Here is a 115,343-nt window from a genome sequence, read left to right as displayed (position 1 = left end):
TACTGGCCTGAACCTTCATCTTCTGGTCCTTGATCATCTTGACGATTTTCTTGGCCATGTCGGTCTCGATGCCCTGCTTGAGCTGCAGGTGCTGTTTCACCAGCTTGCCCGACTTGCTATCGCCATTCTCGGCCAGCGCCCGGGTATCGATGTTCCGCTTGGCGAACGCCATGCGCAGCATGTCCATCAACTGCTCCAGCTGAAATTCCTGCTCCGCGCTGATGGTAATGCCCTTGTCGTCCAGCTCGATATCCGCTTCCACATTCTTGAAATCCCATCGGTTACCCAGCTCCCGTTTGGCCTGGTCCACCGCGTTGGTGACTTCGTGCATATCAATTTCCGAAACTATGTCAAAAGAAGGCATGGTCGTTATTCTCCCACTGGGTAAGAAGGTATACTGCCGGAATTTGCTGGGGATGATACCAACCCCCGGGATCTCCCGCACCTGACAACGGACTGGTAGAAGACGATAACAATGCCGAACCTGGACCTTCCCATCCTCGTAGTAGACGACGCGAAATTCAGCAGTATGGTGGTAAGCCGCACGCTGCGAAATGCCGGTTATCGCGACGTACGCATCGCCAACAATGCCCCGGCGGCCCTGGAGCTGATCGAGCAGCGGCCGGTGAGCGTGCTGATTGCCGACTGGCTGATGCCCGAGATGGACGGCCTGGCGCTGACCGACCAGGTGCGCCAGCAGGATGAACAGGACAACCACTACACCTATGTGATCCTGCTGACGGCACGGGAAAGCGTGGAGGCATTATCGGAAGCGTTTGATCGGGGTGTAGACGATTTCATCTACAAGTCCGACATGACCAAGCAGCTCATTCCCCGGATTTTTGCAGCGGACCGCATGGCCGACCGCCAGAACACCCTGCTGCGGGCCAATTCCCTGCTAATCGAGAACAATCGGGAGCTGGAATCCACCAATATCATCGATCTGGAAACCGGCCTGTGTAACACCCGCTACGGCCGCGAGCGCCTGAACAAGACCCTGCGTCACGCGGAGTCCCGGGGCGGCTGTACGGCCTATGTCCTGTGCGGCATCCGCAACTGGCAGGAACTCAAGCGCAAGCATCCGCCCACGGTTATGAGCGAATTGGCCATCGGCATTGCCCGCCGGCTGAGCACGCTGATCCGGCCCATCGATGCCCTGTGCCGCGTTGGCGACAACCAGTTCGCGATCATCGCCTATTTTCCCAACAGCGATCACTGCAGCACCACCGCCTTCCGGCGGGTGTTCGACGGTATCAATCACAAGGCCCTGAAGACCACCGCCGGCTATATTTCGGTGGAAGCGGGCATGGTGCTTTGCAAGGCCGACGCCCAGAAGGGCACTCCGTCTACCCAGGACATGGAGCGGGCGGCGGTTCACGGGCTGGTGGACGCCTACGATACCCGGCGGTTCACGGAAGTCGTGCCGGAGATTGGCTTAACCGCATAATCCGACAACCAGTGTCAGCCTTGGCGACACACTCGGTAACACTGGGACACACATCACAAACAGACAGGAGTGAGCGAGGGGCTTATTCTGACATCGTGGATTCAAGCAGTATCCCCCATGGTGGAGGAGCCGTGTAGTACCTCCGCCGCCATATGGGGAATGAAGTCCACCGGATTAACGAATTTTTCAGGCACTTTCGTTCTTTCCTTGTTTTTGGGCCAGCTTTTTAGCTGGCCTTTTTATTTTCTGGCTTTTTCCTCTGGCCTTGGAGTTACGCAGCGCTGTGACTGGGAAATGATTTCCAGAAAACGCCCGTGAATACCTCCCTGTAGGGCTTGGTCGCGCCGTCCCTGGCGCTCCACATTTCTGGAAATCATTTCCCAGCCCCATCACCGCTTGGCCAGAGTTCACAGTCCGGCTTCCCTTACCGCAATTCCAGAACAGATATCCGCTATACTGCATCTACAACGATTCCAACAACGCTAATGCAGTAGTCGAACCATGACATCCCTCGGAACCGCCTCCGTCGCCGCCCTGCGCCAGTATGTCCGTGCCGCCGAATCGGCAGGCGTCGACACCCGGCAGATTTTCGAAGCGGTGGGCCTTAACCCAACCATCCTCGACACCGACGACGGGCGCATCAACGGCGATCAGTTCCAGCGGTTTATCCGGTGTTTGTGTGAGCAGACCCGCAACCCGATCCTGGGCCTGGAAACCGGAGATTTTGTTCAGCCCGGCTCCTACAGCGTCCTGGGCTACATCACCATGAGCTGCGCCACTCTGGGCGAGGCCGTGGCACGAATCGCTCCGTTCGAGAAGCTGGTAGGCGACATGGGTACCACCAGCCTGGCCATGAAGGGCGAGGACATCCGGCTCACCTGGAACTGCAACTACACCGATCCGGTGGTGCGTCCGCACCTGGTCGACAACGTGTTCGCTTCATGGGTGAACTACGCCCGCTGGCTGGCCGACAATCAGGAGGCATCCCCAAGCTGCGTGAGACTCCAACGACCCTCACCTGGCGCTGGGGTGGAACAGGCCTACCGGGAACGCTGGCGGTGCCAGGTGATCTTCTCGGCGGGCGAGGACAGCATCACGCTGAGGAAATCGTTGCTGGAAACCCGCCTACGCCAACCAGACCCCATGCTTCGCAAAACCCTGGAAGCCCATGCCCTCAGCCAACTGGCCGCTCTGGATACCGACAGCGACCTCTCGAGCCGGGTTCGCCACAGCATTCAGCAGCAATTGATGCACGGCATTACCCGCCAGGACATGGTGGCAGACGACCTCGGCATGACCAGCCGAACCCTGCAACGGAAACTGAACCAGGAGGGAGTGTCGTATCAGAAACTGCTGGACGAGGTGCGGCAAACCATGGCCGAGGACTATCTACGCGACAGCGAACTGGCAATACCGGATATCGCCCTAAGGCTGGGGTACAGTGAAACCACTTCGTTTCACAGGAAGTTTAAAGCGGTGACGGGGAAAACTCCGGGGGAGTTTCGTCAGTCAGGGACGAACCCGGAGGCCTGAAAGCGAGGCGGGCAGCGCTTTTCAGGACTGTCGTTGGCCATGGATGGCCAACGACAAGCGCACATGGGTGAGACCGAGCGCTTATGAAGCGGAGCTTCATGCGACAGCCGAACGACAGCAATCTAAGATTGCTGGCTGGACCCGCGTGCGGGTGCTCGTAGCGTGTCCTGAAAAGCGCTGCCCACCTCGCGACTACTCCGAGTTACCGGGCAAGAACGGGCAGTTAAAGTTTACGACCTTTACCCGCAGCAATACGCAACCGCAGGGCATTCAGCTTGATGAAGCCTTCCGCATCCTTCTGGTCGTACGCGCCCTGATCTTCCTCAAAGGTGGCAATCTTCTCGTCAAACAGGGAATCCTCGGACTTCCTGCCGACAACATCCACATTGCCCTTGTAGAGCTTCAGGCGGACCGTACCGTTCACGTAGGCCTGGGTCTGATCAATCAGCGCCTGCAGGGCCTCTCGCTCCGGAGACCACCAGTAGCCGTTGTAGATTACCTCGGCGTAGCGGGGCATCAGACTGTCTTTCAGGTGGGCCACTTCACGGTCCAGAGTGATGGACTCGATGGCGCGGTGCGCCCGCAGCATGATGGTGCCGCCCGGGGTTTCGTAGCAGCCGCGGGACTTCATGCCCACGTAGCGGTTCTCGACGATGTCGAGACGACCGATGCCGTTGGCACCCGCCAGCTTGTTCAGGGTTTCCAGCACCTCGTGGGGCTTCATGGCCTGGCCATCGACGGCGACAATGTCGCCCTTCTTATAGGTCAGTTCCACATAGGTGGGCTTGTCTGGAGCGGCTTCCGGAGACACACTCCAGCGCCACATATCCTCTTCGGCTTCCGCCCAGGGATCTTCCAGGTTGATGCCTTCGTAAGAGATGTGAAGCAGGTTGGCATCCATGGAGTACGGGCTTTTGCCCTTCTTCTTCTCCACCGGAATGTTTCGCTCGTCGCAGTAGGCCAGCAGCTTCTCGCGGGAATTCAGATCCCACTCGCGCCAGGGTGCAATCACCTTTACGCCCGGCTTCAGCGCGTAGGCACCCAGCTCGAAACGCACCTGATCATTACCCTTGCCAGTGGCACCATGGGAGATGGCGTCGGCGCCGGTCTCGTTGGCGATTTCCACCAGACGCTTGGCAATAAGCGGACGGGCAATGGAGGTACCCAGCAGGTACTCCCCTTCATAGATGGTGTTGGCGCGGAACATCGGGAACACGTAATCGCGCACAAATTCCTCGCGCAGGTCCTCGATGTAGATCTCCTTGACTCCCAGCGCCTTGGCCTTGGCCCGCGCCGGCTCCACTTCCTCGCCCTGGCCAATGTCGGCGGTGAAGGTCACCACCTCACAGTTGTAGGTGTCCTGCAACCACCGCACGATGACGGAAGTATCCAGGCCACCGGAATAGGCCAGTACCACCTTTTTGATATCAGACATGCCCTTGCTCCAGACTGAACAGAATGGATGTGTTGAAAATAAGGGCGATATTGTACGGGACAGCGGGGGGAATGGCTATAAAGCCCCTCTCCCCCGGCGGGAGAGGGGTTGGGGAGAGGGGGGAGATTCTCGCTCCGCGTCAAACAGCCTGCTGCTGACCAATCGCCTCGTCGCGAATGCCATCCCAGCCTTCTTTGACGGAACGCAGCAGGTTGAGCACCTCGTCCAGCTTCTGAACATCGTTCTTGGCACTGGCTTCAAGCAGCGTCCGCTCCATGTAGTCGTAGAGCGCCTCGAGTCGCGCAGCCAGATCGCCGCCTTGCTCGAAGTCGAGGAATGACCGCAACCCGCCAATGATCTCGATGGCCTTGTTCAGCAGTTGTGCCTTTCCACCGTAATCCTTCGCCTGCATCTTGGCCTTGGCCATGTTGATGCGCTCGATAGCACCGTTGTACAGAAGCTGGATCAGCTTATGGGGATCGGCATCAGTGATGCTGGTTTGGGTGTTTACGCGCTGGTATGCCTGTAAACCGTTCATATCAGACCTCTTGGTTCGCTAACCGGCTGGGGCCGATCAGTTGTTGTTCCGGTTGTTCTGGGGCGCAAGCGCTGCCAACTGCTGGCTTACGTAATCCCGGGTACTATTCAGTTGGGAGATAAGGGAGTCTGCCGCTGAGAACTGGCTAACCAGCCGCTCGCGATATGCGGCAATACGCTCTTCCAGTCGAGCCCGGTTCTCCTGAATCTGTTCCAGGTCGCGATTGAGACTCTCAGTCCGAGATTCAATGGCACCATCTGCACCTACAAAACTGCTGACGAGATCAACCGTTCTCTCCGCTACCCCCTCAACAAAGGTAATCGAGCCCCGACTCCCCGTCTGATCGCCCAGGATCCGAACCTGTAAGCCGGACCCACCGCCATTACCGTTTCCAAGAAACAGTACCTGGCCGTCTCCTTCAGCGGTGCGGCCACCGATCGTGCCTGCGACATCCAGGCCGGAAGTTCCGGTGGCAACCGACAAACCGTAAGCGGATCCGTCTTCAACTGTAGTCAGGCTAACGTTCGAATCACTGCCGTAGTCTGAAGATGTGAAGGTCAGTTCTCCACCGCTTCCAACACCCACCTGGACACTCGAGCCCGACGCCTTCAAGGCGTTATTTGCATTTAATTGGGCCTGGATCTCATCCGCTAGTTCCTGAGCGGTGTTGTAGGTTTGCTGTGTTAGCTGCACGCTGACGGACGTTTCACCATTTACCCGGAAAGTCAGCTCGTCGTTGCCCACGCCGATTGTCACGGGTGCAGTGAACGCGGCACCAGCAAGCGAACCCTGGGTTGCAGCCTGGGTGATGTTGATTTCGTACCGGCCCGGCTCAGTATTCAAGCCGCTCCGAACGAACTCGACCTGACTATCTGTTGTACGGCCTTGCTCCGCAAACAGCGCCGTCACATCGTCCGGATTGTTCTTCAGCTGCTCTTCAAATTTGGCGCGATCGAACTGCAGGCCACCGGTTTCAAAATTCGTTGTAATGCCCACATCGGCCAGGCTGCGAACGCTCGAATTTTCGAGGCCGGGCACAACCCGCGTCAGTACCTGCCGCAATTGGTTCTGGATTGAGCGAACAGTGCTGTCACCGGTGAGAAGGCTACCCACGCCAGCTTCGGTATTGAATCCAGCAAGGCTATCAATCGTGGATTGCAGCGCATTGAATTTATCGACAAAACCCTGCACACGATCGGCCACCGCACCAAAGTCCTGCTGAACCTTGATAATCGAGGAGCCAGTCTCTGTGATGTCGAAAGTCAAACCGTCGATTACATTCTCGAAACTATTGGTGGAGCGGGTAACTTCAACACCGTTTATTTTCATAACGGCATCAGAAGCCGCAATCGTCTCTTTCAAACCGGCATCGACATCCATGCCGCTGTTGAACGCAAATCGAGACAACCCCTGGTTGTCGGTGTCTGTGCCACCAGTATCACCGGATACTGAGATACTTACCGCATTCGCCGTTCCAGTCTCGTCTGCAGATAGGACCAACTGGAAGCCATTTCCAGTGTCAATAACACCTGCAGAAACTCCCGCATCCGAATCATTGATGGCGTTCGCAAGCCCCTGAAGCGTGTCGTTGCTAGCGTCAATGGTAATGTTCGTCGTTTTATCGCCAACATTGAGCGTCAGTGTGCCCTGCCCGACGCTGGTCGCATCACGGTCTGCAAACACATCCCTCGAAGCCAACGCCTGTGCGCCGGCAAGACTGGTTACTTCAACACTGTAGGTGCCGCGGCTGGCCTTGGTGCTGTCCACAGACACCGCAATGCCTTCATTAGAAGAACTTGCAGAAAAAGCCTTGAGATTATCCGGAGCACTGAGCTGGCGCATGGGCAGGCGCAATTCGGTGATAGCGCTACGGAGCTTGCCATAGGCTGACAGCAAAGCCTGCGTTTGCTCTGTCTTTTGTTTAAGCCTGTTTTCCGTGGGCGCACGCTCGGCCTGAACCAGCTGATCAACAAGATCAGAGGTCAGCACACCCGAACCAATACCCAGCGATGAAATGCTTGCCATGCCAATGCCTCCTCAAGGGGGCGAATCTCTTCATTGTTCAGTTTATCGGCAAAAACCGGCAAAACTTTGCCTTTTTCTTCTACCGATTTGTAACAGTCTGTAACAGACCCTCCCCTCTCCCCTTGCGGGAGAGGGGCCGGGGGAGAGGGGGAAACCGGAATTCATGGCCACCCCCAAAACGCAGAGCACCGCCAGCCCCTCTCGGGTGCGGCGGTGCTGAAATACCGTTGTTTGTATCGGCTAAAAGCAACTGCTCTTATACTTTGATACTGAACAACGTCAGCGGTTCATCCTGCTGCAAGTTTTCTGCCAACCTCAATGCCACTTCGTCAGGAATCTGGCGAATGACTTCCTGGGTCGACTGATCCACGACTCTCACGATCGTCTGCCCAAGTTCGTTATCCACCTCAAACTGCAGATCCCGTTGCACATTCTGAACAAAATCGTTCAATTGGCTCACCGCTTCATCAAGCTCTTCCCGCTGGACCTCACTTCTTGCCTGGAGCTTTTCGGCTTTCGAGGCCTCCCGCGCTCTCTCGGCGCCCGGCGCTTGATTGACAGCGGATGACGAACCAGCAAGGTCGGAGGCATTCCTGCCTACGGCCTGAGATGACGAAATTGCCCGAGCCAGGGCTTGTTCACTGGTACGAACCAGCTTCAGATCCGGGCTGTTCAGGTTAACGTCATTCATAGCTTTACCTCGCTATCCTCAAACGGCGTTAAACCGGAGCCCGTAGACTCCGGTTCATACCGCCATGCCCCCATTACTGCAGGAGGGACAGAACCTGCTGCGGCCGGGCGTTCGCCTGGGCAAGTACGGAGATACCAGCCTGCTGCAGCACCTGGGCCTTGGACAGCTTCGCGGTTTCTGCGGCAAAGTCTGCGTCCAGTATCCGGCTGTTGGCGGCACTCAGGTTCTCTGAGGTGGTTGCCAGGTTTGCGATGGTGGACTCGAAGCGGTTCTGAATGGCGCCCAGTTCACCTCGGAGGCTGTTCACTGCAGTCAAGGAAGCATCTACTCTCTTGATGGCGTCATTTGCAGCGTCGACGGTACCGACCCCCAATGACTCAATAGAGCCAGAAGAAAGAATTACCTCATCGACAGAGTATCCGGCATTGGACGGGGTGTTTCCCCCAATAACAATGTTCTCTGAAGACTCCAACGTGAGCGAGCCATTCAACGTCACTGCGGTGCCAACCTTGTCAATCGTTACAGAAGTATCTTCGACATCGGTCGCAGTAGTAAAGCCACCAGTCACTGTTGCAGCAGTAGTACTAGTTGACTCGGCTACAGTTTGCTCAATTTTAATGTTCTCGCCATCATCAGCGATCAACGAAACTGTCCCACCATCGTTCACCGCACGAACATTAGTCTCATCCGTACGTGCGTTGACTGCAGCCACAAAGTCGTCTGCAGTGATACTATTAGTCCCTGCACCCAAGTCTTGCGCAGAAAAGATATTTACGTCATTTATCTTTAGACTGTAGGTATCACCAGCATCGCCACCCACTACGGTTGCAAAATTTAACTCCTGGACGTTAGTAGCGTCTACATTTAGCCCGCCGACATTCGCGGCGTTGATCGCAGCAGCAACTGCTTTTGCGGATCCATCGGCGCTAGCACCGATAGTCTTGGCGTCTCCATCACCGACTTTGATCGTTAGATCGCCAGCAGCAAGCGCAGTCCCCGCAACAGTTCGTGTGTCTTCGGCAACAGCCCCTATTTGACTGATCCGTGTTCCTTGCGTTAAGTCGATTCCGATGGTCTCACCAGCATTCGCGCCAACTTGGAAATCTTGCCGCCCAAAGGTTCCATCCAGGACTTTCAATCCATTGAACGCGGTCTGGCTGGAAATTCTATCAATTTCGTCCAAACGAGCTCGAACTTCGTCGTTGAGGGCTTGACGATCCGAATCACTGTTTGTGGCGTTTGCAGATTGAACGGCCAGATCACGAATTCGCTGGAGGTTGTTAGTAATTTCTTCGAGCGCCCCTTCGGTGGTCTGCGCCAGGGAGATGCCGTCATTGGCATTTCGCTGGGCAACATTCAGACCTGAAATCTGGGACTGAAAACGAGTAGAAATTGCAAGACCTGCCGCATCGTCTTTAGCAGAGTTAATACGTAGACCCGAGGACAAACGCTCGAGAGCCTGATTGCTCAAATCCTGAGACTTCTGAAGCTGATTCTGAGCGGATATCGACGCAATGTTAGTGTTAATACCGAGAGCCATAATGCTTCTCCTTCGACGGATGTCGTTTTTTCATGGAAAAGGTCTGGCGCCCTTTTTCAGTCTGGGAGCGCCGCCCTGTTACACCACTTAACGGCGCCATTTCCGGTTGCTTTAGAAAAAAAACCTCCGTTTTTGTTAACAAATGTAAAACCGGCAATTTAATTCCTTCCAAACGGCAGCTCTTTGGCGCGTTATGTTTTCCTGAGAAGACCACGAGACATAGAAACCTGTTTAAAAACAAAACGATAAGCTTTCCCCCATAGAAACTGGCACATCCTTCGCTTGTCACCCTGAAAAACGGCAATTTAACGAATTTCAGCCGGCAGAGGTTCCCATTAAAGATCGGGCACCAAGCTTCCGGCACCTCTGAGCAGGGAGAATAGATATGCCTCAGGTCATTAATACCAACATTGCTTCGCTAAACGCGCAGCGTAATCTGAATGCCACTCAGGGCGAAGCCAATGTTGCCCTCCAAAGGCTCTCATCCGGTTTAAGAATCAACTCCGCGAAAGACGACGCTGCAGGGTTAGCCATATCAGAGCGCTTTACGTCTCAGATCCAGGGGCTCAATCAAGCTATTAGGAACGCGAATGATGGCATTTCGCTGGCACAGGTTGCGGAAGGCGCACTGGGCGAGTCCGGCAATATTCTTCAAAGAATCCGGGAACTGGCCGTTCAATCAGCGAACGCCACAAACTCGGCATCTGACAGGAAAGCGCTCCAGGCAGAAGTCAATGAATTAAAAGAAGAGCTTGAGCGCATTGCTACAACCACTGAGTTCAACGGCTTAAAACTCCTTGATGGCTCTTTCCAGGCACAGCAGTTTCAGGCAGGCGCGAACGAAAACCAGACAATTGCCGTATCAATTGAGGGCGCCCGAATTAAGGATCTAGCGAACAACACGCTTACTGCGTCCAACAACACGCTCAATTCTGGTACGGGGTCGGCCACTGAAGCGACCTCGACGGTCCTGGCTCAAAACACAATCGGCGAACAAACGTTGACAATCTCTAGCTCTCTGGACACCCAGACGGTCAGTATCGAACGGGGCGACACAGCAGAGGCCATTGCCGCAGCCATTAATTCTTCAGCCGCCACCACTGGAGTAAGCGCATCTGCCCGAACTGAAGTCAGCGTGAGCAACAATCTGACCGGCACTCCCATCTCGGTCCCACAGACGGTCACGTTAACCCTGTCAAATGGGGAATCGGAAGCGACAGTTTCTGCCCAGATTACAGACCCGAATGACTTTTCACCACTAGCCCAAGAAATCAACTCATCATCCGGACGCACAGGCATAACTGCGAAGGTTGAGGACGATGGATCTATCACACTGACTCATCCAACGGGCAAAGACATCCTTATCAAGGATTTCACGGCGGCTGATGGACAGGAGATTGCTGTTCGGGGCAGCGGCGACCCTTCTGCGACTGTGCTTAATAGTGGCCCAACGGCGCCTGTTGATGACAGCGTTCGGGTTGCGGGAGAGATAACCTTTGATTCAGCAGTAAGCTTCGCGCTTCAATCTAGCGCGACTCAGGCCGCGCCGACCGCCGTGGATACGGGAAGCATCTTGAGTGCTCCAGCGAACACCTCGATCGGCTCAAATCCTGAGGATGTCGCAGGGGTGGACATCAGCACTGTCGAGGGAGCAACCGACGCTTTGGCCATTGTAGATGCCGCTCTTGAGACGATCAGCGGTATCCGCGCCGATTTAGGTGCTGCACAAAACCGACTGGAATCGACCATCGCTAACTTAAGCACCACCTCGGAAAACCTGTCAGCGGCACGCTCGCGTATCCGCGACGCCGACTTTGCGGCCGAATCCGCCGAACTGGCCCGAACCCAGGTGCTCCAGCAGGCTGGCCTGTCCGTCCTTGCCCAGGCCAACGCAAGACCGCAGCAGGTATTGCAGTTGCTACAGGGTTAACGGCGCAAACCTATACAGTGAAATCAAAACGGCCGGGCCATTAGCCCGGCCGTTTTGATTTAAGATTGCTCTAGATACACGGTGGTTCGGATAAAAGCTGGATGATAGACTAAGCCTATTTAGCTAGGTTTAGGAGCGCAAATCATGGAATCCATCAACATGCACGAAGCAAAAACCCGCCTGTCACAGCTTGTGGCTCGTGCGGCCAAGGGTGAAGCCTTCATTATCGCAAAAGCTGGCAAACCGGTGGCCCGCGTAACCGCTTACGATTCCCCCGAAGAAGGGCAGCAAAAGAGAATCGGTTTCATGGCTGGTGAATTCACCGTGCCGGATGATTTCGACCGGATGGGTCAGGAGGAAATAATCGAGATGTTCGGAGGCTGACTTGAACCTTCTTTTAGACACTCACGTTCTGCTCTGGGCGGCGGCTGAGCCCTCCAAACTATCCCCTCAGGCGACAGCACTAATCGGCAATGAAGACAACCGCTTGTATTTCAGTGCGGCCAGCCTTTGGGAAGTCGTCATCAAAAATGGTCTGGGCCGGCCGGATTTTCGGGTTGATCCCCACTTGCTGAGGCGCGGCCTTGTCGATAACGGCTATTCGGAATTGCCGATCACCTCGCAACACTCACTTGCGGTAAGCCACCTTCCGGATATACACAAGGATCCCTTCGACCGGATTCTGGTTGCACAGGCAGAGACAGAGGGATTTTTGCTAATTACCTCCGATGAGCTGGTGGCGCGCTACCCGGGGCCTGTCCGTCTGATTTAAGAGCTCTTCCGAATTTGTCGGATTACGGCTTTGCCTAATCCGACCTACCGGGAGACTTCCACCGCCCCAACTCGCCTATCATCAAACTGGCACACCTTTCGCTTCACCTCCCTCAAAGCACGGCAAACCGTCAAAAACTGCAGACCTTTGCCGCCTCCTTCAGGGTTGAGACAACGAGGTGTCCCATGCAAGCCAAGCATCAAGTCCAGGTTTCCCGATCTACCCAGGCCGAGGTGGCTCGCCTGCTTCTCCAGGCCAATCTCGCCTACGGCGAGTCGAACAGCGGTGGCCTCAGCCACATCCAGCGGCTGAAGGCGCGGCAGGAGTGTCGCGGGTACCTGAACGAAGCTCTGACCCTTGAGCCCGGGAATGCCGGCGCCCTGGGTCTGCTTGGTCGAGTGGAGCTGGACGATGGCCAGTTCGAGCGCGCCCATACCCTGTTCAACGCCAGTCTGGACCAGCAACCGGGCCAGGCACAGCAGTATTGCAACCTTGGCTACTGGGCTCTAAAAACGGAGCGCCCTGCACTGGCGGAGCAGTATTTCCTGCAGGCGCTGGACTACGACCGGCAATCGGCCGCCGCTTTCTGCGGTGTGGCCCACGCCAAACGGCTGCAGGGGCAGTTCGATGTGGCCTATCTGCACTACCGCAAGCTGCTCGAGACCGGCGCCGAGTGGGATTCCATTTACAGCGGGATGCTGTCTTGTGCCCAGCACCTGAACGTCAACAAGGCCGATACAGCCCTCGCTCTGGATGCCATCGCACTGCTTCAGCGAGAGGGCTTACCGCATCAGGAACTGGGCCGCTTCGCGGGTGCGATCATTCATCAACAGTACGACCTGGACAACCCGGACGCGCAGATCTTCCTGGATGCCGCTTCTGAAGACGAGTTGCTGATCCTCGCCCTGCAGAAAACGTTGATGCCCATCCCGGCGGTGGAAGAGCTGGTTACCCTGCTTCGCCGGGCCATCCTCGCTGAAGTGGCACAAACTGTGGAGCTGCGCGACGATCTGCAACGCCTGACCCTGGCCATTGCCCAGTACGCCGACAGAACCGGGTACGCCCTGGCGGCAGAAGACGATGAAGCACGCCTGATTGCTGCCATCAATGACAGTATCAAGGCGCAGCTCGCTATGAACGAGGAACAGGACGGCATGGTCGGCTCGCTGATGATCAGCGCCATGTACGGCGCCCTGTTCCACCAGAGCTTTGCTCCCCAGCTCGGCCAGTGGAACCTGGTGGACTGGCCGCTGGCCTTGCAGCCGGTGCTCGCCGCCAGCTACTACGAGCGGGCCGACGAAGAGGCCATCAAGCAAAACTTCGATGAAAAGGCCGACGAACTCTGCCTGGAAAGATCCGAGGTGCCACAGGCCTGGCCATCCTGGTCGCAACTGTCTTACCAGAGCGAATCCAGCCTGAAAATCCTGATGGCCACCGAACTCGGCCTGGCCACGGAAAATCTCCCGGCGACCCTGCGCATCATGGTCTGCGGCGCACAGTCTGGCCAGCGCGCCATGGAACTTGCCCGCTATCTGGATGACGTGGAAGTGATCGCCGTGGACGAATCCCTGGCAAACGTCGCCAAAGCTACTCGCATGGCCGGCGACATGGGCCTGGACAACATTGTGTTCTGGCCCTGGTCGATCGCCCAGCGCTTCGTGGCGGACGGCCATCAGGTGCATTGGATTGAAGTTGGCCGCCTGCCCTCTCCTGCCATGACCGACCTGTCGCTCGCCGCCCTGATCAGCGAGGCGACAGCGACTGGCGCGGTGGTGCACATGCACACGGCGGTGGCTGAACAGACCAGCGGCGACCGGCAGATTCGCAGACTGATCGACGAGCAACAGTTGCAACCGAACCGCCAGACCATTCGCCAACTGCGCCGCATGGCACTCGCCAACCGGAACGACGGCACCTGGCAGGAACTGATTTCAGACGCGGATTTCTACAGCCTCGGCGGCTGCCGGGACCGATGGTTCCGCCCACAAGACTGTGCCCAGCTGAAAGAACTGATGGCGCTGGTCAGTAACGAAGTGGACTGGAAACTCGTGAAGGCGCGCGATGAGGATGGCCATAGCCTCGCCACTGGCCCGGTGCAGCAGCAGATCCAGGCGGAAGCACTGGGAAGTGAGGTGCAGAGTCTGATGGGACAGAATCTGAGTGTTTATTTTGTGAAGCGGCGGTGAGCATGAATCCGGGGTCAGAAGAAAAGTTCTTCTGGCCCCACCTTCAGATATAAGGAATCAAAGACTCCCCATACAAATGCAGATCCTCCAGAATATGCCGCCGCTCGGGCGTCAGTTCCGGATCCGCAGCCAGACGTTGCAACTCCTGCCCATAAGCCTCCAGTGATCGCCAGCCCTTCTTGGGGTGCATCAACCGCTCACTGCGAAATTTCTCCCAACGCTCCATCTCCTCACCCTGAAGAGAGCCCGGATAGTTACGGGCGCGATAGCGGAACAGTAGCTCCTGAAGCCTATCGTCTTCAAAATTCACTTCAATCTCACCGAGGGTTCCCACCGGCTGCTCAAGCACCCAGTTCAGTTTCTCCCGATCGGCCTTGCTGATAAAACCGCCGGCGTAGAGCTGTTCGTCGGGATCGGTCAGGTCACTCTCGTGGGGCTGATCGAAGGCCTCTGCGATTCTGGCGGGCAGATCAGGCGCCTTGCGCAGCTTGGCCAGGTTGGCCCTGAGGGTATCGCCATCGAGCTCCAGCTCCTCGAGACGCTCGGGCGACAGTGTCGAGAGCATGTTGGCCGGCGCCAGTACCGGGCATTTGTTGAGTTGCACGCCTTTCAGAGGGAACCGATTTACGCCCTCCCCCAACTCAGACTGCGCCGTGAATACGCGAGTACGAATCTCCTCCGCTGTCGCGTTGATGAGATCAGTCGGGTCTTCGCGAAGGTCGTACACGATCACCAGGTTTTTGTTCGTCGGGTGCTCGGCCACCGGTGCCACCAGGGCACAGCATCCACGGCTCGCCGGGTACTTCGCTGAGATGTGGAATACTGGCTTCATACTCGCGGTATCCAGCATATTCCTGGCAGAGTGTTTGTCCTTGTTCTGCAGCACGAAATCGAAGAGCTTGGGCTGCTTTTCCTTGATCAACTTCGCCACGGCAATCGTCGCCTCCACGTCCGACATGGCGTCGTGGGCGGCTTCGTGGGTAATGCCGTTAGCAGCGGTGAGTTCTTCCAGCCGGAAGCTCGGGCTGCCGTCTTCCTTGCGGGGCCAGTTGATGCCCTCCGGGCGTAAAGCGTAAGTCAGGCGCACCATATCGATGATGTCCCAGCGGGAATTGCCGTTCTGCCACTCACGGGCGTAGGGGTCGCGCAGGTTGCGGTACAGGGTGTGGCGGGTTACTTCATCGTCAAAGCGCAGGCTGTTATAGCCCACCACGCAGGTTCCCGGCTGGCTGAAAGCCTCGTTGATCTGGGCAATGAATTCAGCTTCGGGAAAACCGTCTTCCAGAGCCTTCTGCGGCGTGATGCCGGTAATCAGGCAGGCTTCGGGTGATGGCAGGTAATCGTCTGCTGGCTTGCAGTAAATCACCAGGGGGTCTTCGATAATGTTCAGATCCGCGTCAGTGCGAACGCCCGCAAACTGGGAGGGCCTGTCGTGAACCGGGTCTACCCCGAAAGTTTCGTAGTCGTGCCAGTAGAACGAGCGGATCAAGGGACTGAACTCCTGCCAGGTCAATAACAAACAGGCAGGAGTTTAGCATTTAAAACAGCTTCGTCCCCATATCCTGCCGGTGTGTCTGCAACCGATCCACACCCTGGGTGATCAGCTGGTTCATATTGACAGTCATACTGGTGGGCAGGTTGATGAAAACACCCTGGCCTGCGTTGATCACCGTGGAACCATCCGGGCTTTGCCAATCCACGCCCTCTCGCTGGAAGCCGATGAAGAAGTCATCGGTGAAACCGGTTGTGCCATCGGTATTGGCTTCGCCAACAATAACCGACTGCAATTGCGTGAGTGGCGCACAGTTGGTAGGCGAGGTCGATGCGCAGTCAGGGGGCGCTGCATTAGGGTCTACGATGCCAATATGGCTGGCTCGGCGACTGGTAGCCTGGGCATTCTGGTCCAGTAATGTTGCATCGTAGGCCACACCGTTACTGTCCTCCAGCTTGAGGCCAATATTCCCACTGAAACTGCTCGTAAGGGACGAAACTGATCCCCTGGCCTGTGCGAAGCCCATACGAAAACCAGAAAGACGGCCATCTTCCGTGGGGTCTGCAGCAAGTTCAATGTACGGTTTAACCGCCTCAAAATGCACCGTATCGCCAGCACTATAAGTGCGCCCGTTGTACTGAACACCATCAGTACGAGCAATATGTCCCAGCGCCACGTGCTGAGCGGCGATATCAGCGCCGCCATCAATCTCTCCGACGGTTACATCGTCGATATTGACTCGGGTTTCGACGTCCATACCCAGAGTCATTCGTGTAAACTCGTGGGGGTTTCCCGGAATGTCCTGGATGTTCTCAACCTGCATAAATGCCTGCCCGGTCACCTCACCCATCGTGTCATCTGAAATGGGCTGCAATTCGGCCTGGACAACGGGCGCAATCCCCAGGCAGAACAGGGTGACGGCAGCGTATCCGTACGCTTGCTGTCTCATAATCTTGTGTCTCTGAAGTAGTGGCTTGAGTCAGTTTCCGACGCCCGACTCATCTGCGCTCCGTTATGCTCTTTTGTTTTCTGATCTTCTGTTTTTCCGGGCGCAGGCAGCAGGTCTTTTCACTTTTTATTTGCCGCAAACACACTATAACCAAGGCACATCGGCCAATAGAGTGAGCGGAGTCACAATCACTGCTTACACTCCCGCAATAGATGAACAAGTTTGAACACAGTCACAAACACAACCCCCTCAGAACTTACAATGCCTTACGAAAGATTACGAATGGTGTAGCTGACATGTACATAAAATAACGCGCTGCTATACTAGGCGCCCAAATTTTGCTCACACCAACGGCCATTCACACATGACCACCCGCATACTGATCTGCGACGACTCCGCCCTTGCCAGAAAACAGATGGCCCGCGCCCTGCCCGAGGGCCTGCGTGGAGAGGTCAGTTTTGCCAAAGACGGCGCGGAGGCCCTGGAGCGTTTGCGCGCCCTGGAAGCCGAGCTCATGTTCCTGGATCTGAACATGCCGGAAATGGACGGTTACCAGGTGCTGGCGCATGTACGCCGGGAAGATCTGCCGGTCATGACCATTGTTGTCTCTGGCGATATCCAGCCGGAGGCCCGTGAGCGGGTAAAAAAGCTGGGCGCGCTCGACTTCATCAAGAAACCCACCGACACCGGCATTGTGCTCGACCTGTTGATGGAATACGGGATGTATCGCCCGGGCGAGCTGGAAGATGCCGCGCTCCAGGACAGCAGCCTGAAAAGCTCGGGCAAGGAAGCCCCGGAAATCTCGGTGTCGTTGAATGACTACCTTCAGGAAATCTCCAACGTCGCCATGGGCCGATCCTCCGATCTGCTCGCACGGCTGCTGCGGGTGTTCGTAAAGCAACCCATTCCCAAGGTCGCCTTTCTGGCCAATTCCGAGTTGCACATGGCCATATCCTCGGTAAGCGAGAGTGACACCTATTCGGCCGTCTGCCAGGGCTTTACCGGCGCCGGCATTGCCGGCGAAGCGCTGCTGCTGTTTGCCGACGCCAGTTTTGAGGAAATGGCGGAGCTCCTGCACTACGAGGGTCTTGAGGGCGAGGCGGTCAACGTAGAAGTGTTGATGGACATGTCCAGCATCCTGTTCGGCGCTTTCCTGAAAGGCATAGGCGATCAGCTCGACCTCAAGCTGGGTCTCGGCCACCCGACGGTACTGGGCCAGCACCGGCAGATCAGCGAGTTGCTTGAGCACCACAGCGCCCGGGAAGAACAGCTGCTTTGTATCGAAATCTGCTACGCCCTGGAAGATCGGGACATTGAATGCGACATGCTGATCCTGCTGACCGAGGATTCAGTGCCCTTCCTTGAAGATCGCCTGCAGTACCTGGTGGATTGAGCCATGACCATGAACGACGTTGAAGCGAACTCCTTCCACTGGCTGGTGGACATGATCGAATCGGTTGAGGTGGGCCTGGTGGTTCTGGACCTGGACTTCCGGGTGCAGGCCTGGAACGGCTTCATGGAAAACCACAGCGGGATCACCGCCAGCAAGATCCGCAATCAGGTTCTGTTTGACGTATTCCCGGACATTCCCAAAGCCTGGCTGACCCGCAAGGTGGATGCAGTGGCGCTGCTCAATACCCGGGCGTTTACCTCCTGGGAGCAGCGACCCTACCTGTTCCAGTTCCGTAACACTCGCCCCATCACCGGCACCGAGGAATACATGTTCCAGAACCTCACCATCAGCCCTCTATCAGGGCCCACCGGTGAGGTGGAGAAGGTCTGCCTGATGGTGTACGACGTGACCGACATCGCCAGCAGCAAAATGGCGCTTGAACGGGCCAACGAGCAGTTAGCCAAACTGAGCATGACCGACCGCCTGACCGGCCTGCTCAATCGGGGCACCTGGGAGAACCTGGTGGATGCCGAATTCGAACGCTTCCGCCGTTACGGCCACACCACCAGCCTGGTGATGTTCGACATTGACCACTTCAAGCCGATCAACGACACCCATGGCCACCTAGCCGGCGACGAGGTGATCAAACACACCGCCAGTCTCACCCGCAACGCCATCCGCCAGTCCGACAGCGCCGGACGCTACGGCGGCGAGGAGTTCGGGATTATCCTGCCGGAAACCGACGCTGAAGGCGCCCGGATTATCTGCGAGCGCATTCGCGAGACCATTGAGCAAAGCGTGGTGGAAACCAGCGTGGCGCCGATCCGCTACACCGTCAGCGTAGGCATTGCCCAACTCACGGACGAACCTGAAAATTACATGCAGTGGATGCAGAAGGCCGATGAGGCGCTGTATGCGGCCAAGGAAGGTGGGCGGAACCGGGTGGTGGTTGGTTAAGGATCGCCCCCTCTCCCCAACCCCTCTCCCGCCGGGGGAGAGGGGCTAATCAGAGCTAACCGCAGACTCTGTCTTCATTCTCCCCTCTCCCCTCTCCCCTCGCGGGAGAGGGGCCGGGGGAGAGGGGGCACTGGAAATCAATCCTGCTGCCAGCTCTGCACCGCTTCCTTACCGTGCTTCTCACGCCACTCGTTCAGAGTCTTGTGGTTACCACCGCGGGTTTTTACAACCTCACCGGTGTGCGGGTTTTTATAGGTTTTCAGCGGACGCTTGGGACGGCTGCCGGTTGCTACATCGGCCTTGGCGCCGGCTACAGAAGGATCAATGGCAGTCAGAATCTGCAGCACGTCCTTCGGTGACTTGTCATACTCCTTCATCAGAGCGCGAACCTTGTTCTCGAACTCCAGTTCGCCCTTCAGAGCCTGGTCTTTTTCAAGCTTCTCCAGCTCTGCCGCAAGCTTTTCCATAAGCTGTTTCTTCTGGTAATAATCGTTAATCTTTGCCATGGAATTAAAACCTTATTCAAATAGGGGTTTTAAAAACTTCAAATACTCGGATGGAGTTGACTAAAAGTCACCCAAGATATTAGTGAAATAATTCATCCAAGGCAAAACTATTTATTTACGAAGCCTTAATAAAAAGCCGGCTTGGTCGCCGGCTTTTGAACGCGGATTACCGAATATTTCTACAATCTCAAATCTGAATCACCTAATGGCAACACACCCTTCAGATCAAATAATACGCCTCCGGGTTTTAAATATGCCCTCAATTCACTGGCTGTTTTTTGAGCATACTCCCTGTGGGGAACGGCAAGAAATACCGCGTCATAATCTCCCGTTTTCGGCGAGCCCAAAAGCGAGATTCCATATTCTTCCTGCGCTTCTTCGTTGTCGGCCCAGCAATCGGTGATATCGACGGTACACCCGAAATCCTCAAGTTCCCTAACCACATCAATAACCCGTGTATTTCGGATATCCGGGCAATTCTCCTTGAAGGTAAAGCCCATGACCAGCACCCTGGACTTGGCAACCGCATGATTGCTTTTAATGAGCGCTTTGACCAATTCCGATGCGGCGTACGGCCCCATATTGTCATTTACACGGCGGCCAGCCAGAATGATTTCCGGATGATAGCCGATGGCCTGTGCTTTGTGGGTCAGATAATACGGGTCAACGCCAATGCAGTGCCCGCCCACCAAACCTGGCTTAAACGGCAGGAAGTTCCATTTGGTACCCGCAGCGGCAAGCACCTCGTGAGTATCAATCTTCAAACGGGCAAAGATCATTGATAATTCGTTCATCAACGCGATATTGAGATCGCGCTGGGTGTTCTCAATGACCTTGGCTGCCTCGGCCACTTTGATGGAGCTCGCCTTGTGCGTGCCTGCGGCAATAATACTTGCGTAAAGCTCGTTCACTTCGTCGGCGATCTCCGGCGTTGAGCCGGACGTTACTTTCATAATGCTGGTGACCCGGTGCTCTTTGTCGCCCGGGTTAATTCGCTCAGGGCTGTAACCGGCGAAAAAGTCCTGGTTGAAATTCAGACCAGACACTTTCTCCAGCACCGGAACACAAACCTCTTCCGTGGCACCGGGGTAAACCGTCGATTCGTAAATAACAATGTCGCCGCGTTTTAATACCTTTCCAACCGTTTCACTGGCTTTTACCAGTGGGGTCAGATCCGGTGTTTTGTATTCATCAATGGGCGTGGGAACCGTCACAATATAAATCTGGCAGTCTCGAATACCTTCCAGCTCACTGGTGAAGGATAATCCTGAAGCCGCAGACAACTCTTCTCGAGACACCTCCCGGGTGTAATCGATTCCTTCCTGCAGTTCTGCGATACGTCGGCTGTTTATATCAAAACCAACAATCGTGCGCTTCTCACCGAACGCTGCGGCCAGAGGAAGACCCACGTACCCAAGACCAATCACCGCAATTTTCTTCATATGACATCCCTTTCCGGAAACACAGTTGTGCCTGTCGGCTCTATTCAGTTGGAATGATTATGTCTGTATCGAAAGCGGATTGAAAACACCTTTTCAACGCCTGCTTCGCCCCTTCATCGCCATGGACAATGCGAATTTCTCGCGGCGGGAGCGGGATGCCTTCCACGAACCGAAGCAGGTCACTTTGCCCGGCATGAGCCGAATAGCCGCCCACTTGGTGAATTTGCGCCCGGATATCGAACCGCTCGCCATCCAGTTCCACCCAGCCACCTCGAGGGCCATGCTTCAGGATATCCCGCCCCGGCGTACCGGCCGCCTGGTAGCCAACAAACAACACGTCGTTGCGCGGATCCCCCAGCATGGCTTTCAGGTAGTTCACGATTCTGCCCCCGGCGCACATACCGGAGCCTGCGAGGACCACGCAGGGGCGATGGGAGCGGGCCAGGTAATCCACGGCATTCAGGTGATCGTTGTGGGAGTTGATCACGGTGAGCTGCTCGAAGGAGAGCGGATGCCGGCCCTGGCGAACCAACTCTGTGGCTTCCGCATCCCAGTAGGGCTTCAGGTCACCATAGATACGGGTGAACTCGGCCGCTAACGGTGAATCCACGATAATTTCAAGATCATTCCAGAGCTCGCCACCAAACTCATGAATCAGGCTCTCGATCTCATACAGCAATTCCTGCGTCCGCCCAATACTGAACGCCGGCACCATCACCGTGCCACCATCCTCCAGGGCGTGTTCGAGTACCGCCTTCAGCCGATACCGCCGCGTTTCCCTGTCCTCATGATCCTTATCGCCATAAGTACTCTCAATCACCAGCCGGTCCGCCCGCTCCGGCGATTCCGGCGCTGGTAACAAGGGTGCGTGGGGCGCGCCCAGATCCCCGCTGAACACAATCCGCTCTTCCAAGCCATCGCACCGGGCATCGCATTCCACATAGGCCGACCCCAAGATATGGCCCGCCCGCTGCAGCCGGACCGATAGCGAGCACTCACCGTCGTCCAACACCTCGTGCCATTCACCATACGGCACCGGCACCAAGCGAAAGCGAATCAGGTTAAGCACCCGCTCAATCAGATCGCGGTCGCGGGTAAAGCCTATCTTCAGTGCATCTTCCAGAATCTCGGGAAGCATGATCGCCGAGGGCTCAGAACAGATGATCGGCCCCTCAAACCCGGCGGCCAGCAGGTAGGGAATGCGACCAACATGGTCGATATGCACGTGGGTGACCACAAGCGCCCGGATGTGATCAATGGAAAAGTCGATGGCAAGGTCATCGGCAGAGGCGCCGCGGCCTTCGTCCTGGCCCTGGAACAGGCCGCAATCTATGAGAATGCCAGACGGACTGCCCGTGCCGGACAGGGTCAACTCGTGGCACGAGCCGGTTACGCCGGAGGTGGCGCCGTGGTGAAGAATCTGGAACATCAGTAACCTTCCTTGTTATCAAAAAGAGTCGGTGGCACTCCTGTTCACCGCGCCCAGTCCCTGTATTAACGATGGCTTAAAAGAGCCTCAGCGATCAAAAAATCCATCTCTGTGTCGATGTCAACGGAATGCCATTGGCTCATCTCAAATGCCCGCGAAGCAACATTCCTGTCATACAGACTTTCCAACTTCAAAGCCTGCTCACGTCGGCAAAAATAGATAGCACCGTTCAGCCGGTAATAGATCTCCTGCTCCTGACTACGAACGTTATGGCGCGGCTCTAGAAAACCCTGCAGACTCCCTGCAGGCCCCAGCCTGCCACACAGCTGATAGGGGTGCTCCATCTCACAGACCGAAATGACGGCATCCATTCCTTCTTCAGTGAAGAGGCGATGAGCGGCCCGAATATCGTCCGAGGTACGCAATGGAGACGTAGGCTGAAGAACGCAGATACTCTGCAGCGAAACGCCTTTCAAGGCTTCGAATTTATGTACGAAATCACGGACGGCATCCGCGGTTGTGGCAGTATCCGTCGCCAATTCGGTCGGACGGATAAACGGAACCTCGGCCCCGCAGCGTTTTGAAACGTCTGCAATCTCCTCGCAGTCGGTACTGACGCATACGTGGTCAAACAGCTGACTATCAAGAGCGGCGTCAATAGTCCACTGGATAAGGGGCTTGCCAGCAAGTTCTTTCATATTTTTGCCCGGCAACCGTTTGCTACCGCCACGGGCCGGAATCAGGGCAACATCCATCAGAGGCGATCAACCTCTAACTGTGCCCGTTTGAAATCATCCATTCTGCCAATATCCAACCAATACTCATGGACAGGGAACATCGCGACCTTTTTGCCAGCTTCCATGCTCGTTTCAAGCAGGGTCGGCATATCAATACAGGTCCCCTCTTCCACGTTGCTCACAAGCTCCGGAGAGACCACATAAATTCCCGCGTTAATGAAACACTTCTGTACTGGTTTTTCTTCCATGCTCTGGATGTAACTACCGTCTGTCTGAACGACGCCATAGGGGATTTGGTGTTCGTACTGGCGTACGCACATCGTGGCAATACTGTCGTGACGGTTGTGGAAATCGAGCAGTTCCCGATAGTTCACCGTAGTCAGCAGATCTCCGTTCATCATAAGAAGCGGCTGATCAATTTCATTCTTCGGCAGCAGGCCAAGGGCACCTCCGGTACCGAGCGGCTTGTCTTCATGGACGTACTGAATGGACACTCCCCATTTCGAGCCGTCTCCAAAATACTCTTGAATCATCTCAGGCAGATAATGGGTCGAAATGAAAAAGCGGTGGAACCCCTCTCCGACGAGGCTTTCCAGAATCAGTTGCAGTATGGGCTTGTCGCCGACTTTAAGCAGCGGCTTCGGGCACTCATTGGTTAGCGGTCGCAAGCGGGTTCCAAAACCACCAGCCATCAGAAACACAGGGTTATCCACTTTGCGGCGTTCGATAAGCCCATGCAGTGTCTCGAGGCCAACAATTTTCGAGTCGCTGTCAATGACCGGAATCTGAAGCAACTCAAGATCTTCCATAACCGACAGAATCCGCTCCCGACTCCAACTGCTGTCTGCGGTGTGGGGCGTTTGACACATTACACGCCGCACCTCGCTGTCCAGTGGACGATGCTTCAGAAGAGCCCTGCGTATATCGCCATCCGTCAGCGTGCCGAGAAGACGTTTTTGCTCATCCACCACGAGTGCGATTCGAAGACCGCCCTTATCCAGCACCTCAATGGCCTTTTCCAGCGGCGTATCCGGGCCTACAAGAATGTTCTGCCATTTTTTCAGTGAACGGTGAGCGTCCATTTATTGCTCCAAATCTGTCTGACTGATTCTCAAACCCACTCGACTGCTACACCACATCCCTTGAGACAATTGCCCCGGCTTTTACAAATCCGTTTGCCCCTATGCGAACACCTTGGATGACCGTTGCTCCAGCGCCGATGAACGCCAGGTCATCAATCCGGACATTGCCGCATACCGTGACCCCGGGGGCAACATGCACTGAAGCGCCAACCAGGCAGTCATGGTCCAGACAGCTTCTGGTGTTTAGAATAGAGTTTGCCCCCAAGCGTACGTCAGTCTGGACAATAGCACCTGCCATGACCTGTGCCCCATCTTCCAGCACCGCAGATGAGGAAACCCATGCTGACGGATGGATCAACGGCGGAAAGCAGAATCCGGCCTCAGAATGACGCCTGAACAGCTCAGCCCTGACAAAAATGCCCGGCATGTAGCCGACTCCGTTAAGTAATAGAACCTCGCCAGGTGACAGAGAGGAGAGAAAATCATCGCCACCCAGAACATCGATGCCTTGCCAACGCTGGACACCTTCGCGGGCCAACACAGGGTCGCATACACCCATAATGCGAAACCCCATTGCCAACGCCACATCGGCCACCACTTTTGCATGGCCACCCGCGCCAAGAAGCACACAGGGCCTTTCTGCCAAGCCAACTGGTGTTCCGGTCACTCTGCCACCTCGCCGGCTTCAAAGTCGCGAATGGCAACAGTTCCAACCAGATCCCAAAGCTCCATCGGCACTCTCCCCCTCCCGCAACGGGCGGTAGACAGCGCCTCTCGTTCAATCACCTCGCCTTTCTTAACCGGCCGCAAAAACACAACCTGCTGCCTTGCCGCCTGCCTGGTATCCCATTCTGTTGGCTGCGGCCGTTTAACCCCATCGCCCAGGGCAAGCTCAACCGCACGCACTTGCCGAACCATCTCGGCCAGCTCTTCCGGTTCCAGAGAAGCAAGGTGATCTGGCCCCGGTAAGTTCCGGCTCAAAGTGAAGTGTTTTTCAATAACGACAGCTCCTCGAGCCGCCGCAGCTACTGGCACCACTGTGCCTTCAGTGTGGTCCGAGTATCCCACAGGCAATCCAAACGCCCCGGCGAGCGTTTCCATCGCCTTCAGATTCACCTCATGCATCGGTGCCGGATACTGGGAGGTGCAATGCAGCAAAGTCACCTTGTCCAGAATCGCTTTGCGCGCAGATTCAGTACTCCAGAATCGCAAGACATTTTCTAACGAATCTGGATCGCCCTCATGACAGTAGCCGTAGGCAACCACCGCCAGAGACTGCTCTACTTCTGCGAGGGTCGACATGCCGGTAGAAATAATCAAATCCTTGCCCGTCCTCGCAAATGCGAGAAGCAACGGCCCGTTGGTGATCTCCCCTGAGGGCACCTTGTAAAACGGCAGATCAAGAGACTGAAGAAAGGCGAGACTCTGGGTGTCGAAGGCGGTTGAAACAAAGACGATGCCAAGAGAAGCTGCGTAATCCTGAAGCTCTCTATGCCAAGCCTCCGGCAACTCCAGACGCTTCAGCATCGCCAACTGTGTTTCTAACGAGTCAGTGGTTTGTTGCTGATATCTCGCTTTTGGGGCACTCAAAGCCGCCAGTCGTTCTGCATTGAAGGTCTGAAATTTAACAGCATCCGCTCCGGACTCAGCAGCTACTCTGACAAGATCCAAGGCCATCTGTCGATCACCATTATGATTGACACCCGCCTCAGCGATGATCATGACCATCAATGCGCTCCTGTCCCGGCACCAGGAATGTCGTAAAATACCTTAGCCCCCAGTCTCCCGGCGGAAAGCAATACATCCACAATCCGCTCACTGGTCGCACCCCCACCGTAAGGATTGCACGCTGACTGCGCCAGGACTATGGCTTCCTCGGTTAACGCCTGTTCTATGCCAGACCTGATGTCGGTCGCGGATGTTCCCACGTGAATAACGGACTCTGCCGAAAGCCGGCCCTTCTGTCGAACCCCCACATTGACTGCGGGCACGCCAAGCGATGGCACTTCGATAATACCGCTGGAAGAATTGCCAATGACACAAGCGCTCGCTTCCACTGCACTCAAGTACCGAGTCATTCCAAGTGAGGCTACTGCCCAAGCCACTCCAGAACGTTTGGCAACGTGCTGCTCAATCATCTGGATGATCTGATCTCCGCCGTTGTCTGAATTCGGATAGGTAAACAGAACCTGATGCTCCGGAAACGCGTCCAGCGCCGTCAAGACGTTGTGAAATGTCTCTGAGGGTGATTCATCAGCCGCCGTCACAGGGTGGTAGGTCACCAGGAAAAATGGCGAACTCAGCTTCAGGCCGAAATCCTCGTTAATTCTTTCAAGCGGTACTCTCGGAGCATTCCGGATATTCTCAAGACCAAGCGCCCCCACGTTCCACACAGAGTCAGGCTGTTCTCCCAACTGAATTACCCGTTGCCGGTACTGTTCACAAGCCACGAAGTGGAAATGGGAGAGCTTGGTAATCGCGTGACGGATCGAATCGTCGTATGCCCCTTCCGTGACTTCACCTCCGTGCAGGTGGGCAATTGGAATCCGCATAACAGCGGCCGCCTGGGCGACAGCAAGCGCCTCGTAACGATCCCCGAGTACCACCAGATAATCCGGCCGAAGCCGGTCAAGCGCATCCGCAAAACCGAGCGTACCCAGCCCCATGGACTTGGCAACGCCGCAGGCTGTGTCTGAAGCCAGCAGCATTTCCACTTTGGCATCAATTGCAAAGCCATCTTGCTCAATAGCACGCCAGGTTTCGCCAAACCTTGGAGACAAGTGTGTACCGCTTACGATCAACTGAAGCTCAAAGTCTGGCGACGCCTTCAGTCTTGCAATCAGTGGGTAAAGCAGTCCGTACTCCGCCCTGGTGCCTGTAAAAACCGCCACCTTCCTCATCATGCTTCAGGCTTCACGCTGCTGGGCAAATTTACAAGCCTCTCAGCAATATACCGAGAGTTGGTTAGTGCATCGCGCTCGCAGTGCCGGTACATGGGAAGATCACTCATGAGCTGCCAGACAGGTCGAGACATGACACCCTCGGCATTGGTTTCCTTCAACAAGTGCTCTCTGGCCTCAAGTGATGGGCAAAGCACGGCGTTCAGCCAGAAGTTGCTCTTGCAAGCCTCCGGCTCATCCACGAAGGCATAGTCGGTTCCCCGGAAAAACTCTCGGTATTTATTCGCCAACTCCCGTTTCTGAGCCAGAAAATCCGTTAACTGCTCCATCTGTGCAACGCCCAACGCGGCATTGAGGTTTGGCAGACGATAGTTGAAGCCCACTTCGTCGTGAACATATTCGTACGGGTGCGGTTTCTTGGCCGTGGTGGTTAGGTGCTTGGCCCGGGCCGCAGTTTTCTTATCACTGAGAATCATACCGCCACCACCGGTGGTAATGATCTTGTTGCCGTTGAAGCTGACAGCGGCAACCAAACCGAACGTCCCTGTGTGCCGGCCCTTGTAAAAACTCCCGAGCGATTCTGCCGCGTCCTCGACCAATGGGATTCCCCACATTTGGCATACGGAAACCAGGCCCTCCAGGTCACACGGATGGCCAAAGGTATGCATGGGCAGGCAGGCGCCTACCCGTTTGCCACTTTCTCGCTCGATGCAGTTTCCTTCGGCGTCGGTCATCGCATGCTGTTCCAGCCATGCCGCCAGTGACTCCGGGGACATTCCGAAAGAGGACCGGTCCACATCAATAAAAACAGGCTCCCCATTGCAATAGCGGATTGCATTACAGGTGGCGACAAAGGTTAACGCCTGCGTGAGAACAAGGTCCCCTTCGCCAACCCCCGCCAGCTTCAGGCACACATGCAACGCAGCTGTTCCATTCACGGTGGCAACGGCGGCTTCACTACCCGTGAAGCGGGCCACGTCTAGTTCAAACCGGTTAACAAACTCACCCACGCTTGAAACAAACGTGGATGTAATTGTCTCGGCCACATACGCCTGCTCCGCTCCACCGAAAACAGGTGCATGCAATGGAATAAATTCCTTCGTCCGATAATGGTCCCGGACAAATTCAACAAGACAACCGGACAGATCAGACATTATAAATCCCGGCTTTGTAGTGCTTCAGGTTGTCTGGATTCATAAACCAGGCGACCGTCTTTTTTAACCCATCCTCAATGGAGTGAGCGGGCTTGAAGCCTGTCAGCTCAACCAGCTTGGTGTTATCGCCCCAAAGTCGAAACACCTCAGATTTCCCGGGCCGGAGACGCTGCTCGTCCGTCAGGAATTCAACCTCCCCGCCCATGATGTCGCCTATCAGCTCAAGCGTGTCGCCCACCGAAATCTCATAATTGGAAGCAATATTCACTGTCTCGCCAATCGCATTGTCAGACTTTGCCAACGCCAGAAAGCCTCGACAGGTATCTTCAACGTAATTGAAATCGCGAGTGGGCGACACATCACCCAACTTGATTGACTTCATCCCCGACGCTATCTGGGTAATGATGGTGGGAATAACCGCTCTGGCCGACTGACGCGGGCCGTAGGTGTTAAAAGGTCGGGCAATGGTTAAGGGCAGGTCAAAGGCGTTGTAGAAACTCATCGCCATTGCGTCGGCCGCAATTTTGGAGGCGCTGTAGGGCGACTGCGGCTGAACCGGGTGCTTCTCGTCGATCGGCACATATTGCGCCGTGCCGTAGACCTCACTGGTGGAAGTATGGATCACCCGCTTAACGCCGTTCTCCAGAGCTGCCTGGCAGATATTTAACGTGCCTTTCACGTTAGTGTCTACATAACTATCCGGGGCCACGTAGGAGTAGGGAATCGCGATCAGAGCGGCCAGATGATAGATGGTATCCACGCCTTTGGTGATGTGCTTGCAGTAGTGCGGATCACGGACATCGCCGTTCAAGACCTCGACCGAATCCAGACAATCAATGTTCTCCAGCCAGCCCCAGTAGTTGAACGAGTTGTATTGGGACAGTGCCTTGACCCGGTAGCCCTCCCGCACCAGGAGTTCCGTCAGGTGGGAACCGATGAAACCATCGGCGCCGGTCACCAATACTGTCTCATTTTTCATAGCGACCCTTCAGTTGCAGTAGTTTGATTCATGAGGACATTATTGCAGTTTGCATCCTGACGAGATAGTCAGGGCATTGGTCTCACTAATCCAGAAATAAGGATCTCCCGATTACAAAAGGCCGAGCAGTTAACTCGGCCTTTTCATCTTAGTTTAACTACTTGAGAACAGACATTCAGTCCACTGCCTCGTAATTTTTTCTGAAAAAAACCAAAAGCCGCCAAACATGACTAAGTGCCCAGGTATAGACAAGAAAAACGGTCATAAACAGGCCAAACATAAACCACTCTGGTATTGCAAAAAGCTCTCCTACTACCCCTACAATCGCGCAAGCAATTCCTAATGAGGTGATCACCAAGAGGGCCTGCCGATCGGAAAAACCGGCACGCAAAAAAATGTGATGCAGATGATCCCGATCAGGCATCATCACCGATTGTCCTTTACGGGCCCTGCGAATCATTATGGCAACCATGTCCATTAATGGCACTGCGCAGACCCAGAGCGCTGTCACGGGCCGGAAGGCGCTGCCACCGGACTGAACACCGTTTACGAGCAGCCATACCACAGAAAAGCCAATAAACATTGAGCCCGCGTCGCCCATGAAAATCTTTCGACGAAAAGGCGGCAACTGCAGATTGGCGCCCAGGTAGGGTAAGAGTGCCATGACTATGGTAATGGCCAGAGCGAGCTCCAGATGGAAACCCTCCCGCATCGCAAAAAGCACTGCAAGCGCTCCGAGCGTAACGAGGCTCATGGTTCCAGCCAGGCCGTCAATGCCATCAATCATGTTATAGGCATTGGTTGCACCAATTACCGCAGCTATCGTGACCACGGGGCCCAACCACGCCAATCCAATTGCCCCAAAGCCGAAAAGGTTACCTAACGATGTAAGGTAGATGCCGGAACCATAAGAGAGCAAAGCCCCTAAAACAACCTGGGCCCAGAGCCGGTATTTAGCAGGCACGTCTTTGGCATCGTCAATGGCGCCAAGTATCACTAGCATCAATGCACAGAAAAGGTAGATCCCAAACCCCTCGGTGAGAGGCATGGAAATCAACCAGGCGACCAGCAGACCGGCGAACGCACTGAGACCACCGATCAAAGGTACTGCCCCCTTGTGTGACTTACGATGATTGGGCAGATCCACCAGCCTGAACCGGCGGGCGATGGGCCGTAATACAATCAGGGCCACGAGGGCAGAAATCACTGCAATCAATCCAGAAAAACTGGCCGTTTCCATACAGTTCCCAGGCGTTACTTCAAAGGGTTAGCTTCGAGGAGGGGTGAGTTACCAAAACGGCCGCGATTGTACCCCTTCTGCTGGGATAAGTGTGATCTGTTTTACAGCCTTTCACAAATGCCCCTCCAAAATTTAAGCATGCGGCCGCACTACCAATTCCGGTCATCAGTAACCCGACCAATCACGATTCCTAGGCTGAGGAGGCTACCGAATGGAGGTGCTCCAGATACGCATCAGCCTCTGCGGAGCCCTCCTCCGGCGCCCATGGCGCCATTTCCTTGGCAGCACTGGGATCGAAGGGACCCGCTTTGACTTCTAACAAAACAGAGCCAGGCACAAGTGCCAGCACGGTATGCCAAGTGCCCGCTGGCAGATTAACCCCGAGCGACACTATCGAGGTATCCTGAAAAAATTTCTCTGTACCAAACTTCTCAATGCGTTCAATTTCGCCCGCCTCCGAGAAAACAATCAATGCAAACAGCCCCTTTGCGGCAATAAGGCACTCATCTTTTGGGTCGAGGGCATGACGATGCGGGCGAATATAACTATCCGTACCCACGGCATTCAATAACTTCTGGCAGGGATCGTCGTAGGAGTCGTGAATATTATGATGCAGCCGGGACCGCTTGGATTGTCGGGCCTGCGCCCCCAAATCATTCAACAATGTTCGCGATATTACCTTGAAAGTCATCAGGACAGATTACTCCGACAAAGCGCTCACAATTTGCTTAACGGCTGAGGCAGGCGAGAAGCGTCGGACGTATACTGCGCGACAACGAGCAGACAGCTCTCCGTCAAGTTCGCATTGCGCAACCAAAGTCTCTGCCAAGGTTTTCAGCGTTTCAACAGCCCCGTCTGTAGCCGCTGCCCCAACCTTTTCTTCCCGAATAAGAGCAGCAAGATCATTGCCTCCATTGATACTTGCCAGCACAGGCAGCCCGCTCTGCATATACGTCAGAAATTTACCGGGAATGTTATGCGTTTTGTGGCTCGGATGCAGCGCAACGAGGCCAACATGGCACTGGGCATACAGCCCGGGAATTTCATCAGGATCGATTTCATCGTGAAAAAGTACGTTATCGAGGCTTCTACTCTCAGCACTCGCTGCGAGCTTGCGCGCATCGCTTCCCCTGCCCACAAAAAGAAAACCGATATCCCGCCGCTCACGGAGCGCTTCGGCGAGATCCAGCAGAATGCCCATCCCCTGCGCAACCCCCATGTTACCGGCGTAGACAAACACCTTACGCCCGGCGAGAGATGTCTGGCCGATGTCAATCGAACAATTTCCAACCGGCGCGTCGGCTAACCAGTTCTGCAGAACTTCAAGCGATCGACCATCACCTTTTCGCCAATCATCGAAATACCCGGCATTGCCCGGCGTTTGAATACCGATAACATTAGCTACAGAATACTGGTATCGCGCAACAGCCCGGAAAAATTTATAGGGTAGTCCTCGCCCCATTAGCCCCATGTCTACCGCCCATTCCGGGAAAATGTCGCGGACAATCAGGTAACCCTTGCATCCACTCGCTTTCTTCAACGAGCTGGCAAGCGGCCCGAAAAAAATACTGGGAGCATACCAGACCACCCCGTCCCAGCCGGCCTCAGCGAGCGGGCTTTTACGCAGATTTCGCAACATTGCAAATGGCATCAAAAGTTCACCTAACGTCCGCTGAACATAGTTGATGTCTTTTGTGCGGGGCGCCCGAAGTCTCAATAATTGCACGCCGTCATAATCCTCCAGAGCCCACGTATCTTTCATGCCTGGTGAAGGCAACATGACGGTGAGCGAATGGCCCTGGCGAACAAATTCACGGGACAAATCCCGAAGCTGCACTGCACCAGAGGTTCTCAGCGGAGGGAAGGTATCCGCAATCAATACAATCTTCATGAGCGCCCCGGAGTCAGTACTTTTTCCAGACAACCCGATTCACATAATCGGTGTAGCTGTGAATAATGCGCACTACCTTGTCTGAGACGTTCGGCATGCTGTAATCTTCGACCAACCTCAAGCCCCTTTCCTCTCCACGTGGCTGGGATTCAAGAATCGCAAGTCCCTGCCGGACTCTTTTCACGTCCAGCCCCACCATCATAACGGCAGCTTCTTCCATGCCTTCCGGCCGTTCGTGAGCCTCCCGAAGGTTCAGCGCAGGGAAGTTCAGAATCGACGATTCTTCATTAATCGTGCCACTGTCCGAAAGTACCGCCCGGGCCGAGAGCTGGAGTTTGACGTAATCGTGGAAACCCAGCGGCTTGAGAAGCTGGACCTTATTGTGAAAGACCGAGCCCGTGGCGTTGATACGGTTTTGCGTTCTGGGGTGCGTAGACACAATCACTGGCAAATCGAAGTCCTCGGCAACGCCATTCAGCGTTTCCACAAGACGGGTGAACGAGCGCTCAGATTCGATGTTCTCCTCCCGGTGAGCACTCACCACGAAATACTGGCCAGCCTTCAACGAAAGCCGATCCAACACATCAGAGGTCTCAATGCGTTGCCGGTAGTGATTCAGCACCTCGAACATCGGGCTACCGGTTTTGATCACCTGATCCGGAGCCAGCCCTTCTCGCAATAGGTACTCCCGGGCAATGCTACTGTAGGTCAGGTTGATATCGGCCGTATGATCCACAATCCGACGATTGGTCTCCTCGGGCACCCGTTGGTCGAAGCACCGATTACCCGCTTCCATATGGAAAATCGGGATCTGCCTTCGCTTGGCCGGAATCACTGAGAGGCAACTGTTGGTGTCACCAAGCACCAGCAAAGCTTCCGGGCGTACCTCCGCCAGAACCTCATCAACGGCAGATATCAGGTTGCCAATGGTGTTGGCCGGTCCTTTACTACCCGTCGCACTGTTGAGGAAGTAATCCGGCTTACGGATATCCAGGTCATCAAAAAACACCTGGTTCAGTTCATAGTCATAGTTCTGCCCAGTATGTACCAGGATATGCTCGCAGTGCTCATCCAGGCGGGCCAACACCCTTGATAACCGGATAATTTCAGGCCGGGTGCCAACCACCGTCACTACTTTCAGCTTTTTCATGGAGGCTCTCAGGACTAAGAAGGAATTATTCAGAGAGGACAGGCATAGGTGTCCGGATTCTCCCGGTCGAACATCTCGTTGGCCCAGAGCATGCAAACCAGCTCACTTTCGCCGATGTTCGTGATGTCGTGGGTCCAGCCCGGCACGGTCTCAACGATTTCGGACTTCTCTCCCCGGGTGATCAATTCGTACTCTTCTCCCGTCTGCATATGCCGGAATTTAAACCTTGCAGTTCCGGAGATCACCAGAAACTTCTCCGTTTTGGAATGATGATAATGCCCCCCCCGCGTAATTCCCGGGTGGGCCGTAAAAAACGAGAACTGCCCACAGTCCGGGGTTTTCAACATTTCCACGAACACACCGCGCGCATCCCCGTGCTGCGGAACAGTGTAAGAGAACTGTTCTGGACGCAGAAAACTCAGATAGGTGGAGTAAAGTGCTCTTTTAAGGCCAACCCCAACCTTCGGTGTCACCAGCGTTTCACGGCTGTCACGGAATTCCCGGATAATATCGGCGAGCGCACCAACGGTCGTCGAGTACTCAGGATGAACCTGCTCAAAGCCTTCATCATCAAGATTAGGCAAAGCACCGTCCAGAAGCGAAACGAATCGGGAAACCACATCGTCTATATACACCAGCCGCAAAGGCGCTTCAGGACTATTGACTGTGATCGGTAGCCCCTGCGAAATATTGTGGCAGAAGGTCGCGACCACCGAGTTGTAGTTCGGCCGAGACCATTTCCCAAACACATTCGGCAGCCTGAACACATGCACTGGTACATCGAATTCCTGGCCATACCCAAACACTGCGGCTTCAGCGCTCCGCTTGCTGAGGCCATAATCGTTTTCAAGCCCTGCCTGGGTCGAAGACGACAAGACGACCGGAACCTTGTCGCCTTGTTTCGCGCGCGTCGCTAATCCTTTACAGAGCCAAGCAGTCAGATCCGAGTTTCCTTTCCGGAACTCCTCAAGATCTTGGGGGCGATTTACGCCAGCCAAATGGAACACGAACTCGGCTTTCGAAAGGGCGTCTTCAAAGGTTGCCCGGGTCGAGTCCCTGGAAATCAACAACAACTCAATATCAGAACGCTCAGCCAAATGCTGCTGCAGGTTTTTTGCGATAAACCCATTGGCACCGGTGATCAAAACTCGCATATCGTTCAATCCTGAGGTTGTGCATTTTCACCACGAACGATGGCACGAATGAAATCAAGCTTCATCAACAGTTCCTGCATGCCTGCTTTGTCCAAACGTGTCGTGTTGTGGGAATTGTAATCCTCAGCCTCAGAGATCTTCCGCTCCCCTTCTTCCACAAACTTGCCATAGTTAAGATCTCGCAAGTCCGGCGGCACCCGGAAATAATCCCCCAGATCCTCGGCTGCCACCATCTCTTCACGACTGAGCAACACCTCGAATAGCTTCTCACCGTGCCGTGTGCCGATTTCCCGCACCTCATGGTCCGGCGCCTCCAGAAGCTCGGTCAAGGCGTACGCCAGGGTCTCAATCGTAGCTGCGGGCGCCTTTTGAACAAATATATCACCGGGATTCCCATGCTCGAACGCGTAAAGAACCAGATCAACCGCGTCGTCCAGGGTCATCATGAATCGAGTCATATTGGGATCGGTAATAGTAATCGGCTCCCCCGCCCGAATCTGGTCTACGAACAAGGGAATGACCGAACCGCGCGAGGCCATAACATTCCCGTAGCGCGTGGCACATATTATCGTCCCGTTGGCACTACGAGATTTAGCAACTGATACCTTTTCCATCATCGCTTTGGAGATGCCCATAGCATTGATCGGATAGACTGCCTTGTCGGTACTCAAACACACAACTCTGCTCACCTGACTACAGATAGCTGCTTCAAGAACATTCTCGGTACCCAAAACATTGGTTTTAACCGCTTCTAACGGATGAAATTCACAGGATGGAACCTGCTTCAATGCCGCAGCGTGAAAGACAAAATCTACGCCTCTCATCGCATTGAGCACTGATTGATAGTCGCGAACATCTCCAATATAAAATTTTAATTTAGGATCATTGTAACGCTTACGCATATCATCTTGCTTTTTCTCATCGCGACTAAGAACCCTCACTTCGGCAAGATTGGAATCGAGAAATCGCTTGAGAACAGCGTTACCAAAAGAACCTGTTCCTCCGGTAATAAGAAGTATTTTATTGGAAAACCGATCGATACTCACTGCGCCCCTCCTATCAAGAAAATTCGCTTAGTTTCAAAGCCCATTCTTCTGGCTTCTCAGGATTGAGAAACAGACACCCTTCTTCACGTCCTGCTAGAGTTTCACGACTGAAAGCCAAGTCTGACACTAGTATTTTTGCACCGAAGTGAGAGGCCTCCAGAAGAGGAAGACCAACAGTTTCAACAACACTGGGAAAGACCAGCCCACACCCACTAGCGAAAGCGCCTAGCACGGATGCGCGCGGCTGCGGGCCAACAAACCGAAAAAAATCACGCACACCTTTTCTCTTCACTAGACCAAATACCCAGCTTTCTTCGCCCAAGGTGAGAGCTATAACCGGGCGATTTCGGATGGGAAACTCAGAACGCAGCAAATTCTCAGCAGCCGCAATCAAAAGAAGATGATTCTTATATTCAAAATCGCTAGCAGGATAAACAAAATCAACGTCGTGCACCCACGAGGGCGTCTCGGGAACGACATTGGACAAGCCCAACCTCGGTCGCTCAACTGTGATACGCGACTGGGAGATCCCGCATAGTGTAGAGAGTGAATCCTTAATCCAACGGGCTTGAACACGATAGTTAACATTTTCTCTATCGTATGCGCGAACCAATAATGGATAAACCCGTTTATAAAAGAAAATCATTGAAAACGAGGAGCTAAATAATGATGCCGAAAAATTTGAGAAAGGAATCGCCTGGTGGAAAAAGACAATCTGCTGGACAGACTTATAATTTTTCAGTATAGGCGCCATGTTGTTTAACGAATAAACCACATGTGGCCGTATATTTATAGAGGTTAAAGCTTGATTAAATCTGTAGCAATCCCAAGTCAACCTGGATATTGACTTTTGGTGGCCAACGAAAATGTACTCGACATTTTCTCTATCAGGGAGCTCATCGGGTGAAACTGCACAAAAGCATACTGCACATTCACTCAAGCTCTCTATGAATTCCGAAAGTACTGTAAGGGCACCACCTTCGACGGCAGAAACCGCATTAATGACTATCATCGAAAAATTCTCTTACCCAAAACTTGACAAAATATCTGTTCAAAACCTCCGCGGGAACAGGGCGATATGGCTGAACTATAAATTCTTCGGGGACGGTTAGATCGTTATCGCTGATCACCAAAATGTTTGCGGGATCGTAGAAGTCATACTTCTTAACGTCAGCATTTGTCGTAACCAATTTTCTCCCTAATCCGAGCGCTTCAAATGTTCGTATAGTCAAACCCACCTGTCCGGGTTGGGTAATATCCAGAATGAACTCACTTGAGCTAAGTGTTCCGATGACCTCAAGCTCTGATATAGGTTCGGCAACAAAGTCCCTTATCTTGCCGCCTTCCAATTCCGACTTATTAAACAAAAGAGCGCGAAAGATGGAGGAAAAAGGTCGATAAAGCTTAATATCGGCTTTATCAATAAATCTTGGATTCTCGGATAAAAACTGACGAATAAAGCTTAGACGATTAGAGTGATGAGTGCCTATAAATGACAATTTCCCAGGAGCAATAGATTCTGACCGCGCATTTACATGAAAACCGTTAAAAAATAAACATTTATGGCGCAAACCAAACTTGTCAGCATCGGTTCGATCAAATGTGAAAATACGGTGGAACCAAAAGATCTGCTTCTCAAAAAAATGAAGATTCCTTGAGGAATCCCACTGATACATAATTCTTTTGGAAACTGGAAAACGGTTCTCAATGATTTTCAGAACTTCTGGAGAAAAATATTCGCCACGAATAATAAAAATATAAGAAAAATCACATTGAAGTTCTTTAACGAGCGACGAAACATACCACTTCTGCAATTTCACTTTGACGCTCAGCGGAAGTTTCAGCAGGACTTTTTTAAAGAATCTGAGCTTTTCCGTAAACAGCTCATCAAAAAAAACTACGTCAAACCCCTCAGCCTGCAGGGCATCAATAATATGCTGGTAAAAGCCGAATGTCTTTGGCGCAAACAACAGGATTTTTTTATTCATTCACTTTGCTCTTACGCGCTTTTTTTGCTTGACAAGATTAAGAAACTTTTCTTCTTGAATACGGAGATTATTATCTTGAAAATGACCCAAGAATAGATAATCTACAAGTAGTGAATAAAAAAAAGATTCAAGTCTATCCTTATCGTAACTCGATTCGATGGCATCATTTATAACCTTAGCCAAGGGAGTTTCTGGGTGATAGTCGAACGTTACACCTCTATTCGAATAAATAGAATTTCCCAACGTAACGACTTTCTTTCCTTTAAACAGCGCTTCTATACCGACAGTGGAGTTGTTCACTATAACAACACTTGCATTCTCAAGGAGATGGCCGAGGTCAACATCGTTAGCAATGCATATATCGTTTCTCGTAATGTAATTATATAAATCGGCCGAATATTTTCCTCTATACTGCGGGTGTTCCCTGATAACTAAATTGTAACCCGCAGGTTTCGCTTCGAAAATCTCGACGAGCATTTCGTAAAAATCCGAAAAGTACGGGGAGTGGTCAATTAATTGAGCATCGACAGGAACTTGAAGAAAAAAAACTATATATTTTTTTGGGAGCTCTGCTATGGTAGCGATCTCATTCGTTTTCCTCGAACCGCCACGGCCATAGAGTGACTTAACAAACTTGAAAAAGGATAAGCCAATTTGTAGATCTTTAGGCAAAAGCCTATTCAATACTTTAGGCGGATATAGACATAAGAGGGTATAAATATCATAAACTTTATCTAATGGCGAGCGTTTAAAAGTTTTCCAATAGTTGGATGGACGATCATTCTGTAGCCGAAAGATCCTATCCTTTAATACTTGACGTTGTTCGGCAGATAACTGGTCGAGTTTTGGGTCGAATGATGAATTAGCATTTACGCCCAGACTATCGAATGTAGTTGTTCCAAAGGGACCTTGCTCAAAGTAAATAACTGGAACAGAATATTGCTTTGCCAAGTAGATTAATACTTGCGGAAGGAGACGACTATCTCCGGAAGAAATCAAAAGATCAAAATTCTCTTTACGGAAAATCTCGTCAAAATAATTCAAGTATGTGATGGCTCGGCGCCTGAGGCTTCCTCGTTCATAACGGCCATATCTACTCATTGCTTTCACATTAAAGTCAATAAGATTATCTACAAGCTCCGTGTGCGAATTCAAAGAGAACCTACCCTTTTCTTGCCTACGGATACGATAAGCGGAATGCACATAAGCGTTATTATCTAGCAAGTAATTTGCTGCGCATGGATACAAAGCAACATAACAAAAATGAATATTGCTTTCAGTGTTGTTCTTCAAAGTATTCTCAAGAAAAAGAAAGTATCTCGCAAAATCCTTAAAGTAGACGCTGCCTAAAATATTCATAAACGCTCTCAGCTAGTCTAATTGAAATTCTTTCGCGTGAAACGATTAAAATTATCGCCCAAGCTAGTGGAAGAAAAATAATCGCCAGCATCAGCCTCAGGCCAGTAGTCGGAGTATAAGAGGCCAAGTAATGAATAAATAGTGCAGCAGGAGTCATAAAGAGGAATGCCTTGTAAATTTTCCTAGCATTCTTGCTGAAGAAAAAATCCAGGCTATAACCTTTAGCTATGCACACGTAAATTTGGTAAAAAAGTATGAAAAATTCAGCGGTTACTGTCGATATGGCGGCACCTAGATGTCTATACTGAGGAATCAGAAGCAAATTTGCCAGAATGCATATTGTCGCTCCTATAAATAGAGAATTTGCCACATTCCGCTCTTCTCCGTGAATATAGAGAACTTGAACTCCGATAAATGAAGTAAGCATGGATATCACAATTAACGGGCTTAAAACTATCATCGCAAGAACGGATTCATTGTATTGCGGTCCGGCAAAAGTTATTATTACTTCTGAGCCGTAAATTATTAAACCAAGAAGAGTTGGAAGGGTAACAATCAGAAGTCCGCAGTAGGCCAACTCCAACTTATTTCGGTATAAGTTTTCTCCGGCTTCGATTGATGATAGCTTTGAAAAAAAAACACCTGATGCTGAATTTATCAATGCATTTAATACACGAATAAGCTTTATTGAAACTGCATAAAAGGCAACATAGTACATATTTGCCAGTATGGCGAGCATGACCGTGTCCAGTAACGTGTACACCGAAGACGCTAGACGAGTAGCTGAAAAGCTTATTACTGATTGAGCGTGCTGCCTAAAATTGAGCTCTCGAAATTGAAGCCTCACCAATCGACGCGATAGAACTATATTCAACAGATTTGAGAAACTCAGCGAAATTACATTGGCAAGAACAAACCCAACTGAGTCATGCTTGTCATTTACAAATTGAAACAAAAGCACGAGGGCGAGTAACTTCGAGATGATCCCGCGAACAGCAAGAGCCTTAAAATTTCCCACACCTTGAAACAGCCAATCCACTTGAAAAAAACTTAAAACAATATTGATCGAAGCCACGATGAAAAGCAGTGGATGGGCTCTCATAGAGTCAATGAAAAAAACTGAAACAGCAAATAATGCGCTTGCAACTATGACACCGAGTGAGTTTAGCAAAAGTAACTCGGTAACAAGTTTATTCAACGATTGTTGGCTTTGTTTCGCTCTTGCGACCTCACGAACGCCATAAATAGGGATACCGAGCGACGCGATAGTAGTAAAGTAGGTCGCCGTTGTGAGAGCTAATGTAGCGGCACCAAATCCTTCAACCGAAAGCGTCCGAGCCACGTACGGAAAAACGATCAATGGGAAGGCTACGTTGAGCCCATTATAAACAAAATTAAAAAATAGATCTTTTCCCAGCGCCTTGCTCAAAAGTAGATACCTTTTTATTTATTAAGAATACCGAGTAATTTGCCTCCATCTTCCACGATTAAGCAATTGATCTTTTTCTTATCCATCAGTTCATAGGCAGCTTGTAATGATGCTTTAGGTGAAATCGCTACTGGATGGCTCGTCGCTATCTCCCCTGCCGTAAGGCTGAACGCGTTCTCACCTTTTTCTTCAAATGCTCTCCTGAGATCTCCGTCTGTGATTAAACCGAATTCGCCTGATGATTGCTCTACCAGCGTTAAACCCATTCCGCCCAGTGACATCTTACTGATTACGTCTACGATATTGTTGTCTTTGTGTACCACCGGAAGGCTCTTCGATCTCATTTCATTCTCTACTCGGCTCAGAAGCCGTCTGCCCAAACTTCCGCCGGGATGGAACCTGGCGAAATTCTCGGCTTTAAAGTCGCGGGCTTTCATCAATGCAACCATTAAGGCATCCCCCATCACAAGAGCTGCTGTAGTCGATGTCGTAGGTGCTAGCTGGAGTGGACACGCCTCCTCAGGTACCGCGGTATTCAAATGACCGTCAGAATTTTGTGCCAGCGTTGAACTGGGGTTGCCTGTCATTGAAATTATATAATTACTATTTTCTTTCAAGAACGGCAGTAGCTTCAAAATTTCATCTGATTCTCCGGAATTTGAGATCCCTAAAAAAATATCCTCAGACTTAACCATACCAAGATCACCATGAAATGCCTCTCCTGGATGCATAAAAAATGAAGGCGTCCCGGTGCTTGCAAACGAAGCAGCAATTTTTTTGCCGATGATTCCGGACTTTCCCATACCGCAAACTATTACGCGCCCACGGTTTGAAACAATACGCTGGACAACATCGCAAAAGCAATTGTCGAGCCCATCCCTCAGAGCGATTAAACCATTCATTTCTGATTCAATTACTTTTTTTGCAATTTCAATGAAGTCAATCACAATTAACACCTAGAACAATAAACTAGTAACAAAATTCGATAGGTCTAGTCGACTAATCAAAGATATATAAATCCATCTTTATTTATAAGCTTTCATTAGGTTTCGCGATCTTACTGAGTTGTTCATGAAAGCGATCGCACCTTTTATAATATATCTTCCCATAATGAACTCTTCTTAAAATAAAGCAAAGTGAAAATAATACAGAGGGGCTAAAATAACCTACTCCCCTAACAAAAAAACTAAAAAACAAGCACACGAAGGCGCACCATAAAAACTTGTCTAGCACGTCCCGAGATAGAAAGAATTTTCTTATATTTTTTAAAATATATATCAAGTAAATAAAAATTAAAAAAATACCAAATGCGCCAAACTCAAAAATAAGCTTAGCTGCCAAGGTGCCACCATCATACAAATTTAAATGAGAACCGGAGATCTCAAAAATTTTTTCTTGAATTTCACCATATATATTAAGGTTTCCCATGCTTTGGAAACCAGCTCCGAGAAAAAATGTATCTCGAGAAACTAGCAAAGCACGCTCAAATCCAGAGAGAAAAACTAGTACAGAAAGATTCTGAGAGTCCCGTGTTATTACTAGTCTTTCGAGAAAGTAATTGGGGTCAAAATGGCGTATGGAAATAATTACTGATGCTACTAATACGAGCGCTGCAAATATTAGCAAAAATTTTCCTTTAAAAACTATAAGATAACAAAAATAGGCCATCACACAAACCAAGAGAAGGGCTAAGCTTTTTATTATTAAAGCCGAAATTACTGACACCAGAAGAACAGTAAGCTTTGCACCTTTTTCATTGACCATATAGTATGTAATAAAGATAGAATATATTAGAGAAAAGTGGGAAGGCTCTTCGAATAGTAACATTTTTTTGTCTGTTGCATACTTCGCAAGTATAGATACCGAGAACGCTTTCCATACTAGCAGCGAAAGTAGAAGGTAGAATATGATTACTATTGAATTATTTAACTCAAATTTATTTTTATTATGCATATAGTTTACCGTCACAGACGCCTGTAATATTATAAAAATCGCTAGTAAAATTGAAGCGAACTGCTTGGCACTTATTTTTCCATAGAAGAATATTGAACTAAACAAAAGGTGAGCAATAACAAATGTAGTAATCAATGAAATAAAAATTATTTCATTTTTAGAAATTTTTACTTTTTCAAAATTGGAAATTGAATATAGAAAGACTGGCAGGAGCGCAATGAAAAGCCCGAGTGCCATTGAAGACGCACCAGCATATAGTATTAAAATTGATGGAAGAGTGGAGAGCCCAAACAAAAACGAAACTAATACGATAATATTTTTCTTTATACTCAAAACCACTCTCATATAAAATTAGCTTAGGAAATATTAGGAATTGTCGTGAATTCAACCAATTACTGCAGGGCCACTCATTTATAGTGCTTTGGAATATTTGCGCCAATACACTTCTACTGGTCTCAGGTAGCCCAAGCATTCTGGGGCGATTTTTCAGCCGCTCTCGACTACTCTGTTGACTTGCGGTCGTGACAGTTTTGCAAAGTTCCTCTTCTTGGGGCAATAATGGGGTAAAAAAAATCCATTGGTGCCCTCGTTTCAAATTCCCTGACCTGAGCAATACAGGTGGCAAAAATAGACTTCGAGGTTCAACGTTTTGGCCATTCGCCCATGCTCGCCTGCAGGCTCGCTGCCATTGCCCAGAGCCAGTGCTTCGCAGGAGCCTGGTGGATCAAAAGAGACGAATAGCTGTGCGCTTTTTGGCCTTCCGTATACTTACCCAGGCGTCGGGCAAGCAATTAGTCGCCGTGGCGCTCCACCAGCGTTACCAAGTCTGATCGTTTTTATCCCTGAGGTACGGTGCAACCACCCAGTGTGCAGCGTGGCATCGGATTCGCCTTCTTAAGGGCAGCATATAATGCCGCCCCGGTTAGAGGTTTTACCGAGGTCCATTTCCGAATCTCGGCGCTTACGAACAAAATAATGCAGGAGCCGACAATAACGCAGGGTTTTACTGCCCCAGAGACAAACACAACGAAGCAGAGCATAGATCCAATAGTTGCTGACTTTTATTGGAACTTCGATGTCGCTCAAGAAGTCTAAAATGCGCTCAGGACTCTATTGCTGCCTCAACCATCCATGCCCCACTCCTCAGCCACTTCATACGCTTTGGCACATATGCGGTTTCGCGCTTGCTGTTCGACCGGTGCCGAGAGACCTCAGACTCGTAACCTCGGTAACTTCTCCTCCGCAGGACACGGCTAATTGGTGCTGCTATGAAAGAAAGCTGTGCGCGGAGGCAACCGATCGTTAGCTCTCTCGGGCCAAACGGAGGGCTGAAATCTGGTGTATTTGTTAGGATTACGCTGTCGGCACGTCACACTGCTTCACTTTATCGCTAAAGCCCGTGAGAGTACCCGCTTCGGCCCTCCCGCCTCTTGCTGGTTAAGCAAAAATGCTGTGGTTACTATCTGATTTCACGAACCGGATGCTTTACTATCCGCGTTTTCTTAACGATGGTCACTTCCGACATCGGTTCGCTCCTCCTTGGGGTTAGCGATTCGTGCCCACTATATCGGAGGCTGTCAACTCATTTTTTCTGTGGTGTTATTGAGTGTTAAACCTCGGACTTTATTCGTAAGGTCGTTCAGCGTAAATTGATTAGCCGGATAATTCCTTCGCTTGCATTAGTTTTTGGCGCACGCGCCAAACAAATTCCGCAAAGAACGCAAGGAACACACCCAACATTATACCCATTGAGCATGCAAGGCCCACTATCAGAACTCCACTTATGCCTCTCTGTCCCGTACTTTGGCGCGCTGTCACAATAACGCTCGCCGGCTGCAGGGCCTCCAGCTCACTCTCCAGCTCCGCCCGCTTCTGTATTGCGGCGGCCAGTGCCGTGGCGGTATTCTCCCCACCCTCTGATGTTTGCAGCGACTGGATGACCCGCTCGATTGACGCAAGCTGATTCTTCAGGCTGTTCCGCTGCGTCTCCAGAAGCTGCTGCTGCCGCTCCATCACGCTTTGCGCCAGATCGCTGTGAATCGTCTTCACCACATCGGCAGTTTCAACGCTTGCTTCAGAGACAATTCGTATTAGGCCTGTATTTTCAGGGTTGCTCGCGTCCAGCTTGAAAGGCAACAGCTTTTCATTCTCGGCCTGGTAGCTTGAGGCTGCGGCCGGTATCCAGCGGTTCTCGATGATGGCCACGGTGGCTGCGGGCTTTTCAATGAACTCATTACCTGCCTTCTCGGCGCTCTCCAGGAGGGTAACGTACTCGTACTTATCAGCCTGCATTAACGCATAAACCACCCCGAGCAGGGTTACCAATGCAAAGCAGGCATAAAAGATACGGCGGCGCCGGATAAAGGTGGCTGCCAGATCCACCAGGCTGATTTCGTCGTCGTATACGGCTCTTTCCTGACTGTTCTGCATTAATCGGGACCCTTGCATTCCGTAGATTTGTTGTTCAGGCACGCTACCGCCCCGGCGTTCCTCTCTGCGGGAGTTTCTCAGGAGCCGGTGGCAGGGTGTATCTGGCACTTTCAAATACCACCAAAACGCCCGAAAGCCCGCGAAGGTTCCGTTCATTCCGAGGTTCCAATCGCCTGATTGTTTCATCAAAAATGCGGGGATTCTACGCTCAAATGGCTCAGGTTACTGTTACGTGACGTTATTCTTCTTTTTGGCCCGCTGGGAGATCCTTCCGAATAAAGGCTCTGATGAAAACCACAAAAACACCCATCATGCCACCGAGCATGGTTGCCAGTATGCAGATCAGCGCCCGCTTGGGGCTGGTCTTCTCCTGGGGGACAACGGCAGGATCAACAGTCTCGAATACATACTCCTGCTGGGCGTTTGCAAGCATCACCGTGCGGGTTTCGCTTTCGATGAGCTGGTAGAACACCTGTTGCATGCCCGCTATGCTGGTATCGTTCAGCTTGTCTTCCAGGTATGCGATACGGGCCTCCGCCTCGGCAATATCTTCACGCCGCATGTGCTCGTTGATGTCGGCCACCAGCCATTCGGCCCATTGCTGCGAGGCCGGTGGCGACTGGCTTTTTACGCTTACCGTTATCATGCCATTCGCTTTATTCTCGCTCACGCTGAGGTGGTTTTCGCGAAAGGTTTTCACCAGGTCCCAGCTGGTGGGTTTCAGGCTTTCACCGTTTTCATCCTGCTGCCATTCGCCGGTTTCAGGGTTGTAGACGTCGCGGTCGTAGACCCAGGTTTCAGAGGCCGGATTCCACCCGGCCGTGCCCATCAGCGGTACTTCCAGGTTGTGCCGCCGGATAAAGTCTGCAAGGAAGGCCCGGGACTGCAGGATTTCCCTGGCGATCACGGTCTGGCTGGAACCTCCGCTGCCGAGGCTGATTCCCGCAAGGCTGGCCAGGCCGCCCAGCTGGCCACTGAGCCCACCGATGCCGCCCTCCTCGCTGGCCGGCGCCAGCAGCACACTGGCCTGGTATATATTGGGCTTGAAGAGCGCGTAGGCGACCCCCGCAACAGCAAACACCAGAGTAACCGCGATGATCAGCCATTTGCCGGCCCAAAGCGTGGCGAAGAGTTCGCGGAGGTCGATTTCGTCGTCGGGCTGGCTCTGGCTACCATGTTCCCAGGGTCGGGTGGCCGATTCATATTTGCTCATCACAGGTTCCCCACTGCCGCGGCGCCAAGCGCCATCTGGTAAACGATCTGGCTGACGTTGCTCCATAGCTCAAGCTGGTTCAGGCGGTCTACATCTATGGGTACGATGATCGTATCGCCCGGCTGCAGTTGCTGGCTGCGGCTGCCGAACCAGGCACTTTGTTCCGGCAGCATTACAGAGCCGTCGGCTTTCACTACGTAGATTCGATCCTCATCGGCCTGGCGAGTTGGGCCGCCGCTGCGCTCCAGATAGTCATCCACTGTGAGACCGGGGCTGTGCAGGTGGCTGGTGGGAAACTGTACTTCGCCGAAAACACTCACCGCCTGCGGAATAGCCGGCACGGTAAGCTGATCGCCATCCTGAAGACGTATGGGTTGATAGCCGCTATCGGCCAGCACCGCCGGCAGATCAATAACCATCCGACCCACGGGCCGGCTGCTTTGCACATCCTCGAGGAGGCCACGCGCCTGGTCAATCTGCTCCTCCTGTTGGCCGCCAAAGCTGTTCCCTTCCAATTGCACACCCAGAAGGTCGCCCTTCAACCGTTCCTCGGCTTCCCTCAGACGGCGGGCCTCAAGCTCACGCAGTTTTTTCCGCGTGAACACCGCGCCGCGCGGGAACGCGTTATCGGTAAGGCCACCGGCACGCCGGATAACATCGCCAAGTGTCTCACCTTCCCGGAAGGTGTATTCACCCGGGTAGCGAACCTCCCCCTCCAGAGTGACCGTGCGGGTTGTACCAAAGGAAGGTATGGATTTGATCAATAGCCGGTCCCGGCTTTGCAGGCGGATATCGCTGGTACCTGCCATGGCGTCGGTGAGGTTTAGCTCGATGATGCGTGTTTGTTGCACACCGTTGGCATCGGTATAACGCCGGGCCAGTTCCGCGGAATACAGGGAGGCGGAGTCGGTCAGTCCTCCGGCCACGAAAATGGCGTCCTTGAGGGTGCCCGTAGCGGGTAAGGGATACTCACCCGGATAGCGGACCGGGCCGGAGATGCGCATGGTTTGTTGCGGGCTGTAGGGGCCTGCCTGGGCTTTCAGACGTTTGATGACAGGTTCGAACAGCGCCTCTCTGGAGAACTGCCGGGCCTTTTCCTTCAGCTCGTCGTGTTTGGTGGCCTTGGGGCCGCTGAGCTCAAATGACACTTTTCCGGCGTTGGTGAAGAACAGCAACTGGTCCTTTTCCTGAAGGATGAGGTCTTCCGGGCTGCCTGGCCGGGTTACAGCGGCTTTTAGCTCCAGGTTCAGCACAGAGATGCGGTGTGTCTCCGGATCGGTCCTCAGAATGGCGGCATAGTTGGTATCCGCGAAGGAGAGTAAGTCTGCATCCAGGTTCCGGATCACGGAACTCACGCGCATTCCCGGTACCCAGGCATATTTGCCGGTGCGGGTGGCGGCGCCCTTGATTTCGATGTACTGGCCGGTCACATCAGCAATCGACGCCACGGTAACCCGGTCGCCGGATTGTACGCGGGCATTCCTGTCCGAAGCCCGGGTGAGGTCCGCTTCGGCGATGATGCGCAGATAATCCTCGTTGGTACGCTCAATCCGGGTAATTTGAGGATATGCCTGGGGCGTGAGTCCGCCGGCCAGGCGCACCAGCTCCTGAAGACTTGTTCGTGAGCCGATTTCATACAACGCCGGGCGATACACTTCGCCGCTGATGCCGGCCCGGGGGCCGACGGGCGGGATAAAGACCACATCACCGGCCTGGAGGCGGGCGTCTTCGGAGGTGTCGCCCCGCAGCAGCAGATCGTAGAGATCCAGGGTGCCGATCAGCTTGCCGTCACGCTTGTGCTGTACGTTGCGCAGTGAACCGGTGGTTTTGATGCCACCGGAAACATACAGGGCATTGGTAATGGTGGAAAGCGAGCTGACACTGTAGGAACCTTGCGTGCGCGCTTCGCCCAGGATGAACACGCGCATGCTGCGCAGCTCGCCCAGGGAGACGGCCGCTTTTACGCCGATGTACTGTTCAGAAACCAGATCCGTGAGCTGGTCGCGAACCTGCTGAAAACTCTGCCCGGCCACCGAGACCGGTCCGCGCTCCGGAAAATCGATGGTGCCGTCCCGTGATACCGGCAGCTCAAGCTGTTTGTTCTGGTTGCCCCAAAGCTGCACCCGGAGCACATCCCCCGGGCCGAGGGTATACTCCGAGGGCACAGGTATCTCCGTCACCGGCGCAAAGGTTGAAGGCTCGCCAGCGAACAGATCGTAGCCAAAGGGTGTGAGCTCATCCCGTGCCTGCTTGTCCCCGGCGCTAACCGGGCCCTGGCCCTGTTCACCGCGGGCGACTCCACCATCACCCTGCCCGCCAGTGTCTCTGAGGGGGCTGACCACATCCACCCGGCGAGGACGCTGATCCTGGGGCCCGCTGATGGAGAAGTTGTTCAGATCGATTCCATACTGCCTCGCCAAAGCCTCCTGTTGGGCCTGGGGCAGGCTTTTGAACTGCTCAATCTGTGCGGGAGTAATAGACTGTGCATTGACTGCCATGGGAAGCAGGAGGGCCAGGGGGAGTATCAGAGATTTCAGATTCACGGGTTGGTGTTCCGGTTTTGGGTGTTGAATTTTTTGCGCTCAGCCGTCAGAAGCGATAGGTCCATTCTGCGCCAAGAGACCATTGGTCCTTTTCGCCGCTGAGGTATTCAATCTTCTTGTCGGTAGCCTGGAGGTTCAGGTTCAACCAGCCATTAAATAGCTCGGCACCGTATCCGAGGTTCAGGATAGCCACGTTCTGTTCCCGTGCCGGTACGGTATAGAAAACCTCGTCCGTTTTGATAACCGTGCGGTTGCCACCATCCTTGTTCAGGTTGGCGTAGGTTACCTTTGCGCTGAGATTGGAGCCGTCGTCAAAAAAGTTGTATGCACCCAGGGTAACGGCTTCGGCATCACCATCGAAGCTGGCACCCTGGCTGCGCCCGTAATAACGGTAGCCGGTGCGGTACCGGGAGTGATCGTAGGTGATGTTGGGCATGGCATCGCCCGGGAAGTCGTCGGCCAGGGTGTTGATGTATTCGGCAAACCATTGCTGGTCATGGCCAAACAGCTGGCTGGTCATGTCTACGCCAAACAGCCAGGATTTGCGGGCCGGAAATGCCCCGGCCTCGTCCTCACCCATCATCTGGGCATAGATACCCATGGTTTGCTGGCCCACCGCAAAACCATAACGGGCGTCTATACTGCCAAGCTGGTTGCCAGGGTCATTCTGTTCGAGCTGGCCGTTGTCTCTGCCAATCAGGGCATTCCAGAGTGTGGAAGCATTTTCTGGTCGCCCTTCGCCACCAAACATGATGGCGCGCGAAAGGCCGATATCAAGTCCGCTCACGGGTCGAAACGTAAAACGCATGCCGATCAGCTTTGCATCCGGCACTGCCCTGTCACTCTCGTATTGCCCTGCAAATGCGGTGAGCTGCCAGGGGCCCAGCCATTGCAGCCAATGGGTTTCCGGTGCGAAGGCGCTGGCCCGGTTCAGCCAGAGTGCAGGAATCGGGCGGGCGTTGCTGGAGAGGATCAGGCTGGATTGCCAGCCGGGCCCCCACCACCGATCAATTGCACCAATGCCGAACACCCAGTTGCCTGCAGTTGCCGCCAGGTAGGAGCCATCAAGGCGTAACTCTTCTCCGTCATCGGGGTTGTGGGCATAGCCAGGCTTGAGCCCGAACGCCCAATGCTCCCCCTGCCATTGCACATTGGCTGCGACTCCGGCCTGCGCCCGCGGGCCCTGATCAAAGCCGCTGATACCGGTAACCTCGCTGCTTGCGTATAGGCGATACTCGCCGCGAAACCCCTGCTTTGCCAGCTGCTCCCCCTCGAACCGAAGATAGGCGGCCGCCATTCCCACCGCGTTCTGGTCACCGGAAACACCGGATGGCATAGCCTCTTGAACAGCACTCCACATCAGCGGCCAGGTCGTTACGGTACGATTCATATGGCCACGGTCAGCCAGTTTCTGGGCTGCAAAGCGCGCCCGGGGATCACCGGGGGAAAGCCAGGGTGCGCCCGCTACGGAAAGGCTGATCAGGCACGCTACCGCCCCACCGACCAGGGCCCAGTGTTTTGAGGTCATAGAGAAAGAAGGTTTTTTAAAGCGACAGGAAACAGGTAACTAAGGAGGGAACAGCAGAATCCCAACAGCGTCCTTGTCGGTGGATGAATGTTCTGTTTCAGAAGAGAGCGTATTCTACGGCTACGCGCATGACAAGCAAGTGACAAATGCCGGGAAACCCGGGTTTGCGGGAAGATAAGCCGCAAACAATTGTTAAATCATTTGGAATGCAACTATACGCTACGGTTTATTCAGGGCAGAGACCGGAACCGTAACCCGCTGCTGCTTCTGCATGAAGCTGATCAATACAATGGCGCGCTCTTCGCCGTCGTAAGCTTCGAAGATGGCACTGATTCCCTCAAACGGGCCCTCATTCAGCTCTACAGCCTGCCCGGGCTTGATACCGCCCTGTTCTGCCACGGTGTCCAGGCTCTCCCGGATGTGCCGGATAACGTCATCACCCACGGCGGCGGGCTTGTTGGCGAAACCTACAATCCTCAACACGCCGCGTGTTGAGCGCAGTTTTGCCCATCTGGGATCGGTTTGTTCCAGGTTTACAAACAGGTAGCCCGGAAACAACGGCTCAAGTTTCTTTGTGCGCTTGCCGGCTTTGACCTTCTCTACGGTGATCTTGGGGTAGAAGCAGGGGATCTCCTGATTCTGAAGATGCTGGAGAGCCCGATCGCCCTGGGCGGGTTTGTGTTGGAGTGCGTACCATGTCATGGGCGGTGAATGTAACAACTCTCCGAATTGTTGGAATAGGGGTTTAACGCATTTTGAAGTTGTAGTGCTTTTTTGGCCACGGACGCTCACGGACGAAAAAAAGAAGATAAAAAGGCTTTTGTCCGTGTGAGTCCGTGAGGGTCCGTGGCTAAAAAACTCACCTTCCTGGGCCACCCACATCACGATACCAGCCTCCAGAGGCAACAAAATGCGGGTTCAGCACATCCTCTTTACCGTACCGCAATGGCCTGCCTTCAAGCGTTTCCACTTTGCCGCCAGCGGCGATTAGCACGACCTGGGAAGCACCGGTATCCCACTCGCAGGTTGGCCCCAGGCGCGGATAGATATCAGCGTGGCCTTCCGCTATCCGGCAAAACTTCAGCGAACTTCCGGCCTGCACCAGCTCGTGCTCACCAAGCTTCTCAATGAACTCACGTGTTTCCGGATTGAGATGATTCTTGCTCGCCACCACCCGCTTAACCGATCTTGGCTCTGCCACCTCGATGCGGTGTACCTTCCCTGAGCGATCCCGCTTGTATGCGCCCTCACCTTTCACACCCCAGTAGGCTTCTTTCAATGCCGGCGCGGTGACCACCCCCAGAACAGGCTCGCCATCTTCGATCAGCGCAATGTTGACCGTGAACTCGCCGGTACGCTGGGTGAAGTCCTTGGTGCCATCGATGGGATCAACCAGCCAGAAGCGTCGCCAGTGCTTGCGCTCCTCCCAGGGAATGTCTTTGCCTTCTTCGGAGAGGATGGGAATATCCCGGCTGATGGCTCGCAGACCTTGGGTGATGATGTCATGGGCTGCGGTGTCTGCCGCTGTAATGGGCGAATCGTCGGCCTTGTAGCTCACTCTAAAGTCCGACTGGTAGATATGCAGGACTCGCTCGCTGGCCTCATCAGCAACTTTTATGACGTCGGGGAGAATCGAGGCGAAATCCATAAGGTATGTTTCCTGCTTCAGATCAAGATGTTATGACCTATGATAAGTCATAGTAGCACTCAGCACACAAACTGCGGGAGAAACAGTACCATTGGATGGACGCCGCCACGATTGATGCGGTGGTTCTGACTCACGCCCATATCGACCACTCAGGTTATTTGCCTGCGCTGGTGAATGGCGCGGATTCCGTAAAAATTCATGGAGGTTTTGGCCAAGCTCGGGGTCAGAAGAAGCTTTCTTCTGACCCCGATTTCAGACAACCCTAACACCCACACGCTGCACGTGCTCAAGCAACTCATCGTTTTCGACTTGGTGTTCAAGAGCCAGGTCCACTTTCCAGGGTAAAAGCAGATCATCAATCTCGGCCTCGATCTGAACGAACTCGCTCCAGGAGATGTCCGGCGCGATAAGCATTAGATCAATGTCGGAATTCGGGCGGAAATTGCCTTTGGCCCGGGAGCCATACAACACAACACGCTGGACCTGGGGATGATTCAGGAAAACACGCCGGAGGTCCTGAAAAACATAGTCGGGCAGGCCTATTGAACGACCCTCTGCGGTAGACTCAGCCAAAGCCATGCTTTCTCGCCTGTTCATGCATTCGTTGCTGGAACCCCGAAAAGAGCGGGTGGTATAGCGCCAGAATATTCTTCAGTATTTCCCGTGCAGTTTCTTCGTTATAGGTATGAGAGGTGCGGTTCCGGTCTTTGAGCATCTGCATCCACTGCTCGCCCTCGTCAATCAGGCCATTGGCGAACGCCTCCCGAATAGCATCTCTCGAGCCGGTAATTCCCGAGTTACCCTGCCACCGGAAATAATCACGGATGACATTCCATGCAAGCTCGTAAGTGTATTCAAAGGCCTGAATAACTCCCTGTTTTTCAAGCTCTGAAAGCGCACGGGTCTGGCTTAGGGCCACTGCTTCATCCAACTGCCGGTAGGCCTTTTCAAAATTGCTAAGGCGTTGCAGCCACCTGATATCCTTGTCAACCATGCCTTACTATCTCGTTGATGTTTGAGATTTAAGACTAGCATACCAATCCAGCTTCGAGCTCAGCCGCTTCTCCTGGCCGAAGCGGTTTAGAGAACGGTACACCCCTGTGATAAATATCGCTGGCCTCTTCTGGCCCGAGAGTGCCGTCGCCTTAGGGCAGCTATAAGCGCCATCAACGCTTACCCTTTATACCGGATAAATTGACATAATCCGACATAGGGGATAATTTGTCGGTATCCGCCAGAGGGAATAATTGATGAAGATCACCTCGCCAGAGGCGCTCGCAGAGGCGCTTAAAAGCGCACGAAAACGCAAAGCCCTGACCCAGCAGGTCGTCGCCGAGGAAATTGGCGTAAAGCAGGCTACGGTCTCCAGTTTTGAAAATCATCCTGAGCGTACCCGTGTGGAAACACTGTTCAAACTGCTCGCCGCCATGAATCTGGAGCTGCGTGTGGTGGAACGCGGGAAACCGGAGCCAGGGGCGGCATGGGACCAGGAGTGGTAAACCGTGCCTGACTTGACGGTGGCAATGAACGGCATACCTGTTGGCGTGTTACAACGGGCCCAATCCGGCGCGATGGCGTTCCGATATAGTCGGGATTGGCTTGAAAGACCGGGAGCTCGTGCACTGTCATTGTCATTGCCACTTTCGCCGTCGCGGTACCAGGGGGAAGTCGTTTTTAACTTTTTCGACAACCTGCTACCGGATTCGGCAGCCATCCGGGCAAGGATTCAAGCGCGGTTCAGGTCACCCTCTCAGCATCCATTCGACCTGCTCTCGAGTATCGGCCGTGACTGCATTGGCGCAGTACAGCTGTACCCTGAAACCACGAAGATCCCAGACGTTCGCTCTGTAAAGGCCACACCACTCGCTGAGTCGGATGTCGCCTCACTGCTGGCGCACTATCAAGACAGCCATTTTCAACTCTCGGGGGAGCAGGATTTCCGGATTTCGCTCGCGGGCGTGCAGGAAAAAACCGCGCTGTTGTGGCACCGAAACCAATGGTGTCTTCCCTCCGCTAGCACGCCAACCAGTCACATCTTCAAATTGCCGATTGGCTTTTTGGGAAATAGCAATATCGACTTGCGACAGAGTAGTGAAAACGAGTGGCTGTGCCTGCGCGTCCTCAAAGCATATGGTTTGCCAGCGGCCAACGCCGAATTGGCGCGATTCGGCGAGCAAGGCGTCCTGGTTGTAGAGCGGTTTGATCGTAAATGGTCGAGCGACGGCTCCTGGCTGATGCGGCTGCCACAAGAGGACCTTTGCCAATCCCTCGGTGTGGCTCCTGCGCTGAAATACGAGAGTGACGGTGGCCCTGGTATCGCTGATTGCATGAGGCTATTGCTGGGCTCGCAATCGCCCGCTCACGACAGGGAGCTTTTTTTCAAAGCCCAGCTGGTTTTCTGGCTTCTTGCGGCGATTGATGGGCACGCCAAGAACTTCAGCGTGTTCCTCGAGCCGGGTTCGGCATATCGGATGACGCCACTTTACGACGTGATATCCGCCCATCCGTTGTTTGATCAAGGCAGCCTGGTTCCCGAGCGCGCCAAAATGGCAATGTCACTCAAGGGTCGACACAAGCATTACCACTGGGCCCGGATTCAGCCAAGGCACTTTATCAGCACTGCAAAATCTGTTGGGTTTCCCGCCGAGCTGGTGTTGCGCCTTGCCGAAGACCTTGCAAAGAAAACCGGCACTGTGATTCAGTCTCTCGAAGCGGAATTGCCGGCGGGGTTTCCGGCGCAGGTCAGTGACCCCATTTTCAGCGGTCTCGACCATCAGGTTCAGAAACTCAAGCTATATGTTGAGGGTTTCTAACCAGGCGAAGCTGATGTCGCCCTGGCTTGGCCCGGATTGATCCGGTAACGCCGGCACCTGCTTCAGATCAATCGTTTGTGAGCTATCCTGTGTGATACTGGCTCCACATTCAGATGATCCAGGGATAACCAATGAAACTTCGCTTCCTCGGCGGCACAGGCACGGTTACCGGCTCGCGCTACCTGATTTCCGACGACAAACATCGGTTGCTCGTGGACTGCGGCATGTATCAGGGCGTAAAGACCCTGCGGAAGCGGAACTGGGCGAAGTTTCCGGTGGATCCTGCAACGATTGATGCAGTGGTTCTGACCCACGCCCATATCGACCACTCAGGTTATCTGCCAGCGCTGGTCAAGAACGGATTCAAGGGCAAGATCTATTGCACCAAAGCAACCCATGAGTTGTGCGGGGTACTGCTGCCGGACGCCGGCTTTCTGCAGGAAGAGGACGCCAAGTATGCGTTCCGAAAAAAGTTCTCCAAGCATGAAAAGCCTGAACCGCTCTTCACCGAAAAAGACGCCCGGGAAGCACTGAAACATTTCGAGTCGCTGCATTACCACGAGGCTTTGGAGCCCGTGAAAGGGTTCCAGGTAACCTTTACACCAGCAGGACACATCCTCGGTTCGTCCTGCGTGCATGTCCACCACCGCGAAAGCGCCCGAACGGTCGTATTCAGTGGCGATGTCGGGCGCCAGAACGACATCATCATGCGGCCGCCAGAACCCCTGCAAAAGGCCGAGGTACTGATATGCGAATCCACCTACGGCGACCGGGCCCACAGTGATATCGACCCCGAGTCCGAGTTGGCCAGCATCATCACGCGAACGGCCGGCCGCGGCGGCATTGTTCTTCTGCCCGCCTTCGCGGTGGGCCGCGCCCAGATGCTGTTGTATGTGATTCACAAGATCATGGGCGAAGGCAGAATCCCGCAACTGCCGGTGTTCCTCAATAGCCCCATGGCCATCAAGGCGACGGAGATCTTCTGCAAGCATCACAAGGAACACAAACTGAATGCTGCGCAATGCGAACTGATCGACGACAAAACGGAGTTTGTCCGCACGGTGGAGGAATCCATCGAGCTCGATGCCGTGCGTTACCCCTGCGTAATTATTTCAGCAAGTGGCATGGCCAGCGGCGGGCGGGTACTGCACCACCTGAAAACCCTACTACCTAACCCGCGTAACAGTATTGTGTTTGCGGGTTTCCAGGCCCCCGGAACCCGTGGGGATGCATTGGTGAATGGTGCGGAATCGGTCAAGATCCATGGAGAATACTGGCCGGTGAAGGCGGAGATTCATAACCTGGATTCGCTCTCGGCCCATGGGGATTACAACGAGATTCTGGCCTGGCTGGAGCAAGGTACCCTGAAGCCCGAGAAGGTGTATGTGACGCACGGGGAAATGGTGGCCAGTGATGTTATGCGTAAGCGGATTCGGGAAAAGTTTGGTTGGGATGCGGAGGTGCCGGAGTTGTTTGAGGAGGTGGAGGTTTAGGCCACGGACGCTCACGGACAAAAGCCAAAAGAATTCTGTTTTTCTTTTCCGTCTGTGAGCGTCCGTGAGTGTCCGTGGCAAAAAAATCACTAACCGGAAGCCTAGGGGGGGGGCAGGAGAATGCTACCCGCTCCCATCTTCACAAGACAGTACACCCGGCTGGCCGATAGGCATCTTTCCAATGGCTCGCCGCACTCTTATCAATCTCACACGCCCAGGTACCTGACGCATCACGCTCAAAACGCAGGATAACGCCCGCCAGGGATGGATGGGCATTGCCGCCCATGGTCACCTGGAGGTGACCAGATCCGTCAGGATTGGCGACACCGATGTCAGTGGCAGGATTACCGCTGGTGAGGCCGGAGGCAACGTAACCAAGCTCGGAATTACTAACGGCTCCGCTACCAGAAAGCTGGACCTCGAACGCAGACTTATAGGTCGCCAACTCACTGACGGCTCTGTTTACCTGAGATTTCAGGACATTGCTTTGATAGAGCGGTATCGCGACCGCAGCCAGTATGCCGATGATTGCAACGGCTATCATAAGTTCGATTAAAGAGAAGCCCTTGACTTTTCCGTACATCAGATAATGTTAGCCATGTTGTTCGGTTATCAAAGTAGTCATTTCTTACCCAATACAGATTACTCTACGGTTGAAGACAACTACTAAAAAAGCCATGTCTAGCGCTCGTAAATCATAGTCAATCCAATTCATGAAATACTCAGTTCAATAATTGAATGTATAGCTTTACCGCTTCAGCTTCCTGTATTCGACCCGACGACCGGAGCGCACCTTCAAGCGCCTCGAATAACATTCTACTTTCGCTTTGTAAAACTTCCTTGAAACGAATCCGGTCAATTCCAGCATTCAGAACATCGATAGCTTGGTCGCTGTTCCCTTTCCAAATTAGAGCTTCGGCAAGTACGATCCTGGCCCGCTCGCAATCAGGTGCCTCTAGCAATATGTCACGAAGAACATCAACAGACCTCTCTTTCTCTTCGATAGCCCAATAAAGGCGTGCCTTTGCAGTGGATTGAAGACAGTTTGGATGTTTGAAGCTCCGTTGATCGTTAATTAATGAAATCGTATTCTGCGCAAGCTCATGACCTAAATCCATATCCTCCATTGAAACAGCTGTATTCGTCTCGGAAACGACCAAATAGTCTGAAATATCTGTATTAAGTGGAGAAAAATATGAATACGCTAGCACTGTATAATATGAATCTCGCGCCAAAGAGGGTGGTATGTACGTCCTTGCAGATTGGGCAATAGTTTCCCGCGCAAGCCTATCTACAACCGAAGATGTTATAGAAAATGTACCAAGGACAAAAATCAAACCCAACGGAAAACGGTAGACTGTACGATTCAACCACTGCTTTCTGAAGACTATGGACTTTACCTTGATAAATTCAACAGCTCCAATGCCTAAAAAAGCCCCTAATATAAAAGCAAACAATGGATGATAGAAAATAAAATTAACGAGCGCATGTGAGGCTATCACAAACAGAACCAATATAATCATGATTCCTTTAACCCGTCGTTCACCCACAGCCCCATTAAATACTGAAACAAAAATCTTGAAACAAACAATGCAAGGGAAAGTCACAACGACTAGGAAAGGGATAAGCCCCAACTCCAGCAGCAATTGAAGAAAGTCGTTATGAACAAAAAAACCAACAGATCCAATCTCAGTCAGCTCACGAACAGAAGGATAAAGTAGAGAAAAGGTTCCCAAGCCTGACCCAAACCAAGGGGACTCAGCAAAGAGGCGAGCACTTGAAGCCCAAAGATCCAATCGATAACCAAAAGATTCTGTACGATTGAATGGATTTATATTTTCACTGACTTGTGAGGATAGAACCCAGTCCGATAGAAAATATGCAACTACTAAGATTGGCAAAAATGCGATTACTGGCGCTCTATACTTTCTATCTACAGAGAAAAACACGAACAAGAGCGACAAAGACATGATCAAAATTGCGGCCCGGGATTGCATCACAAATATCGAAAAAACCAAAAAAGCAACGGCAACCCAGGCGCCAGGATTGCGTTTACGTCCAGACAAAAGAATAAACTCGGTAAGAACTAAGACTCCAATCACTGAAAGATTCGCTGCCATATTAGCATCCGCAAATAGGCCACCATTTCTGCCCATCCAGAAAATCGACATGTATGCCGTATAGGCGGAATTAGCCAATGCGATAGATAGAACTGAAATCTTGAACGCCCGGAAGAAGTTCTCTCTGCCATTCCTGAGAAAAATGATAAATCCGATTGGTATCAGGCTTAAGGAACACGCTGTCCAGAAAGAGACCCACGGCCACTGACTGGCCGCAACAGTCAGAAAAAGGGCTGAAAACGCCACCCAGGCGCCCAACTCCAGAGTCGTTATTTGCCTAAAGTTTCTAAAACAGGAAAGGATTATGGCTGCTACAGACCAGAATGTAGAAAGCCAGATAGCGTCATAGGGGATGGATTGAAAGCCTGCTAGAACCGCGAGAGCGACACACAAGAGTGTCTCAGGAATTCCCAGTTTTTTGGCATTACTCATGTGTTAGACCCGGACGGAACTTCTCCAAAAAACAAGGGGCCATCGATGGCCCCTTGTTCATTAACGCTTCGTACCGCTACTTTTAGGTTACGGAGTTGCTGACGGGGTTCCAGAAGTGCAGCTAGCAGGAATGTACTCTGCATTAACGTTGGTGACACAAGACCAACTGCCCTGAGTAGTCCGCTCGATACCGATCAGGTCACCATTGAGAATCGCGGCAGCATCTTGGCCGAAGGTAGCAATAATCGCACCTGCGCCCGCATTGGCACCAGAAGAAATGAAAGAAATCGTTGTCGGTACGTCGTTTTGCATCAGGTTAGATGAAGTCATACCAATCTGAGTAGCGGTGGTCGGGAATGTGCCACGGTTCAGTTGCTCTTCAACCGCAGTTTTAGCGGCAGAGATTTCACCGAGAACACGGTTAACCTGCGAACGAGCAATATAATCCTGATACTGCGGAATAGCGATCGCAGCCAGGATACCAATGATCGCAACAACGATCATCAGTTCGATCAGGGTGAAACCCTTCTGAGCGTGATTGATTTGAATGTTCTTCATTATTCGACCTCTGTGTTTGTCGTTGATCAACTCTTACTGGCCCGGGCCCGGTGGAGTCACGCCCCGTGACCGGTGGTTTGAGCCTGCAATGCCCGATGCATTGGTTGTGCCAACATTCATGGGTGGCTGGATTCAGGAAAATAGCCCCTCTTAATCAAGGCCCTGCAAGCCTTTGTGACGCGCTTCACATATGAAATTTCAGGCGCTCTGCCTGCCCGCAGGCGTCAAAGGGTGACGTTTTTGGTCACATTCACATGGTTTGGGTGGTGGGTGGTGAAAGGGCCGATGAAAGCGTTCTTCTGCCTCCTGGCTGGTCTGTCTTTCCAAATGCCTGCTGGCCATCTAAACTCAACGCCATTGACTCAACATTCGTATCAGACACTTAGGCTGCGCTCTTTACTTCATTTATGTCGACTAACAGAAGCAACATCACGCTCACAGGCCTCGCACGGCGATTCGTGGACGATGGCCTGCTGGACGAGGCCACGGCCAAAGACGCGTTCCTGCAGGCGTCGCAGAATCGCATTCCACTGATCACCTACCTCACCCAGAACAACCTGGCGAACAGCTCGAAGCTCGCCTTTTCCGCCGCCATGGAGTTTGGTGTCTCGGTTCTCGATCTTTCGGCCCTACTGCCGGAAATGATGCCGGAGAAGGTGGTCGACGAGAAGCTGATCCGGAAGCACAACGCGCTGCCGATCTACAAGCGGGGCAATCGCCTCTATATTGCGGTTTCCGACCCCACCAATATCCAGGCCCTGGATGAGATCAAGTTCAATACCGGGCTGAGTACCGATGCGGTACTGGTGGATGACGCCAAACTGCGTGAAGCCATCGACAAGTATCTGGAATCCCAGGACACCTCCATGGGGGACCTGGAGGATGCGGACCTCGAGGGTGTTGAAACCGAAGGTGGCGAACAGGAAGACGACGGAGCCGTTGCCACCAGCGAGGTGGACGATGCTCCCATCGTCAAGTATGTGAACAAGATGCTGCTGGACGCCATCCGTGGCGGTGCTTCGGATATCCATTTTGAGCCCTACGAGAAGATCTATCGGGTGCGGTACCGTACCGACGGCATCCTCAAGGAGGTTTCCCGGCCTTCCATCAAGCTGGCCCCGAAGATTTCCGCGCGGGTGAAGATCATGGCGCAGCTGGATATCTCCGAGCGACGTGTTCCCCAGGATGGCCGCATCAAGATGAAGCTGTCCAAGACCAAGGCCATTGATTTCCGGGTGAATACCCTACCCACCCTCTGGGGTGAGAAGATCGTTCTGCGGATTCTCGACCCCAGCCAGGCGAAGCTCGGCATTGATGTGCTGGGTTACGAGGAAGACCAGAAGCAGCTGTACCTGGAAGCCCTGGAGCAGCCCCAGGGCATGATTCTGGTGACCGGGCCCACAGGCTCCGGTAAAACAGTGTCGCTCTATACCGGCCTGAATATCCTGAACACCAACGAGCGCAATATTTCGACAGCGGAAGACCCGGCGGAAATCAACCTGGAGGGCATCAACCAGGTGAACGTGAACACCCGGGTGGGCCTTGGGTTTGCGGAAGCCCTGCGGGCGTTCCTGCGCCAGGATCCGGACATCATCATGGTGGGTGAGATCCGGGATCTGGAAACCGCCAACATTGCCATCAAGGCGGCACAGACGGGCCACCTGGTGCTCTCTACCCTGCACACCAATAGCGCTGCGGAAACCCTCACACGGATGATGAACATGGGCGTGCCCGCCTTCAACATTGCCACGTCGGTGAGCCTGATCATTGCCCAGCGTCTGGGCCGGCGGCTCTGTTCTTCCTGTAAGCAGCCGGCGGATGTTCCCCATGACGTGCTTTTAAAGGAGGGGTTCACACAAGAACAAATTGATACAGGCTTCACGTTGTACCGCCCCAAGGGCTGTGATAAATGCAATGGAGGATACAAGGGCCGCGTTGGTATCTACGAGGTGGTCCGGATTACCGACGAGCTGGCGAACATGATTATGGAAGAGGCCAGCTCCATCAAAATTGCAAAACAGGCTCAGGCAGAAGGCTTCCGCAATTTGCGCCAGTCCGCCTTGTTGAAGGTGATTGAGGGCGTAACCAGCCTTGAGGAAGCCAACCGCGTGACGAAGGATTAAGCATGGCAGAGAAAGCACAGAAGCTGGAATCGTACGTTTGGGAAGGAAAAGACCGGAAGGGCAATAAATCCAAGGGCGAGTTGACCGGTTCCAACCTGGCCCTGGTGAAGGCGCAGCTGCGCAAGCAGGGCATTATTCCGGACAAGGTCAAGAAAAAGCCCAAGCCACTGTTCGGCGGCAGCAAGAAGATCACGCCGTTCGATATCGCCATGCTCACGCGGCAACTGGCGACCATGATGAAAGCCGGTGTGCCACTGGTTCAGAGCTTTGACATTGTTGCCGACGGCCTGGAGAACAAGGGGCTGCAGGAACTGGTGATGGCCATCCGCAATGACATCTCCTCCGGTACCAGTTTTGCCGGCGCCCTGCGCAAGCACCCCAAGCACTTTGACGATCTTTACTGCAACCTGGTGGACTCGGGCGAGAAGGCCGGTGCCCTGGAAGCCATGCTCGACCGGATTGCAACCTACCTTGAGAAAACCGAGCTGCTCAAGAAGAAGGTCAAGAAGGCCATGACCTACCCCATTGCGGTTATTGTGGTGGCCATTGTCGTTACCGCCATTTTGCTGGTGAAAGTGGTGCCCCAGTTCGAAAGCCTATTCCAGGGTTTTGGAGCCGAGTTGCCGGTATTTACCCAGATGGTGGTCAACCTCTCGGAGTGGCTGCAGAGCTGGTGGTTTGTGGTGTTGCTCTCGATTGTGGGTACCATCTTCCTGTTCCGGGAGGCCAAACGGCGCTCCCAGAAGTTCTCCGATGTGGTGGACAAGTACGTGCTGAAGCTGCCGGTGGTGGGTGAAATCCTCGACAAATCCGCCGTTGCCAAGTTCGGGCGTGTTCTCTCGACCACCTTCGCCGCCGGTGTTCCGCTGGTAGATGCCCTTGAGTCGGTCGCCGGAGCCACCGGGAACGCGGTGTATCGCGATGCGATCGGCCGAATCAAGATGGATGTTTCCAGCGGTACCCAGCTGCAGGCGTCCATGCGCCAGCAGGATATCTTCCCGGTGATGGCTGTGCAGTTAACGGCCATTGGTGAAGAATCCGGTAACCTCGATGAGATGCTGGCCAAGGTTGCCGAGCACTACGAGGCTGTGGTTGACGACATGGTGGACAACCTCACCGCCCTGATGGAGCCGATGATTATGGCTGTTCTGGGTGTTCTGGTTGGCGGCTTGATCATCGCCATGTACCTGCCCATCTTCCAGATGGGTCAGGTTGTTGGGTAAGCACCTCCCCCTCTCCCCAACCCCTCTCCCGCAAGGGGAGAGGGGCTAAATACTGAAAACTGAGCGAATTGATGTTAAGTCTCGATACTTTTCTTGCCACACCCTGGCTCCTGTACCTGACCATATCCCTGTTCTCCCTCTGCATAGGCAGCTTCCTCAACGTCGTCATCCTCCGCCTGCCCAAAATGATGCACCAGGACTGGCGCTGTCAGTGCGAAGAGTTTTTGGAGATCCCGGAGAAGCAACGCAAACACGAAGAAACCACCACCCTGTCGAAACCTGCCTCCACCTGCCCCTCCTGCGGCCATGGCATCCGGGCCTGGGAGAATATTCCGGTGGTGAGCTATCTGGTGCTGGGGGGCAAGTGTGCCTCGTGCAAGGCGCGGATTTCGCCCCGTTACCCGATGATTGAAGCGGTAACCACGATTTTTTCGGTGGCTACGGTTGTTTTGCTTGGGCCAACGGAGGCCTCGCTCTGGGCGCTGCTGCTGGTCTGGTCGCTGATTGCGCTGACGGTGATCGATTTTGATTCCCAGCTGTTGCCCGATAGCATCACCCTGCCGCTGATGTGGCTGGGGCTGGTGCTGAACTATTTCGGGATGCTGACGGATTTCTCCAGTGCTTTCTGGGGCGCGGTGGCGGGCTATCTCTCGCTCTGGTCGGTGTACTGGCTGTTCAAGATCGCGACGGGCAAGGAAGGCATGGGCCATGGCGATTTCAAGCTGCTGGCGGCGCTGGGGGCCTGGCTGGGCTGGCAGCTGTTGCCGGCGGTGATTCTGCTGTCTTCGGTTGTGGGCGCGGTTGTGGGTATCAGCCTGATGGTGTTCAAGAAGCACGGGCGTGAGGTGCCGATTCCTTTTGGTCCGTATCTGGCGACTGCGGGCTTGATTTGCCTGTGGTTTGGCCCTGAGATTCAGACTTTCTGGTTTGGCTTCCTGGGAGTTTAGGCCTTGCGTCGGATTACGCTTTGCTAATCCGACCTACGGGGGCTTACTGAATCAGTGTAGGTCGGATTAGGCAAAGCCGTAATCCGACAAGACTTTCAACTGGGATATTAAATGACAATTGTAGGCCTCACCGGCGGTATTGGTTCCGGCAAATCCACGGTGGCACGGATGTTCGGAGAGCTGGGTGTGCACTGGGTGGATGCGGATGACGTGGCCCGTGAAGTGGTGGAACCCGGCACACCTGCGCTTGCGCGGATTGCCGAGCATTTCGGGGACGAGATCCTGACGACTGACGGGGCATTGGATCGGGCACAGCTTCGGGGCATTGTTTTTGAAAAGCCGGAGGAGCGGAAGTGGCTTGAAGGGTTGTTGCATCCGGTTATTCGGGATGAGCTTATTAGGCAATTAAAGAGCCCCCTCTCCCCTGGCCCCTCTCCCGCGGGGGGAGAGGGGAAGGTTTGCTCTCGCCCCTCTGCCCATGCAGGAGAGGGGAAGGTTTGTTCTAGTCCCTATGTTTTGCTGGTTTCGCCCCTGCTGCTTGAGACCGACCAGCATGAACTTGTGGACCGCATTGTAGTCATTGATGTACCCGAGGAAACTCAGATCGCCCGCACCATGGCCCGCGACACCAACAGCCGGGAACAGGTAGAGCGGATCATTGCTGCCCAGATGCCCCGGGCGAAACGGCTTGAGCGGGCGGATGCGGTGATTGATAATGATCGGCCCATGGATGAGGTCGAACGTCAGGTTCGCGACCTGCATGAACGGTTAATGGTGGACTTTGGCTGACAGTTCTTTACGCGCCTGGCATGCAGGCCTGCTGGCGTATCTCGCTCTCGCATTTCCTTCTGTTACGCACGCCGCCGAGCCGGTCTTCGAGGTTCAGGAACGCTCCGTGGCAGACATTCTGTCCCCCTCACGCCTGCCCATCGGTTTTTTTACCTTTGAGCCGGATGAGTACTGGGCCGAGCCCCGGGATTCCTATTGGCTGAAGTTCAGTAACTGGGTCCTGCGTCAGGAGCGCATCCAGAGCCCGAAGGTCCAGTCCCTCGGGCAATGGGCCGACAGAACACTCTCCGGAAGCGAGCGGAGCCTGCCCAACAATGAAAGTTACCTGCGCTTGGGCTTTGCCACCGAATCCGAGTACGGCAACCCGGCCCAGTTCGCGCCCGAGGCCCGGTTTCGGTTGGATATCCCCACAACCGAACGCAAACTGCGGCTGGTTATCGAGAGCCAGAGTGACGAACTGATTCCCCTCGGCGAGCGCCAGCGCGACCGCCAACTAACCGAACCCGAGCGGTCCGATACCGAAGCCACCGGCGCTCTTCGCTACCTCACCCGTATCGGCGACGCCATTAACTTCTCCAGTGATGTGGGTGTACGTCTGCGGTTACCGCCGGATGCCTTCTGGAGAGCCACGGCGGAAAAGCGGTGGCGAGTGGATGAGAACTGGATCGTTAACGCCCAACAGCGCTTCTATTATTTCCATCAGGACGGCTGGGGCGAACGCACCTGGATAGGAGCCGGAAGGCCAATCTGGAATGCCTGGTATTTCCGCTCATCCTCGGAGCTTGAGTGGGTTCATCGGGACAAGAAATTTGTCGCCGCGCAGATTTTCAGCCTGCGCAAACAGATGAACAACCGACTGATTGTAACTCCCCGAATCGGCGTGCTCGGCGAGAGCAAGCCGGCATGGCGCACAACTTCGGCCTTCGGTGACGTCACCTTCCGCTACCGCCTGCACAGCAACTGGCTGTTTGCAGAGCTGATTCCGGCCCTGGAGTTCGCGAGGGAGGACAGTTTCAAGGATCGGGCGTCACTGATTTTCCGGGTTGAGATGTTTTTCTCCGGCGTTATTAAGGAAGATCGTTTCTGATGCCAAGACACCCCTCAAGGCCTGCCGCCGAGGCGCTTACGCTGACCCCGGTGGCAATTACCCGCTCCTGTTTTCGTGACAAGTTTGGCGTGCCACGCCAGCCTGGGCTTACCCGCCATGCCCGGGCCGACCTGGTCATACAGGCTCCGTTTGATCGCGAGGACGCCTTCCGGGGCCTGGACACAGCCAGCCACCTGTGGCTCACGTTCCAGTTTCACCAAGCCGTGCGAGCCGAGTGGCGGCCCGTGGTCAGGCCCCCGCGCCTCGGAGGCAACCGCAAGATGGGTGTGTTTGCCAGTCGTTCGCCCTTCCGCCCCAACAGCCTGGGGCTGTCGGTGGTTCGCAATGAGGGTCTGGTTCGAGGGAACGATGAGCTGATTCTTCGCATCAGCGACCACGATCTGATCGAAGGCACGCCGATTCTCGATATCAAACCCTACCTGCCGTTTGCCGATTCGGTACCCGAGGCAACGCTCGGCTGGGCCGACTCGCCCCCCACGGAGAGACTGGCAGTGGTCTTTCTGCCCCAGGCCGAAACACAGCTCGCCGGGCTGCCGCCGGATCGTTACCCCGAACTGAGGGCGCTGATCGAAGATGTGGTCGCCTACGATCCACGCCCGTCCTTTCGTCGGGGCCGCGATGAAGAACGCATTTACGGTGCCCACCTGTACGATCTGAACGTGCGGTTCAGGTTCGTAAATGGCCCATCACAGAAGCGTGTCGAAGTGCTAACGGTCTGTTAGACTCTCACTGTTCAGTTTGTAGCCGACACAGGGAACAGGTGCCTTGCCTTTAACATGGTTGTTCAGACGATTTGGAATACGGCCCTTGGCGGCGCGGCTACTGGCCTACGTGCTCCTGTTCAGTGTCGTACTTTCGCTGGTGGCGACCGGCGTCCAGATGATCGGCGATTTCGAGCGCCGGAAAGATGAACTGCTGAGCTCCCAGGCCAAGGCAGTCGAGCTGGTGTCTGGCAGCATGAGCAACAACATCTGGCTGATGAATTTCAGCGAGGTGGCCAACAGCCTGGACGACATGAAGGCGGTGCCGGCCATCCAGTATGCCCGCGTGGTCACCTCCACCGGCGAGGCTTTCAGTACCGGCACCTATCCCGAGGGCCGGGTTATCTCCCAAACCTTTCCGCTGGTGTTCGACCGTTCCAACGTACGCCCTCCGGAGGACGTCGGTACCCTCACAGTCACATCCTCCGTCGACCAGATCTATTCAGAGCTGCGCAACCGGGCCCTGCTGAACCTGCTGTTCCAGTCTATTGTGGTGATGCTGGGCACCCTGGGGCTGCTGATTATTGTGCGCCTCACCCTGTCACGGCATCTGGAGGCCATGGCCGATTACGCCGCCCGACTGAATCTCGATGCCCTGATCGACCCGCTCAAGCTCAAGCGCAAGGCGCCACGAACACCCGACGAGCTTTCCGAGCTCGAACAGGCGCTCAACAAGATGCGCCTGCAGATTCTTGAAGACACCCGCTCCCTGCGCCAGACCACCCTCCAGTCCCAAGGCGAACGGGATGAGGCCATCCGTGCCAATCACGCCAAGAACCAGTTCCTGGCAAATGTCAGCCACGAACTTCGTATTCCCCTGCAATCGGTGCTCGGCTACGCCAACCTGCTCACCGACACGCCCCTGGACCAGGAACAACGGGAATACGTGCACACTCTGTTGAGCGCTTCGGAAAGCCTCTCTGCCATCATCAACGATCTGCTGGACATCTCCAGCATGGAAGCCGGCAAGCTGGTGCTGGACGAGATTCCCTTTGATCTGCGGGAAACCCTCAACGATCTGGTGCACATGCTGGGTGCCCGGGCCCGGGAAAAGGGGCTGGCCCTGGAGCTGCGCGTCGACGAGAACCTGCCCTGGGCCCTGAAGGGCGATCCGGTTCGCATTCGCCAGATCCTGCTCAATCTCACTTCCAACGCCATCAAATTCACCGATTCCGGCCATGTGCTCATCAGCATCGAGGTGCTCGGGCGCCGGGACGACCGGGCCCGCATCCGCCTCGCTGTCGAAGACACTGGTGTGGGCATCAACCCGGAAGACGTGCCCCTGGTGTATGAGCCTTACGTGCAACTGGGGCAGCAGTTCCAGCGCCAGCTGCCCGGGGCTGGCCTGGGTCTGACCATCTGTCGGCAACTGGTGAATCTGATGGACGGCTCCATGGACCTGGAAAGCCGGCCGGGCGAGGGGTCTACCTTCTGGATGGAGCTGACGCTCCCGGTCGCTCCGGAAAGCGCCGCCCGGGTGCGACCCGACACCCGAATGGTGAAAAACCGCCGGATACTGGTGGTGGATTCCTACGAACTTTCGCGCAAGATCACCCTCGAGATGCTGTCCCGTCACGACGTGCATATCGAGGCGGTGAGATCCGCTGGCGAGGCGCTGACCTCACTGCGCACGGCCTTTGACGGGCAGCAGCCATTCGATGCCATCATCCTGGATGGCTTTGTGCCAGACATGGACAGCGACCTCCTGTGCCGGCAGATCCGGAGCAATCCGCTCTGGGCCGATATGCGCCTGCTGATTCTGTCCTCCAACCCTCAGCGGGGCGACGCCGAGCATTTTCGCCAGGCAGGTGCCGATGCGTTTCTGAGCAAATCCCTGCGGGAATCCTGCCTGACACCCATTCTGAATCAACTGTTTGCCGATGCCGGCCGGGAAGAGCGGCGGTTCCTCACCCGGTTCTCCCTGCAGTCGGTGTCCGACACCGCCCGCCGCCGGGAGCTGCCGTGCGGTCGAATGAAGGTGCTCTTGGTGGAGGACAACCCGGTCAATCGAACCCTTACGCGACGGCTGCTGGAAAAACTCGGCTGCGACGTGATGACGGCCAACGATGGCGAGGCCGCGGCCAGTCTCTGGCAGTGGCACCCGTTTGATCTGGTGTTCATGGACTGTGTGATGCCTCGCATGGACGGCTTTGAAGCCACCCGCCGGCTCCGGGAGTGGGAGAAAGCCCACAACCGGCCCCGCACACCCGTGGTCGCCCTGACCGCCAGCGCCATGGAGGAGGACGAGGAGCGCTGTCGCCGTTGCGGCATGGATTCTTTCGTTGCCAAGCCTGTCAATATTGAAATGCTGCGGGCAGTACTGGAACAATACTGCAAGGCATCGGCCACGCCCTCCGAGTGAGGCGCCGATAGTCAGTGACTTCCATTGTTCTTTTCAACCGACCAAGGCTGCCATGAACGTTGAATGCCCGACCTGCAAGAAATCTGTGGAGTGGACCGACGCCAATCCCTGGCGCCCCTTCTGTTCCGAGCGCTGCAAACTGATTGACCTGGGCGCCTGGGCCAATGAGGAATACCGGGTACCCGCGGAAAACGCATCGCCGGAGGATCTCGACCAGGGCGGAGAAACCACCCGCCACTGAGTGCCCGCCGACCGCTCCAAAACGCTCAAGTTAACGCGGACTTACTGCCATTTAAGTTGAGTGGTGCCGAACGCCCCGTTAACATACCGGCAATCTGTCCATAACCAAGAAGGTGTACGTATGAAAGCGACCCGGATTTCCCTGATGCTTCTCTCACTGGCGGCTGCTCCGGCTTTCGCGGGTGATGTCGATCTGAGCCTGACCAACGACTCAGTCAAGGGTCAGGTAAACTTCTTCGGCAGCAACAACGACCTGCAATTGGGTACCGGTTACACCTACCACGAGGGCGGGCGCGACATCTTCAACGCGGACTTCCACGCCCAGGGCCGCACAGCCATCGGTAACCTGCCCACCACCGCCGGCATCGGCATGCGCGGCATCTACTGGGACCAGAACCGCGCCGATGGCGGTGCCGTTGGCCTTGGCGGGTTCGCCACCGTGAACATCCCCCGGGTGCCAGGCCTGTCCTTTACCGGCGGCCTGCACTACGCGCCCAGCATTTTGTCGTTCGGTGACTCCGATGATATGACCAGCCTCGAACTGCGCGGCAGCTATCGTGTGATCCGCAACGCCGAGCTGTTCGCCGGCTACCGTTACCTGAACACCGAAATTGAAGGAACCAATCGGGACGTAAACCTCGACGAGGGCGTTATGGCTGGCATGAAGATCTTCTTCTAAGCAACACCTTACACGGGCGCCCGAACCGGGCGCCCTCTTTCCGCCTACCACCAGCCTGACCCTCTCCGCCCTTTGTGCTTCTCCTCACGCTTTCCCTGATTGACCACTGCTAGACTGACGGCCTGTATTTCCTGCACGGACAGCTCAGGCATGCGACTCTCTCTCGGTTTACTCCTCTCGTCCACACTTCTACTGGCAGCCGGATGCGGCAGCGGCGAAGACGCTGTGGAGGGTGCCCGGAACGAGCCCAATGATTTCGGAAGCAGTAAAAACCCCGCCAACAACTTCAGCTCCGGAAGCACCGGTGACTCCAACAACACCAGTGGCCTGGCGCGCAATGAGGTGAGGATTACCATGGAGGTGCCTGCCGGGGTGACAACCGAGGGCACGCCAACCCGAAGAAACCTGAGAATTGTCCAGCCCGACAGGGTGAGTGTTTACTTTACCAATACGGCCCTGCAAAACCTGGGCGAGCCGGACATCGAAACCCGCACCGACGACCAGGGTTTTACCGTTATCGAGTTCACTCAGGGGCTGCCCCTGGGCCCGAACGTGGTGATCGAAGCCAGCTTTGGCAACACCGTGATGCGTGCGCTGGCCGCCGATGCCGATCGCGATATCAAAGTGAATCCGTTCTCCGAATATCTGGTACGAAATACACTTGCCCGCTACACCAGCACAGAGTTTCAGGGCATTCTGGATTGCGTGAACGACGCCGGCGGCGAGCTGTGCCTGAACAAGTATGTGTGGTCGACGCTCGCCGACCAGGTTCACGATTTCGAGATTGAGATTCCCTCGAACCTGGGGCTCTCCGGTGCCCTGGACCTCCTGGACGCGCGCGGGGATTTTGCACGCTACGTCAGCGCCATGGCCGACTACGCGCTCCTCGATGAGAATTCTGCCGGAAAGATCAGTGCCAGCTCGGCCGATTACAACTCGGTATTCCTCGGGATCGAGCTGGGCCAGACGTTCCTCGAACCCTCGATCAGCGGCTCTGGCCAGTGGGGCATCCGAACAGCACAGGAGGAAGTGCTTACCGATGCCAACGGTACCGGCTATGTCTATCCCGCCCTGACACTGACGAGCTTCGACACCTTTGGAATCCGTGTCACCTCCCTGGCCAACGACATTCCCTACGATCGCGAGGCTCTGATCCATGAGCAGGGCAACAATTTCTACCTCAGGGGCTCCGAGCGCTGGGAGCGCAATACTCACTCCTCGTCCCCGGGTGCGGCAACCTTGCTGAGCGATACCCGCCTGCTGGCTGGCCGGGCCCTGTTCCAGAGCATCACCGGCAGGGGCAGCTCCACCATCATCGGCTGGACCCGCAACCCTTACTATCTTGACGCCTTCACCACCGTGCCGCCAGACAATACCACGGGCCCGGACCGCGTTATCAGCGGCTATTTTACCGCAGGCAAGGCGATTGAGTTGCAAGCCGTGGGCGAGCGTCTCGAGCGCCTAAGCACGCTCGAAGATCACTATATGTCCGTCCTGGAAATCAACCTGCTCAGGGAGGACGGTTTCAACGCCGACATTTTCGACAATCGAGACTATAACGTGGTGTACCTGAGTTCCCGATTCAGCGAAACGGCAACGCCCCAGGCGGTGGAAAGCGGGTTCGGCACCTGGCAAATCGATTGGCAGGACAACTCCGGGACCGTGGCCCAGGCGCAGCAGGTCACCACTGTACGGCGTGATTCCTCGGGTGCAGTTACCAGCGACAACACCGGCACCCGGACCCAGCCCTGGACACTCAGCAGTCGTACAGCCCGGCTCAGTAATGGCAACCGCGATATTGGCCGCCTGAACCTCGACATCAGCACACCCTCCAGCACCCCTTCCGGCGATCTGGAGCAGCCCGACCTGGGAGTTGGCGCCAGCACGCCCGATGGCAGCCTGCTGGCGTTCAATCTGGATGACAGCGGCTTTGGAGACGGCTTGCTGATCGCGGGCGAGCAGACCAGCAACAGCGCACCCACCGGCGGGCAGTTCCGCCTTCAGGGCTTGGCACTGGGCCTGGCGCCAGACACCAATCGCCTCAGGCATTTCGATAATGCCCTGCTGAGCATCGACTCGGACACTCGGGCAACGCTGTCGCCGGTTACGCTGAACAGCACGCATGATGTCGCCAATGAGACGGTGACAACTCCGAATCTGGTGGAGCAATCCGATGTCAGTCTGACTTACGATGGCGCCCTCGGCGGCGGTCAGGTCAGATTCACATCTGGCTCACTGACAATGGAAGGGTTCTATACGGCCAGTCAGGACCAATTCTACCTCAGATACCGCACCACGGTTGGCGATGAGGAACAGATCGGCCTGGTCCTCGCGACGCGGCTACCCTAAGGAAATGCCCGGCCTGAGCCAAGACGGATACTCGCCCGTATAACCTGTTATAATTATTGCCATATCGGCTTTAACGAGAGGTTTTATGTCTGCAGGTAAACGGGCGTTTGTACTTCTGGTACCCCTGATTGCATTTGCTATCGGTGGCGGTTTTTACGTGCCTGACGCCAGCCTTGCCCAACGACAATCCGACAACACCGGCTCTGAGCCGGCTTTATCATCACTCCCCCCGCTGCCAGACTGGGCCAACGAGCCATTGCCGGACTTTTCCCAGTACCAGGACACCACCCAGAAGAAAGCGGAGTTTTTCTCTTTCCTCTATCCGAGGATTGTTCTGGCCAACTCCCGCATTCTTATTGAACGCGATTATCTGGACAGTCTCGCCAACAAGGACGAACTGACCGAAAAAGAATACGACTGGCTGGCGCAGCAGGCCGAACGCCTCCGGGTGGATGCGGAACCGGGCAGCAAAGAACAGTTCGCCTTACTGCACAAACGTCTGGATGTCATTCCGCCTTCGCTGATCCTCGCCCAGGCCGCCAACGAATCCGCCTGGGGCACGTCTCGCTTCGCCACCCAGGGCAACAACCTGTTCGGGCAGTGGTGCTTCTCCAAAGGCTGCGGCCTAGTGCCCCGGGGCCGCGAAGAGGGCGCCAGCCACGAGGTGGCCAAATTCTCCTCGCCCTATCGCTCGGTGCGCGCCTACATCCAGAATCTCAACCGTCATCCCACCTACCAGCTGTTGCGGGATGTGCGACTCAAGGATCGGAAAAATGAGGAACCCCTGTCGGGCATCGAACTGGCGGAAGGCCTGCTTGGCTATTCCGAAAGAGGCGAAGAATACGTAGAAGAGATCCGGGCCATGATTCATTACAACAACCTGGAGTTCTACGACGATGATTTTCGTAGCGTGGTCCGAAACCTGAAGCCTGGCAGCCTGCAACAACTGGCCTCAACACAAGCGGAAACCCAGCTCTTGCCCGGCCAGTCTTCACTGAGCGCCACTCCTAACGAAGGATAGAGATTCTCCCAGATGCTCGATTTTCTGCCCGCGCCGCTAAAGGGAACCCTGGCGGCCCTGCTGATCCTGTGTAACACATTAATTCTCTTCCCTGTTCTGATGGTGTTCGCGATAGTGAAACTGGCGTTACCCTTTACGCCCGTGCGCAAGGCCTGCACCGTTATTCTCAACAACATTGCATGGGTCTGGATCGGCTTTAACAACCTGCTCATGGACCTGCTGCATCGGGTAGCCTGGGATGTTAGGGGCGCCGACAACCTCAGCCGCCAGCACTGGTATTTCGTAACCTGCAATCACCAGAGCTGGGCCGACATTCCCGCTATCCAGTATGTGCTCAACAGTCGCATCCCACTGCTGAAGTTCTTTCTGAAGAAACAGCTGATCTGGGTTCCCTTTCTGGGCATCGCCTGGTGGGCACTGGATTTTCCCTTCATGCATCGCCACACCAAAGAACAAATCGCCAGGCGCCCTGAGCTGAAAGGCAAGGATGTGGCGGCTACTCAGGCGGCCTGCGAGAAGTTTCGTTATACCCCCGTAACCATCTTCAATTTCATGGAAGGCACGCGGTTCACCCAGGAGAAACACGACCGCCAGAATTCACCTTACCGAAACTTGCTGAAACCCAGGGCCGGCGGCACCGCGTTTGTACTGGGCGCCATGGGTGAGATGATTCACACCATGCTGGATGTCACCATCGTATATCCGGACGGCAAGGCGGGGTTCTGGGATTATCTGTGTGGACGAATCCGGCGCATCATCATTGATATCCGGGTACGGGAGATACCGGGCGAATTCCTCGGCATGGACTACGAGAACAACCGGGAAACTCGGGTTGCGTTCCAGCGTTGGGTAAGCCAGATCTGGGCTGAAAAAGATAACCGGATAGAAGCACTCAAGGCCGAATCGCCGGCCTGATCATAACGCTACAGGAGCCCGAGCTCCCGGGCTTTTACGATGGCCTGTGTCCGGGACTTCACCTCCAGCTTGGCATTGATACGCCGGGCGTGTGTCTTCACCGTATGCAGTGAAATATGCAGCTTATCGGCAATTTCCTGATTCGAGAGCCCCTTGGCGATCAGCTCCAGAACACCCTGCTCCCGCTCACTGATGGGTTCAGGCAGGGACTCGGCACCCAGCGTCGCCTCCTGCAGTTCAAAAAGACCGCCCAGCGCGCTCTTGAATGGCCCTTCGGGCAGCAGGCCAAAGGTCTTTTCCATCACTTCCTGCAGCTCGCTCCGTAATTCCACAAAGGGGCTGATGAAGTGTTCACGGGCAGCCTCGGCCACTGCTGCCTGCAGGGCCTTCTGAGCGGCCGTTGTACCCTTTTCATCCAGGAGGATGACCGATTCCAGCAAGCGCATGTGCAGCTCCACGCCCCGTGGAATAACACCCTCGTAGCGATCGCGAATACCCTGAAGGATCTTCCTTGCGCGAATCAGGTCGCCCTTCGCCATATCAACGCGCACCTGAAGGCAATCCAGCAGCCCCGGCATCATGGGGAACAGTTCGGGAACGCAGCCGGCTTCTCGATATGGCGCCAGTTTCTGCACCGCCTGCTCGGCGCTGTCGATCTGATTCTGAGACAGCCAGCAGTTGGCCTTGAGCGCTTCAAGAACCGGCAAGAACAGGGATTCGTCCACCTGCCAGGCGTGCATGGTACGCTCCGCCCGGCCAATCCAGACAAAGGCGTCCTCAACCCGGCCCTGGGCACGACACATCAGAACCCGGATAGTCATTGCCAGCAACAGGCCCAGATCCCGGGTCTGCTCCGCATGACGGCCGCAGGTTACCAAAAGGCGATCCGCCTCCGCTTCCCGCCCCTGATGCCATAGCACCAGGGCAAGATTCAGCTGAAGCCGGGTTTCACCAATCCGCGCCGGACGTGCCAACTCCTGCATCGTGGTGTCCAGACCCGTGCGAAGCAATTGCTCGGCGTGCTTGAGTGCACCCTTTCCCAGTTCAATCCGCGCATGGGCATACACCGCCAGCGCCTCCGAACCGGAATCTCCAGCTTCCCGAGCCAGTTTTGACGCTATCCGGTTCGCTTCCCGGGCTTCCTGAAAGCGCCCGAGGGCGCACAGCGCACTTGACCGCACCATCTGGGTCACCAGCTGGCCCTGGGGGCTCATCTCGCCCCCGGCCATCGCCCGGTCTGCCATCGCCAGTGCCGGGCCAACACTGCCCTCACCCCGCAGGATAAACGCCCGAAGCGCGGCGATTCGGGCAGCCTGAGACTCCGCATCCTCTGCCGACAGACCTTCAATGAGCGCGCGGGCCTGCCGGAACTGACCACCGATCGCGTGCACCCAGCTGTAAACAATCTTCAGGCGCACACTGCGCTCGAGCAGTTGCGCCGGCAAGCTCTTGCGGAGCCGGAGCAAAGAGGCGGTATCCTGACCCAGCAGCAAAGCCTCCGACCCTTCTGAGGCAATCTGGATGACCTCATCTGCGTCACCGGCGAGCAGCGCGTACTTGAGCGCTTCCGGAAACTGGTCACGTGCGCCGAACCATCGACTTGCCCGCAGCATTCGTTCTGCGTATCCCGCCATCGCGGGTGATTGCAGCCACTCCTGAAGTAGCGGGTTCAACCGGTACCAGCGCCCGCGACCGGGCATGGACCTCAATGGCAACCCCTTTTCCAGGGCCTGCGATGGCAAAAGGCCGACCTCCGGCAACAGGGGCGCCAGTGCCAGGAAAAGCTCATCCGAACACAGTTCGAGTTCCGCTATGCCTCGCATGGAACGGATCTGGCCCGGCGTGAGCTGGCCAAGCACCGACTCCTTGAGAAATCGTTCAACACAGGGCGTTTCCTGAATCGGCTTTCGTTCAAGGTTCCGGAAAACCTCACGACGATACAGAGCCAGTGGTGTGGCCCAGCCCTCTGTCCTGTCATACAGGCTATCAACAGCCACGCTGGTGATCTGACTGCTCTCGGTCGCTGATCGGAAGAAGTCAAAGGTTTCCGAGCGGGAAAATTCCAGGGCGTCGACACCAATGCGCGTAAACCGGTTGTCCAGCTCGAGGCTGTGGGTCTCAAAGGGCAGCGCTTTGCGGGAAATCAAGACAACGGAACAGCCCGAGGGGCAATCGCAGACCAGTTGCTGGAGCACATCAACAACGGCGGGGTTGGTCAGGTTCTGCAGATTATCCAGAACCAGCACCTTCGGCTGTTGCCCGCCACTGCGAGCCATGGCCATCAACATCAGGGAGAGCAGGTCCGAGAAGCTTGCGCCGCCCTGGGCGCCCTGCTCGAGGGTTTCCGGCAAATTCAGGGCAATGGAAAGTAGCGTGAGAAAACGCGAGGGGGCATTATCCTGGGCATTCAGGGAAATCCAGCGAACCTGCTCCTCGGGTACATCAGAGGCGTCGAGAGCACTGACCAGGCTGTGAGATTTGCCGTAGCCACAGGGGGCCTCCAGAAAAAGCACACCTCTGGAGCTCAGAGCGTCGGCAATTTTCTGATCCAGCCTGGGGCGTTTCAGTGCATCGGACGGAATGCGGGGAACCTGAACCCTCTGGCTCAATAGATCCCGGACCAATTCACCCCGCTGAAGACCGCCGTTTGCTGACTGGAACTCGTCGTTGGCTGCACAGCCATCATTCAATGGTTTCACGCACTGCCCCTTTCAATCCGTAACGGGCATCCTGTCCCCGTCGGAAAAGTGGTTCTTAACAGGCTCTTCAATATGGCGACCGACATCGGGTACGCCTTTAGTATGAGTGAGAGGTTAAACCAATTGAGGGGTGGGCTGCAAAATTTTGACGTGAAAGGATTTTATAGCGCGATAAAAAAACGGCGGACCCGAAGGTCCGCCGTTTGTTCCGTTCCAGCCCGGTTTACCGGGTACCGGCACGACGCAGAGCGGCGGGGGTGTAATCCCGTGAGCGACGCTCAACACCGAAGGTGTATGGCTCTTCTTCCTCGTTGGTCAGGCCCAGAGCCAGATAACGACCGGACAGCAGATCGTACAGGACTTCGATGGCGTACCAGGGAACCACCTGATCGTAGAACTGCATAGCGTGGGCTTCCGCCACCCGCCAGAGCTCGCCACGACCGTCATAGTGGTCGATGACCGCGGCTTGCCAGGAGTCTTCGTCAATATAGAAGTCACGCTGGGCATAGATGTGGCGCTCACCTTTCTTGAGGGTTGCACGCACATGCCATACACGGTGCAGTTCGTAGCGGGTGAAGTCCTGATTGATATGACCGGCCTTGATGATCTGGTCGTAGGTCAGGCTCGGATCAACCAACTTGTAGGAGTTGTACGGGATGTACATTTCCTTCTTGCCGATCAACTCCCAGTTGTAACGATCCGGCGCTCCGTTATACATGTCGAAGTTATCAGAGGTCCGCATGCCATCCGAAGCAGTACCAGGGCCGTCGTAGGCGACCTGGGGTGCCCGGCGAACGCGACGCTGGCCGGCATTGTATACCCACGCACGACGCGGCTCGGCAACCTGATCAATGGTCTCGTGCACCAGCAGCACGTTACCGGCCAGACGCGCCGGAGCGGTGATCGCCTGCTTGAAGTAGAACAGCACGTTCGGGTCCATGCCCGGCTCAAAGTCTTCCAGGTAGGTTCTCCAGGTCAGTTCGTCCTGGAATTTAACCACCGAGAAGTCACCGCTCTCGGTCGGCGTTACCTGACCGACGTTACGCATGACCGAACCGCCGCGATAGCGTGTAATGTGGTTCCAGATCGCTTCCAGACCGTTCTGGGGAATCGGGAACGGCGTGGCCGACTTGTAATTGCCCAGACCGTTACCGTTCTTGATCAGTTCCACCTCGGTGGCGTTTTCCATGGTCTGCTGCATGACAGGCTCTGGATACGCAGCCGAGCGGTGCGTCTCATAGACCGGCATGAAGTAGTCATCGTAACGCTTGATCATGGCAACCTGACCAGGCGACAGGTTGTCGGCGTACTGGTCGACGTTGCTCTGATCGATTGTGAACTTCGGCTTTTCGTTGGGGTACGGGTTCACATAAACGCCGTCGCCCTTGTAGTTGGCCGGAGGTGTAGTCAGACCGCCTGTCCAGGCAGGAATCGCACCACCGTTACCGGCCTTCTCGGCCCCCATCGGTGTCAGCGAATTGCCCAGCTTGGCCGCTTCTTCAGCAGAAACCGCACCCCAGGCCTGGCCCACAAACATGCTTGCTGCGAGAACGCCTGAGGCCAGTAGTTTCTTGTTCAGTTTCATTTAAATTACCTCGTTAAACGAATTCTTTCCGGTTCAGAATGAGTAGGAAATGCTGGCACTCACGAAATCACGGTCAGTCAACTCGTTGTACGGCTTGCCGCCGAAAAAGTTTGTATAACCGATCTCACCGGTAATCTTGTTCTGGTATACGGCTTCCAGAGACAGGCCGATGGCTTTACTGCCCTCATTGAAAGCGCCGCCTGGCTGCGGGCTGTAACCTTGCACATCATGACTCCAGGCAAGCTGAGGAAATAGATTTACGCCGGAAAACGCATCAAGATAACTCCATACGAAGCGGCTACGGTAACCCCAGGAGAAGTCGGTTGTGAAGCCTTCGTTGTTACAGTAGTTTGTGTTGATATTGGCTCCAGCTCTACAGAAATCCCCTGTGAAATTCGAGCCCGAAACCGGCAGAGTCCCGATACCGAAAGTGCCTGAGCGGCCATAACGCGCCTCGTTGTAATCTGGCAGGTCGTGGACGTACGTCGCTCCAAACTCGGTAATCAAAGACAGGCGACTGGCTCCCATAACCTGGTCAAAGAACTTGATGAGGGTGAACTGCGCCTGAGACACGTTGAAGCGATCGTAGCCTGCAACCGGCTTACCAGCGAGGTTCGCACCATTGGTCTCAGCCAGACGCTGGCGCTCGAGATCACTCAGGATTTCACCGTTCGGCCCGCGCTGCTGAAGACCACCGAAGATCAGCTCAAAGGCGTTCCACTGCAGCGGCACGTTGTCACGGAAGCTGTACTCGGCGCCCAGTGACCAGCCACCGGGGGTGGTGGTGTTGATGCTGATGCCGTACAGGTTGATGTTTTCCGGATACTCGATGAAGTAGCTCGGGAAAGTGGACGGCGGCAGATTCGGATCGCTCTGCTGGTTGGTACCCGGATTCGACGGGTTGTTTACCAGACCACTGACATACGGCAGACGGCTGTTGTACTTGATATAATAAAAACCCAGTTCCGAGTCGTTGAGCTCTGGTACAAACCAGCGCACGGCTACACCGAACTGATCCTTGGCATCAGCTTCCTGGTCACCCAGACGCGGGGCGATGAAGCCCTGGGCGAATGCCTGGGAATCCGGCAGTTGGCCAGCCAGCAGCACAGGGCCACAACCGTCAGCAGCAAAATCGTTTGTGGAGAAGAATGTACCGCAGTAATCTGGACGAACAGGCGCCCAATCGGCCTGAACAAAGGTCTCAACGGTGACATTCTCACTAACGCCTGCCGACATGTAGAACATCTCAACCGGCAACAAAGCGTCTTTCAGCTCGGAGCCCGGGGCCCGGAATGCGGGCACGTCCACCGGGTTGATGACGTTTATACCGCCCTGAATGAAGGTACTTTCACCCCAGCTCAGTACCTGCTTACCATAGCGAATACTGACTGGAACACTACCGAAGTACCAGTCAGAAAAAACGTAGGCATCCAGTATCTCTGCCCCAGACGCGTAGTCCTTGGCCTCTTCATTGAGTTCCCGGCGCTGGCCCACAAAGTCAACGGCGCGATTTTCATCTTTCAATTCAAAATCGTACCAGTAACGTCCCCGCAACAGACCGCCCACACGGGTGAGATAGGTGCTGTCAACGTTGTAGTTAAGGTAGAGCTCACTGTTGCCTTTCACAATCTTGGAGTAGGTTTCGCCACTCTCGAAGTTCAGGTTGCCGTCGTCGTAGTTGTTGGCGGAGGCACCAATGTTGGCAAGGGGTTGGCCGGGTGTGTATTGCGGGCCAAGGTTACCTTGGCCAATCAGTCGCTTGTCACGATCTTCTACCCGCCAGCCGGCACCGGCAGACAGGGTGGTGTTGAACTGGGCTTCAACGTCTCCCAGATAAAACGATAGTGCGGATGCTTGGCCGGACATACCGGCTGCAACTGCCACGGCCAGCGGTAACTTGGTCCAACGCTGCCATTGATGTGTTTTTCTTGTCATTGGAAGGCTACTCCATTGTTGTTCTGAGTCGCTGCTCTGATTATTGGTGTTCACGATGTATTGGAGGCTTCATGCACAGTGCTCGTGATGTTGGCACTATAGCTAACGCCCTGTGGCGCTTTGATCAGTCAAAAGTATGATTTTGCTCTCACACCCCTGTTACCGCCGGGTTTCGTCGCACAAAATCACTATAGACAACAAAATTGGATGCAACCACTTTGGTTTTTGTGGTTTTTTCGCGATTCTGATGGTCGTCCCAGGTTGGGCGAAGCGCCGAGGGGATGAATGTTTCTCCGGGAACCGCTACGAGCACATCCATGTGCGCTTGACGTCGGCCATCCTTGGCCGCCGACATTCCCGGAGAAACATTCATCCCCTCGGCGCCAGGCCAATGAGTTCGCTTTCAACGGATCATGCGAGACGCGAAAAGGATTATCGGGGACGCCTACTCAAAGGTATGACTGGCAGGGGCGGGAGCCCTTCCCGGAACTGTCGGCAGCATGGATGCTGCCGTCAAGCGTACAGGGACGTATTTACAGCGTGTTTCGGGAAGGGCTCCCGCCCCTGCCACACACCGAGATTTAGAGCATCTCGATGGCCATGGCCGTGGCTTCGCCGCCACCGATGCAGAGTGCGGCAACGCCTTTCTTCTTGCCGTAGCGCTGGAGGGCGTACATCAGGGTAACCAGAAGGCGTGAGCCGGTGGAGCCGACCGGGTGGCCCTGGGCACAGGCGCCGCCGTGGATGTTGACCTTCTCCGGATCCAGGCCCAGTTCACGGATCGGCATCATGGCGACCATGGCGAAGGCCTCGTTGATCTCGAACAGGTCAACGTCGTCTTTGCTCCACCCGGTTTTGGCAAACAGGGTTTCAATGGCACCGACCGGGGCACAGGTGAACTCGGACGGGTGCTGGGACTGAGTGCTGTGGCCGACGATCCGGGCCAGTGGCTTGAGGCCACGCTTCTCGGCCTCGGATTCGCGCATCAGGACCAGCGCGGAAGCGCCGTCCGAAATGGAGGAAGCGTTGGCGGCCGTCACGGTGCCGTCTTTGGCAAAGGCCGGACGCAAGGTCGGGATCTTCTCGATGTTGGCGTTGTGGGGCTGCTCGTCGTCTTCAACCACCACCTCTCCCTTCCGGGTCTTGACGGTCACCGGAATGATTTCGTCCTTCAGCAGGCCTTCTTCGATGGCTTTTTTGGCGCGGGTCAGGGAGCGGATGGCATATTCGTCCATCTCCTCGCGGGTATAGCCCTTCTTGTCAGCCATTTCCTGGGCAAAAGCGCCCATCAGACGACCGGTCTCGGCATCTTCCAGGCCGTCCAGAAACATGTGGTCCTGCGGCGCCTGGCCAGGCCCCATGCGGTAGCCGCTGCGAACGCCCTGCAGAACATAGGGCGCGTTGGACATACTTTCCATGCCGCCGGCAACCATGATGTCGTTGCTGCCGGCCTTGATCAGGTCGTGAGCGAACATGGCGGCCTTCATGCCGGAGCCGCAAAGCTTGTTGATCGTGGTGGCGCCGGTATGGTCCGGAAGTCCGGCCTTGCGCATGGCCTGGCGGGCCGGGCCCTGTTTCAGCCCCGCGGGCAGCACGTTGCCCATGATCACTTCCTGAACGTCAGCCGGCTGAAGACCTGCACGCTTGACGGCCTCGGCGATGGTAATGGCACCCAGGTCGGGGGCGGTAACGCTCGCCAGGCTGCCCTGGAAGCCTCCCATGGGCGTGCGTACGCCGCTTACGATCACTACGTTGTCACTGCTCATCGTTGGTTCTCTCTTTTTGATTGTGTGGTAGTTGCTTGTCGGATTACGCTTCGCTAATCCGACCTACGGGTTGTGCGGGCCTTTTGGTTTCTTGTCGGGTTACGCTTCGCTAACCCGACCTACGGGTTGTGTAGTTGTAGGTCGGATTAGCGCAGCGTAATCCGACATCACTCAGGGTTTATGGGGTGCTTCGAGGTATTCCCGGGACTGCATTTCCAGCAACCGGGATTCGGTGCGCTCGAATTCAAAGCCCAGTCGGCCACCGGCATAGAGCTCGGTGATGGGCGCCGCAGCCGAGATAATGACCTTGACGTTGCGGTCATAGAACTCGTCAATCATGTTGATGAACCGGCGGGCCTGATCGTCCTTTTCATTCCCCAGCACCGGCACATTGCTGACGATGATGGCGTGGAACTGCCGTGCCATTTCTATGTAATCGTTCTGGCTTCGGGGGCCGTCGCACACGTCCTTGAAGTCGAACCAGACCACGTCGTCCGCATGAGCCTGGGCAGGAATCTTGCGGCCATTGATCTCCATGGTCTTGCTGTGTTTACCGGCTTCTACCGCCAGGGCATCAAAGCTCTTGCGCAGGCTGACATCGGCTTCTTCGTCCAGCGGCGAATGGAACAGCTCAGCCTGCTCAAGGGTACGAAGCCGGTAATCCACCCCGCCATCAACGTTCACCACCTCGGTGTGCTTTTTAACCAGATCAATGGCCGGCAGAAAGCGTGCGCGCTGCAAGCCATCTTTGTAGAGGCCGTCGGGCACAATGTTGGAGGTACACACCAGGGTGACGCCCCGGCTGAACAGGCCGTCCATCAGGGTGGCGAGGATCATGGCGTCGCCGATGTCGGAGACAAAGAATTCATCGAAGCAGATCACCCGGGTTTCATCGGCAAACTTCTTCGACACCAGCTCCAGAGGGTTCTTTTCGCCCTTGAGGCTTTTCAGTTCGTTATGGACACGCTGCATGAACCGGTGAAAGTGAACCCGCATCTTGCGGTCAAACGGCAGAGATTCGTAGAACGTGTCCATGAGGTAGGTTTTGCCTCGGCCCACCCCGCCCCAAAAGTAGAGGCCTTTGATCGGCTCCTCGCGCCCTTTGCTCAGTTTGCGGCGCAGCTTGGCCATGGGCTTGTTACGATCCCTTTCGGCTTCCACGAGTTTGTCGTACAGTGACTGCAGGCGTTTGACGGCATCTTCCTGGGCTGCGTCCTTCTGGAAATCCGGGCGTTCAAGATCCTTCTGGTAACGTTGCCAGGGGGTCAGGTTCGCACTGGTTTCGGAGGACATCGCAGCTGTCATCAAGAAGTTCCCGGAGGTTGGTGGTGAATTTGGGCGCCGTATTGTCTCGCATTTGGCGATTTTTCGCCACGTTGGGCACTGACAGGAGCAATACGACGATAGGCGCAACCGGCAATCATGGGATGATGGAGCCCGGGGCGTTATACTCGTGGTACTGGAGCTTGGCTCACTTCTAGGTAAAAGGACGACACAGCATATGACTAACCTGATTCTGGCAGCGATTGCCGCTTTGGTTGTTGGCATTGTCATCGGGGTATTTGTTGGCCGTTCCGGTCAGGGAACGACGCTCCGGCAGCGCCGGGCGGAACAGCAGATTGAGGAACTGAGAAGCGAGTACACCCGCTACCAGGCCCAGGTGAATGAGCATTTCATGGAGTCGGCCCATCTGCTGCGTCGGTTCAATGATGCCTACCGGGATGTGAACCAGCATATGGCACGCGGTGCGAATCGTCTGTGTAACGACGAGGAGTGGATGGAGGAATTGGCTCAGGAAACCTCCAAGAAGCGCCTGGAAGAGGTGCGCGAGGACGCCGCCGAGCCACCTCGGGACTATGCTCCGAAGACTGACCCCAAAGCTGCCGGCACTTTGGCTGAGGATTTCGGACTCAAGAAGGGTGACAAGGCTCAGCAGGCCTGATTTTTACCTTCAACTGGCGAGCATGCTCTCTGCAGGACTGATGGTTTCGGGGAAGGATCTGGGCCGGCACCCCTTTCCGGGAACCGCTACGAGCACATCCATGTGCGCTTGACGCCGGCCGTCCTTGGCCGGCGACATTCCCGGAAAGGGGTGCCGGCCCAGATCCACTATTCCTTGTGCAATTCTCAGCAAACACAAACCTGAAAGGCACTCCTTCTGACGCACCACCCTCCTCTGGACTATCTCAAATCTCGATAAGCTCGTCGGCGAATGACGGGCTCAACCCAGGCACCTCGCTAAACCGGGTTATCGCAGTCAATAAATTTGTGAATCACTCCAAACTCTTCTGCTAATGCCCTGCCGAGCGCCTGGACACCATAACGCTCTGTCGCATGATGGCCAGCAGCGTAGTAGTGGATACCGCACTCCCTGGCGGTATGGGTCGTCGGTTCGGAGATCTCGCCGCTGATGTAAGCATCCAGTCCGGCATCCAGAGCGTTGTTGATGAATCCCTGGGCCGCGCCGGTGCACCACCCTACTCGCTTGATCATCGATGGGCCCTCGCCCACCCACAGCGGTTCGCGATGGAGCTGTTCGGCGATGTGCCGACCGAATGCCTCCGGCGACATAGGTTCTGCCAGTTCGCCTTCCCATACCAGACCGCCCAGCGGTCGCGCATTCCGGATATCCAGAACGTCGGCCAGTTGGCGGTTGTTGCCATACTCCGGGTGGTCGTCCAGCGGCAGGTGGTAGGCCACCAGATTGATGTCGTTATCCAGAAGCTGTTTCAGGCGCTCGCGCTTCATGCCCTGAATGCGCTGGTCCTCGCCTTTCCAGAAATAGCCGTGGTGCACCAGAATCATGTCGGCGTTCGCGTCAATGGCGGCTTCGATGAGAGCTTTGGAGGCAGTTACTCCGGAGATGATGGTTTTTACGTCGGATTTGCCCTCTACTTGCAGTCCGTTGGGGCAGTAATCCTGGAAATTCTCTGGCTGAAGCCATTCATTAATTCTGTTGAGTATTTCCGTTCTTTTCGCCATAAGGTTGCGCTCCTGACTATCCTGAGGTTACCGGATGAGCGGGACAGGCACCTCTTTCCGGGAATGTCGCCGGCCATGGACGGCCGGCGTCAAGCGCACATGGATGTGCTCGTAGCGGTTCCCGGAAAGAGGTGCCTGTCCCGCTCTACCCGCCAAACCAGAAGGCTAGAGGGAATCTAGATCGTTGATCAGAGCATCGTTCTGGTCACTCGTACCAATCGTAATTCGCAGAAAATCGCTGATTCTGGGTTTGTTGAAGTGCCGAACGATAATGCCCTGCTCCCGAAGTCCTCGAGCCAAAGCCTCGCCGGACTGTTCTTTGTGCCGGGCAAAGATGAAGTTCGCCTTCGACGGTAACACCTCAAAGCCCAGATTTTCGAGGGCGGCAGTCACCCGCTCACGCTCGGAAATCACGCCCTCGCAGCACTTGCGAAACCAGGCCTCGTCTTCATAGGCGGCCTTGGCGCCGGCCAGCGCCAGGCGATCCAGCGGGTAGCTGTTGAAGCTGTTCTTGACTCGATTCAGAGCCTCAATCAGATCCGGGTGCCCAACAGCGAAGCCGACTCGCAGGCCGGCCAGAGAGCGGGCCTTGGAGAGGGTCTGGGAGACCAGCAGATTCGGGTACTTGTCCACCAGGGTAATGGCCGTTTTACCGCCGAAATCGATGTAGGCCTCGTCGACCACCACCACGCGATCCGGGTTGGCCGCCAGAATCTCTTCAACGTGCTCCAACCCCAGATACCGGCCGGTAGGCGCGTTCGGGTTGGGGAAGATCACGCCCCCATTGGGCTGTGTGAAGTCCGCCGGATTGATTTCGAAGCTGTCGGTGAGTGCCACCACCTTGCTCGGAATCCCATAGAGGCCGCAGTACACCGGATAGAAGCTGTAGGTGATGTCTGGAAACAGAATCGGCTCGCCGTGCTGAAACAGGCCGTAGAAGATGTGCGCCAACACTTCGTCCGAGCCATTGCCCAGGAAGACCTGGTTTGGCTGAATGCCGTGGTAGGTGGCGATAGTCTGGCGCAGGCTTTCGCCTTCCGGGTCCGGATAGAGGCGCAGGCTGTCGTTCAATTCCGCCTGGATGGCTTCGATGACCTTGGGTGATGGGCCGAACGGGTTTTCGTTGGTGTTCAGCTTTACCAGTTTGGCCATTTTGGGCTGCTCGCCCGGGACGTATGGAACCAGGTCTTTGACTAAGGGGCTCCAGAACTTGCTCATGTTTTGCTCCGAGTTGACGGCAGCTGGGAGAAGCTTTGCCCGGGAAACGCTACGAGCACATCCATGTGCGCTTGGCGCCGGCCATCCATGGCCGACGACATTCCCGGGCAAAGCCTCTCCCATCTGCCTGCGTAGATCAGAGATACAGTCCGTAGGTCGGATTAGGCAAAGCCGTAATCCGACAACCGCCGCTAGCCTTTAACGCGATACTCCGCCGACCGGGCGTGGGCCGTTAACCCCTCGCCTCTCGCCAGAACCGACGCCACGCGACCCATCCGGTCCGCACCCGCGGCGCTGAAGCCGATGATGGAGGACCGCTTCTGGAAGTCGTAAACGCCCAGTGGCGAGGAGAATCGAGCCGTGCCGCTGGTGGGCAGCACGTGGTTCGGGCCAGCACAGTAGTCACCCAGGGCTTCGGCGGTGTACCGACCCATGAAGATGGCGCCGGCGTGGCGGATGTCCTCGAGCAGGGCCTCAGGATTTTCCACGGAAAGCTCCAGGTGCTCGGGGGCAATCCGGTTGGAGACAGCAGCCGCTTCTTTCAGGTCGGCCACCTGGATCAGGGCGGCTCGGTCAGTCACGGAGGTGCGGATGATGTCGGCGCGCTCCATGGTCGGCAGCAGTTTGTTGATACTCGCTTCCACCGAATCCAGGAACGCCGCATCCGGGCTGATCAGGACGGACTGGGCCTGTTCGTCGTGTTCGGCCTGGGAGAACAGGTCCATGGCGATCCAGTCCGGGTCGGTCTTGCCGTCGCAGATCACCAGGATCTCCGAGGGGCCGGCGATCATGTCGATGCCGACCACGCCAAAGACTTCCCGCTTGGCAGTAGCCACGAAGATGTTGCCCGGGCCCACGATCTTGTCGACCGCCGGAATGGTCTCGGTGCCGTAGGCCAGCGCGGCAACCGCCTGGGCGCCACCCACGGTGAATACCCGGTCAACGCCGGCGATGGCGGCCGCGGCCAGTACCATGTCGTTCACCACGCCATCCGGTGTGGGCACCACCATGATGACTTCGCTCACACCAGCCACTTTTGCCGGAATGGCGTTCATCAATACCGAGGAGGGGTACGCCGCCTTGCCGCCGGGCACGTACAGACCGGCGCGATCCAGCGGCGTTACCTTCTGCCCCAGCACGGTGCCGTCCTGGTCCTCGTACTGCCAGGAGGTCTGGTTCTGCCGTTCGTGGTAGTCGCGAATCCGGTCGGCGGCTTTTTCAAGCGCCACCCGCTGGTCTTGGGGAATCGCTTCCAGCGCCTGCTGTAACCGGCCCTGATCCATTTCCAGCTCGGCCACGGAGCCGACCTTCAGGCGGTCGAACTTCTCGGTAAATTCCAGAACCGCCTGATCACCCCGGGTTTTCACTTCATGCAGGATATGACGCACCGACTCGTTCACCTGATGATCAACGCTGTCGTCCCAGGCCAGCAGTCTGGCCAGGGCGCGGTCGAAGTCACTTTGTGAGGCGTTCAGTCGTTTGATGCTTACGGTCATATCTCTCATCCTGTAAACAGGGCTCTATTGCGGCTCTCGTCGTTTCTCAACGGCTGCCGACATCTTTTCGATTATGGGGTTAATCCGGGCGTGTTTCATCTTCATGGACGCGCGATTAACCACCAGCCTGCTGCTGATGTGCTCAATCAGCTCCCGGGCCTCCAGACCGTTGGCCTTGAGGGTGTTACCGGTGTCCACGATGTCGACGATTTCATCCGCGAGCCCCAGGATCGGTGCCAGCTCCATCGCGCCGTAGAGCTTGATGATGTCCGCCTGGCGGCCCTGGGCCGAATAATAACGACGAGCCAGGTTCACGAATTTGGTCGCCACCTTGATACGACCGGCAGGCGGGGTCTGGTTCTTCGGCCCGGCAGTCATCAACCGGCACCGGGAGATGTTGAGATCCAGCGGCTCGTAAAGCCCCTCGCCACCATGCTCCATCAGAACATCCTTGCCGGTCACGCCCAGATCGGCGCCACCGTACTGAACGTAGGTGGGTACGTCGGTGGCCCGCAGGATTAGCACCCTCACCTGAGGGTCGGTGGTCGGGAACACCAGCTTGCGGGATTTCTTGACGTCGTCGACCAGCTCGATGCCGGCCTCCGCCAGCAACGGCAGGGTTTCCTCCAGGATTCGTCCCTTCGACAAGGCGATGGTGATGGAATCTGTCATCAGTTCTTCCGGTTTCCCTGTAATGTCTGGTTGGGTGCCTCAGGCCGGCAGTCGGCGGATGCTGGCGCCCAGCAGCTGAAGCTTCTCTTCAATGCACTCGTAACCACGGTCGATGTGGTAGATGCGATCGACGATGGTGTCGCCGTCGGCTACCAGGCCGGCAATCACCAGGCTGGCTGACGCCCGCAGGTCAGTGGCCATCACCGGTGCACCGGTCAGGTGGCCCACACCCTTGATGATAGCGGCGTTGCCTTCCAGGGTGATGTCTGCGCCCATGCGGATCAGTTCCTGCAGGTGCATGAAGCGATTCTCGAACACCGTCTCGACAATGGTTCCGGAGCCTTCCGCCACCGCATTCATGGCGGCGAACTGGGCCTGCATGTCGGTCGGGAACGCCGGATACGGGGCCGTACGCAGGCTCACTGCTTTCGGGCGGTTGCCTTTCATGTCCAGCTCGATCCAGTCGGCGCCTGTACTGATGTGTGCGCCGGCCTCTTCCAGCTTGAGCAGCACCGCTTCGAGCAGGTCTTCTCGGGTGTCTTTGAGCTTGACCCGGCCGCCAGTGGCGGCGGCGGCCACCAGATAGGTACCGGTTTCAACACGGTCCGGCAGCACGTTGTAGTGGCAGCCGTGCAGCCGCTCAACGCCGTTGATCTCGATGGTGGCGGTGCCGTGGCCCTTGATGTCGGCGCCCATGGCAATCAGGCACTCTGCCAGATCCACCACTTCCGGCTCACGGGCAGCGTTTTCGAGAATGGTTTTACCATCAGCGAGGGCCGCGGCCATCATCAGGTTCTCGGTGCCGGTAACGGTGACCGTGTCCAGGAAGATGTGGGCGCCCTTGAGGCGACCGTTGGTCTTCGCCTTGATGTAGCCGTTCTCAACCTTGATATCCGCGCCCATCATTTCCAGGCCGTGGATGTGCAGGTTCACTGGCCGGCTGCCGATGGCACAGCCACCGGGAAGGGACACTTCCGCCTCACCGAAGTGCGCGACCAGTGGACCCAGCACCAGAATGGAGGCGCGCATGGTTTTCACCAGCTCGTAGGGCGCGTGGAAATGCTTGATGGTGTTGGCGTGGATCTCCACGCTCATTTTCTCATCAATCATCAGCTCCACGCCCATGCGGCCGAGCAGCTCGATCATGGTGGTGATGTCGTTCAGGTGCGGCAGGTTACCGACGGTCACCGGCTCGTCCGCGAGCAGGGTTGCTGCCAGGATTGGCAGCGCGGCGTTCTTGGCACCGGAAATCCGGATTTCACCATCCAGGGGCTTGCGGCCCCTGATCAGAAGTTTGTCCACAATGAATATCCTGTCTTGTTCGGGCGTTTCAGCCCTGGCGATCTGCCCATTCGGCCGGCGTGAAGGCGCGCGGGTGAAGTGCGTGGATTGTGCCATCCATTACCTGCTGGAACAGCGCCTTGTTGATCAGCTGCTGGCGCTTGATGGTGGATAGCCCTTCAAACACATCGCCCACAACAACAACCAGATAATGGGTACCGTCAACCTGTACCTGCACGTCGCAGTCAGGAAAGGATTCCTTGACCAGCTCGGTGACTTGGTTGGCATCCATAGAAAAACCTCGGGTGTTTGGAAATCAGGGGCGAGATTGTAACCAATTACGGCGCCCGGGTCAGCTTTACCATGCAGTAATGCGGGGCGTCGAAACCCTGAGCTTTCAGTGAGTGGGGATCTCGGATCCCGGTGCAAAACCGGGCAACTCATCTTCCAGATTACTGAGGGCGGCCAGTGACGCCAGCCTGTCGCTGACACCGCGGAAAGACAGTTCGATACTGCGCCCTGCCGCCAGCCGGCGCCAACACAATAGAAGCGACAGAACGACGCTGTGGGCGTTCTCCAGAGCCCCCAGGTCTACCGTCAGCGCCCGGGAACAACTGGCAATCAGCGCGTCGCCCTGTCTGCGCAGGGCGACAACGCTGTCGAAGTCCACATAGCCCGAGACCACCAGAACACCGTCTGACAGCCGGGCCAGCGGCGCGGACTGACTCATGATTTGTCCACTTCCTGCTCCAGGTTGAGGGACTGGACAGCGTCGCTCCAGCCGTCGATCACCGCCTGGATCCTGCCGCGGTTCTCTTCCATTTCCTGGCTGAAACGGTCGCGGAAAGCCAGACCAATGTTCACGCCCTCAACGATCACGTTCTCCATCATCCACTGGCCGCTGTCGGTCTTGTACATGGAATAGGTCACCGGGTAGCGGTTACCCGACGCTGTGACCACTTCCATCTGCACGGAGGCCCGGCCGCTGTCCTGTGGATTGATGGTAGCGCCCTGCACATTGATCTTGAATTCCTCGGCACTGACCAGCGCCTGGGCGTAACTGTCAAACAGGCTGCGCTTGAACTTGACCACGAACTCGTCGCGCTGCTCGGGAGTCGTCTGCCGCGCGTACCGGCCCATCACCCGGGCGGCAATCCGCCGGAAATCAACAAAATCCGACAGCGCCTCGTCCATTTTCCGGTAAAAGGCTTCCGGATCCTTTTCGTACAGACCGCGCTCACGATTGAGCTTGTCCACCAGACTCTGGGTGTTGGTATCCACATATTCGCGCAGGTCTTCGGCTTCGCCGGCGTGGGCGGCCGATGCCAGGAACAGGGCCAACACCAGGCCCAGCAGCGTGTGGATTCTGAAAACAAACATCCCGATCTCCTGTGTAGTCTTTTCCGGCCGGTATCAACGACCCGATGCGAAGTTACTGATCAGCCGCTCAAGGTTCATGGCCGACTGGGTTGAGTAGAAGGTGTCGCCCTCTTTCAGGGAGTCCATATCCGCGCCAATGGAGATATCAATGTACTGCTCCCCCAGCAGGCCGGATGTACGTATAACTGCGGAACTGTCGGCGGGAATGTTATCCACGTTCGAATCGATGGACATCGTCACCCGGGCCTGAAAGGTATCCTTGTCGAGGGCGATGGACTCGATGGTGCCCACCGTGACACCCGCCATGGACACCCTGCCGCGCGGCGTCAGGCCGCCGGTGTCGTTGAAGTTGGCGTAAATGGTATAGGTGTCACCGGCAGACTTGGGCGACAGCCCGCTTACCTGTAACGCCAGGAACAGCAGCGCTGCACAGCCTGCAATCATGAACAGGCCAACAATGATTTCAGTGGTTCTCTGTGCCATTTCCGGCTCCGTTGAAATCCCGTTATCGATGGTTTCAGAAATCGCCAAACATCACGGCGGTCAAAACAAAATCCAGCCCCAGAACAGCCAGCGAGGAGTACACCACGGTCTTGGTCGTCGCTGAACTGATGCCTGCAGAGGTCGGAACACAATCATACCCCTGATACACCGCAATCCAGGCACACACAAAGCCGAAAACGATGCTCTTGATTACGCCATTGAGGACATCGTCCACGAAATCGACCGAGGACTGCATGTTGCCCCAGAAGGACCCCTCAAACACGCCCAGCCAGTCGACACCCACAAGCATGCCGCCCCAGATACCAACCACCGAGAAGATGACGGCCAGCACCGGCATGGCGATGAACCCGGCCCACAGGCGCGGTGCAATAACCCGGCGCAGCGGATCCACACCCATCATTTCCATGCTGGACAATTGCTCGGTGGCTTTCATCAGGCCAATCTCGGCGGTCAACGCGGAACCAGCCCTGCCAGCGAACAGCAGCGCGGTCACCACCGGGCCCAGTTCCCGGACCAGAGTGAGGGCAATCATCTGGCCAATGGCAGACTCTGAGCCATAGTCACTGAGAATGGTGTAGCCCTGCAGCCCCAGCACCATGCCGATGAACAATCCGGACACCACGATAATGGCGAGGGACAACACCCCCACGGCGTAGAGCTGACGTACCAGCAACGGGAACCCGGTGGCGGGCTTGGGCACACCTCCGAGGACGCCCATAAGGAAACGGCCCGACCGACCGAAGGAGGCGACAATATTCAGCCCGAGGCGACCAAGGGCGGCAACTCTGTCGATCACACACCACCCCCGGAGAGACCGAAGTCCCGGCCCGCATCATCGGCGGGATAATGGAAGGGGACGGGCCCGTCCGGCTGCCCCTGGAGGAACTGCTGGACCTGTTCAGAAGGGTGTTCCCGCAACTGCTCGGGCGTACCCTCACCAATCACCTTGCCGTCGGAGATGATGCAGGCGTAGTGGCAAATGCTCAGGGATTCGGGCACATCGTGGGACACCAGCACACTGGTGAGACCCATGGAGCTGTTCAGATCGCGAATCAGCTTCACCAGCACACCCATGGCAATGGGATCCTGGCCGGCGAAAGGCTCGTCGTACATGATCAGTTCCGGGTCCAGGGCGATACTGCGAGCGAGCGCGACCCGGCGGGTCATGCCCCCGGACAGTTCCGAGGGCATCAGATGACGAGCTCCGCGCAGGCCAACCGCCTCGAGCTTCATCAGGACTATGTCACGAATCATGTCTTCCGGCAGACGAGTGTGAACTCGCAGCGGAAAGGCCACGTTCTCGAACACAGAAAGATCCGTGAACAGGGCCCCGCTCTGGAACAGCATGCCCATGTTCTCACGCAGGGTATAGAGCGCCTTGCGCTTGAGCCGGGGCACCTCGTGCCCGTCCACCACCACCTGGCCGGAATCCGGCTTGAGTTGCCCGCCAATCAGGCGCAGCAGCGTGGTTTTACCGGTACCACTGGGGCCCATGATGGCGGTGATGCGGCCACGGGGAATGCTCAGCGTTATCCCATCGAAAATACGGCGTCCGGAACGGGAAAAAACGACATCCTTGAGTGTAATGTAAGCCGGCGAATCCATAGTCCTTACCTTTCGAAGTGTGGCTACATTATGCCAAGGAGCCTGCAAGCTCAATCCATGGCGGGGAAATACTACCCGAAATCCACTGACCGCCATGATCAGTTTGACTGATCTTTCGATCACCGGGCATTGTTAGCCGTTGAAAATGATATACTCCGGGAACAATTTTCGATGTCACTTTTCAGCGGCATTTCCCAGAGACGCGACAGCCAGGCCCCAAGCCCGATGACCGACCAGACTGCAACCGACTTTCGTACCTCCGCCCTGCGTGCCATCCGCATTGAGCGGGACGCCATCGACGCACTCGAAGGCCGCATTGGCGAACAGTTCGACCGTGCCTGCGAAGTTATCATGGCCTGCAAGGGCCGGGTTGTGGTTACCGGCATGGGCAAGTCCGGTCACGTTGGCAACAAGATCGCCGCCACCCTGGCCAGCACGGGCACGCCCTCATTTTTTGTGCATCCGGGCGAAGCCAGCCATGGCGACATGGGCATGATCACCCCCCAGGATGTGGTCATTGCGATCTCCAACAGCGGCAACACCAGCGAGGTGGTTACCATCCTGCCACTGATCAAACGCATGGGTGCGCCGCTGATCAGCATGACCGGCAACGCCAATTCCACCCTCGCCCGGGAGGCAGTGGCCAACCTCGATGTGAGCGTGGCGGTGGAAGCCTGCCCGCTGGGCCTCGCGCCCACCTCATCCACCACCGCGACTCTGGTCATGGGCGATGCGCTGGCCGTGGCCCTGCTCGAGGCCCGCGGTTTCAGTGCCGAGGACTTTGCTTTCTCGCACCCCGGCGGCAGCCTGGGCCGAAGGCTTTTGCTGAAAGTCTCCGACATCATGCATTCCGGCGATCGCATTCCGGTGGTCAATGAGAGCACGCCTCTCAGCGGCGCCCTTCTGGAAATTTCTCGCAAGGGCCTTGGCATGACCACCGTGGTGGACGACCAGGGCAAACTTACCGGAATATTTACGGACGGCGACCTGCGTCGGACGCTTGATCGCTCGGTGGATATTCACAATACCCCCATCCGCGAGGTTATGACCCGGCACGGCAAAACCATCGAGGCCGACCACCTGGCGGCAGAAGCCCTGAACATCATGGAAGAGATGAAGATCAATGCCCTCCCCGTGCTCGATGCAGGCGGCGCCCTCGTTGGAGCAATCAATATGCACGACCTGTTGCGAGCGGGTGTGATCTGATGGCCGGCAGCACCAGAGCCCCGATATCCCACCCGATGATGCCCGAATGGCCCGAGGACCTGCTGGAGAAAGCCCGCAGGATCCGGCTGATTGCCCTGGACGTCGATGGCATCATGAGCGATGGGCGGCTGTATTTCAGTGCCGCCGGCGACGAACTCAAGGCGTTCAACATTCTCGACGGGCTGGGCCTGAAACAGCTGATGGCGGCGGGCATCACCGTGGCAGTCATCACCGGCCGCCGGTCACCACTGACGGAAAAGCGGATGCGCGACCTCGGCATCCCGCACCTGATGCAGGGCCGTGAAGACAAGAAAGTGGCGCTGCAGGAGCTGGTGAGCACCATGGACATCACCCCCGACGCCATCGCCTATATGGGCGACGACCTGCCGGACCTGCCGGCGCTGAGGTTCGCCGGCCTCGGTCTTACGGTGCCCAACGGCTACTGGCTGGTGAAACAGCATGCTGATTACTGTACCCGGACCAACGGCGGTGCCGGGGCCGTGCGCGAAGCCTGCGATCTCATCCTGGCCGCCCAGGGCAAGCTCGACGCCGCACTGCAACCCTATCTGGAGCCGCAGCCATGAACGGGTTTGCCGATCGGCCCTGGCTGAGAATGCTGGCGTTGGGCGGCACGGTTGTGGCGGCAATTTTCCTGCTCTGGCGCAGTGACGAAGCGCCGGTTGTCGACCAGGAAGCGGCCGCGTTGCGGGGCGATGCCGAGCCCGACGGCTTTGTGGTCAACGGCAACTACCGGTCGTTTGATGAAACCGGGAACCTCGAGATCCGGTTTGCCAGCCCGCGGATAGAGCAGTTTGAAGAAAGCAACCTGGCGACCATGGATTCGCCGCGCGCGGAACTCTACGGCGATGCCGACACCCAGCCCTGGATTGTGGAAGCGGATCGGGGCCGGCTGATACAGAACCAGGAACTGGTGCATCTCACCGGCAACGTGCAGGTGCTGCGCAGCGTAAGTGGGCGGGACACCACACTGACAACCCGGACCCTGACCCTCGATAATAACGAAGGCGTGGTGTTCACCGACGCGCCAGTGGAGATCCGGGATGTCACCGGCATCACCACCGCCGTTGGCATGAAGGCATGGATAGACGAGCGCATTCTGGAACTGAACTCCCAGGTGGAAGGATATTATGACACCGGAAACTAATGTACGTCGGCGCCTGGCGGCCGCGCTGGTATCACTGGCGATCATGGCCCCCGCTGCCGCCTTCGACCTCAACTCCGACACGCCGATCAAGGTAACGGCCGACAACGCGCGCCTGGACGATGCCAAGGGCATCGCAACCTACACCGGCGATGTCGAGCTGGAACAGGGCCAGACCCGACTCGATGCCGAGCGGGTGGTTCTGTACCGGGATGCCAACGGGCTCAGCCGGATCGAAGCCTCCGGCGAACCGGCCAGGTACCGCCAGCCAGCCCGCGACGGTAAGGGCGAGACCGACGCACGGGCCCTGAACATCACCTGGTCTGCGACCGACCAGCGCATCACCTTTGAACGGGAGGCCATCATTGAACAGAATGGCAACCTGTTCCGGGGCAACATCATTCATTACGATACGCAGGACCGGGTGGTCACTGCCGAAGGTGGCACCGACACTGGTTCCGGACCGGGCCGGGTCGAAATGGTCATACAGCCACGCAGTAACGACAGCCGCACTGAGTAAACAGGATTCCGATGGCAATTCTGAGAGCCAGCAACCTGGCAAAAAGCTACAAGCAGAAGAAGGTGGTCATTGACGTTTCCCTGGAAATCCGTAGTGGGGAAATTGTCGGACTCCTCGGCCCTAACGGAGCGGGAAAAACCACCTGCTTTTATATGATCGTCGGGCTGGTTCCGGCCGACCGCGGCCGCATCACCATCGACAGCCGCGACATCACGCCCCTGCCGATGCACGGTCGCGCCCGCAAGGGCATTGGCTATCTGCCCCAGGAAGCCTCGGTGTTCCGCAAGCTGTCGGTTCGCGACAACATCATGGCCATCCTGGAAACCCGCCGGGGCATGGGCCGCGCCGAGCGGGAGCAGAAACTGGAGGAGCTGCTGGAAGAATTCCACATCACCCACATTCGCGACAGCATTGGCATGGCGCTGTCGGGTGGCGAACGGCGCCGGGTTGAAATAGCCCGAGCTCTGGCCATGGAGCCAGCGTTCATTCTGCTGGACGAACCCTTCGCGGGTGTCGATCCGATTTCGGTCAGCGACATCAAGCACATCATTCGCCACCTGCGTGACAAGGGCATCGGGGTTCTGATCACCGACCACAACGTGCGTGAGACCCTCGATATCTGCGAGAATGCCTATATCGTTTCCGGCGGCCACATTATTGCCTCCGGCAACGCCGATGCCATCCTGGCCAATCAACAGGTCAAGGAAGTGTATCTGGGCGACGAATTCAGGCTGTGATACGAAGTGCGGATTGTTTTGATGACCTGCAGCAAGTAAACTCGGCAAAGAACTTGCTAGGGTAAATATAACCCAAGGCAAGTGACCGGCATATAACGACTTTTTACTGGCTAAGGCACGAAGCGCTGATGAGTGACGGATCCTGAACCATGGTTATGAAAGCCTCTTTACAGTTAAAGCTGGGTCAGAGCCTGACCATGACGCCCCAGCTGCAACAGGCGATCCGGCTCCTACAGCTTTCCACCCTGGACCTTCAGCAGGAAATCCAGCAGGCGCTGGAATCCAACCCGATGCTGGAAACCTCCGAGGACGATGACCACCCCGACGCCTCCTCCGAGGGCCCGGAATCGGGCGAATCCGAATCCTCCGAACACACCGCCGAATCCCCGACCGAAACCCAGACCGACTGGGACGAAAGCGAGAACGGCCCGGACTGGGCGTCGGAAAACGACATCCCCGATAACATCCCCGATGACCTGCCGGTAGACACCGCCTGGGACGACATATATCAGTCCGCGCCTGCGCCGGCGGCCCGTAACGACGACGAAAACGACCACGACTTCGAGACCCGCAACTCACCGACCGAAACCCTGCAGGATCACCTGGAATGGCAACTGAACCTCACGCCCATGAGCGAGCGGGACCAGGCCATTGCTCACGCCCTGATGGATGCGGTAGATGAACGCGGCTACCTGACCAGCTCCCTGGAAGACATTCACGCCGGCCTGCTGGATGAGGCTGAGGAAGACCCCCTTGAACTGGATGAAGTGGAAGCGGTGCTGCACCGCCTGCAGCACTTCGACCCACCAGGTGTCTTCGCCCGGGACCTTCAGGAGTGCCTGCTCATCCAGCTCAACCAGTTACCGCCGGAAACCCCCTGGCTGGCCCAGGCCCGGCTGGTCATCACGCACTACATCAATCTGCTGGGCAATCGTGATTACGCCCAGCTGCTGCGGCGCAGCCGACTGAAGGAAGACCAGCTGCGGGAAGTGCTGGCCCTGATTACCGGTTTGAACCCGCGCCCGGGCGATGTCATTGACCGCGCCGAGCCGGACTACGTGATTCCGGACGTGATTGTGCGCAAGCACAACGGCCGCTGGCGGGTGGAACTGAATCCGGAAATTGCCCCGCGCATTCGGGTAAATGCAAGCTATGCTTCACTTATAAGACGTGCAGACAGCAGCGCCGACAACACCTATCTGCGGGACCAGCTGCAGGAGGCGAAGTGGTTTATCAAGAGCCTGCAAAGCCGGAACGAAACACTGCTGAAGGTGGCCACGCGCATTGTCGAGCACCAGCAGGGGTTCCTGGACCACGGGGAGGAGGCCATGAAGCCTCTGATACTCTCGGACATTGCCCAGGCGGTGGAGATGCACGAATCCACGATCTCGCGGGTCACCACCCAGAAGTACATGCACACCCCACGGGGCATTTTCGAACTGAAGTATTTCTTCTCCAGCCACGTAAGCACCGACGAGGGCGGAGAATGCTCCTCAACGGCAATCCGGGCCATGATCAAGAAATTGATTGCTGCGGAGACGCCCAAAAAGCCGTTGAGCGACAGTAAAATTGCAGCCATGCTAGGAGAACAGGGAATCAAGGTTGCGCGACGCACCGTTGCCAAATACCGGGAGGCGATGCACATCCCGCCTTCCAACGAGCGCAAGCGGCTGGTCTGATCCCCTTAATGGGAGCGGCACGCAACACGGTATTCGCCGGCGCCGAGGGCGCCAGCACACAGACCGGCTCTCCGGAGCCGGCACGATGACAACAGGAGACGCCTATGCAACTCAATATTTCAGGCCATCACGTAGAACTGACTCCCGCACTCAAGGATTACGTTTCAGAGAAGTTCGAGAAGCTCGAGCGTCACTTTGACCACATCAGCAACTGCCAGGTGACCCTGGAAGTGGAAAAGGTACGCCAGATCGCGGAAGCCACGCTGCACGTGGTTGGTGGTGAGATTCACGCAAAGGCGGAAAACGAGGACATGTACGCGGCCATTGATGCCCTGATCGACAAGCTGGACCGCCAGATCCTCAAGCACAAGGAAAAGAATGTAGACCGGATGCACGGAAACGGCTCTCGTTAACCGGCCGTTATCGTGTAAGTCACACAAACGAGCTGCGACACGAACGACGTGTCGCAGCCTTTTTTTTAACGGAAACCCAGTCGATCCATGAGCGACACATCCCTGACCATAGACAACATTCTTGCGCCGGAGCTGACCCTTTGCCGGGTTGCGGCCTCCAGCAAGAAACGGGCCCTGGAGTTTATTGCCGAGCAGATAAACCAGCAGGACAACACGCTCAGCGAAACCCAGATTTTCAACAATCTGATTGCCCGTGAGCGCCTGGGCAGCACTGGCATTGGCCAGGGTATTGCCATCCCGCACTGTCGGCTTGAAGGCCTGGATCACGTGGTGGGCGTGCTGATGACCCTGGAGGAAAGTGTCGACTTCGACGCCATTGATAACCAGCCGGTCGACCTGATTTTTGCGCTGATTGTGCCCAAGGAGGCCACCAGCGAGCACCTGGAACTGCTCAGCCAACTGGCCGAAAAGTTCAATGAGCGGTCGTTCTGTGACCGACTCCGGCAGTGCCAGGATGCCCGGACGCTATATGAACGCATGACCGTTACGGGCGGATGAGAGCTACCACAGCAGAGGACGTTTGGGCATGAAGCTGATCATCGTCAGTGGCAGATCCGGCTCGGGCAAGAGTACGGCACTTCATGTGCTTGAGGACCTTGGCTTCTACTGCATCGACAACCTTCCCATCGGCCTTCTGTTCCCGCTCACCCGGGAGGCGGCAGGCCAGGCCAGTCCGGGCCGGCTGGGCAAGATGGCGGTGAGCATCGACGCCCGCAACCTGTCGGGAGAACTGGCGAATTTCGAGGACATCTACCGCAGCCTTCAGGGTACCGGCGTTACCGTGGAAATCATATTTCTGGACGCCGACGAACAGTCCCTTCTACAGCGTTTCCACGCCACACGCCGTAAACACCCGCTGAGCGACGACAAAACCTCGCTGCGGGAAGCCATCAGCAGCGAGAAAACACTGCTGGAGCCGCTGTCCAAGCTGTCAGACCTCTACATCAACACCACCGGCATGTCCATGTACGAACTGCGGGACATGGTCAAGCAACGGGTGGTGGGTCGCAAGGATCAGGAACTGGCTCTGCTGTTCCAGTCCTTCGGGTTCAAGCACGGGGTTCCCCTGGATTCGGACTACGTTTTTGATGTCCGTTGCCTGCCCAACCCCTACTGGGATACGAGCCTGCGCAAGTACGTGGGCACCGACCAGCCGGTTATCGATTTTCTCGAGCAGGAGCCGTCCACCCGGAAAATGATCGAAGACCTGACCACATTCCTGGATAACTGGCTGCCATCCTTCGCCGACAGCAATCGAAGCTATATGACCATCTCCATTGGCTGCACCGGCGGCCAGCACCGGTCGGTCTACATGTGTGAGCAGTTGGGCGCCTACTTCCGGCAGAAATACAGCAATGTGCAGGTGCGGCACACTGAGCTGCCACACCTCCAGGCAAGGGAAGAGATCTGACCCAGCCATGATTCGTCGCCCCATTACCATCATCAACAAACTTGGCCTGCACGCTCGCGCCACTGCAAAGCTCGTTGCCACGGCGTCCGGGTTCGACAGCAGTGTCCGCATCAGTGGCAAGGGCCGGGAAGTGGATGCCAAGAACATCATGCAGGTGATGATGCTGGCCGCCAGCCAGGGCACCGAAGTGGAGATCATTGCCGAGGGCCCCGATGAAGAGCAGGCGGTCGAGGCCCTGGTCGAACTGATCAACGACTATTTCGGCGAGGGCGAATAAGTCGACTGCCGTACGGCATTCACCTACAACTCATTCTCACCGACAGCGCCTAACTCCGCTATAATGCAGGCGTTTTCTGACGCCGGGTGACTCATGACCGATATTCTGGAAAAAAGCCAGGCCCGCCAGCGCCTTCGCTCCCTGAGTGAAGCGCTGGACAGTGGTGCGCTCAAGCAGGTTGCACGCATCCTGAATGGCGGCCTGAGCCCCAGTGATATTGCCCACCTGCTCGAGTCCTCGCCACCCCGGCAGCGGGCGCTGCTGTGGAACCTGGTCGACAAGCAGCTCGAGGGGGAAGTTCTCCAGTATCTGAGCGACGATATCCGGGGTTACTTCCTGAGCCAGCTGAATGCCCAGGAGCTGGCGGACATCATCGAGGACTTCGAGTCGGACGACCTGGCCGACTTGCTGCAACAGCTGCCGGACACGGTGATTCAGGAAGTCCTGGACACCATGGACGAACAGGATCGCCAGCGGGTCGAGGAGGTTCTCTCCTACCCCGAGGACACCGCCGGCGGTCTGATGAACACGGACACCATTACGGTGCGTCCGGACATCAGCATTGACGTGGTGCTGCGTTATCTGCGCCGGCACCGGACCCTACCCCCGATGACCGACAGCCTGATTGTGGTGAGCCGTCGGGATGAGTTCATCGGCATGCTGCCCATCACCAAGATGCTGGTCTCCAACCCCGCCGCCACCGTGCGCGAGGTCATGGATACCGACATTGAACCCATTCCCGTGAGCCTGTCAGACACCAAGGTAGCCACCCTGTTTGAACGCTACGATCTGATCTCGGCGCCGGTGGTGAACGAGGAAGGCCGGCTGCTGGGCCGCATCACCATCGATGACGTGGTGGACGTTATCCGGGAAGACGCCGACCACTCCCTGATGAGCATGGCGGGCCTGGACGAGGATGAGGACACCTTCGCGCCGGTGTGGAAAACATCACGGCGTCGGGCGGTCTGGCTGGGCATCAACCTGATTACCGCCCTCACCGCTTCGGCGGTGATCGGCCTGTTCGAAGAAACCATTGCCAAGGTGGTCGCGCTCGCCGTGCTCATGCCCATTGTCGCCAGCATGGGTGGCATCGCCGGCAGCCAGACGCTTACCCTGGTCATCCGGGGCATGGCCGTGGGCCAGATCAGCGGTGCCAATGTGGGCTGGCTGCTGAACCGTGAGTTTCTGTCTGGCATCCTGAACGGCTTGCTCTGGGCGGCCGTGGTCGCCGGGGCCGCCATGCTCTGGTTCCAGGACATGCTGATTGGCGCCATTATCGCCGCCGCGCTGGTTATTAATCTCGTGGCGGCAGCACTCGTGGGTACCGTGCTGCCACTGTTCCTCAAGTCACGGAACATCGACCCGGCGCTGGCGGGGAGCGTGATTCTCACCACCGTGACCGACGTGGTCGGGTTCATGGCCTTTCTTGGCCTCGCCACGATTTTCTATGCGTAGCCGGATGTCGGATTACGCTTCGCTAATCCGACCTACGGTTGGGTGAATTTTTGTAGGTCGGGTTAGCAAAGCGTAACCCGACAACCAGGCAGAACTTATGACAGACAAACAAGACAACGACGCGCCCGAATACGACGGCCCCAGCAAATCCCAGCTCAAACGGGAGATGCACGCGCTGCAGGACCTGGGCAAACGCATGCTGGATCTGAGCAATGACCAGCTGGCCACCCTGGCCATCAGCGATACCCTCCGGGCGGCCATCGAAGAGTCCCGACGCATCCGTCAGAACGAAGCCAGGCGTCGGCATCTCCAGTACATTGGCAAGGTGATCCGTCAGGAAGACGATCCGGAGGCGCTTGCCACAGCCATCGACGCCTTCGATGCAGGGAGTGAAGAGCACACCCGGCGCCACCACCTCGCCGAGCGCTGGCGTGACCGGATCATCGCCGAGGGGGATGCGGTGGTCGGGGAGTTTTTCAACTATTGCCCAAGCGCCGATCTGCAGCACCTGCGTAATCTCGCGCGCAATGCCCGCAAGGACGTGGAAAAGCAGAAGAACACCGGCCAGTCCCGAAAACTGTTCCGGTATCTGCGCGAGTGCATCGACGATGCCGAGGCGCTCAGCTGAGTCGCCGATGCTCCCACACCGGCATGCGGGTGCGCAGGTTCTCGACCTGAGCTGTGTCCAGCTCCGCAGACACCACGCCCGGTCCTTCACCTATTTCCGCAACGACCCGGCCCCAGGGATCACAGATCAGACTGTGGCCATAGGTGCGCCGGCGACTGCTGTTCTGGCCGCCCTGCCCCGGCGCCACAACCCACACCTGATTTTCGATGGCCCGGGCCCGGATCAACGGGTGCCAGTGCGCATCGCCAGTCTGCCAGGTGAACGCGCTCGGCAGGCAGATCCAGTCCACCCCCTCGGCCCTGAGCGCCCGGAACAGCTCCGGAAATCGCAGGTCGTAACAGATGGCAAGCCCCAGCTTGCCAGCCGGGGTATCAACCGTCACCACCTGATCGCCCGGCTCGAAGGTGTCTGATTCCCGGTACTGGCCATGGGCGTCCTCCACCATGGCGTCGAACAGGTGAATCTTGTCGTATCGGGCAACCTCCCTGCCCTGATCATCGAATACCAGACAGGTGGCCCGCACCCGGTCGGCAATGTCCGAGCCGTCGGGTCTCTGCGCCAATGGCATGGAGCCGCCGACAATCCAGAGCCCCAGTGAGCGGGCCTGCTGCGCCAGAAAAGCGCGAATCTGTGGGTCTGGCCCCGCCTCCCGACGGCCACATTCCGGCATCTGGCGGCTTGCCAGAATCGCAAAATTCTCCGGTAGTACCGCCACCGAGGCACCCTGGGCCGCCGCCTCAGCCAGCAGACGCCGTGCGTCATCGAGGTTGGCGTCTATGTCATGGGTACTGACCATCTGGATGGCCGCAACTCGATTGGCGACAGTTTCAGTCATGACAGCCTCCTTCATTAGCCGCCGGTATCAAATACCCGCTGCAGGTCCACTTCCGGCGCCTCCCAGGTGCCCGTAACGCTGTAGGTTGCGCTGGTCAGCCTGCTCAGAGGATCGCCCAGAATCTTGTCGAGTACAAACAGGGCACCGCCAATGGGAGCGCCCGCGCCCATCAGCAGAGCGGCCAACGGCAGGTTCTGGGTGAGCGGCAGCACGACCACCAGGCGCATATCCAGCTCTTCGCTGGCCATGTCGGTGCTGCCACTGAGTTTGAAGGCCCCGGAAGGCCCCACAACCTGCAGTTCCGGATCCATGGTCATCAGGCCGTTAATGATCTGCGCCTTCCCCGATATGGCGTCGAATGCGACGCCGCGCTCGTAAAGATCGGAGAAATCGAGCTTCAGGCGCCGCCAGAGGGTGTCGGAGTTCAGGAGGTTGAACACCCGGAACAGCTGGGCGGTGTTGTTGCTCTCAAGAATCACCCCCTGGTCCAGTCGCAGGCTGACTGATCCGCTGAGATCCGGTACCGCAATCTGGTCTGGTCGCCCTGGCCAGTCGAGATCCAGTTCTATGGTGGTGGACTCGTTGTTTACCGGAATCTCGGCGTCCAGCAGGTCGTTCAGATCGGCCAGCGCACCACCGGAAATTGATCCGGAGAAGCGGCTGGTTTCCCTGTCTCCAATGATGCTCCAGGTCATATTACCGAGCAGCGTCAGGGAGTTCAGGCGCCCCTCGATGTCGCTCACTTCCAGGCGGTAGGGCTCTGGGCGGAGGCTGAAAGCCCACTGCCCGAGGGATTCCTCATCCATTTGCAGATTGGCGATGGTAACGTCGATATCTGGCCAGCTTCCCATATCCAGCTTGCGGAAAGCACGCAGCTGCTCTTCCAGCGTCAGCACCTCCCGGGGCTCCGGGGCTGTGTTTGGGCCCCGTACCAGACTCAGCATTTCAAAATCCGCGATCACCGGATCCTCGCTGTCGGGGAAAACCAGGCGGCCACGGGCCCTTGGCGATTGCGTGGCCACCACCCAACGGTCGCCCAGATCGAGCGCATTGATCTCGATGTCCCTCAGGATTTCCGCTCCCAGGTGAAGGCGGTCCAGACTCAGATCGAACCCGGAATCGGTCCAGAGCAGATCAAACGCCGCGCGGTTTTCCCATTCCCCGGCAATGCCGATGCCGCCCTGCGCCGATGGGTTGATGGTGGCCTGCAACGGTGCTATTTCCCCGGGCTGCTTGGACAGGGGCTCCGGCCAGTCCACCGCCAGCCCTTCCAGCGTTGAGCGCACGCGGATCCCGGAACTGGATTCAGCCCCCACTTCCAGTTCGGCGGTGTAGGGCAAAGTTCCCTTCAGGCCAAAGCCGGTATCGCCGGAAAGACCGGCTCGGGAGAGTACACCGGGCATCGGCAGAACACCCGACTGGCGAATGGTCAGGGCATCGCCGCTCCGGGCGCGGCTGAAGGAAATAGCAACCGGATCGCCGAAAAACGCGGCGTTCAGAGGGCCACCAGAGAAGCCGCGTTCACTGTGATAAGCAAGCTTGCCGCGTATCTTCTGCCACTTCAGGCCAGCGGCGGCATAGGAGACCGAACCGTCAGACGCCTCAATCCGGGCCTCAACGACAGGTGGCCTGTCGGTGTCCAGCGGCAAATCAACCCCCAGATCAAGCGCATACTGGCCGGCGAAGTCGAGTTTTCGCACCTCGGTACCTGCCATCTCGCCCAGCGGGCTCTGCCTGAGCCAGAAATCCACGGCTTCACCGGGCACCGAGGCCGACGCGTCTACCCGGATACGGGTCTGTCCGCTCTCGGGAATCACCCGAACCTGGCTTGGCTTGAGGGTAAGGCCGCCGGTAGATCCCGCCTCAAGCTCAACCAGTGTATCGCCATTGTGGACATAGACCTGTCCGCTCGCCCCCGTAACTTCCGGCCAATCCTCCTGGTAGCGTACCGAGGCCGCTTCAAACCGGTAGGCCATCGATGATACGAACGACCCCGGAGGCGCGTCTGACCCGATCTGGCCGTGACCGTAATAGGTGCCTGAGGTGATGTTCGCCTCTGAAATGGCGGTGGTCAGCCATTCGTAAAGGCCCGGACTGACGATCCGGGCGGGCACAAAGTCGGCCAGCATCCCGGCCTCGCCATTCTGTACGCCGACCTTCAGCCCAAGATTGTCTTCGCCCTGCTGGTCCATCCTCAGCTCAAACGCACCATCCAGACGGGTGTCCTCGCTGTACAACATGCGGATACCGTCCGAATACACGCGGGTAATATCACCTTCCAGGGACCAGCCCACCTCACCCTCAAAGGCCCGGAACGACCAGGGGCCCTGGAACAGCTGGGGAAACACCAGGGAGACCGGCCCCTCACCCGCCGCCACCCGGACCCGTCCACCGTAGCGATCCATCACCAGATCGCCCTGTAACCCGTTGACTCCAGGCGCGCCTCCGTAGGCCCTCGCCCGTACGTCCCGCAGGTGGCCAGAGAGCCGGAAACGGGCGGGTGCCTGATCGGGCAGGTGTAGCTCGAGGTCATCGAGAAAGCCGCCGGGACGGTAGTTTCTGAGCGCCCGGGTGGCAATGTCGGGCAGGATCGGCAGGGCGGCCACCAGACGGCGGGTCGGCGCGAGGGGAAAGGCGTCGGCGATGACCGTGATACCGCCATCGGAGGGTGCCAGGCGCAGGCTGAAAGGAGTCACCTCGTCACCGTCCCATCGCCATTGCAATTGCTTGAGATGCCACTCGCCCGGAACAAGGCCGGACGCCTCAGCCGGCGATTGATCGGTCAACGCATCGTCATGGCGACGCCAGCCAAACTGTGCCCGGATATCCTCCAGCGGGGCCAGGGACTGCTGCCCCACGCCCAGCTGCAGGTATGGCGTCTGGACCGAGCCGGTCACCTGCTGCAACTGACCGCCCCGGAACGTCAGCCAGGCCTCGCCGCCCAGATCAAACCCCTCCACCCGCAAGGATCGCCACTGATACTCATCAACGAGACCATCGAACAGCCGACCGGAAGCCACATCCAGATAGATCTGGCCGGTAAAATCGCCCCGGAAAAAATGCTGGCCCACCAGCGCAAAGCTGGCGAGCTGCTGCGTGGTTCCGGATTGCAGGGCCCGACCGGACGCGTGGAACAGCCCGCGTCGGTAATCCAGGTCCAGCTGGGGAATGTCCAGGTGTCTCAGGTTGCCCTGATTATCGCGGATCCCAAGGCTGACCCGGGTAATCTTCACGTAGGGGTCCGACAGCCAGTTGCCGGCCAGCTCCAGCCATTCCTGCAACTGATTGCTGACCGGCTCAGGGAACTCGGCGCCGCGTACGGCCACTTCACCGGAGCGCTCCTGGTTGATCGTCAGCTCCAGTCCGTCAGCCTCGAAATCCTCGAAGACAATTCGCATACGCAGGAGCGAGGCCAAGGCATCAAAGCGGATGTTCAGATACTGCAGATTGGCCACCGGAATGCCGGTTTCCGGATGACTCACACGTATATCTGTTGCAGTGAAGGCGGGGTCCAGCCAGTACCAGCGGGAGGAAATGGCGCCAATGCTGACTTCATGGCCCAGCTGGCGGGAGAGTTCCATGGCCAGGTCGTCCCGGAACTGATCAATGTTCTGGGTCAGTTGGCGGCCCAGCCCGGCATAGAGGGCAAGCAGGACCAACAGGAACAGCAGCAGCCACCACACCAGGCTCGCCAGGCGTGCCAACAGGCGCACCGGCGGACTTTCCGGAAGATTATCCGAATAGGGCGGCTGTTGATCGGCGGAGGACATCAGTGCGCCTCAACCTCACCTGGCCAGCCGGTCAGGCGCCCCGGAATCAGAGCAGGACCACATCGTACTGCTCCTGACTGTAAAACGGCTCTACCTGGAACCGGATGGTCTTGCTGATGAAAGTCTCCAGGTCCGCCACGTTGTCGGATTCTTCGTCCAGCAGGCGATCCACCACGCTCTGGGAAGCCATTACCAGGTAGCTTTCGGCATCGTAGGCACGGTTGACCCGGAGGATTTCCCGGAAAATCTCGTAGCAGACGGTCTCTGTGGTCTTCAGGAAGCCCCGGCCATCGCAGACCGGGCAAGGCTCGCACAATACCTGCCCCAGGCTCTCGGTGGTCCGCTTGCGGGTCATTTCCACCAGGCCAAGTTCGGAAACGCCGGTAATCTTGGTTTTGGCGTGATCCCGCTCCAGCATTTTCTCCAGCATGCGGTGCACCTGGCGCTGGTGCTCCGAGTCTTCCATGTCGATGAAGTCGATGATGATGATACCGCCGAGGTTTCTCAGGCGAAGTTGTCGGCTGATGGCCCTGGCCGCCTCCAGATTGGTCTTGAAGATGGTTTCCTCAAGATTCCGGTGGCCCACGAACGCGCCCGTGTTGATATCAATCGTCGTCATGGCCTCGGTCTGGTCGATGATGACATAACCGCCGGACTTGAGCTGCACCTTACGACTCAGGGCCTTCTGGATCTCGTCTTCCACCGAGTAAAGATCAAAAATCGGGCGCTCGCCCGGGTAGTATTCGACCTTGTCGGCGAATTCGGTGACAAACTCCTGAACAAACTCCATCACCCGCTGGTGGCTCTCGCGGCTGTCGATTCGAATTTTCTCTGTCTGGGGCCGAATCAGGTCGCGAATGGTGCGGATAAACAGGGGCAGGTCCTGGTACACCACCGAGGGTGCCTGGACTCTGGCGATGCGCTCCTTTATCGAGACGCTCAGCCGGTGCAGGTACTTCATGTCACCAATGAGGTCTTCTGGTGAGGCAGCCTCCGCCGCGGTGCGGATGATGTAACCGCCCTGAACCTCCGGATCCTCCGCCGCAGCCTCTTCAACCAGCGTCTTGAGCCGGGCACGTTCGTTTTCATCCTCGATGCGCTGGGAAATGCCCACATGGCTGACCCCTGGCATGAAAACCAGGTACCGGGACGGTATCGACAGCTGAGTGGTCAGGCGCGCGCCCTTGGTGCCGATGGGGTCTTTGGTAACCTGAACGACCAGGGACTGGCCCTCGCGCAGCAGGCTGCGAATGTCGGGTACGGTTTTCGGGGCATCGGTGGCCTCATCGCCATTGGACTGGCTCGGAACCACATCGGAGGCGTGGATGAACGCCGCCCGCTCCAGACCAATATCGACGAACGCCGCTTCCATCCCCGGAAGCACACGTACCACCTTGCCTTTGTAGATATTCCCGACAATGCCCTTGCGGCTGGTACGCTCGATGTAGGCTTCCTGCAGCATACCGTTTTCCACCAGCGCCACGCGGGTTTCCACAGGGGTAACGTTTATCAGAATCTCTTCACTCATGAGCCAGAACTCTCCAGACTGCTCGGCCAGTTTTTCCACACCGGGTAACCGGCGTCTTCCAGCAAGGCGGCTGTTTCCTGCAGAGGCAGGCCAACCACCGAACTGTAGCTACCCCGGAGTTCATTGATAAAAATACCACCAAGCCCCTGAATCCCATAACCGCCGGCCTTGTCCATGGGCTCGCCGGTGGCGATGTAGGCGTCAATTTCGGCAGCAGACAGTTCCCGAAAACACACCTCAGTGATCACCAGGCGGCATTGGCTGCGCCCGTTTCGCGCAAGGGCAACGGCCGTCATGACCTGATGGGTTGCGCCGGAGAGCCGGCCAAGCATGGCCCTGGCGCCGTTCGCATCGGCGGGCTTGCCCAGAATACGGCCATCCAGCACCACCGTGGTATCGGAGCCCAGCACCAGACAATCCGGCGCCGATGCGGACACTGCCAGTGCCTTGTCCATGGCCAACCGCTGTACGTACTGCTCGGGCGGCTCGCCGTTCTTCGGTGTTTCGTCCACGTCGGCCGGCTGAACCGAGAATGCCAGACCGATTTGTTCAAGCAGCACGGCCCGGCGAGGTGAGGCCGAGGCCAGTATGATCGAAGGCATGACTAACCCAGCTTGCGGTTGATGTTGTCCAGGAGCACGCAGAACACCGGCCAGACTACGGCACTGGTCAGGGCCGGCCAGAGGTAGCTGAAGCCCGCGTCTTCGGCGCCGAGCAACTGTTTCACAAAGTGCACCAACATCTGGTTGATGCCGAGCAGGAGGAAGACCATGAGACATTGCTGCGGCATGGGGTACATGCGCAGGCGCTGGTGAATGGTCAGCACCAGAAATGCGATCAACGCCATGGCCATGGCATTGACGCCCAGAGGCGTCGCCTCAAGCACATCGAGCAACAGCCCCAGGCACCAGGCCAGCAGGATACCGAACTGTGCCGGTGCCCGGAACGTCCAGTAGAACACCACCAGCCCCAACCACTCCGGGCGGAACTCGAACCAGCCCACGGGGAACAGGGAAATACTGAACACCAGGGCCACAATGACCGAGAGCACGAACACCGGATAACTGATTACCGACAGCATCAGCGCTGCCCTCCCTCGTTGGTCGCGCCAGTGCCGGCTTCTTCCTCGCCGGAAGCCGGAGCGTCGTCGCCCGCAGACTCAATGTCCGTGCCGACACCTTCCGGTGGAAACACCACCAGCACCAGGCGGCTTTGATTGAGCTGAGCCTTGGGCGTGGCTTCAATGGAGACAAAGGGCTCGCCCGGTTCCTTGGTGATCCGGCTCACTTCCGCAACCGGATAGCCCCTTGGGAATCGGCCACCCAGGCCAGAGCTGACCAGCAGGTCGCCCTCGCGAATGTCCGCGGTATCCGGCACGTGAACCAGATCCAGGGTGTCGGTGTCACCGGTGCCAAGTAGGATGGCCCGCAAACCGTTCCGCACCACCTCTACCGGCACAGCGTGGCTGCTGTCAGAGACCAGAAGCACGCGGGAGGTAATCTGACTGCTCTGAACAACCTGCCCCATCAGGCCATGGGCATCAAGAATGGCCTGGCCGGGCGCGACGCCGTCACTGCGGCCTTTGTTGATAATCACTTCGTGGGAGAAGGGATCGGGAGAAACACCAACAACCTCACCAACAATCACCCGGTCGTCGAGCACTTCGGAGGAGTTCATCAACCGGCGCAGTTCGTTGTTCTCAGACGCCAGGGCGGCGTATTTCAGGGCTCGGCGTTCCAGAATCAGCAGCCGGGCGCGCAGGTCTTCGTTTTCCTGCTGCAGATCCTGTTTGTTCTCGAACAGGCCGGCGAACCAGTCGGTGAATTCGTAGGGCGCGTTGCCCAGCCAGTAAACGGGCGCCAGTCCCGTGGCAATGGTGCTGCGAATCGTTGAGAGCTTGTCGAAACGCGCATCGGCAACCACAAGGGCTGCCGACACGAGGACAACGAGAAGGAGTCTGAAACCGGGAACTGGCCCCTGGACAAAGATGGTTTTAATGGCGAGCCCTCCCCACAGGATTATCCCTCCTGGGAGAACATTCCGATGCCACCCCGATCAATCACTTCCAGCGCCTTGCCGCCGCCACGGGCAACACAGGTCAGCGGATCTTCTGCAATAATTACCGGCAGACCGGTTTCCTCGCTGATCAGCTTGTCCAGCCCGCGCAGCAGTGCGCCGCCGCCGGTCAGTACAATGCCACGCTCGGCAATGTCAGAGGCCAGCTCAGGCGGCGACTGCTCAAGCGCGCTTTTCACGGTCTGCACGATTTGCGCCAGGGACTCCTGGAGCGCGTCCAGGATCTCTTCACTGTTCAGGGTGAAGGCCCGGGGCACACCCTCGGCCAGGTTACGGCCACGCACGTCAATCTCACGGATTTCGAGGCCCTCATAGGCGCAGCCAATTTCGTGCTTGATGCGCTCGGCCGTGGAGTCACCGATCAAGCTGCCGTAGTTGCGGCGCACGTAGGTGACAATCGCTTCGTCGAACTTGTCGCCACCAACCCGGACCGACTCGGCATAAACAATGCCGTTAAGGGAGATAATGGCAATCTCGGTGGTGCCGCCGCCAATATCGACAATCATGGAGCCGCTGGCTTCTTCCACCGGAAGGCCGGCACCTATGGCTGCCGCCATGGGCTCTTCAATCAGGAACACTTCCCGGGCACCGGCACCGAGGGCCGATTCACGAATGGCCTTGCGCTCTACCTGGGTAGACTTGCTCGGCACACACACCAGAACCCGGGGGCTCGGCGTAATAAAGCTGTTCTCATGCACTTTATGGATAAAGTGCTGGAGCATTTTCTCGGTGACCACAAAATCCGCGATCACGCCGTCTTTCATGGGACGGATGGCGGTGATGTTGCCTGGGGTACGACCGAGCATGCGTTTCGCTTCGGAGCCGACGGCGGCCACCATTTTCTGGGAGTTGTTGGTGCGGATGGCCACAACCGAAGGCTCATTCAGCACGATCCCGCGTTCGCGAACGTAAATAAGGGTGTTGGCGGTGCCCAGGTCGATGGACAGATCGCTTGAGAATAAGCCTCGGAGTCTTTTGATCAACATTCGTGTAGTTTCAACCTGAGAGTTGCAGTCGCAGAGAAAAGATGCGGCAACTTTAGCAGTGAGCACCCCCACAGGCAAGGCGCTATCGGGCCCCGCGCCTTACCGTTCACACATTTCGCAGGTGGCTTGGGGCCTCCCGCCATTGTTCGAATCTGTTACCATACTGCCCTTAATTTTTATTCGGGTGCAGGGGCGGTTGGAAAAGGCTGTCCAAAACACGCTACAAGCACCCGCAAGCGGGTCCAGCCAGCAATCACAGATTGCTGTCGCTACGCGGCACGCGAAGCTGCGCTTCTAAAACGTTTGCTTCGCCCATGTGCGCTTGTTTCGGGCCGTCCATGGCCCTCAACAGTTTTGGACAGCCTTTTCCAACCGCCCCCGGATTCCGTGCAAAATTCCGGCTTACTTTATTACCGACATTTCATATACCTGGGAGGCAATGCGTGACCATTTCCCGTGAGGACATTGAGAAAGTCGCTGTGCTCGCCCGCATCCGTGTGGACGAGGAGCAGGTCTCGGCGCTTGAGAAGGATCTGGGCAATATCCTGGATCTGGTGGATCAACTGGCGGCCGCGGATACCGAGTCGGTGGAACCCATGGCGCATCCGCTGAATGCGGTCCAGCGGCTGCGGGCCGATGAGGTTACCGAGACCAATCAGCGGGAATCGTTCCAGGCCATTGCTCCGGCGACGGAGAACGGGCTGTATCTGGTTCCCCGGGTTATTGAGTGAGCAATTCGCCGGTAGCGAGCGATCAGACGAACAGCGATTTCAGGATTCATCATGCATAACAAATCCGTAGCAGAGCTTTCCCGGGACCTGGAGAGCGGCCAGGTGTCCAGCGTGGAGCTGACCCAGCAGTTCCTTGAGCGCATCAAGCAGGAAGACAGTAAGTACAACAGCTTTATTACCGTCACCGAAGAGCAGGCCCTGGCCGAAGCCAGGGCAGCGGATGAGCGTCGGGCAGCAGGTAACGCCACGCCCTGGACCGGCATTCCGTTCGCGCACAAGGATATTTTCTGCACCAACGGCGTTCGCACCACCTGCGGCTCGAAGATGCTCGAGAATTTCGTACCGCCCTACGACGCCACGGTAACGGCGAATTTCCGCAACGCCGGCGCGGTGTGCCTGGGCAAAACCAATATGGATGAGTTCGCCATGGGCTCTTCCAATGAGTCCAGCTTTTTCGGTGCCGTAACCAACCCCTGGGGGCTGTCTTCCGGTGAGAAGCGAGTGCCGGGCGGCTCTTCCGGTGGTTCCGCCGCAGCCGTGGCCGCTCGTCTGGTGCCGGCCGCAACCGCGACCGATACCGGCGGCTCTATCCGCCAGCCGGCGGCGCTGTGTGGCATTACCGGCCTCAAACCCACCTACGGGCGGGTATCTCGGTACGGGATGATTGCCTTCGCCTCCAGCCTGGATCAGGGCGGCACCATGGCCCGCACGGCGGAAGACAACGCGCTGATGCTGAACGTGATGGCCGGTTTCGATCCGAAAGACTCCACCTCGATCGACCGGGAAGTGCCGGATTACACCGCTACTCTGAACGAGCCATTGAAGGGTCTGAAGATTGGCCTGCCGAAGGAATACTTCAGCGACCAGTTGAGCCCTGCCATGGAGCAGCAGGTTCGTAATGCGGTGAAGGAATACGAGAAGCTGGGCGCCACGGTGAAAGAGGTGTCCCTGCCCAACGCGAAGCTGGCCATTGCCGCCTACTATGTCATCGCTCCGGCGGAGGCTTCAGCGAACCTGTCTCGTTTCGACGGTGTTCGTTACGGCTATCGCTGTGAAGATCCCAGGGATCTGATGGATCTGTACACCCGCAGTCGAGCCGAAGGTTTTGGTGCCGAAGTGAAGCGGCGGATTCTGGTGGGCACCTATGCCCTGTCCGCGGGCTACTTCGATGCTTACTATCTCAAGGCCCAGAAGGTTCGTCGGCTGATCCAGCAGGATTTCATCAACGCCTTCAAGGAGGTGGACGTGCTGATGAGCCCGACCACCCCCTCCCCGGCCTTTATCCAGGGTGAGAAGACCAGCGACCCGGTGACCATGTACCTGGAAGACGTGTTCACCATCGCCATTAACCTGGCGGGCGTTCCAGCCATGTCGGTACCGGCGGGGTTCGTGGACGGACTGCCGGTGGGCCTGCAGATCATCGGGGATTATTTCTCAGAAGCCCGCCTGCTGAACGCCGCCCATCAATTCCAGCAGGTGACCGACTGGCACCAGCGTGAACCGCAATAAGCCCGGGACAGGAGAACGAGTATGCAGTGGGATATTGTGATCGGGCTGGAAATTCACGTTCAGCTCGCCACCAAGACCAAGATTTTTTCCGGCTCCAGCACCGCCTACGGCGCCGAGCCCAACACCCAGGCCAACGCGGTTGACCTTGCCATGCCCGGTACGCTGCCCGTGCCCAATGAGCAGGCCTTCCGCTACGCCGTAATGTTCGGCCTGGCCGTGAACGCCGAGATCGAGCGCCGGTCGGTGTTCGAGCGTAAGAACTACTTCTATCCGGACCTGCCCAAGGGCTATCAGACCACCCAGCTGGAGCGCCCGATTGTCGGCCCAGGCTTCGTGGACATTGATCTGCCGAACGGACAGACCAAGCGGGTGCGCATTCATCACGCCCACCTGGAAGAAGATGCCGGCAAATCCCTGCATGAGGACTTTCACGGCATGACCGGCGTCGACCTGAACCGGGCCGGCACGCCGCTGATTGAGGTGGTCACCGAGCCGGACATGAACAGCGCTGAGGAAGCGGTGGCCTTTGCCAAGAAGCTGCACAGCATCGTCACCTCGCTGGGCATCTGCGACGGCGATATGTCCCAGGGCTCCATGCGCTTTGACGTGAACATCTCGCTGAAGCCCAAAGGCTCCGACACCCTGGGCACGCGCACCGAAACCAAGAACCTGAACTCGTTCCGGTTTATGGAGCAGGCCATCGCCCACGAAGTGGAGCGGCAGATGGACATTCTGGAAGACGGCGGCCGCATCATCCAGGAAACCCGCCTGTACAACGGTGATCGGGACGAATCCCGGTCCATGCGCACCAAGGAAGAAGCCAACGACTACCGCTACTTCCCCTGCCCGGACCTGCTGCCGGTGGAAATCGACGATTCCTTCATCGAAGAGGCCCGCAACAGCCTTCCAGAGCTGCCGGACGCCCGCAAGGCCCGCTTCATGGACCAGTACGGCCTGAACGACTACGACGCCGGCCTGCTCAGCGGCGACTCAAAGCTGGCCACGTTCTTCGAGGAAGCCGCCAGCCACGGTAAAGACGCCAAGCTGGTGGCCAACTGGATCCAGGGCGAATTCTCCGCCCGCCTGAATGCGGACGAGAAATCGGTTTCCGACTCGCCGATTACCGGCGCCCAGCTCGGTGACCTGGTGGTACGAATCGCCGACAACACCATCTCCTCGGCCGGCGCCAAGAAGGTGTTCGAGGCGCTCTGGACCGGCGAGAACGACAACGTTGATGCCATCATTGAAGCGAAGGGCCTGAAGCAGGTGTCGGACACCGGAGCCCTGGAGGCCATGGTGGATGAGGTTCTGGCGGGCATGCCGGATCAGGTGGCGCAGTATCAGAATGAGGAAGACCCGAAGAAGCGCAAGAAGATGCTGGGTGGCTTCATGGGGCCTCTGATGAAGGCCTCGAAGGGTCAGGGTAACCCGAAGCTCTTCAACGAGATTCTTGTTCGCAAGCTTGGGGGGTGAACCCTTTGGCTTGGGTCGTGGTTTCTGGCTTCGGCCCTAGCCTGCTCGGTTTTGGGGGCGGCCGTGGCAGGTGACGCCTCCCGAAAAACGCTACGAGCACATCCATGTGCGCTTGGCTGTGGCCATCCATGGCCACAGACAT

Annotated in this window: 103 protein-coding genes and 1 pseudogene (1 of these 104 running past the window's edge); 40 read left to right on the top strand and 64 right to left on the bottom strand. The window is 56.3% G+C overall.

Annotation, left to right across the window (positions count from 1 at the left end):
- Window positions 1–364, bottom strand: the 5' portion of a protein-coding gene (locus ACFC20_RS03170; RefSeq protein WP_091986476.1) for a YajQ family cyclic di-GMP-binding protein. The gene continues 119 nt to the left of window position 1, outside the view; the window shows 364 of its 483 coding nt (coding positions 1–364); it begins with the start codon at window positions 362–364; its stop codon lies beyond the left edge, outside the window.
- Window positions 365–475: 111 nt separating this feature from the next.
- Here ACFC20_RS03170 and ACFC20_RS03165 point away from each other — a divergent pair, with 111 nt between their 5' ends.
- Complete coding sequence (locus ACFC20_RS03165) at window positions 476–1,447, top strand: response regulator (protein ID WP_375191728.1); 972 nt, start codon at window positions 476–478, stop codon at window positions 1,445–1,447.
- A 501-nt stretch (window positions 1,448–1,948) separates the two neighbouring features.
- Complete coding sequence (locus ACFC20_RS03160) at window positions 1,949–2,980, top strand: AraC family transcriptional regulator (RefSeq protein ID WP_375191727.1); 1,032 nt, start codon at window positions 1,949–1,951, stop codon at window positions 2,978–2,980.
- 223 nt (window positions 2,981–3,203) lie between these two features.
- On the opposite strand, the gene ACFC20_RS03155 is transcribed toward ACFC20_RS03160, so the two are convergent.
- The 5 genes from ACFC20_RS03155 to ACFC20_RS03135 all read right to left on the bottom strand — a co-directional run bounded on the left by ACFC20_RS03155 (window position 3,204) and on the right by ACFC20_RS03135 (window position 9,209).
- Complete coding sequence (locus tag ACFC20_RS03155) at window positions 3,204–4,415, bottom strand: argininosuccinate synthase (RefSeq protein ID WP_375191726.1); 1,212 nt, start codon at window positions 4,413–4,415, stop codon at window positions 3,204–3,206.
- Window positions 4,416–4,554: 139 nt separating this feature from the next.
- Complete coding sequence (gene fliS, locus ACFC20_RS03150; protein WP_375191725.1) at window positions 4,555–4,953, bottom strand: flagellar export chaperone FliS; 399 nt, start codon at window positions 4,951–4,953, stop codon at window positions 4,555–4,557.
- 36 nt (window positions 4,954–4,989) lie between these two features.
- Entirely contained in the window at window positions 4,990–6,978 is a 1,989-nt protein-coding gene (gene fliD, locus ACFC20_RS03145) for a flagellar filament capping protein FliD (protein WP_375191724.1), read from the bottom strand.
- 256 nt (window positions 6,979–7,234) lie between these two features.
- Complete coding sequence (locus tag ACFC20_RS03140; protein WP_375191723.1) at window positions 7,235–7,669, bottom strand: flagellar protein FlaG; 435 nt, start codon at window positions 7,667–7,669, stop codon at window positions 7,235–7,237.
- Between the two features lie 73 nt (window positions 7,670–7,742).
- Window positions 7,743–9,209, bottom strand: a complete 1,467-nt coding sequence (locus ACFC20_RS03135; protein WP_375191722.1) for a flagellin — start codon at window positions 9,207–9,209, stop codon at window positions 7,743–7,745.
- Window positions 9,210–9,594: 385 nt separating this feature from the next.
- On the opposite strand from ACFC20_RS03135, the gene ACFC20_RS03130 reads away from it, so the two are divergent.
- The 4 genes from ACFC20_RS03130 (at window position 9,595) to ACFC20_RS03115 (ending at window position 14,097) form a co-directional block, all read left to right on the top strand.
- Complete coding sequence (locus ACFC20_RS03130) at window positions 9,595–11,139, top strand: flagellin (RefSeq protein WP_375191721.1); 1,545 nt, start codon at window positions 9,595–9,597, stop codon at window positions 11,137–11,139.
- A gap of 144 nt (window positions 11,140–11,283) precedes the next feature.
- Window positions 11,284–11,523 carry a type II toxin-antitoxin system Phd/YefM family antitoxin gene (locus ACFC20_RS03125; RefSeq protein ID WP_375191720.1) on the top strand — a complete coding sequence of 80 codons (240 nt, stop codon included), beginning with the start codon at window positions 11,284–11,286 and terminating at the stop codon, window positions 11,521–11,523.
- A gap of 1 nt (window position 11,524) precedes the next feature.
- Window positions 11,525–11,911, top strand: a complete 387-nt coding sequence (locus tag ACFC20_RS03120) for a type II toxin-antitoxin system VapC family toxin (protein WP_375191719.1) — start codon at window positions 11,525–11,527, stop codon at window positions 11,909–11,911.
- A 185-nt stretch (window positions 11,912–12,096) separates the two neighbouring features.
- On the top strand, window positions 12,097–14,097 hold the full coding sequence (locus ACFC20_RS03115; protein WP_375191718.1) for a hypothetical protein: 2,001 nt from the start codon (window positions 12,097–12,099) through the stop codon (window positions 14,095–14,097).
- A 43-nt stretch (window positions 14,098–14,140) separates the two neighbouring features.
- Here ACFC20_RS03115 and sbcB read toward each other — a convergent pair whose 3' ends face one another.
- Both sbcB and ACFC20_RS03105 read right to left on the bottom strand, forming a co-directional pair.
- Window positions 14,141–15,586, bottom strand: a complete 1,446-nt coding sequence (gene sbcB, locus ACFC20_RS03110) for an exodeoxyribonuclease I (protein WP_375191717.1) — start codon at window positions 15,584–15,586, stop codon at window positions 14,141–14,143.
- Between the two features lie 49 nt (window positions 15,587–15,635).
- Window positions 15,636–16,538 (bottom strand): hypothetical protein, encoded by a 903-nt coding sequence (locus tag ACFC20_RS03105; protein ID WP_375191716.1) that lies wholly within the window; start codon window positions 16,536–16,538, stop codon window positions 15,636–15,638.
- A gap of 364 nt (window positions 16,539–16,902) precedes the next feature.
- On the opposite strand from ACFC20_RS03105, the gene ACFC20_RS03100 reads away from it, so the two are divergent.
- Window positions 16,903–17,931 (top strand): response regulator, encoded by a 1,029-nt coding sequence (locus tag ACFC20_RS03100; protein WP_375191715.1) that lies wholly within the window; start codon window positions 16,903–16,905, stop codon window positions 17,929–17,931.
- Window positions 17,932–17,940: 9 nt separating this feature from the next.
- Window positions 17,941–18,888 carry a diguanylate cyclase gene (locus ACFC20_RS03095; RefSeq protein WP_375191763.1) on the top strand — a complete coding sequence of 316 codons (948 nt, stop codon included), beginning with the start codon at window positions 17,941–17,943 and terminating at the stop codon, window positions 18,886–18,888.
- A 137-nt stretch (window positions 18,889–19,025) separates the two neighbouring features.
- On the opposite strand, the gene ACFC20_RS03090 is transcribed toward ACFC20_RS03095, so the two are convergent.
- The 28 genes from ACFC20_RS03090 to cysQ form a co-directional block, all read right to left on the bottom strand.
- Window positions 19,026–19,394 (bottom strand): histone-like nucleoid-structuring protein, MvaT/MvaU family, encoded by a 369-nt coding sequence (locus ACFC20_RS03090; protein ID WP_375191714.1) that lies wholly within the window; start codon window positions 19,392–19,394, stop codon window positions 19,026–19,028.
- 179 nt (window positions 19,395–19,573) lie between these two features.
- Complete coding sequence (gene tviB / locus ACFC20_RS03085; protein WP_375191713.1) at window positions 19,574–20,836, bottom strand: Vi polysaccharide biosynthesis UDP-N-acetylglucosamine C-6 dehydrogenase TviB; 1,263 nt, start codon at window positions 20,834–20,836, stop codon at window positions 19,574–19,576.
- 40 nt (window positions 20,837–20,876) lie between these two features.
- Entirely contained in the window at window positions 20,877–22,265 is a 1,389-nt protein-coding gene (locus ACFC20_RS03080; protein WP_375191712.1) for an MBL fold metallo-hydrolase RNA specificity domain-containing protein, read from the bottom strand.
- 65 nt (window positions 22,266–22,330) lie between these two features.
- Window positions 22,331–23,020 carry a cytidylyltransferase domain-containing protein gene (locus ACFC20_RS03075; RefSeq protein ID WP_375191711.1) on the bottom strand — a complete coding sequence of 230 codons (690 nt, stop codon included), beginning with the start codon at window positions 23,018–23,020 and terminating at the stop codon, window positions 22,331–22,333.
- Entirely contained in the window at window positions 23,020–24,084 is a 1,065-nt protein-coding gene (locus tag ACFC20_RS03070; protein ID WP_375191710.1) for a nucleotidyltransferase family protein, read from the bottom strand. The genes ACFC20_RS03075 and ACFC20_RS03070 overlap by 1 nt, the downstream gene beginning before the upstream one ends.
- A 46-nt stretch (window positions 24,085–24,130) precedes the next feature.
- Window positions 24,131–24,751 carry an acetyltransferase gene (locus ACFC20_RS03065; RefSeq protein ID WP_375191709.1) on the bottom strand — a complete coding sequence of 207 codons (621 nt, stop codon included), beginning with the start codon at window positions 24,749–24,751 and terminating at the stop codon, window positions 24,131–24,133.
- Window positions 24,748–25,812, bottom strand: coding sequence for an N-acetylneuraminate synthase (gene neuB, locus ACFC20_RS03060; protein ID WP_375191708.1), 1,065 nt, complete (start codon window positions 25,810–25,812; stop codon window positions 24,748–24,750). The genes ACFC20_RS03065 and neuB overlap by 4 nt, the downstream gene beginning before the upstream one ends.
- On the bottom strand, window positions 25,812–26,987 hold the full coding sequence (neuC, locus tag ACFC20_RS03055) for a UDP-N-acetylglucosamine 2-epimerase (protein WP_375191707.1): 1,176 nt from the start codon (window positions 26,985–26,987) through the stop codon (window positions 25,812–25,814). The genes neuB and neuC overlap by 1 nt, the downstream gene beginning before the upstream one ends.
- Window positions 26,984–28,138, bottom strand: coding sequence for a LegC family aminotransferase (locus tag ACFC20_RS03050; RefSeq protein WP_375191706.1), 1,155 nt, complete (start codon window positions 28,136–28,138; stop codon window positions 26,984–26,986). The genes neuC and ACFC20_RS03050 overlap by 4 nt, the downstream gene beginning before the upstream one ends.
- Complete coding sequence (locus tag ACFC20_RS03045) at window positions 28,131–29,117, bottom strand: NAD-dependent 4,6-dehydratase LegB (protein ID WP_375191705.1); 987 nt, start codon at window positions 29,115–29,117, stop codon at window positions 28,131–28,133. The genes ACFC20_RS03050 and ACFC20_RS03045 overlap by 8 nt, the downstream gene beginning before the upstream one ends.
- Window positions 29,118–29,292: 175 nt before the next feature.
- Window positions 29,293–30,357: a UDP-N-acetylglucosamine--undecaprenyl-phosphate N-acetylglucosaminephosphotransferase gene (gene wecA, locus ACFC20_RS03040; RefSeq protein ID WP_375191704.1), complete on the bottom strand. Its 1,065-nt coding sequence runs from the start codon at window positions 30,355–30,357 to the stop codon at window positions 29,293–29,295.
- A gap of 190 nt (window positions 30,358–30,547) precedes the next feature.
- The gene (locus ACFC20_RS03035; protein WP_375191703.1) at window positions 30,548–31,048 is read right to left on the bottom strand and encodes a WbuC family cupin fold metalloprotein; all 501 of its coding nucleotides are present in this window, start codon (window positions 31,046–31,048) and stop codon (window positions 30,548–30,550) included.
- Window positions 31,049–31,057: 9 nt separating this feature from the next.
- The gene (locus tag ACFC20_RS03030; RefSeq protein WP_375191702.1) at window positions 31,058–32,248 is read right to left on the bottom strand and encodes a glycosyltransferase family 4 protein; all 1,191 of its coding nucleotides are present in this window, start codon (window positions 32,246–32,248) and stop codon (window positions 31,058–31,060) included.
- A 13-nt stretch (window positions 32,249–32,261) separates the two neighbouring features.
- Window positions 32,262–33,398, bottom strand: coding sequence for a non-hydrolyzing UDP-N-acetylglucosamine 2-epimerase (gene wecB / locus ACFC20_RS03025; RefSeq protein ID WP_375191701.1), 1,137 nt, complete (start codon window positions 33,396–33,398; stop codon window positions 32,262–32,264).
- A gap of 29 nt (window positions 33,399–33,427) precedes the next feature.
- Window positions 33,428–34,552, bottom strand: coding sequence for an NAD-dependent epimerase/dehydratase family protein (locus ACFC20_RS03020; protein WP_375191700.1), 1,125 nt, complete (start codon window positions 34,550–34,552; stop codon window positions 33,428–33,430).
- A gap of 5 nt (window positions 34,553–34,557) precedes the next feature.
- Entirely contained in the window at window positions 34,558–35,592 is a 1,035-nt protein-coding gene (locus tag ACFC20_RS03015) for a polysaccharide biosynthesis protein (RefSeq protein WP_375191762.1), read from the bottom strand.
- Window positions 35,593–35,611: 19 nt separating this feature from the next.
- Window positions 35,612–36,610 carry a glycosyltransferase gene (locus ACFC20_RS03010; RefSeq protein WP_375191699.1) on the bottom strand — a complete coding sequence of 333 codons (999 nt, stop codon included), beginning with the start codon at window positions 36,608–36,610 and terminating at the stop codon, window positions 35,612–35,614.
- Window positions 36,597–37,586, bottom strand: coding sequence for a hypothetical protein (locus ACFC20_RS03005; protein WP_375191698.1), 990 nt, complete (start codon window positions 37,584–37,586; stop codon window positions 36,597–36,599). Before ACFC20_RS03005 ends, ACFC20_RS03010 begins: the two co-directional genes overlap by 14 nt.
- Window positions 37,587–38,945 (bottom strand): hypothetical protein, encoded by a 1,359-nt coding sequence (locus tag ACFC20_RS03000; RefSeq protein WP_375191697.1) that lies wholly within the window; start codon window positions 38,943–38,945, stop codon window positions 37,587–37,589.
- Window positions 38,917–40,374: a flippase gene (locus ACFC20_RS02995; protein WP_375191696.1), complete on the bottom strand. Its 1,458-nt coding sequence runs from the start codon at window positions 40,372–40,374 to the stop codon at window positions 38,917–38,919. The genes ACFC20_RS03000 and ACFC20_RS02995 overlap by 29 nt, the downstream gene beginning before the upstream one ends.
- A 14-nt stretch (window positions 40,375–40,388) precedes the next feature.
- Window positions 40,389–41,321 carry an SIS domain-containing protein gene (locus tag ACFC20_RS02990; RefSeq protein WP_375191695.1) on the bottom strand — a complete coding sequence of 311 codons (933 nt, stop codon included), beginning with the start codon at window positions 41,319–41,321 and terminating at the stop codon, window positions 40,389–40,391.
- Between the two features lie 82 nt (window positions 41,322–41,403).
- The gene (locus ACFC20_RS02985; protein WP_375191694.1) at window positions 41,404–42,660 is read right to left on the bottom strand and encodes a hypothetical protein; all 1,257 of its coding nucleotides are present in this window, start codon (window positions 42,658–42,660) and stop codon (window positions 41,404–41,406) included.
- A gap of 1,320 nt (window positions 42,661–43,980) precedes the next feature.
- Entirely contained in the window at window positions 43,981–44,913 is a 933-nt protein-coding gene (locus tag ACFC20_RS02980; protein WP_375191693.1) for a Wzz/FepE/Etk N-terminal domain-containing protein, read from the bottom strand.
- An 82-nt stretch (window positions 44,914–44,995) separates the two neighbouring features.
- The gene (locus ACFC20_RS02975) at window positions 44,996–45,970 is read right to left on the bottom strand and encodes a Wzz/FepE/Etk N-terminal domain-containing protein (RefSeq protein ID WP_375191692.1); all 975 of its coding nucleotides are present in this window, start codon (window positions 45,968–45,970) and stop codon (window positions 44,996–44,998) included.
- Window positions 45,970–48,513 (bottom strand): SLBB domain-containing protein, encoded by a 2,544-nt coding sequence (locus tag ACFC20_RS02970; protein WP_375191691.1) that lies wholly within the window; start codon window positions 48,511–48,513, stop codon window positions 45,970–45,972. Before ACFC20_RS02970 ends, ACFC20_RS02975 begins: the two co-directional genes overlap by 1 nt.
- Window positions 48,514–48,559: 46 nt before the next feature.
- Complete coding sequence (locus tag ACFC20_RS02965) at window positions 48,560–50,041, bottom strand: capsule assembly Wzi family protein (protein ID WP_375191690.1); 1,482 nt, start codon at window positions 50,039–50,041, stop codon at window positions 48,560–48,562.
- A 219-nt stretch (window positions 50,042–50,260) separates the two neighbouring features.
- Window positions 50,261–50,743: a transcription/translation regulatory transformer protein RfaH gene (gene rfaH, locus ACFC20_RS02960; RefSeq protein ID WP_375191689.1), complete on the bottom strand. Its 483-nt coding sequence runs from the start codon at window positions 50,741–50,743 to the stop codon at window positions 50,261–50,263.
- Window positions 50,744–50,900: 157 nt separating this feature from the next.
- Window positions 50,901–51,689 carry a 3'(2'),5'-bisphosphate nucleotidase CysQ gene (gene cysQ, locus ACFC20_RS02955; RefSeq protein ID WP_375191688.1) on the bottom strand — a complete coding sequence of 263 codons (789 nt, stop codon included), beginning with the start codon at window positions 51,687–51,689 and terminating at the stop codon, window positions 50,901–50,903.
- 95 nt (window positions 51,690–51,784) lie between these two features.
- On the opposite strand from cysQ, the pseudogene ACFC20_RS02950 reads away from it, so the two are divergent.
- Window positions 51,785–51,889, top strand: a pseudogene (locus tag ACFC20_RS02950) (MBL fold metallo-hydrolase); the annotation flags it as partial.
- A 52-nt stretch (window positions 51,890–51,941) separates the two neighbouring features.
- Here ACFC20_RS02950 and ACFC20_RS02945 read toward each other — a convergent pair.
- On the bottom strand, window positions 51,942–52,268 hold the full coding sequence (locus tag ACFC20_RS02945; protein ID WP_375191687.1) for a nucleotidyltransferase family protein: 327 nt from the start codon (window positions 52,266–52,268) through the stop codon (window positions 51,942–51,944).
- Complete coding sequence (locus ACFC20_RS02940) at window positions 52,255–52,683, bottom strand: nucleotidyltransferase substrate binding protein (protein ID WP_375191686.1); 429 nt, start codon at window positions 52,681–52,683, stop codon at window positions 52,255–52,257. Before ACFC20_RS02940 ends, ACFC20_RS02945 begins: the two co-directional genes overlap by 14 nt.
- Window positions 52,684–52,939: 256 nt before the next feature.
- Here ACFC20_RS02940 and ACFC20_RS02935 point away from each other — a divergent pair, with 256 nt between their 5' ends.
- The 3 genes from ACFC20_RS02935 (at window position 52,940) to ACFC20_RS02925 (ending at window position 55,995) form a co-directional block, all read left to right on the top strand.
- The gene (locus ACFC20_RS02935) at window positions 52,940–53,188 is read left to right on the top strand and encodes a helix-turn-helix domain-containing protein (protein WP_375191685.1); all 249 of its coding nucleotides are present in this window, start codon (window positions 52,940–52,942) and stop codon (window positions 53,186–53,188) included.
- A 3-nt stretch (window positions 53,189–53,191) separates the two neighbouring features.
- Entirely contained in the window at window positions 53,192–54,502 is a 1,311-nt protein-coding gene (locus tag ACFC20_RS02930) for a type II toxin-antitoxin system HipA family toxin (protein ID WP_375191684.1), read from the top strand.
- A 131-nt stretch (window positions 54,503–54,633) separates the two neighbouring features.
- On the top strand, window positions 54,634–55,995 hold the full coding sequence (locus ACFC20_RS02925; protein WP_375191683.1) for an MBL fold metallo-hydrolase: 1,362 nt from the start codon (window positions 54,634–54,636) through the stop codon (window positions 55,993–55,995).
- 139 nt (window positions 55,996–56,134) lie between these two features.
- On the opposite strand, the gene ACFC20_RS02920 is transcribed toward ACFC20_RS02925, so the two are convergent.
- The 3 genes from ACFC20_RS02920 to ACFC20_RS02910 form a co-directional block, all read right to left on the bottom strand.
- Window positions 56,135–56,578, bottom strand: coding sequence for a pilin (locus ACFC20_RS02920; RefSeq protein WP_375191682.1), 444 nt, complete (start codon window positions 56,576–56,578; stop codon window positions 56,135–56,137).
- A 139-nt stretch (window positions 56,579–56,717) separates the two neighbouring features.
- Entirely contained in the window at window positions 56,718–58,547 is a 1,830-nt protein-coding gene (locus tag ACFC20_RS02915) for an O-antigen ligase family protein (RefSeq protein ID WP_375191681.1), read from the bottom strand.
- Between the two features lie 87 nt (window positions 58,548–58,634).
- Entirely contained in the window at window positions 58,635–59,105 is a 471-nt protein-coding gene (locus ACFC20_RS02910; RefSeq protein WP_375191680.1) for a pilin, read from the bottom strand.
- 407 nt (window positions 59,106–59,512) lie between these two features.
- Here ACFC20_RS02910 and pilB point away from each other — a divergent pair, with 407 nt between their 5' ends.
- The 12 genes from pilB (at window position 59,513) to ACFC20_RS02850 (ending at window position 73,622) form a co-directional block, all read left to right on the top strand.
- Window positions 59,513–61,228, top strand: coding sequence for a type IV-A pilus assembly ATPase PilB (pilB, locus tag ACFC20_RS02905; RefSeq protein WP_375191679.1), 1,716 nt, complete (start codon window positions 59,513–59,515; stop codon window positions 61,226–61,228).
- A 2-nt stretch (window positions 61,229–61,230) separates the two neighbouring features.
- Window positions 61,231–62,451, top strand: a complete 1,221-nt coding sequence (locus ACFC20_RS02900; RefSeq protein WP_375191678.1) for a type II secretion system F family protein — start codon at window positions 61,231–61,233, stop codon at window positions 62,449–62,451.
- 71 nt (window positions 62,452–62,522) lie between these two features.
- On the top strand, window positions 62,523–63,398 hold the full coding sequence (locus tag ACFC20_RS02895; protein WP_375191677.1) for a prepilin peptidase: 876 nt from the start codon (window positions 62,523–62,525) through the stop codon (window positions 63,396–63,398).
- A gap of 111 nt (window positions 63,399–63,509) precedes the next feature.
- Window positions 63,510–64,187 (top strand): dephospho-CoA kinase, encoded by a 678-nt coding sequence (gene coaE, locus ACFC20_RS02890; protein ID WP_375191676.1) that lies wholly within the window; start codon window positions 63,510–63,512, stop codon window positions 64,185–64,187.
- The gene (locus ACFC20_RS02885; protein WP_375191675.1) at window positions 64,180–65,274 is read left to right on the top strand and encodes a hypothetical protein; all 1,095 of its coding nucleotides are present in this window, start codon (window positions 64,180–64,182) and stop codon (window positions 65,272–65,274) included. The genes coaE and ACFC20_RS02885 overlap by 8 nt, the downstream gene beginning before the upstream one ends.
- Window positions 65,274–66,017, top strand: a complete 744-nt coding sequence (gene tsaA, locus ACFC20_RS02880; RefSeq protein WP_375191674.1) for a tRNA (N6-threonylcarbamoyladenosine(37)-N6)-methyltransferase TrmO — start codon at window positions 65,274–65,276, stop codon at window positions 66,015–66,017. The genes ACFC20_RS02885 and tsaA overlap by 1 nt, the downstream gene beginning before the upstream one ends.
- Window positions 66,018–66,174: 157 nt before the next feature.
- The gene (locus tag ACFC20_RS02875; RefSeq protein WP_375191761.1) at window positions 66,175–68,418 is read left to right on the top strand and encodes a response regulator; all 2,244 of its coding nucleotides are present in this window, start codon (window positions 66,175–66,177) and stop codon (window positions 68,416–68,418) included.
- Window positions 68,419–68,470: 52 nt separating this feature from the next.
- A complete protein-coding gene (yacG, locus tag ACFC20_RS02870; protein ID WP_375191673.1) occupies window positions 68,471–68,659 on the top strand; it encodes a DNA gyrase inhibitor YacG in 189 nt (62 codons plus the stop codon).
- 120 nt (window positions 68,660–68,779) lie between these two features.
- A complete protein-coding gene (locus tag ACFC20_RS02865; RefSeq protein WP_091986609.1) occupies window positions 68,780–69,337 on the top strand; it encodes a YfaZ family outer membrane protein in 558 nt (185 codons plus the stop codon).
- Window positions 69,338–69,487: 150 nt separating this feature from the next.
- Window positions 69,488–71,686, top strand: coding sequence for a hypothetical protein (locus tag ACFC20_RS02860; RefSeq protein ID WP_375191672.1), 2,199 nt, complete (start codon window positions 69,488–69,490; stop codon window positions 71,684–71,686).
- Window positions 71,687–71,771: 85 nt separating this feature from the next.
- Window positions 71,772–72,707, top strand: a complete 936-nt coding sequence (locus ACFC20_RS02855; RefSeq protein ID WP_375191671.1) for a glucosaminidase domain-containing protein — start codon at window positions 71,772–71,774, stop codon at window positions 72,705–72,707.
- A gap of 12 nt (window positions 72,708–72,719) precedes the next feature.
- On the top strand, window positions 72,720–73,622 hold the full coding sequence (locus ACFC20_RS02850; protein WP_375191670.1) for an acyltransferase: 903 nt from the start codon (window positions 72,720–72,722) through the stop codon (window positions 73,620–73,622).
- Between the two features lie 8 nt (window positions 73,623–73,630).
- On the opposite strand, the gene ACFC20_RS02845 is transcribed toward ACFC20_RS02850, so the two are convergent.
- The 5 genes from ACFC20_RS02845 to zapE all read right to left on the bottom strand — a co-directional run bounded on the left by ACFC20_RS02845 (window position 73,631) and on the right by zapE (window position 82,876).
- On the bottom strand, window positions 73,631–76,321 hold the full coding sequence (locus tag ACFC20_RS02845) for a LuxR C-terminal-related transcriptional regulator (protein WP_375191669.1): 2,691 nt from the start codon (window positions 76,319–76,321) through the stop codon (window positions 73,631–73,633).
- A gap of 223 nt (window positions 76,322–76,544) precedes the next feature.
- Window positions 76,545–77,906: a DUF1329 domain-containing protein gene (locus tag ACFC20_RS02840; protein ID WP_375191668.1), complete on the bottom strand. Its 1,362-nt coding sequence runs from the start codon at window positions 77,904–77,906 to the stop codon at window positions 76,545–76,547.
- A 33-nt stretch (window positions 77,907–77,939) separates the two neighbouring features.
- Window positions 77,940–79,841, bottom strand: a complete 1,902-nt coding sequence (locus tag ACFC20_RS02835; RefSeq protein WP_375191667.1) for a DUF1302 domain-containing protein — start codon at window positions 79,839–79,841, stop codon at window positions 77,940–77,942.
- A gap of 581 nt (window positions 79,842–80,422) precedes the next feature.
- Entirely contained in the window at window positions 80,423–81,607 is a 1,185-nt protein-coding gene (locus ACFC20_RS02830; protein WP_375191666.1) for a thiolase family protein, read from the bottom strand.
- Window positions 81,608–81,778: 171 nt separating this feature from the next.
- Window positions 81,779–82,876: a cell division protein ZapE gene (gene zapE, locus ACFC20_RS02825; RefSeq protein ID WP_375191760.1), complete on the bottom strand. Its 1,098-nt coding sequence runs from the start codon at window positions 82,874–82,876 to the stop codon at window positions 81,779–81,781.
- Window positions 82,877–83,108: 232 nt separating this feature from the next.
- Here zapE and ACFC20_RS02820 point away from each other — a divergent pair, with 232 nt between their 5' ends.
- On the top strand, window positions 83,109–83,549 hold the full coding sequence (locus ACFC20_RS02820) for a YhcB family protein (protein WP_375191665.1): 441 nt from the start codon (window positions 83,109–83,111) through the stop codon (window positions 83,547–83,549).
- A gap of 296 nt (window positions 83,550–83,845) precedes the next feature.
- On the opposite strand, the gene ACFC20_RS02815 is transcribed toward ACFC20_RS02820, so the two are convergent.
- The 11 genes from ACFC20_RS02815 to ACFC20_RS02765 form a co-directional block, all read right to left on the bottom strand.
- Window positions 83,846–84,589 (bottom strand): Nif3-like dinuclear metal center hexameric protein, encoded by a 744-nt coding sequence (locus tag ACFC20_RS02815; RefSeq protein ID WP_375191664.1) that lies wholly within the window; start codon window positions 84,587–84,589, stop codon window positions 83,846–83,848.
- A 165-nt stretch (window positions 84,590–84,754) separates the two neighbouring features.
- On the bottom strand, window positions 84,755–85,807 hold the full coding sequence (hisC, locus tag ACFC20_RS02810; protein WP_375191663.1) for a histidinol-phosphate transaminase: 1,053 nt from the start codon (window positions 85,805–85,807) through the stop codon (window positions 84,755–84,757).
- Window positions 85,808–85,998: 191 nt separating this feature from the next.
- Window positions 85,999–87,303: a histidinol dehydrogenase gene (hisD, locus tag ACFC20_RS02805; protein WP_375183465.1), complete on the bottom strand. Its 1,305-nt coding sequence runs from the start codon at window positions 87,301–87,303 to the stop codon at window positions 85,999–86,001.
- A 24-nt stretch (window positions 87,304–87,327) separates the two neighbouring features.
- Window positions 87,328–87,975: an ATP phosphoribosyltransferase gene (gene hisG, locus ACFC20_RS02800; RefSeq protein WP_091986646.1), complete on the bottom strand. Its 648-nt coding sequence runs from the start codon at window positions 87,973–87,975 to the stop codon at window positions 87,328–87,330.
- A gap of 39 nt (window positions 87,976–88,014) precedes the next feature.
- The gene (gene murA / locus ACFC20_RS02795) at window positions 88,015–89,277 is read right to left on the bottom strand and encodes a UDP-N-acetylglucosamine 1-carboxyvinyltransferase (RefSeq protein WP_375191662.1); all 1,263 of its coding nucleotides are present in this window, start codon (window positions 89,275–89,277) and stop codon (window positions 88,015–88,017) included.
- 28 nt (window positions 89,278–89,305) lie between these two features.
- Window positions 89,306–89,548: a BolA family protein gene (locus ACFC20_RS02790; protein WP_091986651.1), complete on the bottom strand. Its 243-nt coding sequence runs from the start codon at window positions 89,546–89,548 to the stop codon at window positions 89,306–89,308.
- Between the two features lie 105 nt (window positions 89,549–89,653).
- Window positions 89,654–89,986, bottom strand: coding sequence for a lipid asymmetry maintenance protein MlaB (locus ACFC20_RS02785; protein ID WP_375191661.1), 333 nt, complete (start codon window positions 89,984–89,986; stop codon window positions 89,654–89,656).
- On the bottom strand, window positions 89,983–90,636 hold the full coding sequence (locus tag ACFC20_RS02780) for a phospholipid-binding protein MlaC (RefSeq protein ID WP_375191660.1): 654 nt from the start codon (window positions 90,634–90,636) through the stop codon (window positions 89,983–89,985). The genes ACFC20_RS02785 and ACFC20_RS02780 overlap by 4 nt, the downstream gene beginning before the upstream one ends.
- A 33-nt stretch (window positions 90,637–90,669) precedes the next feature.
- The gene (mlaD, locus tag ACFC20_RS02775; RefSeq protein WP_375191659.1) at window positions 90,670–91,119 is read right to left on the bottom strand and encodes an outer membrane lipid asymmetry maintenance protein MlaD; all 450 of its coding nucleotides are present in this window, start codon (window positions 91,117–91,119) and stop codon (window positions 90,670–90,672) included.
- A 34-nt stretch (window positions 91,120–91,153) separates the two neighbouring features.
- A complete protein-coding gene (gene mlaE, locus ACFC20_RS02770) occupies window positions 91,154–91,936 on the bottom strand; it encodes a lipid asymmetry maintenance ABC transporter permease subunit MlaE (RefSeq protein ID WP_375191658.1) in 783 nt (260 codons plus the stop codon).
- Entirely contained in the window at window positions 91,933–92,745 is an 813-nt protein-coding gene (locus tag ACFC20_RS02765; protein ID WP_375191657.1) for an ATP-binding cassette domain-containing protein, read from the bottom strand. Before ACFC20_RS02765 ends, mlaE begins: the two co-directional genes overlap by 4 nt.
- A gap of 171 nt (window positions 92,746–92,916) precedes the next feature.
- Here ACFC20_RS02765 and ACFC20_RS02760 point away from each other — a divergent pair, with 171 nt between their 5' ends.
- The 12 genes from ACFC20_RS02760 (at window position 92,917) to yjgA (ending at window position 102,293) form a co-directional block, all read left to right on the top strand.
- On the top strand, window positions 92,917–93,951 hold the full coding sequence (locus ACFC20_RS02760; RefSeq protein ID WP_375191656.1) for a KpsF/GutQ family sugar-phosphate isomerase: 1,035 nt from the start codon (window positions 92,917–92,919) through the stop codon (window positions 93,949–93,951).
- The gene (kdsC, locus tag ACFC20_RS02755) at window positions 93,951–94,535 is read left to right on the top strand and encodes a 3-deoxy-manno-octulosonate-8-phosphatase KdsC (protein WP_375191655.1); all 585 of its coding nucleotides are present in this window, start codon (window positions 93,951–93,953) and stop codon (window positions 94,533–94,535) included. The genes ACFC20_RS02760 and kdsC overlap by 1 nt, the downstream gene beginning before the upstream one ends.
- Window positions 94,532–95,116 (top strand): LPS export ABC transporter periplasmic protein LptC, encoded by a 585-nt coding sequence (gene lptC / locus ACFC20_RS02750; RefSeq protein WP_375191654.1) that lies wholly within the window; start codon window positions 94,532–94,534, stop codon window positions 95,114–95,116. Before kdsC ends, lptC begins: the two co-directional genes overlap by 4 nt.
- Window positions 95,100–95,633 (top strand): lipopolysaccharide transport periplasmic protein LptA, encoded by a 534-nt coding sequence (gene lptA, locus ACFC20_RS02745; RefSeq protein ID WP_375191653.1) that lies wholly within the window; start codon window positions 95,100–95,102, stop codon window positions 95,631–95,633. The genes lptC and lptA overlap by 17 nt, the downstream gene beginning before the upstream one ends.
- An 11-nt stretch (window positions 95,634–95,644) precedes the next feature.
- The gene (lptB, locus tag ACFC20_RS02740) at window positions 95,645–96,370 is read left to right on the top strand and encodes an LPS export ABC transporter ATP-binding protein (protein ID WP_375191652.1); all 726 of its coding nucleotides are present in this window, start codon (window positions 95,645–95,647) and stop codon (window positions 96,368–96,370) included.
- Window positions 96,371–96,519: 149 nt separating this feature from the next.
- The gene (locus tag ACFC20_RS02735) at window positions 96,520–98,049 is read left to right on the top strand and encodes an RNA polymerase factor sigma-54 (RefSeq protein ID WP_375191651.1); all 1,530 of its coding nucleotides are present in this window, start codon (window positions 96,520–96,522) and stop codon (window positions 98,047–98,049) included.
- Between the two features lie 104 nt (window positions 98,050–98,153).
- Complete coding sequence (gene hpf, locus ACFC20_RS02730; protein WP_008170154.1) at window positions 98,154–98,462, top strand: ribosome hibernation promoting factor; 309 nt, start codon at window positions 98,154–98,156, stop codon at window positions 98,460–98,462.
- Between the two features lie 87 nt (window positions 98,463–98,549).
- The gene (ptsN, locus tag ACFC20_RS02725) at window positions 98,550–99,020 is read left to right on the top strand and encodes a PTS IIA-like nitrogen regulatory protein PtsN (RefSeq protein WP_375191650.1); all 471 of its coding nucleotides are present in this window, start codon (window positions 98,550–98,552) and stop codon (window positions 99,018–99,020) included.
- 28 nt (window positions 99,021–99,048) lie between these two features.
- Complete coding sequence (gene rapZ, locus ACFC20_RS02720; protein ID WP_091986676.1) at window positions 99,049–99,933, top strand: RNase adapter RapZ; 885 nt, start codon at window positions 99,049–99,051, stop codon at window positions 99,931–99,933.
- A gap of 7 nt (window positions 99,934–99,940) precedes the next feature.
- The gene (locus ACFC20_RS02715; protein ID WP_375191649.1) at window positions 99,941–100,210 is read left to right on the top strand and encodes an HPr family phosphocarrier protein; all 270 of its coding nucleotides are present in this window, start codon (window positions 99,941–99,943) and stop codon (window positions 100,208–100,210) included.
- 93 nt (window positions 100,211–100,303) lie between these two features.
- The gene (gene mgtE / locus ACFC20_RS02710) at window positions 100,304–101,665 is read left to right on the top strand and encodes a magnesium transporter (protein ID WP_375191648.1); all 1,362 of its coding nucleotides are present in this window, start codon (window positions 100,304–100,306) and stop codon (window positions 101,663–101,665) included.
- Between the two features lie 97 nt (window positions 101,666–101,762).
- Window positions 101,763–102,293 carry a ribosome biogenesis factor YjgA gene (yjgA, locus tag ACFC20_RS02705; protein WP_375191647.1) on the top strand — a complete coding sequence of 177 codons (531 nt, stop codon included), beginning with the start codon at window positions 101,763–101,765 and terminating at the stop codon, window positions 102,291–102,293.
- Here yjgA and ACFC20_RS02700 read toward each other — a convergent pair.
- Genes ACFC20_RS02700 through ACFC20_RS02670 form a run of 7 tightly spaced genes read right to left on the bottom strand, consistent with a single transcriptional unit; the run spans window position 102,286 to window position 111,485 of the window.
- Window positions 102,286–103,128, bottom strand: a complete 843-nt coding sequence (locus ACFC20_RS02700; protein ID WP_375191646.1) for a carbon-nitrogen hydrolase family protein — start codon at window positions 103,126–103,128, stop codon at window positions 102,286–102,288. The two genes, yjgA and ACFC20_RS02700, sit on opposite strands and share 8 nt — an antisense overlap.
- Window positions 103,129–103,142: 14 nt before the next feature.
- Entirely contained in the window at window positions 103,143–106,898 is a 3,756-nt protein-coding gene (locus ACFC20_RS02695) for a YhdP family protein (RefSeq protein ID WP_375191645.1), read from the bottom strand.
- A 46-nt stretch (window positions 106,899–106,944) separates the two neighbouring features.
- A complete protein-coding gene (gene rng / locus ACFC20_RS02690; RefSeq protein ID WP_375191644.1) occupies window positions 106,945–108,426 on the bottom strand; it encodes a ribonuclease G in 1,482 nt (493 codons plus the stop codon).
- Window positions 108,423–109,028 (bottom strand): Maf family protein, encoded by a 606-nt coding sequence (locus ACFC20_RS02685; protein WP_375191643.1) that lies wholly within the window; start codon window positions 109,026–109,028, stop codon window positions 108,423–108,425. The genes rng and ACFC20_RS02685 overlap by 4 nt, the downstream gene beginning before the upstream one ends.
- 2 nt (window positions 109,029–109,030) lie before the next feature.
- The gene (gene mreD, locus ACFC20_RS02680; protein WP_375191642.1) at window positions 109,031–109,507 is read right to left on the bottom strand and encodes a rod shape-determining protein MreD; all 477 of its coding nucleotides are present in this window, start codon (window positions 109,505–109,507) and stop codon (window positions 109,031–109,033) included.
- Window positions 109,507–110,415 (bottom strand): rod shape-determining protein MreC, encoded by a 909-nt coding sequence (gene mreC / locus ACFC20_RS02675; protein WP_375191759.1) that lies wholly within the window; start codon window positions 110,413–110,415, stop codon window positions 109,507–109,509. The genes mreD and mreC overlap by 1 nt, the downstream gene beginning before the upstream one ends.
- Window positions 110,416–110,444: 29 nt before the next feature.
- Window positions 110,445–111,485, bottom strand: coding sequence for a rod shape-determining protein (locus tag ACFC20_RS02670; RefSeq protein WP_091990808.1), 1,041 nt, complete (start codon window positions 111,483–111,485; stop codon window positions 110,445–110,447).
- Window positions 111,486–111,931: 446 nt separating this feature from the next.
- Here ACFC20_RS02670 and gatC point away from each other — a divergent pair, with 446 nt between their 5' ends.
- The 3 genes from gatC to gatB are packed head-to-tail and all read left to right on the top strand — an operon-like array spanning window position 111,932 to window position 115,201.
- A complete protein-coding gene (gene gatC / locus ACFC20_RS02665; RefSeq protein ID WP_375191641.1) occupies window positions 111,932–112,219 on the top strand; it encodes an Asp-tRNA(Asn)/Glu-tRNA(Gln) amidotransferase subunit GatC in 288 nt (95 codons plus the stop codon).
- Window positions 112,220–112,270: 51 nt separating this feature from the next.
- On the top strand, window positions 112,271–113,728 hold the full coding sequence (gatA, locus tag ACFC20_RS02660; RefSeq protein ID WP_375191640.1) for an Asp-tRNA(Asn)/Glu-tRNA(Gln) amidotransferase subunit GatA: 1,458 nt from the start codon (window positions 112,271–112,273) through the stop codon (window positions 113,726–113,728).
- Between the two features lie 21 nt (window positions 113,729–113,749).
- Window positions 113,750–115,201 carry an Asp-tRNA(Asn)/Glu-tRNA(Gln) amidotransferase subunit GatB gene (gene gatB, locus ACFC20_RS02655; RefSeq protein WP_375191639.1) on the top strand — a complete coding sequence of 484 codons (1,452 nt, stop codon included), beginning with the start codon at window positions 113,750–113,752 and terminating at the stop codon, window positions 115,199–115,201.
- Window positions 115,202–115,343 lie beyond the last annotated feature (142 nt).

Source organism: Marinobacter sp., from assembly GCF_041984545.1.
In the GTDB taxonomy this organism is placed as follows: Bacteria; Pseudomonadota; Gammaproteobacteria; order Pseudomonadales; family Oleiphilaceae; genus Marinobacter.
The sequence above is the reverse complement of the archived record's forward strand: the minus strand, read 5'-3'. Positions and strand labels throughout refer to the sequence as shown.

What these genes read in the sequence shown, in the direction of transcription:
- ACFC20_RS03165 (WP_375191728.1), top strand. Translation starts at nt 476, where the DNA reads ATGCCGAACCTGGACCTTCCCATCCTCGTAGTAGACGACGCGAAATTC.
- ACFC20_RS03160 (WP_375191727.1), top strand. Translation starts at nt 1,949, where the DNA reads ATGACATCCCTCGGAACCGCCTCCGTCGCCGCCCTGCGCCAGTATGTC.
- ACFC20_RS03155 (WP_375191726.1), bottom strand. Translation starts at nt 4,415, where the DNA reads ATGTCTGATATCAAAAAGGTGGTACTGGCCTATTCCGGTGGCCTGGAT.
- fliS (WP_375191725.1), bottom strand. Translation starts at nt 4,953, where the DNA reads ATGAACGGTTTACAGGCATACCAGCGCGTAAACACCCAAACCAGCATC.
- fliD (WP_375191724.1), bottom strand. Translation starts at nt 6,978, where the DNA reads ATGGCAAGCATTTCATCGCTGGGTATTGGTTCGGGTGTGCTGACCTCT.
- ACFC20_RS03140 (WP_375191723.1), bottom strand. Translation starts at nt 7,669, where the DNA reads ATGAATGACGTTAACCTGAACAGCCCGGATCTGAAGCTGGTTCGTACC.
- ACFC20_RS03135 (WP_375191722.1), bottom strand. Translation starts at nt 9,209, where the DNA reads ATGGCTCTCGGTATTAACACTAACATTGCGTCGATATCCGCTCAGAAT.
- ACFC20_RS03130 (WP_375191721.1), top strand. Translation starts at nt 9,595, where the DNA reads ATGCCTCAGGTCATTAATACCAACATTGCTTCGCTAAACGCGCAGCGT.
- ACFC20_RS03125 (WP_375191720.1), top strand. Translation starts at nt 11,284, where the DNA reads ATGGAATCCATCAACATGCACGAAGCAAAAACCCGCCTGTCACAGCTT.
- ACFC20_RS03115 (WP_375191718.1), top strand. Translation starts at nt 12,097, where the DNA reads ATGCAAGCCAAGCATCAAGTCCAGGTTTCCCGATCTACCCAGGCCGAG.
- ACFC20_RS03105 (WP_375191716.1), bottom strand. Translation starts at nt 16,538, where the DNA reads ATGAGACAGCAAGCGTACGGATACGCTGCCGTCACCCTGTTCTGCCTG.
- ACFC20_RS03100 (WP_375191715.1), top strand. Translation starts at nt 16,903, where the DNA reads ATGACCACCCGCATACTGATCTGCGACGACTCCGCCCTTGCCAGAAAA.
- ACFC20_RS03095 (WP_375191763.1), top strand. Translation starts at nt 17,941, where the DNA reads ATGAACGACGTTGAAGCGAACTCCTTCCACTGGCTGGTGGACATGATC.
- ACFC20_RS03090 (WP_375191714.1), bottom strand. Translation starts at nt 19,394, where the DNA reads ATGGCAAAGATTAACGATTATTACCAGAAGAAACAGCTTATGGAAAAG.
- tviB (WP_375191713.1), bottom strand. Translation starts at nt 20,836, where the DNA reads ATGAAGAAAATTGCGGTGATTGGTCTTGGGTACGTGGGTCTTCCTCTG.
- ACFC20_RS03080 (WP_375191712.1), bottom strand. Translation starts at nt 22,265, where the DNA reads ATGTTCCAGATTCTTCACCACGGCGCCACCTCCGGCGTAACCGGCTCG.
- ACFC20_RS03075 (WP_375191711.1), bottom strand. Translation starts at nt 23,020, where the DNA reads ATGGATGTTGCCCTGATTCCGGCCCGTGGCGGTAGCAAACGGTTGCCG.
- ACFC20_RS03070 (WP_375191710.1), bottom strand. Translation starts at nt 24,084, where the DNA reads ATGGACGCTCACCGTTCACTGAAAAAATGGCAGAACATTCTTGTAGGC.
- neuB (WP_375191708.1), bottom strand. Translation starts at nt 25,812, where the DNA reads ATGGTCATGATCATCGCTGAGGCGGGTGTCAATCATAATGGTGATCGA.
- neuC (WP_375191707.1), bottom strand. Translation starts at nt 26,987, where the DNA reads ATGATGAGGAAGGTGGCGGTTTTTACAGGCACCAGGGCGGAGTACGGA.
- ACFC20_RS03050 (WP_375191706.1), bottom strand. Translation starts at nt 28,138, where the DNA reads ATGTCTGATCTGTCCGGTTGTCTTGTTGAATTTGTCCGGGACCATTAT.
- ACFC20_RS03045 (WP_375191705.1), bottom strand. Translation starts at nt 29,117, where the DNA reads ATGAAAAATGAGACAGTATTGGTGACCGGCGCCGATGGTTTCATCGGT.
- wecA (WP_375191704.1), bottom strand. Translation starts at nt 30,357, where the DNA reads ATGGAAACGGCCAGTTTTTCTGGATTGATTGCAGTGATTTCTGCCCTC.
- ACFC20_RS03035 (WP_375191703.1), bottom strand. Translation starts at nt 31,048, where the DNA reads ATGACTTTCAAGGTAATATCGCGAACATTGTTGAATGATTTGGGGGCG.
- ACFC20_RS03030 (WP_375191702.1), bottom strand. Translation starts at nt 32,248, where the DNA reads ATGAAGATTGTATTGATTGCGGATACCTTCCCTCCGCTGAGAACCTCT.
- wecB (WP_375191701.1), bottom strand. Translation starts at nt 33,398, where the DNA reads ATGAAAAAGCTGAAAGTAGTGACGGTGGTTGGCACCCGGCCTGAAATT.
- ACFC20_RS03020 (WP_375191700.1), bottom strand. Translation starts at nt 34,552, where the DNA reads ATGCGAGTTTTGATCACCGGTGCCAATGGGTTTATCGCAAAAAACCTG.
- ACFC20_RS03010 (WP_375191699.1), bottom strand. Translation starts at nt 36,610, where the DNA reads ATGATAGTCATTAATGCGGTTTCTGCCGTCGAAGGTGGTGCCCTTACA.
- ACFC20_RS03005 (WP_375191698.1), bottom strand. Translation starts at nt 37,586, where the DNA reads ATGAATAAAAAAATCCTGTTGTTTGCGCCAAAGACATTCGGCTTTTAC.
- ACFC20_RS03000 (WP_375191697.1), bottom strand. Translation starts at nt 38,945, where the DNA reads ATGAATATTTTAGGCAGCGTCTACTTTAAGGATTTTGCGAGATACTTT.
- ACFC20_RS02980 (WP_375191693.1), bottom strand. Translation starts at nt 44,913, where the DNA reads ATGAACGGAACCTTCGCGGGCTTTCGGGCGTTTTGGTGGTATTTGAAA.
- ACFC20_RS02975 (WP_375191692.1), bottom strand. Translation starts at nt 45,970, where the DNA reads ATGAGCAAATATGAATCGGCCACCCGACCCTGGGAACATGGTAGCCAG.
- ACFC20_RS02965 (WP_375191690.1), bottom strand. Translation starts at nt 50,041, where the DNA reads ATGACCTCAAAACACTGGGCCCTGGTCGGTGGGGCGGTAGCGTGCCTG.
- rfaH (WP_375191689.1), bottom strand. Translation starts at nt 50,743, where the DNA reads ATGACATGGTACGCACTCCAACACAAACCCGCCCAGGGCGATCGGGCT.
- cysQ (WP_375191688.1), bottom strand. Translation starts at nt 51,689, where the DNA reads ATGGATTTCGCCTCGATTCTCCCCGACGTCATAAAAGTTGCTGATGAG.
- ACFC20_RS02945 (WP_375191687.1), bottom strand. Translation starts at nt 52,268, where the DNA reads ATGGCTTTGGCTGAGTCTACCGCAGAGGGTCGTTCAATAGGCCTGCCC.
- ACFC20_RS02940 (WP_375191686.1), bottom strand. Translation starts at nt 52,683, where the DNA reads ATGGTTGACAAGGATATCAGGTGGCTGCAACGCCTTAGCAATTTTGAA.
- ACFC20_RS02935 (WP_375191685.1), top strand. Translation starts at nt 52,940, where the DNA reads ATGAAGATCACCTCGCCAGAGGCGCTCGCAGAGGCGCTTAAAAGCGCA.
- ACFC20_RS02925 (WP_375191683.1), top strand. Translation starts at nt 54,634, where the DNA reads ATGAAACTTCGCTTCCTCGGCGGCACAGGCACGGTTACCGGCTCGCGC.
- ACFC20_RS02920 (WP_375191682.1), bottom strand. Translation starts at nt 56,578, where the DNA reads ATGTACGGAAAAGTCAAGGGCTTCTCTTTAATCGAACTTATGATAGCC.
- ACFC20_RS02915 (WP_375191681.1), bottom strand. Translation starts at nt 58,547, where the DNA reads ATGAGTAATGCCAAAAAACTGGGAATTCCTGAGACACTCTTGTGTGTC.
- ACFC20_RS02910 (WP_375191680.1), bottom strand. Translation starts at nt 59,105, where the DNA reads ATGAAGAACATTCAAATCAATCACGCTCAGAAGGGTTTCACCCTGATC.
- pilB (WP_375191679.1), top strand. Translation starts at nt 59,513, where the DNA reads ATGTCGACTAACAGAAGCAACATCACGCTCACAGGCCTCGCACGGCGA.
- ACFC20_RS02900 (WP_375191678.1), top strand. Translation starts at nt 61,231, where the DNA reads ATGGCAGAGAAAGCACAGAAGCTGGAATCGTACGTTTGGGAAGGAAAA.
- ACFC20_RS02895 (WP_375191677.1), top strand. Translation starts at nt 62,523, where the DNA reads ATGTTAAGTCTCGATACTTTTCTTGCCACACCCTGGCTCCTGTACCTG.
- coaE (WP_375191676.1), top strand. Translation starts at nt 63,510, where the DNA reads ATGACAATTGTAGGCCTCACCGGCGGTATTGGTTCCGGCAAATCCACG.
- tsaA (WP_375191674.1), top strand. Translation starts at nt 65,274, where the DNA reads ATGCCAAGACACCCCTCAAGGCCTGCCGCCGAGGCGCTTACGCTGACC.
- ACFC20_RS02875 (WP_375191761.1), top strand. Translation starts at nt 66,175, where the DNA reads ATGATCGGCGATTTCGAGCGCCGGAAAGATGAACTGCTGAGCTCCCAG.
- yacG (WP_375191673.1), top strand. Translation starts at nt 68,471, where the DNA reads ATGAACGTTGAATGCCCGACCTGCAAGAAATCTGTGGAGTGGACCGAC.
- ACFC20_RS02865 (WP_091986609.1), top strand. Translation starts at nt 68,780, where the DNA reads ATGAAAGCGACCCGGATTTCCCTGATGCTTCTCTCACTGGCGGCTGCT.
- ACFC20_RS02860 (WP_375191672.1), top strand. Translation starts at nt 69,488, where the DNA reads ATGCGACTCTCTCTCGGTTTACTCCTCTCGTCCACACTTCTACTGGCA.
- ACFC20_RS02855 (WP_375191671.1), top strand. Translation starts at nt 71,772, where the DNA reads ATGTCTGCAGGTAAACGGGCGTTTGTACTTCTGGTACCCCTGATTGCA.
- ACFC20_RS02850 (WP_375191670.1), top strand. Translation starts at nt 72,720, where the DNA reads ATGCTCGATTTTCTGCCCGCGCCGCTAAAGGGAACCCTGGCGGCCCTG.
- ACFC20_RS02840 (WP_375191668.1), bottom strand. Translation starts at nt 77,906, where the DNA reads ATGAAACTGAACAAGAAACTACTGGCCTCAGGCGTTCTCGCAGCAAGC.
- ACFC20_RS02835 (WP_375191667.1), bottom strand. Translation starts at nt 79,841, where the DNA reads ATGACAAGAAAAACACATCAATGGCAGCGTTGGACCAAGTTACCGCTG.
- ACFC20_RS02830 (WP_375191666.1), bottom strand. Translation starts at nt 81,607, where the DNA reads ATGAGCAGTGACAACGTAGTGATCGTAAGCGGCGTACGCACGCCCATG.
- ACFC20_RS02820 (WP_375191665.1), top strand. Translation starts at nt 83,109, where the DNA reads ATGACTAACCTGATTCTGGCAGCGATTGCCGCTTTGGTTGTTGGCATT.
- ACFC20_RS02815 (WP_375191664.1), bottom strand. Translation starts at nt 84,589, where the DNA reads ATGGCGAAAAGAACGGAAATACTCAACAGAATTAATGAATGGCTTCAG.
- hisC (WP_375191663.1), bottom strand. Translation starts at nt 85,807, where the DNA reads ATGAGCAAGTTCTGGAGCCCCTTAGTCAAAGACCTGGTTCCATACGTC.
- hisD (WP_375183465.1), bottom strand. Translation starts at nt 87,303, where the DNA reads ATGACCGTAAGCATCAAACGACTGAACGCCTCACAAAGTGACTTCGAC.
- hisG (WP_091986646.1), bottom strand. Translation starts at nt 87,975, where the DNA reads ATGACAGATTCCATCACCATCGCCTTGTCGAAGGGACGAATCCTGGAG.
- ACFC20_RS02790 (WP_091986651.1), bottom strand. Translation starts at nt 89,548, where the DNA reads ATGGATGCCAACCAAGTCACCGAGCTGGTCAAGGAATCCTTTCCTGAC.
- ACFC20_RS02785 (WP_375191661.1), bottom strand. Translation starts at nt 89,986, where the DNA reads ATGAGTCAGTCCGCGCCGCTGGCCCGGCTGTCAGACGGTGTTCTGGTG.
- ACFC20_RS02780 (WP_375191660.1), bottom strand. Translation starts at nt 90,636, where the DNA reads ATGTTTGTTTTCAGAATCCACACGCTGCTGGGCCTGGTGTTGGCCCTG.
- mlaD (WP_375191659.1), bottom strand. Translation starts at nt 91,119, where the DNA reads ATGGCACAGAGAACCACTGAAATCATTGTTGGCCTGTTCATGATTGCA.
- ACFC20_RS02765 (WP_375191657.1), bottom strand. Translation starts at nt 92,745, where the DNA reads ATGGATTCGCCGGCTTACATTACACTCAAGGATGTCGTTTTTTCCCGT.
- ACFC20_RS02760 (WP_375191656.1), top strand. Translation starts at nt 92,917, where the DNA reads ATGTCACTTTTCAGCGGCATTTCCCAGAGACGCGACAGCCAGGCCCCA.
- kdsC (WP_375191655.1), top strand. Translation starts at nt 93,951, where the DNA reads ATGGCCGGCAGCACCAGAGCCCCGATATCCCACCCGATGATGCCCGAA.
- lptC (WP_375191654.1), top strand. Translation starts at nt 94,532, where the DNA reads ATGAACGGGTTTGCCGATCGGCCCTGGCTGAGAATGCTGGCGTTGGGC.
- lptA (WP_375191653.1), top strand. Translation starts at nt 95,100, where the DNA reads ATGACACCGGAAACTAATGTACGTCGGCGCCTGGCGGCCGCGCTGGTA.
- lptB (WP_375191652.1), top strand. Translation starts at nt 95,645, where the DNA reads ATGGCAATTCTGAGAGCCAGCAACCTGGCAAAAAGCTACAAGCAGAAG.
- ACFC20_RS02735 (WP_375191651.1), top strand. Translation starts at nt 96,520, where the DNA reads ATGGTTATGAAAGCCTCTTTACAGTTAAAGCTGGGTCAGAGCCTGACC.
- hpf (WP_008170154.1), top strand. Translation starts at nt 98,154, where the DNA reads ATGCAACTCAATATTTCAGGCCATCACGTAGAACTGACTCCCGCACTC.
- ptsN (WP_375191650.1), top strand. Translation starts at nt 98,550, where the DNA reads ATGAGCGACACATCCCTGACCATAGACAACATTCTTGCGCCGGAGCTG.
- rapZ (WP_091986676.1), top strand. Translation starts at nt 99,049, where the DNA reads ATGAAGCTGATCATCGTCAGTGGCAGATCCGGCTCGGGCAAGAGTACG.
- ACFC20_RS02715 (WP_375191649.1), top strand. Translation starts at nt 99,941, where the DNA reads ATGATTCGTCGCCCCATTACCATCATCAACAAACTTGGCCTGCACGCT.
- mgtE (WP_375191648.1), top strand. Translation starts at nt 100,304, where the DNA reads ATGACCGATATTCTGGAAAAAAGCCAGGCCCGCCAGCGCCTTCGCTCC.
- yjgA (WP_375191647.1), top strand. Translation starts at nt 101,763, where the DNA reads ATGACAGACAAACAAGACAACGACGCGCCCGAATACGACGGCCCCAGC.
- ACFC20_RS02700 (WP_375191646.1), bottom strand. Translation starts at nt 103,128, where the DNA reads ATGACTGAAACTGTCGCCAATCGAGTTGCGGCCATCCAGATGGTCAGT.
- ACFC20_RS02695 (WP_375191645.1), bottom strand. Translation starts at nt 106,898, where the DNA reads ATGTCCTCCGCCGATCAACAGCCGCCCTATTCGGATAATCTTCCGGAA.
- rng (WP_375191644.1), bottom strand. Translation starts at nt 108,426, where the DNA reads ATGAGTGAAGAGATTCTGATAAACGTTACCCCTGTGGAAACCCGCGTG.
- ACFC20_RS02685 (WP_375191643.1), bottom strand. Translation starts at nt 109,028, where the DNA reads ATGCCTTCGATCATACTGGCCTCGGCCTCACCTCGCCGGGCCGTGCTG.
- mreD (WP_375191642.1), bottom strand. Translation starts at nt 109,507, where the DNA reads ATGCTGTCGGTAATCAGTTATCCGGTGTTCGTGCTCTCGGTCATTGTG.
- gatA (WP_375191640.1), top strand. Translation starts at nt 112,271, where the DNA reads ATGCATAACAAATCCGTAGCAGAGCTTTCCCGGGACCTGGAGAGCGGC.
- gatB (WP_375191639.1), top strand. Translation starts at nt 113,750, where the DNA reads ATGCAGTGGGATATTGTGATCGGGCTGGAAATTCACGTTCAGCTCGCC.